The sequence below is a fragment of the Rahnella inusitata genome (assembly GCF_003263515.1).
In the GTDB taxonomy this organism is placed as follows: Bacteria; Pseudomonadota; Gammaproteobacteria; order Enterobacterales; family Enterobacteriaceae; genus Rahnella; species Rahnella inusitata.
Window position 1 is genome coordinate 1 of record NZ_JYDE01000010.1, and the last position, 115,343, is coordinate 115,343.

Annotated in this window: 105 protein-coding genes and 2 pseudogenes (1 of these 107 running past the window's edge); 47 read left to right on the top strand and 60 right to left on the bottom strand. The window is 53.7% G+C overall.

Going from position 1 to position 115,343, the window contains the following annotated elements; all coding sequences use genetic code 11:
* Positions 1-47 precede the first annotated feature (47 nt).
* The 5 genes from urtB (at position 48) to TU92_RS05945 (ending at position 4,675) form a co-directional block, all read left to right on the top strand.
* Entirely contained in the window at positions 48-1,616 is a 1,569-nt protein-coding gene (gene urtB / locus TU92_RS05925) for an urea ABC transporter permease subunit UrtB (RefSeq protein WP_112165240.1), read from the top strand.
* On the top strand, positions 1,616-2,689 hold the full coding sequence (gene urtC, locus TU92_RS05930; RefSeq protein WP_112165242.1) for an urea ABC transporter permease subunit UrtC: 1,074 nt from the start codon (positions 1,616-1,618) through the stop codon (positions 2,687-2,689). Before urtB ends, urtC begins: the two co-directional genes overlap by 1 nt.
* A 14-nt stretch (positions 2,690-2,703) precedes the next feature.
* Positions 2,704-3,495: an urea ABC transporter ATP-binding protein UrtD gene (gene urtD / locus TU92_RS05935; protein WP_112165450.1), complete on the top strand. Its 792-nt coding sequence runs from the start codon at positions 2,704-2,706 to the stop codon at positions 3,493-3,495.
* 10 nt (positions 3,496-3,505) lie between these two features.
* On the top strand, positions 3,506-4,204 hold the full coding sequence (gene urtE / locus TU92_RS05940; RefSeq protein WP_112165244.1) for an urea ABC transporter ATP-binding subunit UrtE: 699 nt from the start codon (positions 3,506-3,508) through the stop codon (positions 4,202-4,204).
* A gap of 90 nt (positions 4,205-4,294) precedes the next feature.
* Positions 4,295-4,675 carry a hypothetical protein gene (locus tag TU92_RS05945; protein ID WP_112165247.1) on the top strand — a complete coding sequence of 127 codons (381 nt, stop codon included), beginning with the start codon at positions 4,295-4,297 and terminating at the stop codon, positions 4,673-4,675.
* A 72-nt stretch (positions 4,676-4,747) separates the two neighbouring features.
* On the opposite strand, the gene TU92_RS05950 is transcribed toward TU92_RS05945, so the two are convergent.
* Positions 4,748-4,996: a GlsB/YeaQ/YmgE family stress response membrane protein gene (locus tag TU92_RS05950; RefSeq protein ID WP_112165249.1), complete on the bottom strand. Its 249-nt coding sequence runs from the start codon at positions 4,994-4,996 to the stop codon at positions 4,748-4,750.
* Positions 4,997-5,412: 416 nt separating this feature from the next.
* On the opposite strand from TU92_RS05950, the gene bhsA reads away from it, so the two are divergent.
* The 3 genes from bhsA (at position 5,413) to TU92_RS05965 (ending at position 6,924) form a co-directional block, all read left to right on the top strand.
* Complete coding sequence (gene bhsA / locus TU92_RS05955) at positions 5,413-5,670, top strand: multiple stress resistance protein BhsA (protein ID WP_112165251.1); 258 nt, start codon at positions 5,413-5,415, stop codon at positions 5,668-5,670.
* Between the two features lie 159 nt (positions 5,671-5,829).
* Positions 5,830-6,465, top strand: coding sequence for a LysE family translocator (locus TU92_RS05960; RefSeq protein ID WP_112165253.1), 636 nt, complete (start codon positions 5,830-5,832; stop codon positions 6,463-6,465).
* A gap of 15 nt (positions 6,466-6,480) precedes the next feature.
* Positions 6,481-6,924: a GNAT family N-acetyltransferase gene (locus tag TU92_RS05965; protein ID WP_112165255.1), complete on the top strand. Its 444-nt coding sequence runs from the start codon at positions 6,481-6,483 to the stop codon at positions 6,922-6,924.
* Positions 6,925-6,969: 45 nt separating this feature from the next.
* Here the strand turns inward: TU92_RS05965 and yfcF are convergent, their stop codons facing one another.
* Positions 6,970-7,605, bottom strand: coding sequence for a glutathione transferase (yfcF, locus tag TU92_RS05970; RefSeq protein WP_112165258.1), 636 nt, complete (start codon positions 7,603-7,605; stop codon positions 6,970-6,972).
* A 108-nt stretch (positions 7,606-7,713) separates the two neighbouring features.
* Positions 7,714-9,717 (bottom strand): methyl-accepting chemotaxis protein, encoded by a 2,004-nt coding sequence (locus TU92_RS05975; RefSeq protein ID WP_482822435.1) that lies wholly within the window; start codon positions 9,715-9,717, stop codon positions 7,714-7,716.
* Positions 9,718-9,962: 245 nt separating this feature from the next.
* On the opposite strand from TU92_RS05975, the gene TU92_RS05980 reads away from it, so the two are divergent.
* Together TU92_RS05980 and TU92_RS05985 are read left to right on the top strand one after the other, a co-directional pair.
* Positions 9,963-10,499, top strand: a complete 537-nt coding sequence (locus tag TU92_RS05980; RefSeq protein ID WP_112165261.1) for a hypothetical protein — start codon at positions 9,963-9,965, stop codon at positions 10,497-10,499.
* Positions 10,500-10,504: 5 nt separating this feature from the next.
* On the top strand, positions 10,505-10,984 hold the full coding sequence (locus tag TU92_RS05985; RefSeq protein WP_112165263.1) for a GNAT family N-acetyltransferase: 480 nt from the start codon (positions 10,505-10,507) through the stop codon (positions 10,982-10,984).
* Between the two features lie 9 nt (positions 10,985-10,993).
* On the opposite strand, the gene TU92_RS05990 is transcribed toward TU92_RS05985, so the two are convergent.
* Entirely contained in the window at positions 10,994-11,446 is a 453-nt protein-coding gene (locus tag TU92_RS05990; RefSeq protein ID WP_112165265.1) for a GNAT family N-acetyltransferase, read from the bottom strand.
* Positions 11,447-11,529: 83 nt separating this feature from the next.
* On the opposite strand from TU92_RS05990, the gene TU92_RS05995 reads away from it, so the two are divergent.
* The 5 genes from TU92_RS05995 (at position 11,530) to TU92_RS06015 (ending at position 16,193) form a co-directional block, all read left to right on the top strand.
* Positions 11,530-12,711, top strand: coding sequence for a benzoate/H(+) symporter BenE family transporter (locus TU92_RS05995; protein ID WP_112165267.1), 1,182 nt, complete (start codon positions 11,530-11,532; stop codon positions 12,709-12,711).
* 133 nt (positions 12,712-12,844) lie between these two features.
* Positions 12,845-13,876, top strand: a complete 1,032-nt coding sequence (gene idnD, locus TU92_RS06000; RefSeq protein ID WP_112165269.1) for an L-idonate 5-dehydrogenase — start codon at positions 12,845-12,847, stop codon at positions 13,874-13,876.
* Positions 13,877-13,971: 95 nt separating this feature from the next.
* Positions 13,972-14,568: a DJ-1/PfpI family protein gene (locus tag TU92_RS06005; protein WP_112165271.1), complete on the top strand. Its 597-nt coding sequence runs from the start codon at positions 13,972-13,974 to the stop codon at positions 14,566-14,568.
* A 119-nt stretch (positions 14,569-14,687) separates the two neighbouring features.
* Positions 14,688-15,242, top strand: coding sequence for a cysteine hydrolase family protein (locus TU92_RS06010; RefSeq protein ID WP_112165272.1), 555 nt, complete (start codon positions 14,688-14,690; stop codon positions 15,240-15,242).
* Between the two features lie 36 nt (positions 15,243-15,278).
* Complete coding sequence (locus TU92_RS06015; protein WP_112165273.1) at positions 15,279-16,193, top strand: GlxA family transcriptional regulator; 915 nt, start codon at positions 15,279-15,281, stop codon at positions 16,191-16,193.
* Between the two features lie 6 nt (positions 16,194-16,199).
* Here TU92_RS06015 and TU92_RS06020 read toward each other — a convergent pair whose 3' ends face one another.
* Complete coding sequence (locus TU92_RS06020; RefSeq protein WP_112165275.1) at positions 16,200-17,195, bottom strand: acyltransferase; 996 nt, start codon at positions 17,193-17,195, stop codon at positions 16,200-16,202.
* A gap of 236 nt (positions 17,196-17,431) precedes the next feature.
* Between TU92_RS06020 and TU92_RS06025 the strand changes: the two genes are divergently transcribed.
* The gene (locus TU92_RS06025) at positions 17,432-18,670 is read left to right on the top strand and encodes an MFS transporter (RefSeq protein WP_112165277.1); all 1,239 of its coding nucleotides are present in this window, start codon (positions 17,432-17,434) and stop codon (positions 18,668-18,670) included.
* A 154-nt stretch (positions 18,671-18,824) separates the two neighbouring features.
* Here the strand turns inward: TU92_RS06025 and exaC are convergent, their stop codons facing one another.
* The 6 genes from exaC to fdnG all read right to left on the bottom strand — a co-directional run bounded on the left by exaC (position 18,825) and on the right by fdnG (position 26,726).
* The gene (gene exaC, locus TU92_RS06030; RefSeq protein WP_112165278.1) at positions 18,825-20,363 is read right to left on the bottom strand and encodes an acetaldehyde dehydrogenase ExaC; all 1,539 of its coding nucleotides are present in this window, start codon (positions 20,361-20,363) and stop codon (positions 18,825-18,827) included.
* A gap of 102 nt (positions 20,364-20,465) precedes the next feature.
* Positions 20,466-21,107 carry a glutathione S-transferase gene (locus TU92_RS06035; RefSeq protein WP_112165280.1) on the bottom strand — a complete coding sequence of 214 codons (642 nt, stop codon included), beginning with the start codon at positions 21,105-21,107 and terminating at the stop codon, positions 20,466-20,468.
* 89 nt (positions 21,108-21,196) lie between these two features.
* Positions 21,197-22,126: a formate dehydrogenase accessory protein FdhE gene (gene fdhE / locus TU92_RS06040; protein WP_112165282.1), complete on the bottom strand. Its 930-nt coding sequence runs from the start codon at positions 22,124-22,126 to the stop codon at positions 21,197-21,199.
* A complete protein-coding gene (fdoI, locus tag TU92_RS06045) occupies positions 22,123-22,776 on the bottom strand; it encodes a formate dehydrogenase cytochrome b556 subunit (protein WP_112165284.1) in 654 nt (217 codons plus the stop codon). Before fdoI ends, fdhE begins: the two co-directional genes overlap by 4 nt.
* Positions 22,773-23,666 (bottom strand): formate dehydrogenase subunit beta, encoded by an 894-nt coding sequence (gene fdxH / locus TU92_RS06050; protein ID WP_112165286.1) that lies wholly within the window; start codon positions 23,664-23,666, stop codon positions 22,773-22,775. The genes fdoI and fdxH overlap by 4 nt, the downstream gene beginning before the upstream one ends.
* 12 nt (positions 23,667-23,678) lie before the next feature.
* Complete coding sequence (gene fdnG, locus TU92_RS06055) at positions 23,679-26,726, bottom strand: formate dehydrogenase-N subunit alpha (RefSeq protein ID WP_112165288.1); 3,048 nt, start codon at positions 26,724-26,726, stop codon at positions 23,679-23,681.
* A gap of 144 nt (positions 26,727-26,870) precedes the next feature.
* Here fdnG and fdhD point away from each other — a divergent pair, with 144 nt between their 5' ends.
* The 6 genes from fdhD (at position 26,871) to yiiM (ending at position 33,521) form a co-directional block, all read left to right on the top strand.
* Positions 26,871-27,713: a formate dehydrogenase accessory sulfurtransferase FdhD gene (gene fdhD, locus TU92_RS06060; protein WP_112165290.1), complete on the top strand. Its 843-nt coding sequence runs from the start codon at positions 26,871-26,873 to the stop codon at positions 27,711-27,713.
* Between the two features lie 53 nt (positions 27,714-27,766).
* The gene (locus TU92_RS06065; RefSeq protein WP_112165292.1) at positions 27,767-29,083 is read left to right on the top strand and encodes an AAA family ATPase; all 1,317 of its coding nucleotides are present in this window, start codon (positions 27,767-27,769) and stop codon (positions 29,081-29,083) included.
* An 11-nt stretch (positions 29,084-29,094) separates the two neighbouring features.
* A complete protein-coding gene (locus tag TU92_RS22230) occupies positions 29,095-29,676 on the top strand; it encodes an HNH endonuclease family protein (RefSeq protein WP_136627580.1) in 582 nt (193 codons plus the stop codon).
* Positions 29,677-29,890: 214 nt separating this feature from the next.
* Positions 29,891-30,511 (top strand): superoxide dismutase [Mn], encoded by a 621-nt coding sequence (gene sodA / locus TU92_RS06075; protein WP_112165303.1) that lies wholly within the window; start codon positions 29,891-29,893, stop codon positions 30,509-30,511.
* A 273-nt stretch (positions 30,512-30,784) separates the two neighbouring features.
* Positions 30,785-32,728, top strand: coding sequence for a methyl-accepting chemotaxis protein (locus TU92_RS06080; RefSeq protein WP_112165305.1), 1,944 nt, complete (start codon positions 30,785-30,787; stop codon positions 32,726-32,728).
* A 112-nt stretch (positions 32,729-32,840) separates the two neighbouring features.
* A complete protein-coding gene (yiiM, locus tag TU92_RS06085; RefSeq protein ID WP_112165307.1) occupies positions 32,841-33,521 on the top strand; it encodes a 6-hydroxyaminopurine reductase in 681 nt (226 codons plus the stop codon).
* Positions 33,522-33,626: 105 nt separating this feature from the next.
* On the opposite strand, the gene TU92_RS06090 is transcribed toward yiiM, so the two are convergent.
* Positions 33,627-33,989 carry a YibL family ribosome-associated protein gene (locus TU92_RS06090; RefSeq protein ID WP_112165309.1) on the bottom strand — a complete coding sequence of 121 codons (363 nt, stop codon included), beginning with the start codon at positions 33,987-33,989 and terminating at the stop codon, positions 33,627-33,629.
* Positions 33,990-34,078: 89 nt separating this feature from the next.
* Positions 34,079-35,557, bottom strand: a complete 1,479-nt coding sequence (locus TU92_RS06095) for an aminotransferase-like domain-containing protein (RefSeq protein WP_112165311.1) — start codon at positions 35,555-35,557, stop codon at positions 34,079-34,081.
* A gap of 143 nt (positions 35,558-35,700) precedes the next feature.
* On the opposite strand from TU92_RS06095, the gene TU92_RS06100 reads away from it, so the two are divergent.
* Positions 35,701-36,309: a LysE family translocator gene (locus tag TU92_RS06100; RefSeq protein WP_112165313.1), complete on the top strand. Its 609-nt coding sequence runs from the start codon at positions 35,701-35,703 to the stop codon at positions 36,307-36,309.
* 5 nt (positions 36,310-36,314) lie between these two features.
* Here the strand turns inward: TU92_RS06100 and TU92_RS06105 are convergent, their stop codons facing one another.
* The 13 genes from TU92_RS06105 to TU92_RS06165 all read right to left on the bottom strand — a co-directional run bounded on the left by TU92_RS06105 (position 36,315) and on the right by TU92_RS06165 (position 52,541).
* Positions 36,315-36,863: an MltR family transcriptional regulator gene (locus TU92_RS06105; protein WP_056775860.1), complete on the bottom strand. Its 549-nt coding sequence runs from the start codon at positions 36,861-36,863 to the stop codon at positions 36,315-36,317.
* A gap of 136 nt (positions 36,864-36,999) precedes the next feature.
* Positions 37,000-38,148, bottom strand: a complete 1,149-nt coding sequence (locus TU92_RS06110) for a mannitol-1-phosphate 5-dehydrogenase (protein ID WP_112165315.1) — start codon at positions 38,146-38,148, stop codon at positions 37,000-37,002.
* 121 nt (positions 38,149-38,269) lie between these two features.
* Complete coding sequence (locus TU92_RS06115; protein WP_112165317.1) at positions 38,270-40,183, bottom strand: PTS mannitol transporter subunit IICBA; 1,914 nt, start codon at positions 40,181-40,183, stop codon at positions 38,270-38,272.
* A 535-nt stretch (positions 40,184-40,718) separates the two neighbouring features.
* The gene (locus tag TU92_RS06120) at positions 40,719-41,513 is read right to left on the bottom strand and encodes a DsbA family protein (RefSeq protein WP_112165320.1); all 795 of its coding nucleotides are present in this window, start codon (positions 41,511-41,513) and stop codon (positions 40,719-40,721) included.
* A gap of 94 nt (positions 41,514-41,607) precedes the next feature.
* Positions 41,608-42,321 carry a nucleoside/nucleotide kinase family protein gene (locus tag TU92_RS06125; RefSeq protein ID WP_112165322.1) on the bottom strand — a complete coding sequence of 238 codons (714 nt, stop codon included), beginning with the start codon at positions 42,319-42,321 and terminating at the stop codon, positions 41,608-41,610.
* Positions 42,299-42,826 (bottom strand): MltR family transcriptional regulator, encoded by a 528-nt coding sequence (locus TU92_RS06130; protein ID WP_112165324.1) that lies wholly within the window; start codon positions 42,824-42,826, stop codon positions 42,299-42,301. The genes TU92_RS06125 and TU92_RS06130 overlap by 23 nt, the downstream gene beginning before the upstream one ends.
* A 41-nt stretch (positions 42,827-42,867) precedes the next feature.
* Positions 42,868-44,136, bottom strand: coding sequence for a zinc-binding dehydrogenase (locus TU92_RS06135; protein WP_112165326.1), 1,269 nt, complete (start codon positions 44,134-44,136; stop codon positions 42,868-42,870).
* A complete protein-coding gene (locus tag TU92_RS06140; RefSeq protein WP_112165327.1) occupies positions 44,133-45,536 on the bottom strand; it encodes a PTS mannitol transporter subunit IIBC in 1,404 nt (467 codons plus the stop codon). Before TU92_RS06140 ends, TU92_RS06135 begins: the two co-directional genes overlap by 4 nt.
* Before the next feature lie 31 nt (positions 45,537-45,567).
* Complete coding sequence (gene cmtB / locus TU92_RS06145) at positions 45,568-46,014, bottom strand: PTS mannitol transporter subunit IIA (protein WP_112165329.1); 447 nt, start codon at positions 46,012-46,014, stop codon at positions 45,568-45,570.
* Positions 46,015-46,389: 375 nt separating this feature from the next.
* Positions 46,390-47,112 (bottom strand): DUF3053 domain-containing protein, encoded by a 723-nt coding sequence (locus TU92_RS06150; RefSeq protein WP_112165331.1) that lies wholly within the window; start codon positions 47,110-47,112, stop codon positions 46,390-46,392.
* A 214-nt stretch (positions 47,113-47,326) separates the two neighbouring features.
* Positions 47,327-49,396 carry a glycine--tRNA ligase subunit beta gene (gene glyS / locus TU92_RS06155; RefSeq protein ID WP_112165333.1) on the bottom strand — a complete coding sequence of 690 codons (2,070 nt, stop codon included), beginning with the start codon at positions 49,394-49,396 and terminating at the stop codon, positions 47,327-47,329.
* 9 nt (positions 49,397-49,405) lie between these two features.
* Positions 49,406-50,320, bottom strand: a complete 915-nt coding sequence (glyQ, locus tag TU92_RS06160) for a glycine--tRNA ligase subunit alpha (RefSeq protein WP_056775883.1) — start codon at positions 50,318-50,320, stop codon at positions 49,406-49,408.
* A 277-nt stretch (positions 50,321-50,597) separates the two neighbouring features.
* A complete protein-coding gene (locus tag TU92_RS06165; RefSeq protein ID WP_248291963.1) occupies positions 50,598-52,541 on the bottom strand; it encodes an autotransporter outer membrane beta-barrel domain-containing protein in 1,944 nt (647 codons plus the stop codon).
* A gap of 246 nt (positions 52,542-52,787) precedes the next feature.
* On the opposite strand from TU92_RS06165, the gene TU92_RS06170 reads away from it, so the two are divergent.
* From TU92_RS06170 to TU92_RS06220, 11 genes are all read left to right on the top strand, one after another.
* Positions 52,788-53,360, top strand: a complete 573-nt coding sequence (locus TU92_RS06170) for a DNA-3-methyladenine glycosylase I (protein WP_112165337.1) — start codon at positions 52,788-52,790, stop codon at positions 53,358-53,360.
* Complete coding sequence (locus TU92_RS06175) at positions 53,357-53,800, top strand: N-acetyltransferase (protein ID WP_112165340.1); 444 nt, start codon at positions 53,357-53,359, stop codon at positions 53,798-53,800. The genes TU92_RS06170 and TU92_RS06175 overlap by 4 nt, the downstream gene beginning before the upstream one ends.
* 233 nt (positions 53,801-54,033) lie before the next feature.
* Positions 54,034-54,696, top strand: coding sequence for an OmpA family lipoprotein (locus tag TU92_RS06180; RefSeq protein ID WP_112165343.1), 663 nt, complete (start codon positions 54,034-54,036; stop codon positions 54,694-54,696).
* A 101-nt stretch (positions 54,697-54,797) separates the two neighbouring features.
* Positions 54,798-55,808, top strand: coding sequence for a LacI family DNA-binding transcriptional regulator (locus TU92_RS06185; RefSeq protein WP_112165346.1), 1,011 nt, complete (start codon positions 54,798-54,800; stop codon positions 55,806-55,808).
* Between the two features lie 137 nt (positions 55,809-55,945).
* Positions 55,946-58,069: an alpha-galactosidase gene (locus TU92_RS06190; protein ID WP_112165348.1), complete on the top strand. Its 2,124-nt coding sequence runs from the start codon at positions 55,946-55,948 to the stop codon at positions 58,067-58,069.
* Between the two features lie 82 nt (positions 58,070-58,151).
* Positions 58,152-59,438, top strand: a complete 1,287-nt coding sequence (locus TU92_RS06195) for an MFS transporter (RefSeq protein ID WP_112165350.1) — start codon at positions 58,152-58,154, stop codon at positions 59,436-59,438.
* 67 nt (positions 59,439-59,505) lie between these two features.
* Positions 59,506-60,540 carry a LacI family DNA-binding transcriptional regulator gene (locus TU92_RS06200; protein ID WP_112165352.1) on the top strand — a complete coding sequence of 345 codons (1,035 nt, stop codon included), beginning with the start codon at positions 59,506-59,508 and terminating at the stop codon, positions 60,538-60,540.
* Between the two features lie 214 nt (positions 60,541-60,754).
* Positions 60,755-61,504, top strand: a complete 750-nt coding sequence (locus tag TU92_RS06205; protein WP_112165354.1) for a sugar phosphate isomerase/epimerase family protein — start codon at positions 60,755-60,757, stop codon at positions 61,502-61,504.
* 54 nt (positions 61,505-61,558) lie between these two features.
* Positions 61,559-62,851 carry an MFS transporter gene (locus TU92_RS06210; protein ID WP_112165356.1) on the top strand — a complete coding sequence of 431 codons (1,293 nt, stop codon included), beginning with the start codon at positions 61,559-61,561 and terminating at the stop codon, positions 62,849-62,851.
* On the top strand, positions 62,851-63,828 hold the full coding sequence (gene ghrB, locus TU92_RS06215) for a glyoxylate/hydroxypyruvate reductase GhrB (RefSeq protein ID WP_112165358.1): 978 nt from the start codon (positions 62,851-62,853) through the stop codon (positions 63,826-63,828). The genes TU92_RS06210 and ghrB overlap by 1 nt, the downstream gene beginning before the upstream one ends.
* Positions 63,829-63,970: 142 nt before the next feature.
* Positions 63,971-65,224: a valine--pyruvate transaminase gene (locus TU92_RS06220; RefSeq protein ID WP_112165360.1), complete on the top strand. Its 1,254-nt coding sequence runs from the start codon at positions 63,971-63,973 to the stop codon at positions 65,222-65,224.
* Positions 65,225-65,316: 92 nt separating this feature from the next.
* On the opposite strand, the gene ibpB is transcribed toward TU92_RS06220, so the two are convergent.
* Positions 65,317-65,751, bottom strand: a complete 435-nt coding sequence (gene ibpB, locus TU92_RS06225; RefSeq protein WP_112165362.1) for a small heat shock chaperone IbpB — start codon at positions 65,749-65,751, stop codon at positions 65,317-65,319.
* A 144-nt stretch (positions 65,752-65,895) separates the two neighbouring features.
* Positions 65,896-66,306 (bottom strand): small heat shock chaperone IbpA, encoded by a 411-nt coding sequence (gene ibpA, locus TU92_RS06230; RefSeq protein ID WP_112165364.1) that lies wholly within the window; start codon positions 66,304-66,306, stop codon positions 65,896-65,898.
* A 400-nt stretch (positions 66,307-66,706) separates the two neighbouring features.
* Here ibpA and TU92_RS06235 point away from each other — a divergent pair, with 400 nt between their 5' ends.
* On the top strand, positions 66,707-67,084 hold the full coding sequence (locus tag TU92_RS06235; RefSeq protein ID WP_112165366.1) for a YceK/YidQ family lipoprotein: 378 nt from the start codon (positions 66,707-66,709) through the stop codon (positions 67,082-67,084).
* A gap of 59 nt (positions 67,085-67,143) precedes the next feature.
* Here the strand turns inward: TU92_RS06235 and TU92_RS06240 are convergent, their stop codons facing one another.
* From TU92_RS06240 to dnaA, 6 genes are all read right to left on the bottom strand, one after another.
* Complete coding sequence (locus TU92_RS06240) at positions 67,144-68,406, bottom strand: YidR family protein (RefSeq protein ID WP_112165368.1); 1,263 nt, start codon at positions 68,404-68,406, stop codon at positions 67,144-67,146.
* A gap of 28 nt (positions 68,407-68,434) precedes the next feature.
* On the bottom strand, positions 68,435-69,250 hold the full coding sequence (yidA, locus tag TU92_RS06245) for a sugar-phosphatase (protein ID WP_112165370.1): 816 nt from the start codon (positions 69,248-69,250) through the stop codon (positions 68,435-68,437).
* A 146-nt stretch (positions 69,251-69,396) separates the two neighbouring features.
* Complete coding sequence (gene gyrB / locus TU92_RS06250; protein WP_112165372.1) at positions 69,397-71,811, bottom strand: DNA topoisomerase (ATP-hydrolyzing) subunit B; 2,415 nt, start codon at positions 71,809-71,811, stop codon at positions 69,397-69,399.
* Between the two features lie 19 nt (positions 71,812-71,830).
* Positions 71,831-72,919, bottom strand: a complete 1,089-nt coding sequence (gene recF, locus TU92_RS06255) for a DNA replication/repair protein RecF (protein WP_112165374.1) — start codon at positions 72,917-72,919, stop codon at positions 71,831-71,833.
* A gap of 9 nt (positions 72,920-72,928) precedes the next feature.
* Positions 72,929-74,029, bottom strand: coding sequence for a DNA polymerase III subunit beta (gene dnaN / locus TU92_RS06260; protein ID WP_112165376.1), 1,101 nt, complete (start codon positions 74,027-74,029; stop codon positions 72,929-72,931).
* Positions 74,030-74,033: 4 nt separating this feature from the next.
* Positions 74,034-75,425 (bottom strand): chromosomal replication initiator protein DnaA, encoded by a 1,392-nt coding sequence (gene dnaA / locus TU92_RS06265; protein ID WP_112165378.1) that lies wholly within the window; start codon positions 75,423-75,425, stop codon positions 74,034-74,036.
* Between the two features lie 685 nt (positions 75,426-76,110).
* Between dnaA and rpmH the strand changes: the two genes are divergently transcribed.
* The 5 genes from rpmH to mnmE all read left to right on the top strand — a co-directional run bounded on the left by rpmH (position 76,111) and on the right by mnmE (position 80,018).
* Positions 76,111-76,254: a 50S ribosomal protein L34 gene (gene rpmH / locus TU92_RS06275; protein WP_072158100.1), complete on the top strand. Its 144-nt coding sequence runs from the start codon at positions 76,111-76,113 to the stop codon at positions 76,252-76,254.
* 17 nt (positions 76,255-76,271) lie between these two features.
* Entirely contained in the window at positions 76,272-76,631 is a 360-nt protein-coding gene (rnpA, locus tag TU92_RS06280) for a ribonuclease P protein component (protein ID WP_072158101.1), read from the top strand.
* On the top strand, positions 76,595-76,852 hold the full coding sequence (gene yidD / locus TU92_RS06285; RefSeq protein ID WP_072158102.1) for a membrane protein insertion efficiency factor YidD: 258 nt from the start codon (positions 76,595-76,597) through the stop codon (positions 76,850-76,852). Before rnpA ends, yidD begins: the two co-directional genes overlap by 37 nt.
* A 2-nt stretch (positions 76,853-76,854) precedes the next feature.
* A complete protein-coding gene (yidC, locus tag TU92_RS06290; protein ID WP_112165380.1) occupies positions 76,855-78,489 on the top strand; it encodes a membrane protein insertase YidC in 1,635 nt (544 codons plus the stop codon).
* A 164-nt stretch (positions 78,490-78,653) separates the two neighbouring features.
* The gene (gene mnmE, locus TU92_RS06295) at positions 78,654-80,018 is read left to right on the top strand and encodes a tRNA uridine-5-carboxymethylaminomethyl(34) synthesis GTPase MnmE (RefSeq protein WP_112165382.1); all 1,365 of its coding nucleotides are present in this window, start codon (positions 78,654-78,656) and stop codon (positions 80,016-80,018) included.
* A 121-nt stretch (positions 80,019-80,139) separates the two neighbouring features.
* Here the strand turns inward: mnmE and TU92_RS06300 are convergent, their stop codons facing one another.
* The gene (locus TU92_RS06300; RefSeq protein WP_112165384.1) at positions 80,140-82,035 is read right to left on the bottom strand and encodes a methyl-accepting chemotaxis protein; all 1,896 of its coding nucleotides are present in this window, start codon (positions 82,033-82,035) and stop codon (positions 80,140-80,142) included.
* Between the two features lie 323 nt (positions 82,036-82,358).
* Between TU92_RS06300 and TU92_RS06305 the strand changes: the two genes are divergently transcribed.
* Complete coding sequence (locus TU92_RS06305; RefSeq protein ID WP_112165386.1) at positions 82,359-83,084, top strand: 4'-phosphopantetheinyl transferase family protein; 726 nt, start codon at positions 82,359-82,361, stop codon at positions 83,082-83,084.
* Between the two features lie 90 nt (positions 83,085-83,174).
* The gene (locus tag TU92_RS06310; protein ID WP_112165388.1) at positions 83,175-83,744 is read left to right on the top strand and encodes an NADPH-dependent FMN reductase; all 570 of its coding nucleotides are present in this window, start codon (positions 83,175-83,177) and stop codon (positions 83,742-83,744) included.
* Positions 83,745-83,830: 86 nt separating this feature from the next.
* Here TU92_RS06310 and TU92_RS06315 read toward each other — a convergent pair whose 3' ends face one another.
* Complete coding sequence (locus TU92_RS06315) at positions 83,831-85,168, bottom strand: NCS2 family permease (protein ID WP_112165390.1); 1,338 nt, start codon at positions 85,166-85,168, stop codon at positions 83,831-83,833.
* Between the two features lie 153 nt (positions 85,169-85,321).
* A pseudogene (locus TU92_RS06320) lies at positions 85,322-86,128 on the bottom strand (sugar phosphate isomerase/epimerase family protein); the annotation flags it as partial.
* Between the two features lie 126 nt (positions 86,129-86,254).
* Here TU92_RS06320 and TU92_RS06325 point away from each other — a divergent pair.
* Entirely contained in the window at positions 86,255-86,947 is a 693-nt protein-coding gene (locus TU92_RS06325) for a TetR/AcrR family transcriptional regulator (RefSeq protein ID WP_112165394.1), read from the top strand.
* A gap of 112 nt (positions 86,948-87,059) precedes the next feature.
* Here the strand turns inward: TU92_RS06325 and phoU are convergent, their stop codons facing one another.
* From phoU to ravA, 23 genes and pseudogenes are all read right to left on the bottom strand, one after another.
* Entirely contained in the window at positions 87,060-87,788 is a 729-nt protein-coding gene (gene phoU, locus TU92_RS06330) for a phosphate signaling complex protein PhoU (RefSeq protein WP_112165396.1), read from the bottom strand.
* Between the two features lie 10 nt (positions 87,789-87,798).
* Positions 87,799-88,566, bottom strand: a complete 768-nt coding sequence (pstB, locus tag TU92_RS06335; protein WP_112165398.1) for a phosphate ABC transporter ATP-binding protein PstB — start codon at positions 88,564-88,566, stop codon at positions 87,799-87,801.
* Positions 88,567-88,653: 87 nt separating this feature from the next.
* Positions 88,654-89,541, bottom strand: a complete 888-nt coding sequence (gene pstA, locus TU92_RS06340) for a phosphate ABC transporter permease PstA (protein ID WP_112165400.1) — start codon at positions 89,539-89,541, stop codon at positions 88,654-88,656.
* A gap of 1 nt (position 89,542) precedes the next feature.
* Positions 89,543-90,499 carry a phosphate ABC transporter permease PstC gene (gene pstC / locus TU92_RS06345; RefSeq protein WP_112165402.1) on the bottom strand — a complete coding sequence of 319 codons (957 nt, stop codon included), beginning with the start codon at positions 90,497-90,499 and terminating at the stop codon, positions 89,543-89,545.
* A gap of 94 nt (positions 90,500-90,593) precedes the next feature.
* Positions 90,594-91,634, bottom strand: a complete 1,041-nt coding sequence (pstS, locus tag TU92_RS06350) for a phosphate ABC transporter substrate-binding protein PstS (RefSeq protein ID WP_112165404.1) — start codon at positions 91,632-91,634, stop codon at positions 90,594-90,596.
* A 194-nt stretch (positions 91,635-91,828) separates the two neighbouring features.
* The gene (rluF, locus tag TU92_RS06355; RefSeq protein ID WP_112165406.1) at positions 91,829-92,569 is read right to left on the bottom strand and encodes a 23S rRNA pseudouridine(2604) synthase RluF; all 741 of its coding nucleotides are present in this window, start codon (positions 92,567-92,569) and stop codon (positions 91,829-91,831) included.
* A 99-nt stretch (positions 92,570-92,668) separates the two neighbouring features.
* Positions 92,669-94,498 (bottom strand): glutamine--fructose-6-phosphate transaminase (isomerizing), encoded by a 1,830-nt coding sequence (gene glmS, locus TU92_RS06360; RefSeq protein WP_112165408.1) that lies wholly within the window; start codon positions 94,496-94,498, stop codon positions 92,669-92,671.
* A 133-nt stretch (positions 94,499-94,631) separates the two neighbouring features.
* Positions 94,632-95,999, bottom strand: a complete 1,368-nt coding sequence (glmU, locus tag TU92_RS06365) for a bifunctional UDP-N-acetylglucosamine diphosphorylase/glucosamine-1-phosphate N-acetyltransferase GlmU (protein ID WP_112165410.1) — start codon at positions 95,997-95,999, stop codon at positions 94,632-94,634.
* A gap of 271 nt (positions 96,000-96,270) precedes the next feature.
* Complete coding sequence (locus tag TU92_RS06370) at positions 96,271-96,693, bottom strand: F0F1 ATP synthase subunit epsilon (RefSeq protein ID WP_112165412.1); 423 nt, start codon at positions 96,691-96,693, stop codon at positions 96,271-96,273.
* Between the two features lie 33 nt (positions 96,694-96,726).
* Positions 96,727-98,109 carry a F0F1 ATP synthase subunit beta gene (atpD, locus tag TU92_RS06375; RefSeq protein ID WP_056775954.1) on the bottom strand — a complete coding sequence of 461 codons (1,383 nt, stop codon included), beginning with the start codon at positions 98,107-98,109 and terminating at the stop codon, positions 96,727-96,729.
* A gap of 32 nt (positions 98,110-98,141) precedes the next feature.
* The gene (atpG, locus tag TU92_RS06380; RefSeq protein WP_112165415.1) at positions 98,142-99,005 is read right to left on the bottom strand and encodes a F0F1 ATP synthase subunit gamma; all 864 of its coding nucleotides are present in this window, start codon (positions 99,003-99,005) and stop codon (positions 98,142-98,144) included.
* 71 nt (positions 99,006-99,076) lie between these two features.
* Positions 99,077-100,618, bottom strand: coding sequence for a F0F1 ATP synthase subunit alpha (gene atpA / locus TU92_RS06385; protein ID WP_112165417.1), 1,542 nt, complete (start codon positions 100,616-100,618; stop codon positions 99,077-99,079).
* A gap of 12 nt (positions 100,619-100,630) precedes the next feature.
* Positions 100,631-101,164, bottom strand: a complete 534-nt coding sequence (atpH, locus tag TU92_RS06390) for a F0F1 ATP synthase subunit delta (protein ID WP_112165419.1) — start codon at positions 101,162-101,164, stop codon at positions 100,631-100,633.
* A gap of 14 nt (positions 101,165-101,178) precedes the next feature.
* A complete protein-coding gene (atpF, locus tag TU92_RS06395; protein WP_056775959.1) occupies positions 101,179-101,649 on the bottom strand; it encodes a F0F1 ATP synthase subunit B in 471 nt (156 codons plus the stop codon).
* Between the two features lie 65 nt (positions 101,650-101,714).
* The gene (gene atpE / locus TU92_RS06400; RefSeq protein ID WP_004093904.1) at positions 101,715-101,954 is read right to left on the bottom strand and encodes a F0F1 ATP synthase subunit C; all 240 of its coding nucleotides are present in this window, start codon (positions 101,952-101,954) and stop codon (positions 101,715-101,717) included.
* A gap of 50 nt (positions 101,955-102,004) precedes the next feature.
* Positions 102,005-102,787 carry a F0F1 ATP synthase subunit A gene (atpB, locus tag TU92_RS06405; protein WP_112165421.1) on the bottom strand — a complete coding sequence of 261 codons (783 nt, stop codon included), beginning with the start codon at positions 102,785-102,787 and terminating at the stop codon, positions 102,005-102,007.
* A 22-nt stretch (positions 102,788-102,809) separates the two neighbouring features.
* On the bottom strand, positions 102,810-103,208 hold the full coding sequence (gene atpI, locus TU92_RS06410; protein WP_112165423.1) for a F0F1 ATP synthase subunit I: 399 nt from the start codon (positions 103,206-103,208) through the stop codon (positions 102,810-102,812).
* 648 nt (positions 103,209-103,856) lie between these two features.
* Positions 103,857-104,476 (bottom strand): annotated as a pseudogene (gene rsmG / locus TU92_RS06415) (16S rRNA (guanine(527)-N(7))-methyltransferase RsmG).
* 133 nt (positions 104,477-104,609) lie between these two features.
* Positions 104,610-106,499: a tRNA uridine-5-carboxymethylaminomethyl(34) synthesis enzyme MnmG gene (mnmG, locus tag TU92_RS06420; RefSeq protein ID WP_112165425.1), complete on the bottom strand. Its 1,890-nt coding sequence runs from the start codon at positions 106,497-106,499 to the stop codon at positions 104,610-104,612.
* Positions 106,500-106,878: 379 nt separating this feature from the next.
* Positions 106,879-107,322: an FMN-binding protein MioC gene (gene mioC / locus TU92_RS06430; protein WP_112165429.1), complete on the bottom strand. Its 444-nt coding sequence runs from the start codon at positions 107,320-107,322 to the stop codon at positions 106,879-106,881.
* Positions 107,323-107,410: 88 nt separating this feature from the next.
* Complete coding sequence (gene asnC / locus TU92_RS06435; protein WP_056775967.1) at positions 107,411-107,872, bottom strand: transcriptional regulator AsnC; 462 nt, start codon at positions 107,870-107,872, stop codon at positions 107,411-107,413.
* Between the two features lie 20 nt (positions 107,873-107,892).
* Positions 107,893-109,362, bottom strand: a complete 1,470-nt coding sequence (gene viaA / locus TU92_RS06440; protein ID WP_112165431.1) for an ATPase RavA stimulator ViaA — start codon at positions 109,360-109,362, stop codon at positions 107,893-107,895.
* A gap of 2 nt (positions 109,363-109,364) precedes the next feature.
* Positions 109,365-110,873, bottom strand: a complete 1,509-nt coding sequence (ravA, locus tag TU92_RS06445) for an ATPase RavA (protein WP_112165433.1) — start codon at positions 110,871-110,873, stop codon at positions 109,365-109,367.
* A 267-nt stretch (positions 110,874-111,140) separates the two neighbouring features.
* On the opposite strand from ravA, the gene kup reads away from it, so the two are divergent.
* The 4 genes from kup to rbsC all read left to right on the top strand — a co-directional run.
* A complete protein-coding gene (gene kup, locus TU92_RS06450) occupies positions 111,141-113,009 on the top strand; it encodes a low affinity potassium transporter Kup (RefSeq protein ID WP_112165435.1) in 1,869 nt (622 codons plus the stop codon).
* 214 nt (positions 113,010-113,223) lie between these two features.
* Complete coding sequence (gene rbsD, locus TU92_RS06455; protein ID WP_112165437.1) at positions 113,224-113,643, top strand: D-ribose pyranase; 420 nt, start codon at positions 113,224-113,226, stop codon at positions 113,641-113,643.
* A gap of 7 nt (positions 113,644-113,650) precedes the next feature.
* On the top strand, positions 113,651-115,156 hold the full coding sequence (rbsA, locus tag TU92_RS06460) for a ribose ABC transporter ATP-binding protein RbsA (protein ID WP_112165440.1): 1,506 nt from the start codon (positions 113,651-113,653) through the stop codon (positions 115,154-115,156).
* A gap of 6 nt (positions 115,157-115,162) precedes the next feature.
* On the top strand, positions 115,163-115,343 hold the 5' portion of the coding sequence (gene rbsC, locus TU92_RS06465; protein ID WP_112165442.1) for a ribose ABC transporter permease. Its footprint extends 791 nt past the window's final position; the window shows 181 of its 972 coding nt (coding positions 1-181); the start codon lies at positions 115,163-115,165; its stop codon lies off the right edge, out of view.

Genomic DNA, 115,343 nt, shown 5'->3' on the forward strand with positions numbered 1-115,343 from the left:
GCAGGGGGAGGAGCAAACCACAATCAACTTTATGCGGCGAGAACATTATGAGAATCCTCTTCAGGCCACTGCTTTTCCTGCTCTTTTGCCTTCCGTTACTGGCGCAGGCCGGGGCGGCGAATGACTTTGCTGCCGCCAGCCGCAGCCAGCAAGCCACGTTGTTACAACAATGGGCGGCGGATCCACAGCCGGAAAGACTGCCGCTGCTCGAGGCGCTGAAGCAGGAAAACGTCGTCATCGACCAATCCAGGCACGCATTCATACAAAACGGCGACCAGCTCACGCCGCTGGAAGGGGACGCCAAACCGCAGGGCGACACCAAAAAAGTGTGGCTGAACAACCGGCTGCGCATTCTGATTGCCAACGCCCTTTCCGCCCACCGTTTAGTCAGTACCGACAGCGCCGTGCGTTTGCAGGCGGCAAAATCCTTACAGCGCGATGCGCAGGCCGATCAGCTGCCGTTGCTGACCCGTCGTTTTGAGCTGGAAAAAGACAGCACGGTGCATGACGCACTGGCCATCGCGCTGGCGAATTTACAGCTGGCGGACGCGGATCCGCAGGTGCGCCTGCACGCCGTCGAGCTGCTCGGCACCTCCGGCGATCCGGATACACAAGGCCGCCTGCAAAACCTGACCGATCCGAAAACCGAAGCCGACGCCACCGTGCGTGCCGCCGCTGCTGTCAGCCTGAAAGCGGTGCAACACCGCCTGCTGACAGGCGATCTGCTCGGGCAGGCGTTTACCGGTTTATCACTGGGCTCGATTCTGCTGCTCGCCGCGCTGGGGCTGGCGATCACCTACGGCCTGCTGGGCGTGATTAACATGGCGCACGGCGAGATGTTGATGCTCGGCTCGTATTCGACCTACATGGTGCAGTCGCTGTTTCAGCACTACGCGCCGGGGTTGCTGGCGATTTATCCGCTGGTTGCGCTGCCGGTGGCGTTTTTCATCACTGCGGGCATCGGCATGGCGCTGGAGCGCACGGTGATCCGCCATTTGTATGGCCGCCCGCTGGAAACGCTGCTGGCGACCTGGGGCATCAGCCTGATCCTTATCCAGGGCGTGCGCGTACTATTTGGCGCGCAAAACCTTGAGGTCGCTAACCCCGGCTGGCTCTCCGGCGGCATTCAGTTGCTGCCGAATCTGGTGCTGCCGTACAACCGCATCGCGGTGATCATTTTCGTCCTGCTGGTGCTCGCGCTGACCTGGCTGTTGCTCAATAAAACGCGCCTTGGCATGAACGTGCGCGCCGTGACACAAAACCGCGCGATGGCGGCCTGCTGCGGCGTGCCGACCGGCCGCGTCGATATGCTGGCGTTCGGTCTTGGTTCCGGCATCGCGGGCTTAGGCGGCGTGGCGCTCTCGCAGCTCGGCAACGTCGGCCCTGAACTCGGTCAGGGTTACATCATTGATTCCTTCCTTGTCGTGGTGCTCGGCGGCGTCGGGCAACTGGCGGGGACGGTGGTCGCGGCCTTTGGTCTGGGCATTGTGAACAAAATTCTTGAACCGGAAATCGGCGCAGTACTGGGGAAAATCCTGATCCTCGCGCTGATCATCCTGTTTATCCAGAAACGTCCACAGGGACTCTTCGCCTTCAAAGGCCGGGTGACTGACTGATGAGCCAACCTTTAACGATAACCGGCGTACAAAAAGCGCCGAAGATTGCGATTTCCGTGGGCGCGGTGGTGTTAATCGCGCTTTGCGTCATGCCATTTCTGGCGCTGCTGCCGGCGGAGAATCCGCTTTCGATCTCCACGTACACCCTGACGCTGGTCGGTAAGATCCTGTGCTATGCGATCGTCGCGATCGCACTCGATCTGGTGTGGGGCTACGCCGGTTTGCTGTCACTCGGTCACGGGCTGTTTTTCGCTCTCGGTGGTTACGCGATGGGCATGTATCTGATGCGTCAGGCGGCGGGCAGCGGCCTGCCGGATTTTATGTCCTTTCTCTCATGGACCGAGCTGCCGTGGTTCTGGGCAGGCACTCAGCATTTCGCGTGGGCGCTGTGCCTGATCGTGCTGGTGCCCGGCGCGCTGGCGTTTGTGTTCGGCTACTTTGCCTTTCGCTCGAAAATCAAAGGCGTCTATTTCTCTATCATGACACAGGCGCTGACCTACGCCGGAACGCTGCTGTTTTTCCGCAATGAAACGGGTTTTGGCGGTAATAACGGCTTCACCGGTTTCACCACCCTGCTCGGTTTTCAGGTCACCGCCACCGGCACTCGCGTCGGATTATTTTTGATGACCGTTTTCGTGCTGGTCGCCAGTCTGGCCCTCGGTTTTGCGCTGGCGCGCAGTAAATATGGACGTGTACTGACCGCCGTACGCGACGCAGAAAACCGGCTGATTTTCTGTGGCTACGATCCGAAAGGTTTCAAGCTGTTCGTCTGGACGGTGTCGGCCATGCTGTGCGGGCTGGCGGGCGCGCTTTACGTGCCGCAGGTCGGCATCATCAACCCGAGCGAAATGTCGCCAACCAACTCCATCGAAGCCGCCATCTGGGTGGCGCTCGGCGGGCGCGGCACGCTGATCGGCCCGATTCTCGGCGCTGGCATCGTCAACGGCGCGAAGAGCTGGTTCACCGTCGCCATCCCCGAATACTGGCAGTTTGTGCTCGGCGGCATGTTCATTGTGGTGACGCTGTTCCTGCCGCACGGCGTGATCGGCCTGTTGCGTAAGAGGAAATCCTGATGAGCCCGATGACCATGACCGAAGATCTGTTTACCCAGCCGCATCTGGCGGACAGGCACCGTGAACAGACCGACCCGATTTTGCAGCTGGAAAACATCAACGTCAGTTTTGATGGTTTTAAGGCGCTGACTAACCTGTCGCTCAACATCGGCGTCGGCGAACTGCGCTGCGTAATCGGCCCGAACGGCGCAGGTAAAACCACGCTGATGGATGTCATTACCGGCAAAACCAAACCGCAAAGCGGCCGGGTGTTTTACGATCAGCGCACCGATCTGACCAACCTCGATCCGGTGCGCATCGCGCAGTCCGGCATTGGCCGCAAATTCCAGAAGCCGACGGTCTTCGAAGCGCTGACCGTATTCGAAAATCTGGAGATCGCGCAGAAAACCAATAAATCAGTTTGGGCGTGCCTGCGCGCCAAAATGAACAGCGAACAGCGCGACCGCATCGATGAAATGCTCGGCACGCTGCGGCTGACCACGGAACGTCATCGTCCGGCGGGTTTGCTGTCGCACGGCCAGAAACAGTTTCTGGAGATCGGCATGCTGCTGGTGCAGGAACCGCATTTGCTGCTGCTCGACGAACCGGCTGCGGGCATGACCGACGCCGAAACCGAATACACCGCCGAGCTATTTAAACAGCTGGCGGGCAAACATTCGCTGATGGTGGTCGAGCACGACATGGGCTTTGTGGAAAGCATCGCCGACCACGTCACCGTGCTGCATCAGGGGCAGGTGCTGGCGGAAGGCTCGCTGAAACAAGTGCAGGCCAACGAGCAGGTTATCGACGTTTATTTAGGACGCTGAGGAAAGAGTTATGTTGCAAGTCAATGAACTGAATCAGTTTTACGGCGGCAGCCACATTCTGCGCGGACTTTCGTTTGAGGCGAAAATCGGCGAAGTCACCTGCCTGCTCGGGCGCAACGGCGTGGGCAAAACCACGCTGCTCAAATGCCTGATGGGGCTGATCCCGGCGAAATCCGGCACTATCAGCTGGCAGGATCAGGTGATCAACAGTCGCAAACCGCATCAGCGTGTGCAGGCGGGCATCGCCTATGTCCCGCAGGGTCGCGAAATTTTTCCGCGCCTGACCGTAGAAGAAAACCTGCTGATGGGGCTGTCGCGCTTTTCAGGCAGCGATGCGAAACAAGTACCGGACGAAATCTACCATTTGTTCCCGATCCTGCTGGAAATGAAGCATCGCCGCGGCGGTGATCTGTCCGGCGGCCAGCAGCAACAGCTGGCGATTGGCCGGGCGCTGGCCTGCAAACCCAGCCTGCTGATCCTCGACGAACCCACCGAAGGCATTCAGCCGTCAGTTATCAAAGAGATCGGCGCGGTTATCAAACAACTGGCCGCCAAAGGCGATATGGCGATCCTGCTGGTCGAGCAATTCTACGACTTCGCTGCCGATCTGGCCGACAGCTACCTGGTGATGTCACGCGGGAGCATCGTCAAACGCGGACGCGGGGAAGACATGGAAGCAGAAAATGTGCGGGGGCTGGTGGCGATTTAGCGCCGAACGACGTTTAACAAGACAACCATTAACTTTTCAGACACATTTGGGGCAGTTTTTCTCAAACATGCTGAAAAGGACACGCGCAGTATGAAAATCAAAAGTCAGGAAGCGCTGGTGCGTCAGCGCAAACGCTGGATAAAGCTCGCATTACTGCTGGCGGTCATTGCCGGGTGTTATTTGTGGTGGAAGCAGGGAAAACTGATTTCAGAAACCTGGAGCCCCAACAAGCAATATGTGGTGCGCGAATACCGGACGTTCGAGTTTATTCCGCGCATAGCCATGCCGGGCGATGGCGGCCACTATTCCGGTTATATGCGTGTGTACAACCGCGACGGTAAAAAGTTCTACGAAGAGTATTCCGACCTGCTCGACTTTATTGAAGGGCCGTTCTGGGCAAAAGAAGGCGTGTACTGGATGGGCAATGATAATCAGGATATTGTGAGACTACCGACTTCACCGGTGGATTGACGTTTTTAAGAAACAAAAAAGCCGCGACACTGCGCGGCTTTTGTCTTTTTCTTCAGGCGTAATGGAAAACCATTAGCTCCTGATTTTGCGGTAGATAAACAGAACCACAATCGCACCGATCACCGCGACAACGAAGCTGCCGAAGTTGAAACCGTCTACGCGGCCAAAGCCGAAGAACGTACTGATGTAACCACCCACTACAGCACCGACAACACCCAGTACTATAGTCAGAATAAAACCACCGCCATCTTTGCCCGGCATGATCCACTTAGCCAGAATACCTGCAATAAGACCAAAGATGATCCAGGATAAAATTCCCATTTTCGACTCCTCCGAATAAATTTCCGTTACCGTGAATATTGTTCAGCCAAGTCGGCCAAACAAAAGCAGAACCTTTTAGATACTGCCGTCTGGGTGGCAGGTTTATTTTCATGCCCCACGCACAACCCGTTTCTGATACTACCCTGCAAGCGTAGCACCGAATCCACAAACCCGCCAAAAATCAGCAGGAAGGAGAAAATAGCAGCAAAGAGTGATGTTATTTAAGGCTGCGTCAACATTACCGGGGTTTCGTCAGGTACCTGCACAGGGACGTAAAATTGCGTAAAAAGTAGGCCAAATATTTTGAATGACTTACTCAAATCAATCCGTTTTTCATCTGCCCGTATCAGGCCTATTATGCATCCATCGAAAGGCAACCACCTTTCACTCATACAAACCTGAATGGAATACTTATCATGAAAAACGTCAAAATTTTTGCTGTAGCTGCCACCCTCTCCCTGATTTCTTTCGGTAGCTTCGCGGCTCAGCAGGTTAATCAGCCTTCAAATGACATGCAGAAAATCGGTGTTATCTCCGCCGCCAACTCCACCACCCTGAGTGGCCTGGAAGCGAAACTGTCACAGCAGGCGAAAAACGCCGGTGCGTCTTCTTACCGCATCATCTCCGTGACCGGTAACAACAAACTGCACGCAGACGCTGAAATCTACAAATAATCGTCACCCCGATAAAAACTGCTGAAAAGCCTGTGGAAGCTCATCTTCCACAGGCTTTTTTTGGTTCCCCCGTCACCACTTTAAGATTTTCTTTATCTGCACATTGCATCTTCCCTGTCAGGTTCACTATTCTGGTTTTTTCGCTCATCAGGAAAAGTCATGACCGTCACCGAATCTCTGCTTTCTTACGCGCTGGCTGCTGGCATCTTGACGCTCACGCCCGGCCTCGACACCGCGCTGGTTCTGCGTACCGCGGCCAGTCAGGGCAGCAAAAAAGCGCTCTTGTCGGCATTTGGCATCAGCACCGGCTGTCTGGTGTGGGGCGCGATGGTGGCTCTCGGGCTCGGTGCGGTTCTTGCCGCCTCCGAAATCGCCTTTACGGTACTGAAATGGATTGGGGCAGCGTATCTGTGTTGGCTCGGCCTGCAAATGCTGTTGAAACCGCGCAGCGAAATGAATATGGCCGCACCGGAAAGTGGGAAAAAAGCCCTGCGCATCGGCAATTCGCCCTTCGTGCGGGGGTTATTTGGCAATGTGCTAAACCCGAAAGTCGGCGTGTTTTACGTTTCCTTCCTGCCGCAGTTTGTCGCGACCGGTTATCCGGTCGGCCCCTATATTTTTGGCCTGGCCGCCATGCATGCTGTTATCGGCACGTTATGGTCTGTCACAATGATTTGTGCCACACGTCCGCTTTCCCGTTGGTTGCGCCGTCCGACGGTCGTCAGAACGCTGGATCGTTTGACCGGCACTGTTTTTATCGCTTTTGCAGTCCGACTCGCTACATCAAAACGCTAAAAAAGGAATCCTGTCATGAAGACCCGTCTCACCCATGCGCCCACCCCCGAAGACCTCGAAGAGATCAAAAGCGGTCTGCGCCGTTTCAACAGCAACTTTATACCTAAGCCGACATTCCGTGAGTTAGGGGTGTTTGTAGAGGATGAACATGGCAAGAAGCAGGCCGGGATTGTGGCTGAAACTGTCGGAAACTGGATGTACATTCAGATGCTGTGGGTTGATGAGTCGCTGCGCGGGAAAGATGTCGGCACGCAGCTGATTACCGAAGCGGAAGAAGAAGCCAAAGCGCGTGGCTGCCGTTACGCGCTGGTCGATACCTTCAGTTTTCAGGCGCGCCCGTTCTATGAACGCATGGGATACAACATGCAGATGGCGCTGGAAGATTACATCGCGGACTCCCGCGCGCCGCAAGAGGCGCCTTCCACCCATACGCGCTTTTTCCTGACCAAATCCTTGTAATCCGCTTTCGCGCAGTCAGTTTTTCGACTTACTGCGCGCTTCATTTTATTTCTTCGCTGATAACGCCAGCCACTCTGACACTGAAGGTCTCTGCCACTGCGCTTCGGCGTATGCAGCGAGTTTTTCCGGCATCGGATCGCCATTCAAGCGCAGACGGTTTAGCATCAGCGCCAGATCCACATCCGCAATACTCCATTCGCCAAACAAATGCGTTTTATCGCCAAGCAGACGTTCCGCTGCATCAAAGAGCTTTTCTGCCGCCTGCTGACCTTTGGCGGAAAGCGCCGGACGTTTCGCACCGGCAAACACCACTTCGGTCGAACGTTCTTCACGGATGGGCATCAGATCGCTGCGCAGCCACGCCTGAACTTCACGGGCCTTGGCGCGGTTTTCCGGATCGAGCGGATAAATCGCTGGAAACGTCGGCGCGGGAAACAGTTCATCGACATATTCGTCAATCGCGGAAGATTCGGATAACACAAAAGTGCCATTGGTGAGGGTCGGCACGCGGCGGGTGACGGAAATCGCCGAATACGTTTCCTTCAGGTTCTCCGCTTCGGCCAGATCGACGGTTTCCAGTTCGAACGGAATGCCTTTTTCGGTCATCGCGACAAAGGCTGACATCACGTAAGGACTGAAATAATTGGCATCGGAATATAAAATCAGCGAAGGCTGGCTCATGACGAACTCCTGAAGAAATAAAGCAAAAGGATAAAAAACATAGCGCAGAAAAGGGGATGTGTCGTCAGAAAAAGCCTTCTCCCCGGCGGGAGAAGGCTGTGTAAATCACTATTTCAACCGGAACACCTGCACAATGTCGTTGAGGCGGCGTGCCTGATCTTCCAGCGACGCGGAGGCGGCAGAGGCCTGCTGCACCAGCGCGGAGTTTTGCTGGGTGACACCGTCCATCTCATGGACCGCCTGCGTGACCTGGCTGATACCACGTGACTGCTCGTCGGACGCCGAAACGATTTCACTCATGATGTCGCGCACGTCGGTGATCGCTTTCATGATCTCTTTCATCGTCTCACCGGCATTTTTCACCAGTCCGACACCGTGATCGACGCGCGAGGTCGATTCCGCAATCAGGGCGGAAATCTCTTTTACCGCGTCGGCGCTGCGCTGCGCCAGGCTTCGTACTTCCGAAGCGACTACCGCAAATCCGCGCCCCTGCTCGCCCGCACGGGCAGCTTCCACCGCCGCGTTCAGCGCCAGAATATTGGTCTGAAACGCGATGCCATTGATGACTGACGTGATATCAGAAATTCGGCGCGAACTGTCATCAATCTCGCCCATAATGCCGACAACGTCGGACATAATGCTGTTCCCTTTTCCGGCAATCGTGGTGGCATTTTCGGTCAGTTCGGTAGCAATGTGCGCGTTGTCCGCGTTTTGTTTAACCGTCGCGGTCAGCTGTTCCATGCTGGCGGCAGTTTCTTCCAGCGCGGCGGCCTGCTGCTCGGTTCGCGAAGCCAGGTCGATATTCCCCGCTGCAATCTGCGACGCACCGCTGCCGACGGCGTGGCTGGTGGAAATAATGTCAGTCACCACGTGCCGCAGCTGCGCCTGCATAGTTTGCAGCGCGAAGAAGATGCTGGTGCGGTCATTTTTCTGCGTCACGATGGGATGCGTTAAATCGCCGTCGGCCACCGTCAGCGCGATTTTCGCGGCGTCTGCCGGTTCACCGCCGACCGGGCGCAGCACTTTGCGGGTGAAAATAATGCTCAGTACGGCGAAAACCACCACGATGCTCAACACCATCAGGACCAGCGCGGAATAGAGCTGCCGCGTGCTCTCTTTCATCACCGCGTTGACCGGCGCCACAATACCCAGCATCCACGGCGTGCCGGTATTGCCAATCTGAATCGGCACAAATTCGGCGAAGGCTTTTTCGCCCAGTATGGGATCCTGCTGCTCACTACTAAAAAATGTGCCGATCTGAATGCTTTTCAGCAACGGCGCATCGTTCTCCAGCTTTTGCGTCACCTGATCTTTTTTCGGTGAAGAGATGTAATTACCGGACTGTGAAAACAGCATCGCATAACCGGTGCCCTGATACGGCTTAATGCCGTTGACCATGCTCTGCAAGGTTTGCAGCGAGAAATCCGCCGTGACCGATCCGAGGAATTTACCCTCGACGATGATCGGCACCGCAATCGACGTCAGCAGCGTATTGACGCCGTTGTACGGATAGCTGTAAGGCTCGAGGATCACTTCCTTTTTCAGCTTACGCGGCAACAGGTAATAATCGCCGCTGCCCGGCGTTTCGTAATCAGTCAGATTGTGCAGCACGATGTTTCCGCTGGTGTCACGGTCAACGTAGCGGACATAGCGGCCGTCCGGATCCTGCCCCGGCTGCGCGGCTAACTCGTCATCTTTGCCATCGAATGCATCCGGCTCCCACGCCAGTGACATCGAAAGAAAATCCGGGTGATTTTTGAGGGCGTTTTGCAACAACGTATCGGCCAGTTTGCGGTCGGCATGTCCGGCTTCGCGCAGGCTCAGCATGCTCTGCCCCAGATCGCGGGCGGCATAGAGTGCAGTATCGAGTTTTTGACGGGCAAGATAGCCGTCTGTGTTAGCAGTCTGCTGGAGATAACGGCGGGCGATTTCACGCTGCTGATTGGCGGACTGCCAGCTCAGCAAACCGACCGTAATGATGTAACCCAGACTGATCGTCAGCAGCCCGACAATCAGCATCAGCGTGCGGGTGCGCATCGCCTTCTTTTGCTGTGTTTTGTGTTTCTTTGGCGCAGCCGTGGCCGCAGGTGAGAACGCCTGAATCTGACTCATAAAACTCCCCGGAACAGTCAACGTGCTGTGAAAAACTCACTGTAGAAAATGGGTTATCTGTCCCTGATACAGGTCCTCTGTGGATGAGCAGGAATTCCGTTGTCGTCTGAATTATCGGCAATGACTGGAGATGCTTTAGCCAAAACGGTAAAAATCCACCCCGAAAAGATAAACGTTCGCATCCTGCCCACGTCTCCCTATACTGCTGTTATGTCGGCTGATTCAGACCTGTTCAGGAAACTCCTATGAAGTCATGGCTTTTACCTCTGTTGCTGCTTGTGCCGCTGTGCTCGCAGGCGGCATCAACGCCGAAAGAAATCAAAACCCGCTTTAGCCAGTTTAAGGTGGGCGACAAGACCATTTGCCTTGATGACGTTGTCTACGCCAACAACAATAAAATGAAGGTGATCGAGAACGGCTTTGTGGTATCAAAACGCAAAAATGTGCTGATTTACCAAAGTAATACGCTTTTTTTGCTGGGCAATGAGATCACGGTAAACATCAAAGCGATCATTGAAAGCCGCATTGGCAAAACATCATTCAGTAATCAGTTTAAGCAGGCGATGATTCAGGTCGAAGGGCTCGATGATCCGGCTCGCGCCGATGAGAAAGCTAAAATCATTCAGTCTTTCCAGGAAGTGGTGGCGGATAAAGACAATCAGACGCCTTACAGCTCGGTGGCGCTGACCGACAACGGCTATATCATCACGCAGGCAGAAAGCCATTCGACCACCATCAGCGAATGCTATGTGACACCGTATAAAAAACCTTCAAAGGAGTGATATTTGTGACCGTTTTATCCCCAATGCGCGAGACCTATTTTCCGCAATTTTTAGAGCAACTCGCCGCAGATTACGCCAGCGAAAATGTCCGTTCGGGCCGCTGGCCGCAGGAAAATGCGCTGACGCGTTCGCAAAGCGAGCTAATGAGATTGCTGCCACAAGGCACCGCGACGCCGGACAATTATTTGTTTGAAATTAAAACCGATCCTGACGGGCAGACAGCCGGTTATATCTGGTTTGCCGTCAGCGAACGTCAGGGCGAGCGCAGCGCTTTTATCTATGAAGTTTCCGTATTTAGCGAATTTCGCCGTCAGGGCCATGCCCGTGCCGCGTTTTTACAGCTGGAAGGGAAAGTGCGCGAGCTGGGTTTGAAATCCATCGGGCTGAATGTGTTTTATCACAACAGCGCTGCCCAGGCGTTGTATACCAGCCTGGGCTATGCACCCACCAATCTGACAATGGTGAAAACGTTAAAAACGAGTTAACCGCACCGTTTAACGGATATATTTCATAAAGTTGGTCGGCTGCCCTACCCGGTCATACAATTTGCGTGCGGTGTGATTGGTGGTTTGCGTCATCCAGTAAACGTTGGCTTTGTCGTTCTCGTCAGCGTAAGCGTACACCGCTTCAATCAGCTTCTGTCCGATCCCCAGCTTGCGTGCGCTGTCATCGACGTATAAATCCTGCAAATACACGACCTGTTGCAGGTGCCAGCCGTGATCGTGATTCAGACAGTTCACCAGCCCGACCAGTTTCCCCTGATACTCCGCCACAAAGCCAAACATGCCCGCGTACTCCGGGTCCGAGAGACGCCGGAACGTGAAATCAAACTGCGAAGGATCGAGCTTCGACAGATAAAAATCGAGATAACCCCGCCACAGCGTTTCCCAGCCTTCACGGTCAGCGGGTGTTAACGGGCGGATAACAATGTGATCAGATTGGCTCATGGGCTTTCTCTCTGTTAAATATAAGTAATCTCCATCCAGTTTATTGCAACTGCCGTTCTTTTCGCCAGAAGGATTTTTCAGCCATGTCGTCACGTTTTAACGTCAGAGATCTCACGTTTTCGGCGGTGATCGCCGGATTTGTCGCCGTCTTAGTCGGATATACCAGCTCGGCGGCGATTATCTTTCAGGCGGCAGAAGCGGCAGGTGCCACTGCGGGACAGATTGGCGGCTGGCTGAGTATGCTCGGCCTCGGCATGGGCGTGACCAGCATAGGATTGTCGCTGTATTACCGCACGCCGGTGGTCACCGCCTGGTCAACACCCGGCGCGGCGCTGCTGGTGACCAGCCTGCCCGGCACCTCGATCAACGAAGCGATTGGCGTCTTCGTGTTTGCCACCGGGCTGATTCTGCTGTGTGGTGTCACCGGATTATTCGCCAGACTGATGCATTACATTCCGCAGGCGCTCTCAGCCGCGATGCTCGGCGGAATTCTGCTGCGGTTCGGGCTGAACGCCTTCACGTCACTGCAAAGCAATTTCGCGCTGGCGGGAACGATGTGTCTGGTTTATCTGCTGGCGAAACGCGCTATGCCCCGTTACGCCGTGGTGCTCGCGCTGGCCGCAGGGCTTATCGTGGCCGGATTACAGGGCGATATCGCGCTGCACGGCCAGACGCTGACCTTTGCCACGCCGGAATTCGTGATGCCGCATTTCACGCTTTCCTCAATTGTCGGTATCGGCATTCCTTTCTTCGTCGTCACAATGGCGTCGCAAAACGCACCCGGCATCGCCACGCTGAAAGCGCACGGTTACAACCTGCCGGTTTCGCCATTAATTACATGGACCGCACTGACTGCGCTGATTCTTGCACCGTTCGGCGGTTTTACCGTCTGTATCGCCGCCATTACCGCCGCGATTTGTATGGGCGAGGATATTCATCCCGATCCGAAAAAGCGTTATATGGCCGCCGTTGCGGCAGGCGTGTTTTATCTGATTGCCGGTGTGTTTGGCGGATCGATTGGCATGATCTTTACCGCGCTACCTGAGGCGCTAATCCACACCATCGCCGGTCTGGCGCTGCTCGGTACGATTGCCGGAAGTCTGTATCGCGCACTGGAAAACGAACAGCAGCGCGACGCGGCTATCATTACGTTTCTGATCACCGCCTCCGGCGTCACACTGCTGGGTGTCGGATCGGCATTCTGGGGGCTGGCCGGCGGTGTGATCACCCATCTGATCCTGAGTATTCCGGCGCGAAAAAGATGAGTCCGTTCAAGTTATGGGTAACAGGTTTTCGTAACACGGCGCAAAGTGATGGCGATCACATTTTTCACCGTCCAAACGCTCTTTACTGGGGATAATCAGGCAACACACGCCCCCTTTAAAGAGCGAGAAATCCATGACTATTGCCACGCAATCCTGCGTCGTGACCGGGAAAAAAGACGTTTCGGTGATCGACCAGACCATCGATTACACAGGCCAGGGCACTTTGGTGAAAATTACCCGCGGCGGCATCTGCGGCTCCGATCTGCATTACTACGAACATGGTGCGGTCGGTGATTTCAAAGTGCGCGAAGCCATGGTGCTCGGCCATGAAGTGGTCGGTGTGGTGGAGAAATCTGACAACCCGCGTTTACAGCCCGGTCAGAAAGTGGCGCTCAACCCAAGCAAGCCGTGCAAAACCTGCAAATACTGCCTGTCCGGCGACGAAAACCAATGCACGACGATGAAATTTTTCGGCAGCGCGATGTATTTCCCGCACATCAACGGCGCCTTCACGCAGTACAAAATCGTCGACAGCGAGCAGTGCATTCCTTACGACAATCAGGTCAGTGACCGGCTGATGGTATTCGCCGAACCGCTGGCCGTTGCTATTCACGCCGTGAATCAGGCCGGCGATATAAGGGGTAAAACGGTGTTTGTGTCCGGTGTCGGGCCGATTGGCTGCCTCATCGTGCTGGCGGCAAAAGCCAAAGGCGCGGCACAGATCGTGGTCACCGACCCGAGCGAACGTTGCCGCACGCTGGCACTGGCCGTCGGTGCGGGCAAAGCGCTGGATGCCGCACAGGGCGATTTCTCCGCGTATCAGGCAGACAAAGGCTTTTTCGATGTGTCCTTCGATGCTTCCGGCCACCCTTCTTCTATCCGCCGCTGTCTGGAAGTCACCCGCGCGCGCGGTACGCTGGTGCAGGTCGGGATGGGGCCGGTGGTCAATGAATTCCCGCTGATGATGCTGATTGCCAGGGAAATTAACTGGGTCGGCAGCTTCCGCTTCACCGAAGAATTCAATACGGCGGTGGAATGGCTGGCGAATAAAACGGTCGACCCGATGCCGTTGCTTTCCGCCGAATTCCCACAGGGCGATCTGCTTGAGGCCATGGAATTCGCACTGGATAAATCCAAAGCCTCAAAAGTTCAGCTGGTTTTCTAACCTGCAATTTTGCGGTCTGCCACTCAACTCACAATATCAAAACATCGTTTCATTTTATTATCTCCTTTGATTTTATCATTCAGAGGAGATTGATTATGGCGAAGGAAACCCCGAAAAAGCAGGTCGCCCTGCTGCTGGCAGACGGATTTGAAGAAGGCGAAGCGGTGATTGTGCTCGATATTCTTGAGCGACTGGAGATTCAGGTCACCACGCTGGCGTGTCAGAAAAGTCAGATGCTCCGCAGTTATCACGGCATTCAGATGCAGGCTAATGCGTTGCTGAGCGCGCAGGGCGATCGCGTGTTTGACGCGGTGGTGATGCCCGGCGGTCCCGAAGGTTCCGTGGCGCTGGCGGCCAGCAGAGAGGTGGTCGAATTTGTCCGTCGCCACGACGAGGCCGGTAAACTGATTTGTCCGCTATGTTCCGCCGCTGCGCGTGTGCTCGGCGGCAACGGGCTGCTGAAAGGGCGTCGCTACGTCTGTTCCGGCGATTTATACAAAGACGTCAAAGACGGCGTTTATGTGAATCAGTCCTTCGTCGAAGACGGCAATCTGCTGAGCGGAAAGGGATTAGGGCTGGCATTCGATTTTGCTTTCCAGCTGGCGTACCGCCTGACCGGCAATGCCGAAGCCACCGATTTTCAGGCCGACCACATCGATTATCACCACTGGCGCGCTAACCAAAAAATCTGATCGCTTTCAGCGGACGGCGCAGGTCGTCCGCTGCGGTCAGCATCATGTCCGTTTTTGGCATTCTCCCGCCTCTTTTTCAGGCGCACACTGGTTTCACACTCACCAGATGGAGTCCGGAAATGACAAAAAGCGCCCTGTTAAATATCGACGTTCAACGCTCGTTTGAGCACAAAGATTTCTGGCAACAGAATGACTTACCCGCTTTCAGTGAGGCGCTAACCCGCCTGATTGACGGTTGCCAGACGCGCAATGTGCCGGTCGTGGATGTGTTCCACGTTAACGCGGAAGGCGTGTTCTCACTGGCGTCCGGGCTGGTCACACCGATGACATTCCTCAGCCATACGCCGCAAAAAACTGTTCACAAAAACGTGCATAACGCGTTGCTGGAGTCCGGGCTGGACGCATGGCTGCGCGAAGAAGGCATCACACATCTGATCATCGCCGGGATGCGCACTGAACAGTGCTGCGAGACCACGACCCGCGTGGCATCGGACATTGGCTACAATGTGACGTTCGTGACCGAAGCGACGATGACGTTTCCGATGACGCACGCCAGCGGCGAAGTGTTCTCCACCGATTCCATCAAACGTCATACCGAGCTGGTGCTCGCCGATCGCTTCGCCACTATCACCGACGTGGACGGCGCACTGGCGGAACTCGACCGGGCTGTGTGAAGATACGTTTTTGTGCGAACGGGTAAATGAAACGATATGCAGCGAAATGTCTACTTTGTGACGCTACCGGGTGTGATGTCGTTAGATCTGACCGGTCCGGCGGAAGCGCTGCGGCTGGCCGGGCAATTTCAGTTGCATTACATCGGCCCGCAGCCGGAAGTGTTGATGTCCACCGGGCTGACGGTGTCCCATTTGCAGCCGCTACCAGAAAGTCTGCCGCAAGGCAGTATTTTGATCATGCCGGGCGTGACCGAATCGGTGGAAAATTTTTCCTCACCGGTCGCGCAGACTGCCTGTGACTGGATGCGTCAGCAAAAAAATGCCATCGAAAAAGGCCACGTCACGCTGGTGTGCATTTGTTCTGGCAGCCTGCTGGCCGGGAAAGCCGGGCTGCTGGACGGTTATCAGTGTACGACGCATCACGACGTGATCGACCGTTTACGCCAGCAGGTACCCGCCGCGCAGGTGAAAGATAACCGGATATTTGTTGAAGACCGCTTCGTGCTGACCAGTGCAGGCATCAGCGCCGGTATTGATCTGGCGTTGCATCTCATCGCCACTCATTTAGGGCCACAGGCCGCACTGGATGTCGCCCGCGAAATGGTGGTCTATTTCCGCAGAGGCGGTGATGATCCGCAACTCTCTCCGTGGCTGCGTCACCGCAATCATCTGCACCCCGCCGTCCACCGCGCACAAAATCTGATGGCCGCTGAGCCGGAATCCCCGTGGCAGGTGGAAGATGTTGCCGCCAAAGCCCACATCAGCAGCCGCCACCTGACGCGCCTGTTCCGTCAGCATCTGGGTATCAGCGTGCGCGATTACCACGAGCAGCTGCGTATCGCCATCGCGCAACAGCGCATTCAGCAAGGCGCAGGTATTGAAAAAGCGGCGCTGGCTGCCGGATTCTCATCGGGCAGACAATTCAGACGGGCGCAGGAACGGTGGGAGTAATCCCCTTCAGCTAACCCATTTTCGCCGGTCCACTTTCCCCAACAGCATCGCCAATCCTAAACCGCCCCCCAGACCGCAGATAAACAGGAAGGCGACGTTCAGCAGTGGAAATTGCGGGAAATCGAGGTGGCGGCTACGCAGGGCAATGATGATCAGCGCGTGAAATCCGTAGACCGCCAGAGAATGGCGAGAGATCAGACCAAATCCCGGCAGAATGTGGCCAGATAGTGCATTTTTAAACGTCACGAACAACGCCATCGCCGAGATAAAGACCAGTGGCCCGCTGTAGACGTAAAAGGTATCTGCAAAATTCTGATTGATCTGCATTTGCCGGTAAGTCCCTGCGGCAATCGTCAGTGTACTGAGAACGAAGATGGCGGCGGCCGTCAGCGTAATGCCACGTTTTCGGGTATCGAGTTGGCTGATGGCACGCCCCATCAGGGCGTACAGGACGTAATAAAACGTATCGCCACCGATGTAAAGATCCAGGGGTAAAAGGTGGATTTTCTGCCAGGTCAGCGCCGGCAGCTGCGGGTTTGCCAGCACACCGAGCAGGATCCCGGCAATCAGCAGATATTTCCCGGAGACCGCTTTGACGTGAATCAGCGGCGAAAACAGGTAAATTACGATGATGGCGTAGAAAAACCAAAGGTGATAAAACACCGGTTTTTCCACGATCAGCCTCAGAGACGGCCAAAAACCGATTTTTGTCATGGTGAGGATGTAGAGCAGCGAAACGGCGCTGTAGAACAACAGGCAAAACGTGACGCGAAAGAAATGGCGTTTTTGCGCACTTTTTTCACCAAAGAACAGCGCGCCGGAAATCATGAAGAACAGCGGTACACAGACCCGCGACGCCGAATTGAGCAGGTTTGCCACCATCCACTCCGCCGTATGTACCGCCGCGAAACTGACCACCAGCGAGGTGCTGGCATGGACCATCACTACCATCATGCAGGCGAGCGCGCGCAGATTATCTATCCAGCTTATTTTTTCGCTCATGACCCGCAAATTCCTTCCCGTTGATGTGCTGTTTGCAGCCTATCCAGCTTTCAGACGGCTAACAAGGCAAAAGTGCCATTCTCAGATTGTGCTGAACGTGGATCCGAGGATTGCACCGCGCTCAAAAAATGGGCAAAATAGCCGCCATTACTGCCTCGCTTGCGAAACCCGCCCGGACAGTCTCTACTATTTCGCTAATTTTCAAACGATTAGCCTCAGTTTGTGAAATAACAAAAATGCATAATTCTCCAAATACTGCGTCCCTTCTGGGGCGACAGGCGCTTCTGTTCCCTCTGTGTCTGGTGCTTTTCGAGTTCGCGACCTATATCGGTAACGATATGATCCAACCCGGCATGCTGGCCGTCGTGGCCAATTTCAACGCCGGTGAAGAGTGGGTGCCTACCTCGATGACCGCGTATCTTGCCGGCGGAATGTTCCTGCAATGGCTGCTCGGGCCACTGTCTGACCGCCGCGGACGTCGTCCGGTCATGCTCAGCGGCGTCATCTTTTTTATCATCACCTGTCTGGCGATTCTGTTCGTACAGAACATTGAACAATTTATGGTGATGCGTTTTCTGCAAGGCATCAGCCTGTGCTTTATCGGCGCGGTGGGTTATGCCGCGATACAGGAATCCTTCGAGGAATCGGTGTGCATTAAAATCACCGCAATGATGGCGAACGTGGCGTTGATAGCCCCGCTGCTCGGCCCGCTGGCCGGTGCTGCGCTGATCCACGTTGCGCCGTGGCAGCTGATGTTCGTGATTTTCGCCGGGCTCGCCGCCATTGCGCTGTGGGGGCTGTGGAAATCGATGCCAGAAACCGCGTCACGGCTGGGTGAACCTTTCTCCATGCCAAGCCTGCTGCGTGATTACAAACATGTGCTGAAGAACCGTCAGTTCGTGTGCGGCGCGCTGGCGATTGGTTTTGCCAGCCTGCCGCTGCTGACGTGGATCGCGCAGTCGCCGGTCATTTTAATCAGCGGCGAAGGGCTTTCGACCTACGATTACGGCATGTTGCAGGTGCCGATTTTCGGTGCGTTGATCGTCGGTAACGTCACGCTGGCGCGTCTGACCGGTAAACGCACGGTGGAATATCTGATTAAACTGGGCGCAGGCCCGATGGTGGTTGGCCTGCTGATCGCGGCGGCGGCAACAATGGTGTCCTCCCACGCCTATCTGTGGATGACCGCCGGTCTGAGCCTGTACGCCTTCGGGATAGGCGTGGCGAACGCCGGTTTATACCGTCTGACCCTGTTCTCCAGCGACATGAGCAAAGGCACGGTTTCTGCGGCGATGGGTGTCATCAGCATGATGATTTTCACGCTGGGTATTGAGCTGGCCAAAGTGGCTTACGTTGAAGGCGGTGCGGGGATGTTCAATATGTTCAACCTGTTAAGCGGCCTTTCGTGGCTGGCGCTGGTGGTGTTTTTCCTGCGCAGCCGTCAGGTGGTGATGTCGCCGAATGGCGTGATCTGATACTGAAAACGCCAACAACGCCGATGCCGGGGCGTTATTGGCGCAGGGAGTTTGGACACGGACTGCACGGAAGAACCGGGCTGTACACAGAACACGTGAGGATTCTATGTACAGCCCGGATTCAACATACCAGGCAAAATAGCCCGTTAAAGCATCAGAACAGCCCCATCGGTTTGCTTGAATACGAAACGAGTAAACATTTCGTTTGCTGGTAGTGATCCAACATCATTTTGTGGGTTTCACGACCAAGACCAGACTGTTTGTAGCCACCGAAGGCAGCGTGCGCCGGATAGGCGTGGTAGCAGTTGGTCCAGACGCGTCCCGCCTGAATGTTGCGCCCCATGTGATACGCCACGTTGCCGTCGCGGCTCCACACGCCTGCGCCCAGCCCGTAAGCAGTATCGTTGGCAATTTGCAGCGCTTCATCCATATCTTTAAATGTCGTCACTGCCAGCACCGGCCCGAAGATTTCTTCCTGGAAGACGCGCATGTTGTTTTTACCCAGCAGGATGGTCGGTTGCAGGTAATAACCTTCGTTAAGCGATCCTTCCAGTTTTTTCTTCGCGCCGCCGGTCAGCACTTCCGCGCCCTCTTTTTTACCGATTTCGATGTAATCCAGAATGGTTTTCATCTGTCCGGCAGAGACCTGCGCGCCCATCTGCGTTTCCATATCCAGCGGATTACCGGTTTTAATGGCTTCGACGCGTTTTATCGCTCGCTCCATAAAGCGTTCGTAAATGGATTCCTGCACCAGCGCGCGGCTCGGACAGGTACAGACTTCACCCTGATTAAAGGCGAACAGCGCGAAGCCTTCCAGCGCTTTATCGAAGAATTCGTCTTCTTTATCCATCACGTCAGCGAAGAAAATGTTTGGCGATTTGCCGCCAAGTTCCAGCGTGGCCGGGATCAGATTCTGCGCGGCGTAACCGGCAATTTGCTGGCCGACTTCGGTCGAGCCGGTGAACGCGACTTTGGCAATGCGTTTGGAGGTCGCCAGATATTCGCCGATTTCACCGCCCGCGCCGTTGACCACGTTGATGACGCCCGGCGGCAAGATATCCTGAACCAGCTCCATCAGCAGCAATACGGAAAGCGGCGTCAGTTTGGCCGGTTTGAGCACGATGCAGTTACCGGCAGCCAGCGCCGGTGCCATTTTCCAGCATGCCATCAGCAGCGGGAAGTTCCACGGGATGATCTGCGCCACGACGCCCAATGGTTCATGGAAATGATAGGCGACCGTTTCGCTGTCTATTTCGCTGATCCCCCCTTCCTGTGCGCGGATGCAGGACGCGAAATAGCGGAAATGGTCGATGGCCAGCGGAACGTCCGCACCGCTGGTTTCGCGGATGGGTTTTCCGTTATCCCAGGTTTCGGCGTTGGCCAGCAGTTCGATGTTTTGTTCCATGCGATCGGCGACTTTAAGCAGTAAGTTCGCCCGCTGCTGCACCGGCATTTTGCCCCATTCCCCTTTGGCTTTATGCGCGGCATCCAGCGCCAGCTCGATATCGTCGGTGCTGGAACTCGCCACTTTGCACAACACTTCGCCGGTCACCGGCGTCAGGTTGTCGTAATATTCGTTTTTCACCGGCGCTACCCATTCCCCGCCGATGAAGTTTTCGTATTGTTTTTTGAGTTTGAGAGGGAAACCGTATTCTTCCGGTTTGACGGCATGAGGATTTTTATCATAAGCCATGATGGGACTCCTTTATGCAGCAGGTTTTTAGCAATGCGCTGCATAAAGCGTAGGCCGTAGACGCTTATCCGGTGGGATGTAAAGAGAACTCTTCGAGCGGCCTCACACCTTTTTCACTGCAAAGCTGGCGTTACCGCCTGCGGGCGGTGTGGTGCGCGCAAAACTCTCGCGCTGGAACAGGCGTTCGACCAGTTTAATCAGCTCCGGTCGCTCGACACACCAGCCTGGCGCGATACGGCGAAAGTTGATGTAACCCAGCGAGCAGGCGACGGCGATATCGGCCACGTTGAGGCTTTCAGAATTGAGTAACGTACGTTTCCCGGCGAGTTTTTCCAGCGCGTCCAGCCCGCGCAGCAGCTTTTCCCGCTGGCGCAAAACCCAGGCTTCGTTACGTTTATCCGGATCGCGTCGGCCTTCCAGCACCAGCGCTACGGCTGCGTCAGTGACGCCATCGGCCAGCGCTTCGATTTGCTTTACCCGCAGGGCTTCCAGCGGCTGCCACGGCAACAACGTCGGGGCGACGTTCATCAGCTCGATGAATTGAACAATGATAGGGGAATCGTAAAACACTTCGCCGTCGTCGGTGACCAGCGCGGGGACTTTGCCGAGCGGATTGAACTGGGTGATTTTGCAGCCCGGCTCGTGTGGTACGTCATTGATAAAATCGAACGGGATGCCCTTTTCCAGCAACATCACGGAAATTTTTCGCACATACGGGCTGGTATAGCTGCCGATCAACTTCATCAAACCCTCCACGTTTCACCGGAATCTCTATTAAACCTAGCAGCCGCACGCCTTTCTTTCCATCATGCGGCGGCCGCCAGATTCAGAGATTACTGCGCGGGAAACAGAAACGGATTGATGCCGCTGCCGGTGAACCCTTTTTCTTCCATACGATCATCGAGTAACAGCGTGGCGAGATCGTCCGCGACCGCCTCGGCCTGCGGATCTTTTTCCTGATAGATAACTTTCAGATAAGCGCCGCAGTCGTCACAGGCTTCGGCTTTCACCGCTGCCTGCTGGTCATCCACCGTTCCGTCCGTCACCGACCAATAGTGCAGATTTCCCATTTCGTCGCAGTTGGTGCATTTGGCGCGCACGACGTGCCATTCACTTTCGCACAGATTGCAGTGCAGATAGCGCAGGCCGCTGAGGGTGCCCATCGCTATCATCCCGGACACCGGCACGCTGCCGCAGACCGGACAGAACTGACGGTTTTCGCCGTAATCTGCGCGCCCTGCGCCACGCAGTTGCGTCGCCATTTGCGCCCAGTACAGCGACAGCGCGGCCCAGATAAACGGCGCCTGATCGGCAGGAACCTGTTTGAAATCCTGATTCAGCAGGTGCGTGGCCATCATTTCGCGTTGCAGGCCGGGCGCATGTTCGAGGCGTTCAAGCACGGCGTGTACCGGGCCGGAGGACTGTGGCTTGAGTACCGCGATCAGCGCGTCCAGCAACCGGAGCCAGTGCGGCGTACGGGGAAACAAACGGCAATCGAGCGGCGGTTTTCCAGCGGCTTTTTGCAATTCGTCGCTGAGATCGATATTGAGTGGAAACTCCGCCAGCACGCGTTGCTGCGCTTCGCATAACGACGCCGCAAAATTCAGATATCCATCCAGCGGGCTGTCTTCTGCCAGTTTGCGCAGGCGATCGGCGCGGCGCTGATACAGTGTTTTGAGGTTGGCGAACAGCACCGGCGGGATGTTCCCCGCCGTTTTTTTGCCGTCAGCCAGTTCGTCCTGAGGGACAATCTGGATGCTCATCCGGCTTTCCTCTCGTCTTCGTCTTTTTGCTTCTGTTTCGCCAGTTCTTCGCGATACCAGCGTGGATGGTGGTACTTCGCCCAGGACGCCGGCACTTTACCGCCGGTCATCGCATCGATAGAACCTTTCGCCCAGGTCGCGGCGTACACGTGCATGATGATGACCAGAATCAGCCCGATACCGGCCAGCGAGTGCACCAGCAGGGCGAGACGGATCAACGGGATAGGGAAGAAATCGGCAAACCATGGCCGCCAGATAATGACGCCGCTGGCCATCAGCAGAACCAGGCAACTGATCGCTGCCCAGAACACACATTTCTGGCCAAAGTTGTAGCGGCCAGTGTCGCCGACTTCATGGTTGGTCAGCACTTTGTCGATATTTTTCGCCCAGACCAGATCGTCTTTTTCCGGCAGGTTGTGCTTCCAGTAGCGAAAGAACATCCCGAGGAACGAAACGAACATCACCACGCCGAAGAACGGATGGAGAATGCGCGCCAGCTGCGGCGTGCCGTAAATGTTCATCAGCCAGTTAAACGACGGAAAAAAGAACCCCAGACCGCTGAGCGCCAGGGATACAAAACAGAAAGCCACGATCCAGTGATTGAGGCGTTCCATCAGGCTGTAGCGTTGGATCATTTTCTCTTTTTTCATGGTTTCTTCTCCTCGTCATCGTGCTCTTCTTCCTCTTTCACATAGTTCGGTCCTACGCCGAGGAAGTGGAAGGCGGCAGCCGCAAAGGTCACCGCAAATCCGACGGCTGCGAGAGGTTTCCAGACACCTTTCCATAATGTTACTGCCGCACTGATCGCCGGGTCTTTCGGCAGGCCGTGATACAGCTCCGGTTTATCGGCGTGATGCAGTACGTACATGACGTGCGTGCCACCGACGCCCGGCGGATCGTACAAGCCTGCGTGTTCAAAACCGCGCCCTTGCAACTCGCTGACGCGCTCTGCGGCGAGGAATTTCATCTCCTCTTTGGTGCCAAAATGAATCGCACCGGTCGGACAGGTTTTCACGCAGGCCGGTTCCTGACCTACGCTGACGCGGTCGACGCACAGCGTGCATTTGTAGGCACGGTTATCCTGTTTGTTGATACGCGGAACGTTGAACGGGCAACCGGCGATGCAGTAACCGCAGCCGATGCAGTGTTCAGACTGAAAATCGACGATGCCGTTAGCGTATTGCAGGATCGCGCCTTCCGCCGGGCAGGCTTTCAGACAGCCAGGATCGGCGCAGTGCATACAGCCGTCTTTGCGGATCAGCCACTCCAGCTTGCCGTTCTCCTCAACTTCAGAGAAACGCATCACGGTCCAGGATTTCGCAGTGAGATCCATCGGGTTGTCGTACACGCCGGTATTGATGCCGACCTCGTCGCGCAGGTCATTCCATTCGGAACAGGCGACCTGACAGCCTTTACAGCCGATGCAGGTGGTGACGTCGATAAGCTTCGCCACTTCCTGCTGATGATCGCGGGCACGCGGCGCTGGCGTGAACCCGTTAGTTGCGGACTTACGAAGTATGTCCTGAGATTGCATTGCCATAATTCGCCTCCGTTAGACCTTTTCCACGTTAACCAGGAACGCCTTAAATTCCGGCGTTTGCGAGTTAGCGTCACCGACCGACGGCGTCAGCGTATTGGCCAAATAGCCTTTGCGCGTTGCGCCTTCAAAGCCCCAGTGACAAGGAATGCCAATGGTTTCGACATGTTTTCCGTCGATGGTCAGCGGACGAATACGTTTGGTCACCACGGCTTTCGCCACGATGAAACCTCGCTTGGACGACACTTTCACGTCGTCACCCTGCGCGATACCTTTTGAAGCAGCCAGACCTTCGCCAATCTCAATAAACTGCTCAGGCTGCGCGATGGCGTTCAGCAGCGCGTGCTTGGTCCAGTGGCGGAACAATTCGGTGATCGAATACGTGGTGGCGACGTAAGGGAAATCTTTTGCCGTGCCCATATTCGGCACATCGCTGGCGAAAATACGCGCGACCGGGTTGGAGATAACATTCGGATGCAGCGGATTGGTGCCAATCGGCGATTCGATCGGTTCGTAATGCTCAGGGAACGGACCGTCGGCCATTTTGTCCGTAGAGAACAAGCGTCCGACGCCTTCCTGCTGCATGATGAACGGCCCGACACCGGTTCCCGGCGCAGCGTTGCTGTAATCCGGGACGTCAAAACCGGTCCACTTCGCGCCATCCCAGCGGATGATTTCGCGTTTGGGATCCCACGGCTGCCCCTGCGGGTCAACGGATGCGCGGTTATACAGAATGCGGCGGTTCAGCGGCCATGCCCACGCCCAGCCGGACGTACAGCCCAGACCGGAGGGATCGGCGTTATCGCGGCGTGCCATCTGATTACCGGCTTCGGTCCAGCTGCCGGCATAAATCCAGCAGAAACTGGCGGTGGTCCCGTCGTTTTTCAGATGGGCAAAGGTCGAGAGTTGCTGACCTTTTTTCGCCAGCAGATTGCCCTGATCGTCATGAATATCAGCCAGTGCTTTGCCGTTAGCTTCACGGGCAATTTCTTCCGGCAGCGGGTCTAGCGGATCCTGATAATCCCACGCCATATTCATCACCGGCAGCGGGTTCGCGCCGCCTTCTTTCTGATACAGCTCGCGCAGTTTCATGAACAGGCGGGCGATGATTTTGCCGTCATGCAGCGCCTCACCCGGCGGCTCAGAGGCCTGGAAGTGCCATTGCAGCCAGCGGCCTGAGTTCACAATCGAGCCGTTTTCTTCTGCAAAACAGGATGACGGCAGACGGAACACTTCGGTCTGAATATCGGCGGTGCTGACGTCGTTCATCGCGCCGTGGTTTTGCCAGAAGTTCGAGGACTCGGTCACCAGCGGGTCGATCACCACCATGTATTTCAGTTTTGAGAGCGCACGCGAGGATTTATTTTTGTCCGGGAACGCCGCCAGCGGGTTGAAGCCCTGCACGATATAACCGTTCAGTTTGCCTTGGGTCATCAGCTCGGCCTGTTGCAGCACGTCGTAGCTTTTATCCCATTTTGGCAGCCAGTCAAAGCCCCAGTCGTTCTGCGCCGTGGCGTTGTCGCCCCAGAAGCTTTTCATCATGCTGACGAAGAAATTCGGGGTGTTTTTCCAGAAGTTGACCTGATTTTCGACCAGCGGCCCCGGCGTGATTTGTTTCAGGTAATCCGTCAGGTTGGTCTGTTTTTCCGATGGCAGCGGCATATAGCCAGGCAGGTTCAGCGAGAGCAAACCGAGATCGGTATATCCCTGAATATTCGAGTGGCCACGCAGCGCATTGACGCCACCGCCCGGCATCCCGATATTGCCAAGCAGCAACTGGATCATCGCCGCACAGCGGATGATTTGCGCACCGCCGGTGTGGTGCGTCCAGCCCAGCGCATACAGGATGGTCGAGGTTTTATCGCGCGCACAGGTTTCCGCCAGGATCGAGCTTATCAGCAGAAAATCTTCTTTCGAGGTGCCGCACAGGCGCTCTACCAGCTCCGGCGTGTAACGGGAGACGTGCTCTTTCAGCAAATGCCAGACGCAGCGCGGATCCTGCAAGGTTTTGTCCTGCTTCGCGAAGCCGTTTTCATCCAGCTGATAGTGCCAGCTGTCTTTATTGTAAGCTTTCTTCCCGGCGTCAAAGCCGCTGAACAGCCCGTCGTTAAACGCATAATCTTCCCGCACCAGCAGGCTGGCATTGGTGTATTCCCTGACGTACTCGGTCTGGATTTTATTATGCGTAATCAGGTAGTTGATCATGCCGAGCAGGAAAGCGGTGTCAGAACCGGCGCGGATGGGCGCGTAAATATCGGCTACGGCGGCACTGCGGTTAAAGCGCGGATCGACGACGATGACTTTGGCGTTATTTTTCGTTTTGGCTTCAATCACCCATTTGAATCCGACCGGGTGCGCTTCAGCAGCATTTCCGCCCATGATCAAAATCACGTTGGCGTTTTTGATATCCACCCAGTTATTGGTCATCGCACCGCGACCAAAGCTTGGCGCTAAAGCGGCGACGGTCGGGCCGTGACACAGACGCGCCTGGCAGTCGATAGCAACCATCCCGAGTGCGCGGGTGAATTTCTGATCCAGCAGGCCGGTTTCGTTACTGGCCGCAGAAGAGCACAGCATCCCGGTGGTCAGCCAGCGATTGACCGTCACGTTGTTGTCGTTTTTCTCGACAAAGTTGGCGTCGCGGTCATCTTTCATCAGGCGGGCGATACGGGAAATCGCCTCGTCCCAGCTCATGCGCTGCCATTTATCAGAGCCCGGCGCGCGATATTCCGGGTATTTCAGACGCCCTTCGCTGTGAATGTAATCCAGCACGCCAGCGCCTTTCGGGCACAACGAGCCGCGACTGACCGGATGATCGGCGTCACCCTCGACGTGGAAAATGTTCTCAGTGACATTTTTTGCGCCGTCGCCCTGGCTGTAAATCAGCATTCCGCAACCGACCGAACAATAGGTGCAGTTATTACGGGTTTCGCGCGAACGCAGCAGTTTGTACTGACGCGTTTCGGCCAGCGCCAGTGTCGGGGTAAACCCTAATAAAGCCGCTGTGGTGCCGGCCATACCGCCTGCACATATTTTGAATAATTGTCTTCTGCTGACTTGCATGAAAGACTCCTTCCCATCATTTGTTAACACATTGCTTTTAAATTGCCGCTTTCCGTTGCAGAGGCAGAAGCGGTAAAATTAAGACCTAAAGTCCTGACAGTTTGTACGGCTTATGTAGCCGGAATGTTTATAAGGTTATTGCCAATGGATGTCCATCAAGTAAACGAACTGGGCAAAAAAGATGATAAAAAAGTGACTCAGATCATCGGAGCGCGCCAAAAACCGGTGATGCAGCGCACACATCTTGGTGAGCCTGAAGACGACTGGATTGCTGAAGAAGTGCCCGTTGCGCTGGTCTATAACGGGATTTCGCACGTGGTGATGATGGCCTCGCCGAAAGATCTGGAAGCCTTCGCGCTGGGCTTTTCGCTGTCAGAAGGGATTATCGAATCCATCAGTGATATTCAGGGAATGGACGTGACGCCCAACTGTAACGGTATCGAAGTGAATATTGAGCTTTCGAGCCGCCGCTTCGCCGGGCTAAAAGAGCGTCGCCGCGCGATGGCCGGACGCACCGGTTGCGGGGTCTGCGGCATCGAGCAGCTCGGTGACCTCTTCCGCCCGCTCGCCCCACTGACGTTCACCCAGACGTTCGATCTGCGGCATCTGGACACCGCGTTGAATCAGCTGAAATCCGTACAAACCATCGGACAACTGACCGGCTGCACCCACGCCGCAGCGTGGATCTCCCTGGAAGGGGAATTACTCGGCGGCTGTGAAGACGTCGGACGCCACGTCGCACTCGATAAAATGCTGGGAAATCGCGCCCGCCAGCCCGGCTGGAATTCCGGCGCCGCGCTGGTCTCCAGCCGCGCAAGTTATGAGATGGTGCAGAAAGCCGCGATGTGCGGCATCGAGATCCTGTTCGCCGTTTCTGCAGCCACGACGCTCGCCGTCGACGTCGCCGAAAAGTGCAACCTGACGCTGGTCGGTTTCAGTAAACCCGGCCGCGCCACGGTGTATACGCATCCGCAGCGGCTGAGGTAAACTCAGAACAGAATTTGAACAGTTTTCTCTGAAAATAATTATAAGGAAATCAAATGCGGCAGCCGTACCGTCTGGAAAGCATAACTCTCAAGGATGTGGGCGTATTCGAGAATACGCGCTTTGATTTCCCACCGATAAAAAGCGAGAAAGCCGACGCGGAAAAGGCGGAAATTCATATCTTCACCGGCCCGAACGGCTGCGGGAAAAGTACACTTCTGTATGCGCTGGCCGCGGTGTTTGATGAGCGGATGGATCATTTTCCGCAACTAAAAACTCGCTTTAAGAATAACCGTAGTTTTATGCGGTTTACTTTTCAAAATACAGAAGGCCGCTTTAATTCATTTGCAACTATGTCTCAATATGAAAAGAATCGGCCTGTTATGGCAAGTGCATCGGTGCCCGGCTCGCTTACTGACTATCAAAATAAAAATAAGTCTTATAGGTTTCGTGATTTTGATTTTGCTGCTTTTGCTTATTCTGGACAGTCTAATTCTTCTGAAACATTCGACGTCTCTGTTATTGAAGAAATCGCAGATTCTCCTTTCGATAAAGCCCTCTCTTTTAACTCGACGGTTCGCCCCAAAACGATTGCTCAGTGGATTGCCCTAAATCGCTCAAATGCGGCTTTAGCCCTGCAAGATGGCGCTCTTGAAGAAATCAAAAGATATGATCTTGCGCTTGAGCGTATATCTGCCTTTATCAAATCTGTCTGCGATCTGGATGTTTCATTCCGTTTAGAGCGCAATCCACGTTCGGTATCGCTGATCATTGATGGTGAAATTGTCCCCTTCAACGTTTTACCCGACGGCCTGAAATCCATTATTGGCTGGATATCTGATCTCGCGCTGCGTCTTGAAGCCATTCAGTGGAAAGAAAGCCGCGATATCTTCTCGCAACCGATCATCTTATTCCTCGATGAAGTCGATATTCATCTGCACCCTAAATGGCAGCGCCGCATTCTTCCGGCGATTCAAAAATTATTGCCCAATGCGCAGGTGTTTGTTTCCACGCATTCGCCGTTTGTTGTTGGCTCAGTCGAAGATGCCTGGGTTTACCGGTTGCCGGATCCACAGCGTCTGGTGTGTCGGGATCCGCATATTGCTGAGGTCATCGAGGCGACTGAATCAGCGGGCGGAAAGAGCTATCAGGTGATTCTGGAAGAAGTTTTCGAAGTGAAAGAACAGTTTGATATCGAAACTGAAAAACAGCTGGAACATTTTTATCAATTGCGGAATGCCTATCTAAAGGATCCTCAGGACATCCGCGCACTGAAAGTCTGTGCGGAAAAACTGAGTGAAATAAGTGAAGAAGTCGACGCCATCATTTTGATGGAAATGCGCCAAATTGCACGGCTGACCAAAGCAAAATAAGGATTTTTTGCATGTACACATTTATTAGGGATGCCTCCCCGGCATGTCTCGCTTTGCGCTGGGAAGAGTGGACAGATCGCTACTGCTCCGGTGACAAGGGTTTTAAGTGGTATTCACCCAAATGCTACGAAAACGTCCGTCAAAAATTATTCGAATCCAGCCTTCAGCATTGTGCATTCTGTGACGGACTAACGTGTGCTGAAAGCCGCCAGACTATCGAACACTTCAAACCAAAAGAACGCCACGCCTTTCCTGAACTGGCATTTCACTGGGCGAATCTTTATCCCTGCTGCGACCGCTGTCAGAGCCAGAAAGGCAGCCGGTACGATCCCGCACTGCTTAACCCTGACGATCTTGAATATCATTTTGATGATTATTTCGTGGCGAATTATCTGACGGGTGAAATAGAAGTTTCCCCACTCGCCAGTGCGGAAAACTGTCACAGAGCACATGTTACTCTTGAGTTGTACGGACTAAATCTGGGTATCAGAACCGCACGCCGTAAGCGTGAAGCGCAACTGTTCCAGCACAGAAATCCGGAAAGAGAACCCTTAGATGACTTCAGCTATCGCTATTTCCTCAAGAACTGTTGAGGTAAACCCTCTAAGCACCCCGTGCCTTTAGACAATTTCGGATTCGCTGCTGTTATCTGGTTCTAAGCCCCGTATAACAGGGGCTTACAAGTACCCGCACAAAGTGCGGAGCATAGATAATCATTTTCAATATCATTTAATTAACTATAATGATCCGACTGATTACGCGGTGCTCACAATGACGGTGCCGCCCTACACTATGGAGACGATGAACATGAGTTATTCACTGCCATCACTGCCTTACGCATACGACGCACTCGAACCGCATTTCGACAAAGAAACGATGGAAATCCATCACTCTAAACATCACCAGGCGTACGTGAACAACGCTAACGCTGCACTGGAAAGCCTGCCAGAACTGGCGAAACTTTCTGTTGAAGAGCTGATCGCTAACCTGGACAAAGTCCCTGCGGATAAGAAAGTCGCACTGCGTAACAACGCAGGTGGCCACGCTAACCACAGCCTGTTCTGGAAAGGCCTGAAAACCGGCACCACCTTACAGGGTGAACTGAAATCCGCTATCGAACGCGATTTCGGCAGCGTTGAGGCGTTCAAAGAAACTTTCGAAAAAGCAGCAACCACTCGTTTCGGCTCAGGCTGGGCGTGGCTGGTTCTGAAAGATGGCAAACTGGCTGTCGTTTCAACTGCTAACCAGGACAGCCCGCTGATGGGCGAAGCCGTTTCTGGCGCTTCCGGTTACCCGCTGTTGGGTCTGGATGTGTGGGAACACGCTTACTACCTGAAATATCAGAACAAACGCCCTGACTACATCAAAGCATTCTGGGATGTAGTGAACTGGGACGAAGCAGCAAAACGTCTGGCTGAAGCGAAATAATTTCGCACTGCCGCCCGTAACGGGCACGATGTTTTCGCCAATGGCGGGTCTGTGACCCGCCTTTTTTATGCGTGTAATATGCTGAAAACGTTACCCTGATCACCATAATCAAGTGAATCATTTTTTTGTACCCCGCTTTTTTCTGACTTTGCTCTCATTTATCAAAAATACACCGCAGCCCCTATAAAGTTTATTTTTACTCCACCGATAGATTGTTCACAAAGGCGTCACAAAACCGCTAATTTTCGCAGGGATGTACTACGGAGAACGATTATGGGTAACGGCACGGGTCTTTCGCAGTGGATGAATAATCTCAAGGTCGGCACCAAATTGGGCCTCGGATTTGGGTTGGTTTTATTGATCGCCGCCGTGATCACCGTGGCGGGCATGGTCAAACTGAATGACATCAGCCAGCGCGCTGAGAAAGTCGATTTCAGTAATCAGATGAATGCGTTACTTAATGATGCCCGTCTGAGCCGCACGCTCTATCAGCTTAAGTACGACCCTACCTATCTCCAGCAGAATCAGGAAAAGATCAACGCCCTGTCGCAGCTGGTCGCTCAGTCAAAAGGCAAGCTGGAATGGGATGCCACCAGCCTGGCCAATCTCGATCAGGTGCCGGTGAAAATCCAGGAATATCAGCAGGCGCAGGACGCGTTTAAAAAGGCCGTCGATAAAAAAGACGCCGTGCGCGCCAGCTGGAATCTTTCTGAAACAGAAGCCGTGGTGAAACGCTTACAAGATCAGCTGCGCGTGGAAGATGCCGATCCGTCCATCCGCCTTTCTCTGGCCGAAGTGATTCAGAAACTGATCAGCGTGCGTTACGACGTACGCGGGCTGTTACTCAATATGGATAAAGAATCCGAAACCACATTGCTGAAGGCCATTGACGATACCCAGGCCAATGCCAAAAAACTGAACGCGCTGTTGCTGCCGAATCAGCAGGCTACGCTGGCACCGCTGATGAGCGCACTGGCAGATTATAAAAGCCACGTCGTGGCCTATATGCCTGCCTATGAAGAAGAGCAGAGAAACTCGCAGCTGCTGTCGGTCAAAGCCAGTGAGATGAATACGCTGGTAGGCAAAATCTTCAAAAATGAGCTGGCAAATACGCATCTCGATATCAGCCGCGCGCAGTTAATGATGATGGTGATAACGCTGACAGTGCTGCTGGCCGGGATTTTGATCGCATGGCGGATCACCCGTCAGATTACTCAGCCGCTGCGCGCCACCTTGCAGACCGCCGAGCTGATTGCCAAAGGCGATCTGACCGCTGCACATCCGACGACGCGTCGCGATGAGCTGGGAATGCTGATGAATGCGGTTGCGGCGATGAGCCAGAACCTCAGCACCATGATTTACGAGATCCGCTCGGGGGTAACGCAGGTCTCCCACGCGGCTGCGGAAATCGCCGCCGGAAACACCGATTTGTCATCGCGCACCGAACAGCAGGCCGCCGCAGTGGAAGAAACGGCAGCCAGCATGGAAGAACTGAGCGCGACGGTGAAACAGAACGCCGATAACGCGCATCACGCCAGCAAACTCGCCAGTGAAGCCTCAGGTACTGCCACGCTCGGCGGTAAGCAAGTCAGCGACGTTGTCGACACCATGCAGCAAATTTCCGGCAGTTCGAAGCGTATTGCTGAAATTACCTCTGTCATCAACGGCATCGCCTTCCAGACCAACATTCTGGCGCTGAATGCCGCCGTTGAAGCGGCACGCGCCGGTGAACAGGGGCGTGGCTTCTCGGTGGTGGCCTCTGAAGTCCGCACGCTGGCACAGCGCAGCGCGCAGGCTGCGAAAGAAATCGAAGGGCTGATTGCCGAATCGGTAGAGCGCGTAAATACCGGCGCGAAACTGGTGGAAAACACCGGTCGCACCATGCAGGACATCGTCAAATCGGTCTCGCACGTGCGCGATATTATGGGTGAAATTGCTTCTGCGTCTGACGAGCAAAGCCGCGGCATCAGTCAGATTTCGCAGGCGATTGTCGAGATGGACAGCACCACCCAGCAGAACGCCGCGCTGGTGGAGCAGTCTTCTGCCGCCGCAGACTCTCTGGAAGATCAGGCCGCCACGCTGACACAGGCGGTATCGGTATTCCGTCTGGCGGACAACCGCAACATGCAGCACGCACCGGCGACCAATACGCTGCGTCGCCCGACGCTGCCACCCGCACAGGGCAAAGGCAGCCAGGAAAACTGGGAAACTTTCTGATCCTCTTTTCACCCTGCGCTTCTCCCACACAGCGCGCAGGGTGATTCTTCCTACTCATGACATCTGATGCGGGTTATGCTGAGTTCAACGACTGATTCCGAGCGGAGATCTTATGCATTATCCCGACGTCTATATTGGTGCTGTTGAGAATTACCCTGATTATTCGCCAAGCGCGATTGCCAAACGTCAGGTCAATGGCGGCATGCCATTAACGCCTCTGGGGCTGGAAGGCGATCAGCAAGCCGAAAAGTCTTACCACGGCGGGACAGACCGCGCACTTTGCCATTTTCCACGTGAGCACTACGCCTGGCTGCGTCAGCAATTCCCTGAAGAAGAAGAGCGCTTTCATCCGCCCGCCTTTGGCGAAAACTTGTCCACGCTGGGCATGACCGAAGAAAATGTCTTTATCGGCGATATCTTCCGCTGGGGCGAGGCGCTGATTCAGGTCACGCAGCCACGTGCGCCCTGCTATAAGCTGAACCATTTTCTCGACTGCAAAAATCTGGCGCCGTTACTGCAAAGCAGCGGGCGCTGCGGCTGGTTGTATCGCGTGGTGAGCACCGGTAATGTCAGCGGCGATCGTTCTCTGGAACTGCTGACGCGCAACAGCGACGTTTCGGTGGCCGGGGCAATTTCTATCGCATTCAACATGCCGTTCGATGAAGAACAGTATCGCCGTCTGATGTCAGCTGCGGGGATTTCTGCCAGCTGGAGCAAGACAATGCAAATGCGTCTGGTGAACCGCAAGATTGAGGATTTTGGACGGAGATTATTTGGGACCGAAGGGAAATAAACTTGCTCCTCCTTCTGCGAAAAGGGGAGCAAGTGAGGGGTATTGTAAAAGACAGAGATGCCCTTAATACCCCAACCCACCCCTTCGCAGGGGTGAGAATTAAAATCAGAACGCTTTCTTAGCGAAACCGGTGACCACTTTCAGGCCCATTTCGCGGCCCAGCGCTGTCATCGGGTGAACCACGACGATACCGCGTACGGTTTTCTTCAGCGTGCCCATATCAGCCTGTTCTTTCTTGGTGATTTCACGGCTGAACGGCAGCTGCTCCAGCTTCTGCGCTTCGGTGCTGAGTTTTTTAACCCGCACATCTTTCAGACGCGCAATTTCAGCGGCCAGCTTTTCTTTCTCTTCTTCGTGCTTGGCGATCAGGTCAGAATTACCCTGCTGGATAACCGTAGGGTCTTTGTGATTCAGGGCATCAAGCATGTCGCTGAGGCGTTTAATCTCGGCTTTTTCGATTTCTTTCATGGTGTCAGATCCGTTCATGCCGCAGCGGGCAAAACTGTAAATTGGGAATAATAACCGTCAGTGTATCAGGAAGTGGGCAATTCTTCAGCTCACTCCTGCGTTTCTGCCAGCCCCGGAGGTAAACCGCACATCTCACAGGCGCGCTGACCGATGCGGATCATGGCCGAAATATACCGCGTGTCGAAGACATAACAGCAGGATAACCGCAGGCCGTTGGTGTAGCGGCCGCTCGGCGAATAAAGCTGACCGGGCGTCATGCAGATTTTATCCTCTAATAGTTGGCGGAATAGCGTCACGCAATCGACGCCCGCCGGGAAATCCACCCAAATCACGAAGCCGCCCGCCGGTTGTGTGGCACGGGTTCCTTGCGGGAAATGCCGCGCGATCAGCGCACGCGCCTGTTCGACCTGGGAGGCATACCGGCGGCGAAGCGCACGCAGATGATGGTCATAGCCGCCTGACTCCAGAAATACCGTCAGCGTTTGCGAGAGCAGCGCAGATTCGGCCATCGATGAGACCGCTTTCAGCTTGTGCAGCTTCGCGGCAAAGCGCCCACCTTCCATCCAGCCGATACGAAAATCTGGCGCCAGCGTTTTGGTAAAACTGGTGCAAAACAGGATCCAGCCATCTCTGTCGAACGCTTTCACCGCCGGGGACAGCGTCGCGCCGAACTGAATTTCCGCATACAGGCCATCTTCAATCAGCGGCACCTGATGATCGTTCATCATCCGCGCCAGCCGTTTTTTCGCGGCTAACGGCATGGTGAAGCCCAGCGGATTTTGCGCCGTCGGCATGGCGATCACCGCATTCAGACGTTTTTCGCTGAGCAGCATTTCCAGCACGTCCAGCGAAAGGCCGGTTTGCGGATCGGTCGGGATTTCCACCGCTTTCAGCCCCAGACTGGCGAGCAGCGGCAGCAGATAGAAATAGGTCGGCGTCTCCAGCCCCACACTGTCGCCGGGCTGCGTGGTCACGCGCAGCGCCAGTTGTAACGCTTCCATACAACCGTGCGTAATGGTGATGTCAGTCGGCTCTAAAATCATCCCAAGCGTCAGCGCCCGGCGGGCGATCTGCTGTCGCAGCGGCGGATGCCCCGGTGGCAGGGCGTATTGGCCAATCAGATTGGGCTGGCGGCGCAGCAGAGACGACATAATACGCCCCAGTTTCCCGCTCGGATAAAAGTCATTGGACTGCGGGCAGGCCAGCGACAAATTGGTGTAGGTCGGGTCGATTTGCGCGGCGAACACTTTGTCGATGAGATCCAGCACTTCATCCGCCGGTTCAGCCGCCTGCGTGTGTTGCTGCTCCTGCGGCTGATGCTGTTCAAGCGCAGGCAGAGCTGCTCGCACGTAAAAGCCGGATTGCGGCCGCGCCTCGATAAATCCGCGATCTTCCAGCCGCCGGTACGCCGCCACCACGGTATTAATACTGACTGACCAGGTCTGCGCGCTGCGTCGCACTGAGGGCAAACGACTGCCCGGCGCGAGCGTGCCACGGCGGATGGCTTCGGCCAGTTGTTCCGCCAGCTGGTTGTAACGAGTATCAGTCAGATCCGCGGTATCAGTCATGGTGTCAGTTCCGTGAAAAAGGGATGGGTACAGTGTGCGTCATCTCAATCTGTAACCCTGACAATAGCGTATTTCTGGTTCTGTTACCCTCCCATACAACACTTTATTCTGGTTATCTGGAATACAGGGGAGCAGGAAAGAAAATGATAGATACCGCTTTTGTCAGTTACGTCACCGTGATGTCGATTACGCCGGGCCCGAACAATCTGCTGCTGGCGGCTTCGGGCGTGAATTTCGGGCTGCGGCGCAGCGTGCCGATGATGCTCGGGATAACACTCGGCTGCGTCGTGCAATGTGCGCTGATGACCTCAATGCTGGCGATTTTACTGAGCTGGATGAACGCCGTACGCCTGCCGATGGCGGTCGTCGGCTGTGCCTATTTGTTCTGGCTGTCGTGGAAAATCTACCGTTCCGGCACGCCGAAAGAAGGTGAGAAACAGCAACCGATGAACATGGTCGGCGGCGCGCTGTTTCAGGCGATCAACCCGAAAGCCTGGCTGATGGCCACCAACGTGGCGATCCTGTTTACGCCGCCGGACGGCAATATGCTGCATCACACGCTGCTGATTTGCGTCGGCTTCGCGCTGATCAACCTGCCGTGCATTCTGGTGTGGGTGGTGATGGGTGACAGGTTACGTCAGGCGTTACGCGTTGAGTGGAAGCTGAAACTGTTCAATACAATCATGGGCGGCATGATGGCGCTCACCGCGCTGTGGCTGCTGGTCGGGGAAGTGCGTCATGCGATGATGTAAGCAGGTTATTTCTGCACGGGAGATAAACGTGACGGCTGCTGATTGCTGATGTGGGCGATAAGGCCGGTCACGGAAAGCACCATGGTAGAGCGGACGATTTGCTGATAACGCTGGCGTTGCATGGCAATCAGCGATTCGTCGGCTTCGCCGGGTTTCAGGAACGTCGGCGCTGGCGGTAACTCCGTCACGCAGTGCAATTCCCCGAACGGCCCCAGAATTTCATCGTCGGTAAAACGGTACTCTTCGCCGTCGTAGTTCAGCTCTTCACGCAGCGCCATCAATAATTCTGCATCTTCATATTCATGACGGCTGATGACACCCAGCGCATAAATCAGTTTAAGACGCACGGACAGATCGCCCAGCGGACCGGTGCCGGTCAGCAACGGTTCGACCGCGTATTTCACCGCGTAATCGTCTTTGCGAAAAACCTGCACCACCAGAATATCCAGCGCTTCGGCCAGTAATTCGACGGACGTCATCAAAAAGCTGCGCACGGTTTTACCCGCATTGAGCTTCTCGAGGACACGGTTTTCAAATGCCTGAGCTTTTTCCATTGGGCTTTCTTGCAATAAAGAACCGATGCTTTTAACGCCCTTGGCGTCATCCCTGAAACACACATGTCGGGCAGTCACTGCCTGCCCGACAGGGCTTTCTTTGCCTGGTGTTGGCGAAATCAAAACGAACGCAGTATTAATGCATGGATTCGTAGATTTTTACGGCTTCAGCGACGACTTCGCCTTCTTCCGGCAGACCTGAAATCTGCGCGAGGGCGGCTTTCGGGCCGACTTTCTCCAGCAGCTCTGCCAGCTCTTTAGCCTGTGGATCCTGCTCACTGCGATAACGCATCGCGGCAGCAATACCGATAACCAGATTATTGTGCGGCAGGCGATATTCCTGCGTACCCAACAACGGTTTGATCAGACGGTCGCCAGCGCTCAGTTTGCGCAGCGGCTGACGGCCAACGCGTTCCACGTCGTCATGCAGATACGGGTTTTCAAAGCGGGACAGAATTTTTTCGATGTATGCGCCGTGTTTTTGCGAATCGAAACCGTAACGACGGATCAGCACTTCGCCACTTTCGACCATCGCGCCGCGAACGATCAGACGCACTTTCTCGTCGAGAATAGCATCTCGGATCGTCGCGTGACCGGCCTGCTGGCCAAGGTACGCGGTGATAGCATGACCGGTGTTCAGGGTGAAGAGTTTACGCTCGACGAACGCCATCAGGTTGTCGGTCAGTTCCATCCCGGCGATTTCCGGCAAGGTACCTTTGAACTGAGTTTGATCGACAATCCACTCGCTGAAGGTTTCCACCGTCACTTCCAGCGGATCGGTGGTACCGGCTGCGGCTGGCGGAACAATGCGGTCTACGGCGGAATCGACAAAACCGATATGCGCTTCAACCCACACTTTCTCTTCTTCCGGCAGCGCGTTGAATACGTGCTGTTTGAACTGGCTGGTGCCGCGCACCATATTTTCACAGGCGATGATATTCAGCGGATTTTCGTTGCCCTGCTGGTGACGCAGAACCAGACCTTTCGCGACGTTTGGCGCAATTTTTTCCAGTACGGTCGGGCCCACGGCGGTGGTGACTAAATCGACTTCGGCGATCAGGTTAATCGCGTCCTGACCTGCGCTGTTCACTGCGCTGACGTTGCTGACCGGCTCAACGGTCGCCTGTTCACCCACAACATGCACGTCATAGCCTTTACGGCTGTTCAGCGCGTCCAGTAATACAGGGCTGACATCCGCAAAGGTCAGTTCAATCCCTGCATCAGCCAGTAATTTACCGATAAAACCGCGGCCAATGTTACCTGCGCCAAAATGTAATGCTTTCATAATATTTCCTTCAAATCGGGGGCCATCATTAGGTAAAGCTGGGGAGCCGCCCGGCTCCGAATCAACAAGCGGGTCTCGTAAGACCCGCTGAGTGACGCTCTATTTTTTTGATGCTTAAGTCTTAACCGCGAAGAATACTCAGGACTTCTTCGACGCTGGTGGTGTTGGCCAGTCGGTCAATCACACCATCTTCATCAAGCGCCGTGGTCAGTTTAGTGATCACGTTGATGTGCTCATTATTACGTGCGGCGATACCGATAACCAGACGCGCTGAGTCATCTTCGTCGTCACCCCAGCGGATACCCGCCGGATACTGGCAGAACACAATACCGGTTTTCAGTACGCGGTCTTTCGCTTCGATAGTGCCGTGTGGCACCGCGATGGATTCACCCAGATACGTGGAGGTCAGCTGCTCACGGGCCAGCATCGCTTCGACATATTCTGCCTGAACATAACCGCCTTTCACCAGTTGCTCACCGGCAAAGCGGATCGCGTCTTCTTTACTGGTCGCCTGCAGGCCGAGGAAGATGTTGCTTTCGCTCATACGGAACAGGTTTTCGTTATCAGTATCCGCCACGATGCTGTCGCCGAGCGTGGTGGTCACTTTCTCTTTGTACTGGCTGGCTTTGTTCACTTCAACCAGACGTGAAGTCAGGTCAGTGTACAGGCCGCTGTCGAGGAAGTTGGTCAGCGAGATGTGCTGCGCATGTGGCACCTGACGCATGGCGCGTTCAGTCAGGTCACGGTGGGTAATCACCAAATCCACGTCGTCAGGCAAGTTGTTGATTGCGCTGTTGGTGACGCTGATATTGGTCAGCCCCGCATCCTGCACTTTCTTACGCAGAACACCGGCACCCATTGCGCTGGAACCCATACCGGCGTCACAGGCTACGATAATTTTACGTACGGTGGACAGATCGCCCGCCACGCCCGTTGCAGAAGGTTTGCCGCCTTTAGATTCGGCTTTCATGTCCTGCATGCGACGCGTTGCTTCGTCCAGATCGTCGCCTTCTTTCGCTTTAGTGGTTTTCAGCAACAGCGCAGAGACCACGAAGGATACCGCAAATGCTGCCACGATAGCCGCGATGTTAGCGAAGTAAGCACCTTTTGGCGTCATCGCCAGCACTGCCAGGATGGAGCCTGGTGAAGCCGGAGACACCAGACCACCGTTCAGCAGAGTCAGGGTGAACACGCCTGTCATACCACCGAGGATAACGGCCAGCAGCAGACGTGGGTTCATCAGAACGTATGGGAAATAAATTTCGTGGATACCACCCAGGAAGTGGATGATTGCCGCGCCGCCGGCAGATTGTTTGGCACTGCCACGACCGAAGAACATGTACGCCATCAGGACGCCCATACCCGGACCTGGGTTCGCTTCGATCAGGAAGAAGATAGACTTACCGGTTTCAGTCGCCTGCTGGATGCCCAGTGGAGAGAAGATACCGTGGTTAATGGCGTTGTTCAGGAACAGGATTTTCGCCGGTTCAACAAAGATTGAGGCCAGCGGCAACAGGTTATGAATAACCATGATGTGCACGCCTGCAGCCAGCACTTTAGACAGCGCTTCTACCAGCGGACCGATTGCCAGGAAGGCGAGGATCGCCAGCAGCATACCGATAATACCGGCTGAGAAGTTGTTAACCAGCATCTCAAAGCCGCTTTTGATTTTACCGTCAACCCAACGGTCAAAGCGCTTGATACACCAGCCACCCAGCGGGCCACCAATCATCGCACCGAGGAACATCGGCATGTCCGCACCGACGATCACACCCATTACGGTGATGGCACCGACCACACCACCGCGATCACCACCGACCAGACGACCACCGGTGAAACCGATGAGCAGTGGCAGGAGATAAGTGATCATCGGGCCAACGAGTTTCGCTAATGTTTCATTAGGAACCCAGCCGGTTGGAATGAACAGAGCAGTAATGATACCCCAGGCGATAAACGCGCCGATGTTGGGCATTACCATGTTACTCAGGAAGCGACCAAAGTTTTGAACTTTGATCTTAACGTCTGGTGAAAACATAAAACGCACCCCTATTGATACGCGCTGACAATAGAGCGCGTGATATCAGTTAATTATCGGTGACGGTTAATTCGGTTTTATATGCCACTGCTTTAAAAATCCGTCCGTCGAATTGCTGTCTGCGAGGCGGACTCTACCACGTGATTATAGGCACCGCGTACCCACCCGGCATCCCGTGATGCGGATCACACCTATGAGCCCACTACCCCCTGCATTAGAGTGATCGCGATCACAAAAACACCCTGTAACCCGGCTACAGTGGCGAAAATGCAGCCATCACGGCGCTAAAAACGTGACTTAAGTCACCTTTTGTTAACGAGTCTTTATCATAAAAATGTGATATTTATCACAAAGTATTTTTCGCCGGACTTGTGTATTTAGCTTAAAAAGCATTCAGACGTGTCAGATCTGCACAGGAATGAGTTTACGGGGGAGATGTTGAAAGAAAATTACAGGGGACAGGAAACACAAACGGCGAGCAGTCAGACAGCCCGCCGTTTTATTTAGAACACTATTTAGAACACTCTTTGAAGAATTACTTCCCGCCTTGCGCCTTAACGATGGCGGCCTGCAAATCGTCGGCGGACACTGCGCCCGGCAGTACGGTGGTATTTTCAGCGGTAGCGCCGCTGGTTGGCATCACGACAAAGCCCGGAGTGCCGCTAAAACCGAGGGTACGTGCCAGTTCGTCGTTGGCGGCGATGGCTTCGTGCGTGGCTTTACGCTGCGCTTCGGTCGGCTGCGTAGCTTTGGCGGCTTTCACGGCACCGGCGATATCCGCTTCGGTCAGTTTTCCTTCGTCATGCCCGGTGCGGTAGATGCTGTTGTGATAATCGAAATACGCCTGTGCGCCCTTCTCTTTCCACACCGCCATACCGGTTTCAGCGGCGGTAATTGATGGTTTCCAGCGATCGCCGAAGATTGGCCACTCTTTGAAGACGAAACGCACATTTGGATTAGCTTTCACCGTTTTCTCGACCACGGGCGCCATGCGGCTGCAGTACAGGCACTGATAATCGAAGAATTCGACAAACGCGACTTTGGCGTCTTTCGGGCCATAGCTTGGGGTAGCCGGATCGCTGGTGAGTTTGTCAGCGTTGGCCAGCACCGCACTCAGGGTTTGTTGCTGTTGCTGATCGGCCTGCTGCGCCTGCAATTTCTGGCTGACCTGCACAAGAATTTCCGGGTGCTGAAGCAGGTAATCTGCTGCGATTTTACCAATAGCCGCCTGCTGGGCCGGCGTGAAATCAGCAGTGGCACTGTCGGCAGCCATCACTAAGGTGGGCGCCATCACCAGCGAAGCCAGCAAAGTCATCGTCAGACGTTTCATCAAAAATCCTTAATTAACAGAAAACAGAAACAGATAAAGTTGCTGAAAAAGTAGAGTAGTTTTGTGTCTTTTGCAGGCAAAAAATTGTGATTTTCTATAAATCAGATTTTTGATAGCCATTGTCCGTGGCCATTTTCAACCGGATATCCGCCAGCTGGCTATGCTCCAGCACCCGCATGACGTTAGGCCCGTCGGTCATGGCATAGAAATCCTCCGCTTGTTGCGGGCTCAGGCCACCGCGGATTTTTCGCTCAACCAGGCGCCTGTGAAGTATGTCCGGGTCCGCCTCAATAAAAATGCTCACATCACATAGGGCAGAGAGCGACGCCCAGCCCGGTTCATTGAGCAGCAACCAGTTACCCTCAACGATCAGCACCGGCGCGGTGACGCTGATGGCCTCTTCGACGGGCTCATGCAACGTACGGCTGTACTCCGGCCAGCGGCTGCCGGGCTTGCGTAATGCTAGTAACGCATCGCGTAATTTGGCCAGATCAAACGTTTCCGGCGTGCCTTTACGCTGGCGCAAACCGTGGGCATCCAGCCAGTCGTTGCGGTGATGAAAACCGTCCATGGGTAAGGTTTGAAGCGGGACTAATTCTGGCATTTCGCAGGAGAGCTTTTGCCAGAAGGCGGACAACGTGGATTTTCCTGTGCCCGGAGGTGCCACCAGAAAGACAATCAGAGGCCGGTTTTGCTGGCGTTGAAGGGCAGAGAAATGCTGTAAAAGAGGCAGATGGAGTTGGTCGATATCTTTATGAGGGAAGCAAGCCTGCGTAGTAAGTCCGTTAATCGTCAGCGTTACGTTCATGGGTGAGTTCCTTGAGTAAATCCGTCACCGCCAGCGACAGCGCCGTCCTCACCAAATTGCCATAACGTGCATTATTGAATATCTCAAAACCGGCAAATTTCATTTTCTCAATGGACTGAAACATCAACAAATTACCCGTCACACAACGTAGATTCTGGATGAATTCATAAACGGTCTCTTCATGAAATTCCACAATCTCTGAACTCGTTTTCAGGTGCTCGTCCAGCTGAGAAAAAAGCAAAATATCTGCATAAACCGATTTTTTGATTTTCCCCAAGGCATAAATGAGCCTCAGGGAAACATCATTATTGTCCAGCGGGCCAGATTTAGCGAGTAAAGGTTTCACAGCAAATTCACGGATATCCTCGTCATTATTAATAAAAAGCTGAGGGAGGAACTGTTTAATACCGCTGAGTAAAATGACATTGGCGGCATCCAGAAAATCATTGAGATTCGTCTGGCTGGAGAGCGTCTCCAGCACCTGATCTTCAGTGAGTACAGTCATCCTTCCCTTAGCCAATTCAGTAATGAGATGAATCGATCATATTACAGCCCGGTGGAAACACCAAAGTGGCTGAGTAAAGCCTGCTCCGCCTGCGCATTCCACACGCCGTGCGTTGGCGCCACCAGTTCGGCCAAACGTGCAAACAGCGGGTCACTTTTACCCCGTTCGGCAAAGTCATCGATGGCCGTCAACGGCATGGAAATTCCGTTATAGATAAGCTTTTTACCGCCGGGAATATCAGGCAGATTGAGCACGGTTTCCGGCACGGCATCCAGCCCGCCGATGTGAGTGATCATATAGGAAGGCTGAATACGCCCCGCTGCCGTCAGTGCCAGCGCCTCCTCCATATCACCGGTCGACCCGCCTGAGGTGCCAACAATGTGCGTCGAGGAGTAGTGAACATGATAGAAATTAAAGGGAACGCTGAAATTTTTATCGGTCGGCCCGGCAAAGAAGTTCAGACAACCGTCTTCTGCCAGCAGGGCATCGCCCAGCTCGATCACTTGTGCGACGGCAGCGTAAACAAACACGTCATCGAATCCGTGGCCGCCGGTCAGTTCCCGCAGATGAGAAGCGGGATCTGACAACGTTTTGCTGTTGATGTAGACCAGCTCAACGCCTTTTTCCGCCGCCATGGCCACTGGCAATAACTGCTCGGCCCGCGCCAGACGCTGTTCATCAATATCGACCACCACCACGCGCGCAGGCTTCACATCGCCGTTAATCGCATAATCAATCGCACCAATGCCCATCGGTCCGGCACAGGCCAGCAGCGCCAGATTGCCCCCGGCTTTGATGCCCATCTGATGTTCATACACATACTGAGTGGTGTGATAACTGGCGTGGTACGCGCCAATAATGCAGCACATCGGTTCCGCCAGCGACGCCGCCGCGAAATAGCGGCCCTCGTAAGGCAACACGCAGCCCAGATCGATAGCCTGTTTCGGGATGATCATATAGGTGGCATTACCGCCGAAGGTTTCATAGCTATAACCGGCGGAATAACCGCTCGGCAGCCCCATCGCCGGTTGCAGCACGAAGCGTTTCCCCGCCTCAAAACGGCCATTGAGATTTTTCCCCACCTCAACGATCACCCCGGCGCATTCATGCCCGGTGACGGCAGGATGCTCATCGATATCTTCCGGTACCCGTTTGTGTTCACTGCCGAGCAGAGCGGCTTTGTAGGTCGAGAGACAAACGCTGTCTGACACCACATTCACCAGCAGTTCGTCATCGCCGATTTCCGGCAGTTCGAATTCCCGGATCCTGACGTCTTTCTTGCCATAAATGGCCGCAACTTTGGTTTTCATGCGAGGGCTCCTTGCTGAGGCTGTGAGGTGATATCGATAAGCAGCGCGTCGAGCGCCGGGTCGCCAAGATAGTTTTTAATCAGGATCAACGGTTTCTCCGTGACCCGCTGCGCGCGCCCTTCGAGGCTGGCATGGGTGACAATAATGTCGGCATCGGCAGGGATGTTTTCGATGGAGTAGTGTTTCACCTCAATCGCGTAACCCGCCTTCTCCAGCTTCTTGCGAAACGTCGTCGCACCCATGGCGCTGGAACCCATTCCGGCATCACACACAAAGGCGATCAGATTGATACGGGCAGCCAACGGTGATGTACCAGACTTGCCTTCGGCCTTACGTTTTTTGTTCGCCGTCTGGGAATCTGCGAAGTTATCTTCCGCCGGTGAAGTATCAAGTTTCAAAATCACGGTAGCGACGACAAAAGAGACCACGGTGCCCGCCAGCACACCGGCGCAGGTGCCGATAAAACCACCGCGCGGCGTCAGGGCCAGATAGGCAAAGATTGAGCCAGGGCTTGGGCCAGCCACCAGCCCGGCGCCAAAGAGTTCGAAGACATAGATGCCGGTCATACCGCCTGCAATCATCGCGATGATCATCAACGGTTTCATCAGGACGTAAGGAAAATAGAGCTCGTGGATACCGCCAAGAAAATGAATGATCATCGCGCCGGGCGCAGATTTTTTGCTCAGCCCTTTCCCAAACAGCGAGAAGGCCAGCAGCATACCGAGGCCGGGGCCAGGGTTGGAGGCCACCATGAAATAGATAGATTTTCCGGCCTGCGCGGTGTCCTGCATACCCAGCGGGTAGTAGACCCCCTGATCGATGGCATTATTCAGAAACAGCACTTTCGCGGGTTCATTAATGACTGACAGTAACGGCAAATAGCCGGTCGCGACCAGTGCTTCAATGCCCTCTTTCACTACGTTATTGGCCGCCATCACCGCCGGGCCAATCACCTCATAGGCCAGCAGGCATAACAGCATGCCGAGAATACCCAGCGAAAAGTTATTGATGACCATTTCAAAACCAGCAGGGATGCGTTTCTCCAGCGCTTCATCTACTTTTTTGATCACATAACCGCCGAGCGGCCCCATCACCATTGCACCGATAAACATGGGAATATCGGCGCCAACAATCACACCCATCGTGCCAATGCCCCCCATGACCGCCCCGCGTTTACCACCGATCAGGTGTCCGCCGGTGGAACCAATCATTAACGGCAACAGATAGGTGATCATCGGGCCAACCAGTTGGCCGAAGTGAAGATTAGGCGTCCAGCCCGTCGGAATAAATAACGCCGTAATAAAACCCCAGGCAATAAAAGCCCCAATATTCGGAATGACCATTGCCGTCAGAAAGCCGCCAAAAGCCTGCACTCTGGCGCGCATTGATTTGTTAGCCATATTTAATTCCTGTTTAAGAGGGAGGGTGAAATTAATAACGCCGGATGATGTTGATTAATGCCTCAATATTTTCTGCATGAAGTAATTCATTAACCACATCATCTTCACACAACATTTCACTGAGTGCCTGAATGGCGGCAATATGAGAATCCGCATCGGCGGCAGCCAGGCCGATCAGCAGATTTACCGGCGGGCTATCGGCATCAAAGCTCACGCCTTCGCGCAGCAGCGTCAGGCTGAGCGCCGTCTTCAGCGCCCCGCACTCTGGCCGTGCGTGGGGCATGGCGATATGCGGAGCCAGTAAATAATAGGGGCCGATGTCCAGCGTGGTTTGTTTGATGGAGGCAATATAATTTTCCGTTACCCAATTATTCTCCAACAGATTTTCCATCGATAAATCTATCGCGTGCTGCCAACTCTTTGCGCCGGAATAAATACTGATCGCATCCTGATGAAAGAAACTTATTAACTCTGACATATTACACCCCTTATTCCCGCAATATTCCTCCGGATAAAACCCCACAGAATAATAACGGGCGTTGAATAATCAGGAGCATATTCTCACGTTACTTTTTAAGCAAACGGGTGGCATCTTGTGATCTCTGTCTAATAAAACAGAATCAGGGGGATAAAAGTGAATGGCGTTCACATTATTTTCTTATATTTTTAAATAAAAATAATAAGTCAATGGGTATTTTGTTAACCGAATCACAAATGATGATTTTTATTAAAATGCTGTAATTGTGAACTTCGTCAAATTAGCACTCTTGTTTTAATTTTTTTACATTAAAAAAGCCACGTTATTTAACGTGGCTTTAGAGGTCCGTTCGCCGTATTCCTGCCGGAATAAACCTTAGTTGCTGAAATCGCCCTGCGCGACTTTCTGCGCCTGAAGCAATGTCTGCTGTTTGCCCACCAGATTCGACATCATGGTGTTGTACTGCGTCGCCTGTTGCTGCGTCGGGAACTGCACGCCGCCGTTGGCGAAAGCGACCTGAGTGCCCTGCTGTTGCAGATAGTCACCGACGGAGACGATATCCTGCGTGAAGCTTTGCAGCGCAGGTACCAGCGGTGTCAGTGCATTCGCAGGCTGAGTCACCACGGTGCTATATACCTGGCTGTAAACGGCTTTCAGATCGTCCGGCTGCTTAAGCGCAGCCATCGCGGTATCCGCTTTGGTTTTGGAATCACGCAGCTGTGCATTCAGCAGGCTCAGCGTACTGGCCGCCTGTTGCAACGCACCGCGTTGCGTTATGTAATCCTGAGGCGTGCGCACCTGACCGATAGCGTTGACGACTGGCACGAAGCTGCCGTCTACCGCGCCTTTCATCTGACGGGAGAATGACAAAATAATGCCGTAGTCATTCGCGTAATTACCAAAACGTTGTTTTTGATCTTCACTCAGCGATGGCAGGTTTTGCCCGCTGCGCATCACGGTATTTTGCAAATAATCGATAAAGGCTTTGCGTTGCTCCGGTTCTTTATCGCCGCATGCAGTGAGCTGAAACACTACCAGCAGTGCGATAAACGGCGCCAGCCAGCGAGAAAATGCACCGCTTCTGATCCCTACAGCCATGAGTCCTGACTCCTGATTTCAATGTTCTTTTACCGGCAAGTTCCCTGCCGAGTTTATGCATTCCATGCGGGGTATAGGATAGAACATAAGGTGGGTATGCGATACCTGCGGCCCCGACGCTTTTTCATAAAGCGCTTAAATTCGAATACGGGCCGGTTTTGCTTTGCCCCTCCCCTTCGCAGAGGAGGGAGCGGATCGAGCCAGATTCGGGAACTTATTGCAGCAGCGAAATATCCGCTACCTGCAGGAACAACTCCCGCAGCTTAGATAACAACGTCAGACGGTTAATGCGCACCGCTTCATTCTCATCCATCACCATCACGGTATCGAAGAACTTATCGACGGTTTCGCGCAGCGCAGCCAGTTCGACCAGCGCTTCTTTGTACTGACCGGCAGCAAACAGCGGCTCGAGTTTATCGCGCAGCACCACCAGATGCGTCGCCAGTTTCAGCTCAGCAGGCTCTTTGAGCACGGAAGCGTGAACGTGATCGAGCAGAACGTCGGTGGATTTCGCCAGAATGTTGGAAACGCGTTTGTTGGCCGCAGCCAGCGTTGCCGCTTCATCCAGCGTACGGAAGTAGCTCACCGCTTTCACACGGGCATCGAAATCAGCCGGTTTGGTCGGACGACGCGCCAGCACAGCCTGAATGGTATCGACCGCGTGACCTTCTTCCTGATACCACGCGCGGAAACGACCGAGCATGAAATCAACCACTTCATCGACAACCTTGGCGTTGGTCAGCTTGTCGCCGTACAGGCGCACCGCTTCTTCGGTCAGGGTTTGCAGATCAAGCGTCAGGTTTTTCTCAACGATGATACGCAACACGCCCAGCGCTGCACGACGCAGTGCGAACGGGTCTTTATCCCCTTTCGGGTGCTGCCCGATGCCGAAGATACCGGCAAGAGTGTCCATCTTATCCGCGATCGCCAGCGCACAGGCCACCGGGGAAGCCGGTAAGGCGTCGCCCGCAAAGCGTGGCTGATACTGCTCGTTCAGCGCAACGGCGACTTCTTCCGCTTCGCCGTCATGACGCGCATAGTGCATGCCCATCACGCCCTGCGTGTCGGTGAATTCGAAGACCATGTTGGTCATCAGGTCACATTTAGACAGCAGACCGGCGCGTTTAGCGTTCTCCACGTCGGCACCGATTTTATCGGCGATCCAGCCGGAGAGCGCTTCGATGCGATCGGTTTTGTCACGCAGGGTACCGAGCTGTTTCTGGAACATCACGGTAGCCAGACGCGGCAGGTTATCTTCCAGACGTTTTTTGCGGTCGGTCTTGAAGAAGAATTCAGCATCGGCCAGACGCGGACGCACCACTTTCTCGTTACCGGAAATGATTTGCTGCGGGTCTTTCGATTCAATGTTGGCCACGAAGATGAAGTTCGGCAGAAGTTTGCCCGCGGCGTCGTACACCGGGAAATACTTCTGATCGCCTTTCATGGTGTAAACCAGCGCTTCAGCCGGAACCGCCAGGAATTTCTCTTCGAATTTCGCGGTCAGAACAACCGGCCATTCCACCAGAGACGCCACTTCTTCCAGCAGGCTTTCGCTCAGATCGGCAATACCACCTATCTCTTTCGCTGCTTTCTCGGCATCACGCTTGATGATGGCTTTACGTTGTTCGTAATCAGCGATCACTTTGCCGCGCTCGAGCAAAATCTGCGGATACTGATCGGCGTTGTCGATGGTGAATTCAGGCTCACCCATGAAACGGTGACCGCGAACAGTGCGCGCAGAATCGATACCGAGGATTTTCGCCGGGATCAGCTCATCGCCCAGCAGCAAAGTGACGGTGTGAACCGGACGCACAAACTGCACGTCTGAATCGCCCCAACGCATCAGTTTTGGAATCGGCAGTTTGGACAGCGACGTGGCGATCATCGCAGGCAGCAGCTGTTGTGCGCTTTCGCCTTTGACATGCGCACGGTAAACCAGCCATTCGCCTTTATCCGTGACCAGACGATCGGCCTGATCCACGGTGATACCGCAACCGCGTGCCCAGCCTTCGGCGGCTTTGCTTGGTTTGCCTTCGCCATCAAATGCCTGAGAAACCGCAGGGCCGCGTTTTTCTACTTCGCGATCGGCCTGAGATTCATGCAGGGCAGAGACTTTCAGCGCCAGACGGCGCGGTGCTGCAAACCATTTGACGTCGCCGTGTGGCAGATTCGCCGCATCCAGCTCCGCAGTCAGGTTAGCGGCAAAAGATTCAGCAAGGCTGCGCAGAGCCTTCGGTGGCAGTTCTTCCGTGCCGATTTCCACCAGAAATGTTTTTTCAGTCATCACTGTTTCTCACTTCTCGTTCTTTTTGCACATCGGGAAGCCCAGCACTTCGCGGGAAGCGTAATACGCTTCAGCTACCGCTTTAGTCAGGGTACGGATGCGCAGAATGTAGCGCTGACGTTCAGTCACAGAAATCGCTTTACGCGCATCCAGCAGGTTGAAGCAATGAGCTGCTTTCAAAATGCGTTCGTACGCAGGCAATGCCAGCGGCTTTTCGAGTGCCAGCAGGGTTTGCGCTTCTTTCTCATGCTGTTCGAAGCAGGAGAAAAGGAAATCGACATCGGCGTATTCGAAGTTATAGGTGGATTGCTCCACTTCGTTCTGATGGAACACGTCGCCGTAAGTCGTTTTCCCCAGCGGACCGTTGCTCCAGACCAGATCGTAAACGCTGTCCACGCCCTGGATGTACATCGCCAGACGCTCAAGACCATAGGTGATTTCACCGGTCACAGGTTTACATTCCAGGCCGCCAACCTGCTGGAAGTAAGTGAACTGCGTCACTTCCATGCCGTTCAGCCACACTTCCCAACCAAGACCCCAGGCGCCGAGCGTCGGGTTTTCCCAGTTATCTTCAACGAAGCGGATATCGTGGATCAGCGGATCAAGGCCCAGCTCTTTCAGGGAGCCGAGGTACAGCTCCTGAATGTTTTCCGGGGAAGGTTTGATCATCACCTGGAACTGATAATAGTGTTGCAGGCGGTTCGGGTTCTCACCGTAGCGACCGTCAGTCGGGCGGCGTGATGGCTGAACATAGGCTGCCGCAAAAGGCTCAGGGCCGAGCGCGCGCAGGCTGGTCATCGGATGCGAAGTACCCGCGCCAACTTCCATATCCAGCGGTTGAACAATGGTGCAGCCCTGCTGCGCCCAATAATCTTGCAGTGTCAGGATCAGGCCCTGAAATGTCTTAGTATCAAACTTTTGCATGTTGGATTCGCACGCGAGAAAGTGGGTTTATACACAAAATAATTCGACTGGCAGGCAGGCGACAAGCTCGTGAATCCCCTGGAGCTTAGATAACTAAGTGACGGGGGTGAGCGAGCGCAGTCAACGCATCTGCAACTCGAAGTATGACGGGTATTAAAGAGTCGGACAGTATACCCGCTGAACGGAAGATAATCAGCCAGAATCAGGCAACGGCTGCGCAGCGGAGAGAAAGTGTTTAATTTCGGGTGGGATTAGGGGGCTGTCACCCCCTCAGGGTTTAAAACCGTGCACTGATCCCCGCGTTATAGGACGTTTGCTCGCCGGAATCCAGACCGGTGGTTTGGGAGACGGCGGCGAAGGCAGAGAGACTGTGAGTTAACTGGACGTTTAAGCCTGCTGTCATGTCGACCCAGTCTTTGTCCTGTTCGCCGGTGGTGCGGCTGAAGTGCGTACGGGTCGATTTTATCGCGCCCGTGGCGGTGTAGGTGTTATCGCTGAACTGACGGTCGTAGGTCACCTGCGCGTACGGATTCACGATGCCGAGTTCGGCGTTCAGACGCCAGCCCAGCGCGCCGATTTGCGAGTGGGACGTCTGGTCGCCAAAACGCATCGAGGTGCTGTTGTTGCCTTTCTCGCTGTAACCGTCAATGCTGCTGTAATCCCAGCTGTACTGCGCCACCGGGCCGGTTTTCAGCACCGGTAAAACCGGGAAATCCCAGCCAGCCGTGAGCCGTCCGCCAATCTGTTTACCGTCGGTATCGCCACGCTCAGTGCGGGTGGTTGGCCCCAATTTGATACTGCGGTTGATATCGTCGTAGTTTAGCGAACCATAATGAACATCGCCGTTTATCCAGCCATTTTCGGCGATTTTAACACCGCTGAAGGCCGTCGCCATCCAGCCTCGCGTGCGGTAGCTGTAATGGTCGGTCGGATCCTGTTTATCGTCTGAACCGGAAATCATCAGCCCCATCATCCAGCGATCGGTCATCTGATAATCCATCCCGATATTCAGCGAGTTAGATGTCAGATCACCCTCACCCAGCGACGGATTGATTTTGCTGTCCGCACTCTGTCCGGCATAACCCCCGAACATGCCGAAAGTACCGGCGTCATTATCCTGCGAACGCAACTGCTGGTAGCGGCTGTCGAGCAGCCCCTGCGTATTGCGCGCCAGCGCCAGCGAGCCCTGATTCAGCGCGGTGACTTCCAGCGGACCGTTAATCACCGACTGCATGTACTCGGCGATCAGCGCGTGCGCCTGCGGGGTCGGGTGGAAATGGTCGGCAAACAGGAACGCTTTGCTGCTGTCGAAGCCCGGCAGGTTCGACGTACACTCAGAGGCCGAGGTACCGACCGGGCAGGCGGTGCCGGCGGTATTGGTGAAGCCGTACAGGTTCGGATCGGCAATCACTTCGTTGAACAGCCCGTTGATATCCACACGCGCAATATTGCCGCCGGTTTTCGCCAGCGCGATATCTTCGGTGGTGTTGTAGGTATCAGTAAGATCGCCTGCCACACTTTTCAACGCGTCATAGGCGGCGATCAGCCCTTTTGATAACAAATCCTGCACCAGTTCGGAATCCAGACCGGCGGTGGTTGAAGCCTTCAGCGCATTGTGAATCGCTTCAGTACGCGCATCGTTGTCCGGAGTGTTTTGTGCATTCAGATATTGGTAGGCCGCTTCCAGCGCCTGCTGCTGCACCGGCAGCAATCCGACCTGGATAATGCCTTCCATCAGCACCGGCGTGAGGCCGATATTCGGCACGGTCGGCACCACCACGGTTCCCGCTCCGGCTTTCAGCAAATCGTTCACCTGCGACGCGGCCTGGGTGGCACTGTTGGTGGCAATTTCTACGGCAGAAATCGGGTTCAGGCTCAGCGCGGCGGCGGCCAGATCGTTGCCGCCAATCCAGTGAATGTACAGCCCGTCAGGATCGGCTTTGCCCCCGGTCGAGTTCAGATAGCTTTTGACCTGATCCTGCGTGGTGTACTCAGAATCGAGGCCCGGCACCGCAACACCGCCGCCTTCGGCATAGTTCAGGCCTCCCTGGGAAGAAGGCGTCAGCGTAGTGCCGATATTTTTCGCCAGAATTTCGTCGTACAGCTGATGCGAGCTGCTGTCGAAGGTCCAGCGGCCAATATTGCCAGTGTCACTCAGGCTGTCGCCGAAGACATAAAGCTGACTGTAAGCCTGCGCCGGAGCCTGAAAACCTAAGCACATCGCCACGGCGAATGCCCCCTGTGTCATCCGTAAAACGGCGTTTTTTTGCCTGTCATCGTCGTGATATCCCGAAAATATTTGCGGTTCGCATCCCTGAATACGCAGGGATTACGTAATGAATGGCTTTAAATATTGTTCAGATCCGACCAGCGTCAAGTTGGGTGCACAGAAATTGCGACGTTGCAGAGTTATCCGGGAAGCCACACACTGGCCCCATGTTTTCAGGCTTCTTAAAAGGATGACAGAATGGCGACCACCCGATGTAGCTGGGTTTCGAAAGAACCGATTTATCTCGATTATCACGATAAAGAATGGGGCGTTCCGGTCAAAGATGGCCGCGAATTGTTTGAAATGCTGTGTCTGGAAGGCCAGCAGGCAGGGCTGTCGTGGATCACTATCCTCAGAAAGCGCGAAAATTACCGCAATAACTTCCACAATTTCGATCCGGTGCGCATCGCCAAAATGACCGACGACGACGTAGAACGTCTGGTGCTCGACGCCGGGATTGTGCGTCATCGCGGAAAAATCAAAGCGATCATCCTGAATGCACAAATTTATCTGGCCATGCAGGCCAATGGTGAAGATTTTTCAGAGTTCATCTGGAGCTTTGTTGACCATCAACCGGTCATCAATAATCCGCTCGGCCCGGAAGGCGTACCGGCCAAGACCGTCGTTTCCGATGCGATGTCTAAAGCACTGAAAAAGAAAGGCTTCAAATTTACCGGTTCGACGATTTGCTATGCGTTTATGCAGGCCGCCGGGCTGGTGAACGATCATCAGTCTTACTGTTTCTGCCATCCGAAAAATCAACCAGTATGATCCGTCTCTCCGCCCCTGCCGATGTCGAAGCCATTATGCGGCTATGGCTGCGCAGCACGCTGGCGGCGCATCCGTTTATTGATGAAACCTATTGGTTTGAAAGCGCACCCATGGTGCGCGAAACCTTTTTACCGCAGGCGGTGACCTGGGTTTCCACCGCTGAAGACGGCGGAATTAATGGCTTCATCAGCGTGCTCAATCATCAGTTCATCGGCGCGCTGTTTGTTGATGAAAAGGTTTATGGAACAGGCATCGCGCAGCAACTGATGCAGGAGGTGAAAAACCATTACCCGCTGTTGCTGCTCGAGGTTTATCAGGAAAATCACCGCGCCCTGGCTTTTTATCGCAAAGAAGAGTTCTTAGTGGTAAACGATACGGTTCACCCCGGAACCGATCTTCCTACCTGGGTTTTGCGCTGGCATCAGCCCCTTTCTAAATAAGCTTCTGAGATCCGTAAAAAGACAAAAACGGATAACCGGAATTCTCCTACTGCTAAACTCCACGAAATTACGCATAAATGGCGCCAGATCGCCGCAGGGCTGATATCTGCTCGTTGCAATTGTTTATGTTTTGTCACCTTTTTCTGTGCAACTTACCGGAAAGCGTGCAGTCATAATGGAGCAGTCAGGTTCTGAAAAAAGAACATAAAGAAAACATCCAGAAAGGAAATAAGATGAACAAAAGACTTCTTGTGGTTGCTGGCGTGCTTTGCGTCACGATGGGCCTGTCAGCCTGTACCACCAACCCGTACACCGGCGAATCAGAAGCAGGTAAATCCGGCATTGGCGCGGGTCTGGGCGCCGCCTTAGGTGCGGGCGTTGGGATGCTTTCTTCATCCAAACACGATCGCGGCAAAGGCGCACTGATTGGTGCCGCTGCAGGCGCTGCGCTGGGTGGCGGTGCGGGTTATTACATGGATGTGCAGGAAGCTAAGCTGCGCGACAAAATGAAAGGCACGGGTGTCAGCGTTACCCGTCAGGGCGATAACATCGTGCTGAACATGCCGAATAACGTCACCTTCGACACCAACAGCAGCACGCTGAAACCGGCGGGCGCAAACACGCTGACCGGCGTGGCGATGGTACTGAAAGAGTATCCTAAAACTGCCGTGAACGTCGTCGGTTACACCGACAGCACCGGTACCCGTGCGCTCAACATGAAGCTGTCACAGCAACGTGCTGACGGTGTCGGCAGCGCGCTGATCACTCAGGGCGTCGACGGCAGCCGCGTACGCACCACCGGCGCAGGCCCGGATAATCCGATCGCCAGCAACAGCACCGAAGCGGGTAAAGCGCAGAACCGCCGCGTTGAGATTACCCTCAGCCCGTTGCAGTAAAACCGCTGAAATACAAAATATGAACGGAGCCGCGAGGCTCCGTTTTGCGTTTATGTTATCCTCCGGCAACCGCTTCTCTCACCTGCGCAACGGATGCCAGTATGTCTCTGAAAGCTATCGCCAAAGATCTCGGTCTCTCTGTGACCACCGTCAGCCGTGCGCTGAACGGTTATGATGACGTTTCAGCGGACACCAAAGCGCGGGTGCAGGCGGCAGCGGATGTACGCGGTTACCGGCCCAATACCCTCGCCCGCCGTCTGAAGATGGGTAAGATCGACGCTGTTGGCCTTATTTTCCCCTTCACTTCCCATCCGTTAAGCAATTCTGCGTTTGTCGAAATGGTCGGCTGTATCACCCGCGAACTGGCAAAACATGAGATCGATCTGCTGCTGGTGCCGGATGAGCTGGGAACCTTTTCGTGGCGACGGCTCATCGAAAGCAAACGCGTAGACGCCATGCTGGTGGCACACACGCTGAATGACGATCCGCGCCTGCTGGATTTGCAGCAACGCAATTTTCCCTTTCTGGCGCTAGGCCGCAGCACCTGCCTGACTCAGGATTATGCGTGGTTCGATTTCGATAACCGTGCTGGTATGCAAATGGCGGTCGATCATCTCGCGGGGCTTGGCCATCAGCGCATTGCGTTCCTCGGCGAAAACAATCAGCAATCTTTTATCAGCCAGCGTCGTCAGGGATATCTCGACGGGCTGATGGCCAATAAACTGCCACTAAATCCGCAATACGTGAATAAAGTCAGCCCGAGCCGCCGCGCTGGTTATCAGGCGACACAGGCGTTGCTGGCATTGCCGCAGCCACCCACCGCCATTGTCTGCGACTGCAATATGCACGGCGAAGGCGCGGCGCTGGCGTTGTACGAAGCCGGATTGTTGCTCAGTGGCGCGGTCTCGCTGATTATCTACGATGGTTTACCCTCTGACAGCCTGCCCGACGTGGCCGTCACCGCTATTCGTCAGGGCACCCGCGAAGCGGTCGGACTGCAAATCGCCGAGATGACGATGGCGTTGATCCGCAACGAACCGATGAGCCAGTTGCAGGTTCTCTGGCAGCCGGAATTGCAGGCGGGCGTTACCGCACATCCACCGAAGTTATAAATTCCCCTCAGACTATTTTTCCACCCTATATCACAAATTTGCATCTTCGCATTTCCCATCCGAAACGTTTCGGATCAATAGTTACTCCACCAGATAGCGTTTTATCGCTGCAAATTACCTTGTGGAGTCGTGACACTATGGAAAACCAGATCGTCCATTTAACCAGCGAACACACCAGCCTGATCGTGCGCTGTACGCCGTTCGCTGAAATCCTGTACTGGGGAAAGCGTCTGAGCCAGTTTTCAGCCGATGACGTAATTTCCCTTGCCCGCGCGGTACCCAATGGCCGCCTGGACGTGGAAGCTCCGCTAAATTTCAGCGCTGACACCGGACGCGGGTCTTTCGGTACACCGGGTGTTGAAGGCCATCGTGACGGTCTGGACTGGTCGCCGGTGTTCGACACCGTAGATGTCCGCCATCAGGGAAACCAGCTGACGATCACTACCGAGGATGCGATCGCCGGCCTGCAATTTCGCAGCGAACTGCGCCTCGATGACAGCGGTGTGTTGCAAACCCGCAATGCCCTGACCAATCTCAAATCCGGCACTTATCAGCTCACGCGCCTTGCCGTGACGCTGCCGCTGCCAGAACGCGCCGCCGAAGTGATGGCGTTTCATGGCCGCTGGATCAAAGAGTTCCAGCCGCACCGCACGCAGCTCGATCACGGCGGCATCATTCAGGAAAACCGTCGCGGCAAAACCTCCTCCGAATATTTCCCGGCGATGATGATCGGTCATCAGGGCTTTAGCGAAGAACAGGGCGAAGTCTGGGGGATCCACCTGGGCTGGAGCGGTAACCACCGTCTGCGTGCTGACATCAAAATCGACGGTCGCCGTCTGGTGCAGGCCGAAGCGCTGTATCTTCCGGGTGAGCAGCGCCTCGAACAGGGCGAAACGCTGGAGACACCGTGGCTGTACGCCAGCTATTCCGCCCAAGGGCTGAACCGCATGAGCCAGCAGTTCCACCGCTTCGTGCGCGAAGAAATTTTGCATTTCCCGACACAGAAACCGCGTCCTGTGCATCTCAACACATGGGAAGGGATTTATTTCGATCACGATCCCGACTACATCATGCAGATGGCGACGGAATCGGCTGCTTTAGGCGTTGAACGCTTCATTATCGACGACGGCTGGTTCCGTGGCCGCGACCACGACCGCGCGGCGCTTGGCGACTGGTATCTCGATGAGAAGAAATACCCGAAAGGGCTGAAACCGGTGATCGACCACGTCAAAAATCTCGGCATGGAATTTGGTATCTGGGTCGAACCGGAAATGATTAATCCGGATTCGGATTTGTATCGCGCCCACCCGGACTGGCTGCTGGCGCTGCAGGGTTATCAGCAACCCAGCGGCCGTCATCAGTTCGTGCTCGATCTGAACAATCCGCAGGTCTTTGATTATCTGGTGGAACGCATGAGCTGGCTGCTCAGCGAGCACGACGTTGATTATGTTAAATGGGACATGAACCGCGAAATCGTCCAGCCAGGACATGAAGGCCGGGCGGCGCTGACGGCGCAAACGCAGCAGTTTTACCGCCTGCTCGACGTGCTGGGCGAACGCTTCCCGCAGATTGAATTCGAATCCTGCGCCTCCGGCGGCGGCCGCATCGATTATGAAGTACTGAAACGCAGCCACCGCTTCTGGACGTCGGACAACAATGACGCACTGGAGCGGCAGAAAATTCAGCGCGGAATGAGCTATTTCTTCCCGCCGGAAGTGATGGGTTCGCACATCGGCAATAAGCTGTGCCATGCCACCTCACGCCAGCACAGTATTGAATTTCGCGGCCTCACGGCGCTGTTCGGACACATGGGCATTGAGCTCGATCCGGTGAAAGAAGGCGAGGAGGAGCGCGCCGGCTTCGCGAAATACACCCGTCTGCACCAGCAGTTGCGGCCATTGCTGCACAGCGGCGACGTCTATCGGGTCGATAGCAGCGATGACGCGATGCTGATCAACGGCGTGGTCAGCCAGAGCGGCGATCGCGCGGTATTTCTGGTGAGTCAGCTGGCGATGCCAACCTGGTCATTACCGGGAACGCTGCGGGTGCCGGGGCTGCAAGCCGATGCACGTTATCGCGTGACGGTGCTGGACGAACCGGCGCTGCTGGCCGGTGGCGGCAGCGGCCACACCATGCGGGTACAACCGGCGTGGCTGCACGACGCGCCGGTGCTGAGCGGAGAATGGCTGGCGAACGCCGGGCTGACGCTGCCGGTACTGGATCCGGAAAGTGCCCTGCTGCTCGGTTTTGAACGGGTGTAATCCGGAAAGTTGAAGAACACATAAACATAAAAAACGCCGGCGCTTCGGTGCCGGTTTTGATGGTTTCGGCAAGGAAATCACTATGAACCCTACACAAACTGGCGATCGTTGCTTCTATAAAAAAAATGCGAACTTCTGGATATTTGGCAGCTATTTCTTCCTCTATTTCTTCATTATGGCGACCTGTTATCCGTTTTTACCCATCTGGCTGTCTGACGTTATCGGCCTGAGCAAAACGGAAACCGGCATCGTGTTCTCCAGCATGTCGCTGTTCGCTATCCTGTTTCAGCCGTTCTTCGGCATTATTTCTGACAAACTTGGCCTGAAGAAACACCTGTTGTGGATCATCGCCGTACTGCTGTTCCTCTTCGCGCCATTCTTTATTTACGTGTTCGCACCGCTGCTGAAAATCAATATTGTGCTCGGCGCCATTCTCGGCGGCGCGTACATCGGCTTCGTCTTCGCGGGCGGTTCCGGCGCGACCGAGGCGTATATCGAAAGGGTCAGCCGCAACAGCGCCTTCGAATACGGCAAGGCGCGAATGTTCGGCTGTTTCGGCTGGGGGATTTGCGCGTCAACGGCGGGGATACTGTTTAACATTAACCCGGACATCGTGTTCTGGATGGGATCCGGCGCAGCGGTCATTCTGATGGTTTTGCTGCTGATTTCCCGTCCGCAGGAAAATAAAAATGCGCAGGTACTGGATAAACTTGGCGCCAATCAGTCACAATTCTCGCTGAAAACCGCGGCTTTATTGCTGAAAGAACGCAAACTGTGGATGCTGATTTTGTACGTGGTGGGCGTCGCCTGCGTTTACGATGTTTTCGATCAGCAGTTCGCCACCTTCTTCAAAACGTTTTTCTCCTCACCGCAGCATGGCACCGAAATGTTCGGCTATGTCACCACCGCCGGTGAGCTATGTAACGCGCTGATTATGTTCTGTTCGCCATGGATAATTAACCGTATTGGCGCGAAAAATACGCTGCTGCTGGCCGGTACCATCATGTCGATTCGTATCGTCGGCTCTTCGTTTGCGACCACGGCGGCAGAAGTCATCCTGCTGAAAATGCTTCACGCGCTGGAAGTGCCGTTCCTGCTGGTCGGGGTGTTCAAATACATCACACAGATTTTTGATGTCCGGTTCTCGGCGACCATTTATCTGATCGGCTTTAACTTCGCCAAACAGCTGGCGGCGATTTTCCTTTCCGCCTTTGCAGGCAGTTTGTACGACCGCATCGGGTTCAGCGATACCTACCTGATCCTTGGAGGAATTGCCTTCAGTGTGACCATTATTTCAGCCTTCACGCTGAGCAGCCGTCCGCAGAAACAGACGGTTGCGGCGGCAAGACCGGTGGAAGGATTGCACTGAGTAACGTTTACAGCCTTTCGACACTCTGTGCTAGTCTCCGTGAAATAAGCATGAGGGGAGAAAGGTTGTGAGCAAAAAACAGGAGCCGGGCGCAGCGGGTCGCGCCACGATACGTGACGTTGCCAGTGCAGCAAAAACCGGCAAAACCAGCGTTTCACGTTATCTCAACGGTGAAAAACACCTGCTGTCCGATGATCTCAAGGAGCGCATCGGACGGGCAATCTCCCTGCTGGATTACCAGCCCAGCCAGATGGCGCGCAGCCTGAAAAGCGGTCAGACGCGTCTGGTGGGGCTGATCCTCGCCGATATTACCAATCCCTATTCTGTCGAAGTGATGCGTGGTGTCGAAGCCGCGTGCCGTCAGGAAGGGCTGACGCTGCTGGTGTGTAACACCAACAACGAGCTGGATCAGGAAAAACATTACCTCCAGTTGCTCAGCAGCTATCGCGTGGACGGCATTGTGGTGAACGCCGTCGGAATGCGCGAAGCGGCGATTTCCACGCTGCAACAGGCGAATCTGCCGATGGTGCTGATCGACCGCAAAGTGGCGGATTTCGCCTGCGACGTCATCGCGCTGAATAACGTGGAAGCCACACAGATGATGACCGATCATCTTCTGCAAAATGGTTTTGAAGCACTGCTTTTCGTCACCGAACCGGCCACGGTTAACACCCGACTGGATCGCCTGCGCACCTTTTTGCAGCGCATGCAGCAATCCCCGCAGTGCATCGCCGAACAGGGCGAAATCGAGCTGAGCAACTCGCAAGGGCTGGAAACGCTGCTGCGCGATTTTGTCGCACGCCATCCCGATAAGCATAAAGCGGTGATGTGCGTGAACGGTGCGCTGACGCTTCAGGTCGCGCGCGCCATGCGTCGTCTGGATATGACCTGGGGGCCGGATATCGGTTTGTCAGGCTTCGACGAACTGGTGTGGGCCGATCTCGCGGGCGTTGGGATAACGACCTTTAAACAGCCGACCTACGACATGGGCGTTGCGGCAATTGGCCAATTGGTGATGCGCATTCAGGGCAATACTGAGCCCGTTAAAGACATCGAATTCTCCGGCGAACTGATTGCGCGCGCATCGACCGCCGCCCGCTGATTTCCTTTTTCTTCCCCTTTTATCTCCCGTTCTTCGTGAGCGGGATCATGTTTCTGGCTTTCAGGTCTTTTGATTGGAACCGGTTCCAATTAGGTTGTATAAAGCGAAACAAATTATTAACAAGAACCCGTTTAGCCATTTGTTCCACTAAGATTAGGTCTTCTAAACGGTCGCTGGCACCGCAATTCGGTGCGAATTAACAGGATAGAGAGTCATGCAAAGAGAGATCGTCATCGTTACCGCCGCGTACGGTAACAGTGTAGTGAAAGCCCTCGGCGGGCAGGCAGAACTGCTTTCGATTATCGCCGGTGCAAAAGCTGACGGGGTGGAGATCCGCCGTGAATTATTCTCCGACACAGAGCTGGATGCACTGCCGCAGCTGGCGGAAAAAATTCAACAACACGGGCTGTTTGCCGTCTATTCGGTGCCCTTCGCGCTGTTCATTTCGGGCGGTAAGCTGAATCCGGATGCAGGACAGTATTTTGAAGAAGCACAGATTTTAGGTGCCCGAACGATCAAGTTTTCACTGGGCGAGTTTGAGCCTGGTGCCGATCTGACGCCGCTGAAAGTGCTGCTGGCCTCGCAGCCGGTGAAGCTGGTGGTCGAGAATGACCAGTCGAGCGAATGCGGCATTCTTTCGCGCATCAACGCCTTTATGTTTGCGGCGGAATCACTGCGCCTGCCGCTGACGATGACTTTCGATATGGCGAACTGGCTGTGGGTCGGACAAGATCCGGCCACCGCAGCGGAACGTCTGGCGCGTCACGTCGGGTACGTTCATGTGAAAGCGGCGGAGAAACGCGCCGGAAAATGGCACGCCGTAGCGCTCGATGACAGCGACGGCAGCTGGAAAGCGTTGCTCAAAGCGCTGCCGCAGGATGTACCGCGCGGTATTGAATTTCCGCTCGAGGGTGAAAACCTGACCGCCGTGACGAAGTATTACGTCGACTTATTACGTCTGTAAGTCATGGCAAAAAGAGGTTGTACGTCATTCTGACGAATAATCAGGAGAACCGTTATGAAGCCGTCCAGGATCGCGCCGCGTCGCTGGTGGTACATCATGCCGATCGTATTTATCACATACAGTCTGGCCTATGTTGACCGCTCGAATTTTAGCTTCGCCTCGGCCGCCGGAATTAATGATGATCTCGGTATCACCAAAGGAATGTCGTCCCTTCTGGGCGCGCTGTTTTTCCTGGGTTATTTCTTTTTCCAAATCCCCGGCACCATTTACGCCGAGCGCCGCAGCGTTAAGAAACTGATTTTTTGGTGCTTACTGCTGTGGGGCGGATTTGCGTCACTCACCGGTGTGGTGAACAATATTCCGATGCTGGCGGCGATCCGCTTCGCGCTCGGCGTAGTGGAAGCCGCGGTGATGCCCGCAATGCTGGTGTACATCAGCAACTGGTTTACAAAATCTGAACGCTCCCGCGCTAATACCTTTCTGATACTCGGAAACCCGGTCACCGTGCTGTGGATGTCGGTGCTTTCCGGCTATCTGATCGAATCCTTTGGCTGGCGTGAGATGTTCATCTTTGAAGGGATTCCGGCAGTCATCTGGGCGATCATCTGGTGGTTTACCGTGAAAGATAAGCCGGAACAGGTTGGCTGGATGAGCGAGCAGGAGAAGAAAGCCCTGAGCGACCAGCTGGCAAAAGAGCAGAAAGACATTCAGGCGGTCGGTGGCTATCGCGAAGCTTTCCGCTCACGCAGCGTCGTCTTGCTTTGCCTGCAATATTTCTTCTGGAGTATTGGTGTGTACGGCTTCGTGTTGTGGCTGCCGTCGATTCTGCACGATGGCAAAGAGATGGGTATGGTCGAAGCGGGCTGGCTGTCCTCCGCGCCATATCTGGCCGCCACCATCGCTATGATTGTGGTGTCGTGGGCCTCCGACAAGATGCAAAACCGTAAGCTGTTCGTCTGGCCGCTTTTGTTAATAGGCGCGCTGGCGTTCTTCGGTTCCTGGGCCGCCGGCAGCCACCACTTTTGGTTGTCTTACGGCTTACTGGTGGTTGCCGCTGCCGCAATGTATGCGCCTTACGGGCCGTTCTTCGCCATCATTCCTGAAATGCTACCCAGGAATGTCGCCGGTGGCGCGATGGCCTTGATCAACAGCCTCGGCGCGCTGGGCTCGTTCTTTGGTTCTTGGTTTGTCGGGTATTTGAACGGCAATACCGGCAGCCCTTCCGCCTCCTTTATTTTTATGGCCGTGTCGCTCGTGCTCTCCGCAGGGTTAACTCTGCTGGTGAAACCGCGACAGGCCGCCACAAAATCCGAAGATGTTTCCTTAACTCAGGGGAGTAATAATTGATGAAGCCGTCTATTGTTCTGTACAAAAAACTGCCAGCCGATTTGCATCAACGTCTCGAGCAGCATTTCGCTATCACTGAATTTGATGGCATCACTGACGAAAACCGTCCTGCGGTGTTTGATGCGCTGCAAAACGCCGAAGGGCTGCTGGGATCTGGCGGAAAGATTGATAAAGAGCTGTTTGACCATGCACCGCGCCTGCGTGCGGTTTCCACCATTTCCGTCGGTTACGATAATTTCGACGTGGCCGAACTGACTCGTCGTGAAATCCCGATGATGCACACCCCGACCGCGCTGACCGATACCGTGGCTGATACCGTGATGGCGCTGGTGCTTTCCACTGCGCGTCGCGTGGTGAATGTCGCCGAGCGCGTAAAAGCCGGTGAATGGACCGATAACGTCGGCCCGGACTGGTTCGGCACCGACGTGCATCACAAAACCATGGGCATCGTCGGTATGGGCCGCATTGGTCTGGCACTGGCGCAGCGCGCGCATTTCGGCTTCGACATGCCGATTCTGTATAACGCCCGCAGCCAGCATAAAGAAGCCGAAGAGAAGTTTGGCGCCCGTAAATGCGAGCTGGATGAACTGCTCAAAAAATCTGATTTCGTGTGTATTTTGCTGCCGATGACCGAACAAACGTTCCACCTGATCGGTAAAGACGAACTGGCAAAAATGAAATCCAGTGCGATCCTGATCAGCGCCGGTCGTGGCCCGGTAATCGATGAACCGGCCCTGATCGAGGCTCTGAAAGCCGGTACAATTTATGGCGCAGGCATGGATGTTTTCGAGACTGAACCGCTGCCGAAAAACTCCCCGCTGCTGAGCCTGCCAAACGTGGTTGCGCTGCCGCACATCGGTTCCGCTACGCATGAAACTCGTTACGACATGGCCGCCTGTGCCGTCGATAACCTGATCGCCGCCCTGAAAGGTGACGTGAAAGAGTTCTGCGTGAACCCGGAAGTCCTGAAGAAGTAAGTCACAAAGAACACCCTGCCCTCTCCTTCCCTGCCCGTATTTACGGCGGGGAAGGACATTTCAAAACCCGGTGGTCCGATTGCACTGCTTTGCCGCAGGCGTTATTGTGGGCATCACATTTCGATAACATACAAAGCTTTCTATGACGTTTTCTGCTTTCGGTGACAAATTTACCCGTTTTTCAGGCATCACCCGTCTGATGGGCGACATGAATGACGGTTTACGCACGCCAGGCGCTGTGATGCTCGGCGGCGGCAATCCGGCGCAAATTCCTGAGATGCAGGATTATTTCCAGACGTTGCTCAGCGAAATGCTGGCCGAAGGCAAACTGACGGAAGCCTTGTGTAACTACGACGGCCCACAGGGCAAAGACGTGCTGCGTCACGCGCTGGCCGGAATGTTGCAAAAAGAATTGGGCTGGCAGCTTGATGCGCAAAACATCGCGCTGACCAACGGCAGCCAGAGCGCCTTTTTCTATCTGTTTAACCTGTTCGCCGGACGTCGCGCCGACGGCAGCATGTCCAAAGTCCTGTTCCCGCTGGCACCGGAGTATCTGGGCTATGCCGACGCCGGGTTGGATGAAAATCTGTTTGTCTCCGCCAAACCGAATATCGAATTACTGCCGGAAGGCCAGTTCAAATATCACGTCGATTTTGATCACCTCAATATTACCGAAGACATCGGACTGATTTGCGTTTCACGCCCGACCAACCCGACCGGCAATGTGATTACCGACGAAGAATTGATCCGTCTCGACGCGCTGGCGCAGCAGAAAAATATCCCGCTGCTTATTGATAACGCCTATGGCGTGCCGTTCCCTGGCATCGTATTCACCGATGCGACGCCGCTGTGGAACCCGAATATCATTCTTTGCATGAGCCTGTCGAAACTCGGCCTGCCGGGTTCACGCTGCGGCATTGTCATTGCCGATGAGAAAATCATCAAAGCGATCAGCAACATGAACGGCATTATCAGCCTGTCACCGGGCAGCGTCGGCCCGGCCATCGCGCATGAAATGATTGTGCGAGGCGATTTGCTGCGACTTTCCGAAGAGGTTATCAAACCGTTTTATTATCAGCGCGTGCAGGAAACGATTGCCACGCTGCGCCGTTATCTGCCGGAAGAACGCTGTCTGATCCACAAACCGGAAGGCGCGATATTCCTGTGGCTGTGGTTTAAAGATCTGCCGATCACCACCGAAGTGCTTTACCAGCGTCTGAAACAGCGCGGCGTGCTGATGGTGCCGGGCGATTACTTCTTCCCGGGGCTGGAACATCCGTGGGCGCACACCCACCAGTGTATGCGTATGAACTACGTGCCGGATTCAGAGCAAATCGAACGCGGCGTGAAGATTCTGGCGGAAGAAGTGGAAAAAGCTCACGCGGAAAATCAGTAATCCATTCCGCTTCGTCTGTATCGCCTGTTTTAAAACATAAAAAAACCGGGGCTCATCGCCCCGGTTCTGTTTTCTGCTTAATGCCTGATAACTTACGACGTCTGGTTTTCCAGCGCCGGTTTGTCACTGCCTATCGCGATTTTCTGCGGTTGCAGCGCTTCCGGTACGTCACGCACCAGGCTGATGTGCAGCAGGCCGTTGACGAACTCCGCCGCTGAAACATGCATATGCTCAGCCAGCGTGAAACTCAGGGTAAACGGCTTGATGACGAGCCCCTGATGCAAATACTCAACGTTGGTTTCAGGCTGAGCCGGCGTGCCGCTGACGGTCAAACGCGGGCCTTCCACTTCAATATTCAGATCGCTTTGTTTAAATCCGGCCAGCGCCAGCGAGATGCGATAGTGGTTATCGTCTGACTTCTCGATGTTGTACGGTGGAAATGCCTGGTCGGAACCCTGCATAGAACTGGCCAATTTATCGAAACCAATCCACTGACGCAGTAATGGAGAAATATCGTAATTACGCATGGTGTAACTCCTTCTTTGAAGCGAGATTAACAATCCCGTCAGCCATTTTGGATGTGACGGGGCAGCTCCCTGACGGCGAGCCTAAACTTTTTCATTTTCTGGCTGTCTTCACATAAGGTTTTTAAAATTCAGACAGCCCGTGAATTAGCGAATTTCGATACGCCGCGGTTTGGATGATTCAGGAACGATACGTTCCAGATCGATATACAACAAACCGTTCGCTAAGTTAGCGGCTTTAATTTGAATATGCTCAGCCAGCTGGAATTTGCGTTCGAAATTACGTTCAGCGATACCCTGATATAAATAGGTGCGGTCTGTTTCTGTCGGTGCATGTGCACCTTTGACCACCAGCATGTTGTCATGGGCCGTGATGTCCAGCTCGGATTCAGCAAAACCGGCTACCGCGATCGCAATCCGGTAATGGTTTTCATCCACCAGCTCGACATTATAAGGGGGATATCCGCCGCCCTGATTCTGACCCGATTCGATAAGATTAAATAAACGGTCAAAACCAATAGCAGAACGGTACAGCGGGGATAAATCAAAATTACGCATTACTACTTCTCCTGATATTCAGCGAGTATATTTGTTGAAGACCTTCCCTTGGGACAGGCCAGCGACACATTTGTTTATGAAAGAGGAAATACCCTTCCGGCGTATCTCTTCCTGCGTCGTAAATTAAAAATGGCGACTAAAGAAAAATTTTCAAGTCTGCCACCACAAAAAAAAACGAAATTTTTTTGAGTTTGCCGGAACAGTAAAAGTTTAAAGACAAAGTGCGTGACGGAGAACTGCCCGCGAAGACGGACGGTTTTCAGCAAGATTTCAATTAGTCATTACACTTAATGAGATCGCAGCCACAGAGCTACAGCATGCTTTGTTAAATTTTTTAGTTGAGTGGTATAAGTCGTTTTGACGAAAAAACTCAGCCTGACAGCATAAGATGAGTTCTAACATGAAGAAATTTGTACTAGCGCCGCTGATAACCGGATGCGCATTTTTAGCAACCAGCGGCTGTTCCAGTGTCATGACCCATACCGGTGGCGATACGGGATATTATTCGGGCACACGCTCGGACGTAGAAATGATGAAGAGTGATGACACCAGCTGGGCAATGACACCGCTGTTGTTGCTGGATCTGCCGTTCAGTGCCGTGCTTGATACCGTACTGCTGCCGTATGACTATTTTCGCAGCGGCACAGTGACAGCCAGGGATCGCATCAAGGCCAGCGAAGAACGTAATCTCGCGCTGAGTAACGGCGTCGATATCGACCATGTGCCGCCGATGTCTGCAACCACACATTCGCAGAAATCATCCGCTCACAAAAAATAGCCCGTGCAGACATCAACAAACCGGCCAACGCAGGCCGGTTTCGTTTTTTGTAAGCCGCGCTAGCTGCCTGATGTCACTGCAATCTGCGCAAATTCCCCGCACTGGCGCATAAACGCCACTTTACTGCCATCCGGCGAATACACTACCGCGTCGGCGCAGGGGGCAATCTCCGTTCGGTCGGTCAGCCGGGTCATTTCGCCCGTAGCCACATCAAGGCGCATCACGCTGTTGTCGCACACCAGCGCCAGCGATTCTCCGTCCGGGCTCCAGCTAAAAGCAGATTGAATGCCCGTTGCCGTATGGCTGATTTGCAGCGGCTCGCCGCCATTCGGTGAAACCGTCCACACCTGAACCACGTCCTGCTTGTCTCTCATCAGAAATGCAATCTGTGTACCGTCTGGCGACGTGCGCAGCCAGTGGCGCGGCTGCGTCGCGATGCCTTTTTCGGTGAATGTAATACGTCGCTGTTTCACGCCTGCAGGCGGTGCTGGCAGCGTTTCCGGCGTACCCTGCAACGGTTTTTCGCCTGCACGCAGATAATCTTCATCGCTAGGCGGCAAGTCCACCACGAAGATTTCAGGGTGTTTTTCGCCGTTTGCTGACAACGTATCGCCGATAAACGCCAGCGCCCAACGCTGACGGCGGCCGTCAGGTTTCAGATAGCCTTCGCCGCCAATCCAGCCTTCTTCATACGCACGGTTGATATCGTCACTGCCCGGCGCAGGTGTCGCGGTGGTATCGCTGACCAGCACGCAGAAATGACTGCCATCATATTCACGTGGATGATGTTTTGCCGAAGCCACCGGATAACCGGACAGCGCGATACCGACGTTGCGCAAATCGAGCGCCGGATCTAATTCATGCAAAACGTGGTCGTTATAGGTAAAACTGAGGCGTGAACCGTCCGGGCTGAAGACGTGAACGTGCGTGCCGCCGCGCAGCGCGCCGGATGTGTAGGGTGCGGTGATATCCATCGCATCGAGCGTGACGGCCTCATTGCGTAAAGGATCGGAGACGATAACACCGCGGCGGTGATGGAAATCATATTGCCAGCTGGCATCCGGATTTTCCGGACCGTGAATAAATACGTAACGTCCTGGCTGAACCGGGCTGGCCGTCACCACGCCGACATGTGCGCCTTCGGGAGCGCGGTATAACACCTGAGTTTCGCCGCTTGCGACATTCACCCGCTCAATGTTTGAACCGCTAAAAGAGCCGCCGTGCGGACGCACGTCATACACCAGCCACTGGCTGTCCGGCGTCCAGACGTTAATATTGGTCAGCTGATGCCCGCGGGCATCAGAGGTTAACTGTTTTTCCATGGCCGCGGCGGGCTCCTTTTCATCAGTCTCAGACGTTCAGAACAAATTTCTCCACGGCAAACGCCACGCCGTCCTCGGTGTTGGTTTTGGTGACGAACTGACTGACCGCTTTCACACTGTCGAGCGCGTTGCCCATCGCCACGCCGAGACCGGCGTATTCCAGCATCGCAATGTCGTTTTCCTGATCGCCCAGCGTCATCACGCTCTCGCGTGCAAGACCCAGTTTTTCCACCAGCACTTTCACGCCTTCGCCTTTATTCACGCGCTTATCGAGAATTTCGAGGAAGTATGGCGAGCTTTTCATGATGGTGTAACGCGCTTTAGCGTCGTCAGGCAGCTGGCTGATGGCGCGATCCAGCAGTTCAGGATCATCAATCATCATCACTTTCGGGAAGGTCAGCGTCGGATCCATCTCTTCTGCCGGGCAGAACTGCAACGGGATGCCAGTGGTGAAGGACTCATGCACGGTGTAGCTGCTGACGTGGCGGTTAGCGGTGAACAAATCGGTTTTGGTCAGCGCATGGAAATGTACGCCGAGCTGACGGGAGAGTTGTTCGAAGTAGTGATAATCGTCAATTGTAAGGGCTATTTCGGCGATCACGCTGCCATCTTTAGCGTTATGTACCAGCGCGCCATTATTGGTAATGCAGTAACATCCGTCCTGCTGCAAATCCAGTTCCTGTAAATAACGCTGTACGCCGATAAAAGGACGTCCGGTCGCCAGAACGATCTGCACGCCTTTTGCACGCGCATCGGACAACGCTTTTTTCACGGCAGGCGTCACTTCGTGCTGCGGATTGAGCAACGTCCCGTCCATATCAATTGCAATCAATTCAATAGCCATAGCATCCTCAGAGTTGGAATAATCTTTCTCAATGCTAACGCGATCACAACCCTTAAAGCCAGACAGAATGCGGGCCGCGTCAGACGAAAAAAAAGTCCGAAGCGGTTTCCCGTTTCGGACTTGGTTCTTTATCAGTCAGCGCTCTGTCAGATATCGATATTGGCCGCTTTAAGGGCGTTCTCTTCGATGAAGGCGCGGCGCGGTTCAACCGCATCGCCCATCAGCGTGGTGAACAGCTGGTCCGCCGCGATAGCATCTTTCACCGTCACGCGCAGCATGCGGCGTTGTGTCGGATCCATCGTGGTTTCCCACAATTGCTCAGGGTTCATTTCACCCAGACCTTTATAACGCTGAATCGACAGACCGCGACGTGACTCTTTCACCAGCCATTCCAGCGCCTGCTCGAAGCTGGTCACTGGCTGACGGCGTTCGCCACGTTCGATGTAAGCATCTTCTTCGATAAGGCCGCGCAGTTTTTCACCCAGGGTACAGATTTTGCGGTATTCGCCGCCCTGAATGAAGTCTGCATCGAGATCGTAGTCGGTATCCACACCGTGAGTACGAATGCGCAGGATTGGCTCGAACAGCTGGTGTTCAAGATTTTCGCGCACGATTGCACTGTAGCTGCTGCCGTGCTGCTCTTTCTCGTTCAGACGAGACACCAGCGTTTCAATCCATTCCTTCACTTTCGCTTCGTCGGCAAGTTCAGCACCCGCCAGCGTTGGCTGATAGACCAGATTATTCAGCAGCGCACGCGGATAACGACGTTCCATACGGCCAATCATTTTCTGCACGCTGTGATGTTCAGCCACCAGTTTCTCCAGCGGTTCGCCCGCCAGTGCTGGTGCATGGGCGTTGGCGTGTAACGTTGCCCCGTCCATCGCGATAGAGATTTGATACTGATCCATCGCTTCATCATCTTTAATGTACTGTTCCTGTTTGCCTTTTTTCACTTTGTACAGCGGAGGCTGCGCGATAAACACGTGGCCACGCTCTACAATTTCAGGCATCTGACGGTAGAAGAATGTCAGTAACAGGGTACGGATGTGCGAACCATCGACGTCGGCATCGGTCATGATGATGATGCTGTGATAACGCAGTTTATCCGGGTTGTATTCGTCACGGCCGATACCGCAACCGAGCGCGGTAATCAGCGTCGCCACTTCCTGAGAAGAGAGCATTTTGTCGAAGCGCGCTTTCTCAACGTTGAGGATTTTCCCTTTCAACGGCAGAATCGCCTGGTTCTTACGGTTACGGCCTTGTTTTGCAGAGCCGCCCGCTGAGTCCCCTTCCACTAAGTACAGTTCGGAATGTGCCGGGTCGCGTTCCTGACAGTCAGCCAGTTTGCCTGGCAGACCGGCCAGATCGAGCGCGCCTTTACGACGGGTCATTTCACGTGCTTTACGCGCGGCTTCACGCGCACGGGCTGCATCGATGATTTTACCGACAACGATTTTCGCGTCGGCCGGGTTTTCCATCAGATAATCAACCAGCTTCTCGTTCATCAGAGACTCAACGGCGGTCTTCACTTCGGAAGAAACCAGTTTGTCTTTGGTCTGAGAGGAGAACTTAGGATCCGGCACTTTTACCGAAACCACGGCGATCAGGCCTTCACGGGCATCATCACCGGTGGCGCTGATTTTGGATTTCTTGCTGTAGCCTTCTTTATCCATATACGCGTTAAGCGTACGGGTCATCGCAGAACGGAAGCCTACCAGATGGGTGCCGCCGTCGCGCTGAGGGATATTGTTGGTAAAGCAGTAAATATTTTCCTGGAAACCATCATTCCACTGCAACGCCACTTCCACACCGATATCGTCTTTCACGGTGGAGAAATAGAACACGGTTGGGTGGATTGGTGTTTTGTTTTTGTTCAGGTATTCCACGAAAGCTTTGATACCGCCTTCATAATGGAAGTGATCGTTCTTGCCATCGCGTTTGTCGAGTAGGCGGATCGCCACACCAGAGTTCAGGAATGACAGCTCACGCAGGCGTTTCGCCAGAATGTCATACTCGAATTCTGTTTGATTGGTGAAGGTGGCGTAGCTTGGCCAGAAGCGCACGGTCGTACCGGTCGCCTCGGTATCACCAACCACTTTCAGCGGATCCTGCGGCTCACCGTGGACGTAAGTCTGGGTGTGCACTTTGCCTTCACGGCGGATAACCAGCTCCAGTTTTTCCGACAGGGCGTTAACGACGGAAACACCCACGCCATGCAGACCGCCGGAGACTTTGTACGAGTTATCGTCAAATTTACCGCCGGCATGAAGTACGGTCATGATGACCTGAGCAGCAGAAACGCCCTCTTCTTCGTGAATGCCGGTAGGAATACCACGACCATCATCCTGTACGGAAACAGAGTTATCCGCATGGATCGTGACCTGAATCTCTTTACAGTGGCCCGCGAGGGCTTCGTCGATAGCGTTGTCCACAACCTCGAATACCATGTGGTGCAGACCAGTGCCGTCATCGGTATCGCCGATATACATGCCGGGGCGCTTACGCACCGCGTCCAGCCCTTTTAATACCTTGATACTTGAGGAGTCATAAGAATTCGACATCAACGTTTCTCGCTCATTTTTAGTCCTGTGATAGAACGGCTATTTTACCTTGTTCCACGCGGAACATCTTGCCCTTTTCACCCATCATATCGGTCACTTGCTCAGCGCTTATCGCACTGACAAAAACCTGTGCCTGGGTGGCTTTCAGGCGATCGGCCAGCAACCGACGTCGGTCGGCGTCCAGCTCGGAGGCAAAATCGTCAAGAAGATACAGGCAACGCCGCCCGCTCTGTCGGGTGAGAAACTCACCCTGCGCTAACCGGAGCGCGCACATCAGCAATTTCAGCTGCCCACGGGACAGCAAATCTTCCACCGGCGTGCCGTCGGCACGAATGCGGAAATCCGCTTTATGCGGACCTGATGCGGTATAGGTTAAGGCTCTGTCGCGCTCAAAGTTACGCTCCAGCAACTCGCCGTACTCAGTTTCCTTGTCCCATCCACGCTGGAAAGAAAAACTGAGGTCGAATTCAGGCAGGAATTGCGCGCAGGTCGCGCTGATATCAGCCGCGATCGCTTCGCTGTACGCTGCCCGCCATTCGCTAATGCGCTCGGCTAACGGGATCAATTCCTGATCCCAGGCACGAATTTGCGCATAACGACTCACCTGGCGCAGCGCGGCGTTGCGCTGCTTGAGTAACCGTCGCAGGTTGCTCCAGGCGATAAAAAAACCGGGGTCGTGATGGAAACAACCCCAGTCGATAAACGCCCGCCGGTACTTCGGCCCGCCATTGAGCAGGGTGAAGCCTTCGGGGGTGATAAGTTGCATCGGCAACATCTGCGCCAGTTCGGACACTTTGTGGCCGTCACTGCCGTCGATGCGCACTTTACTGTCGCCCTGACGGCTTTTGCTCAGGCCGATCGACACTTCGCGATCGCCGCCGTCATCCACGCGGGCGTGAAGAACGAACTCCGGTTGGTCGTGACGGATCACGCGCCCTGCCTGCAAACTGCGAAAAGCACGGCCGTGCCCGAGCGTATACACCGCCTCGAGCACGCTCGTTTTACCGCTGCCATTGGGACCGACGAGAAAGTTAAAACCGGGCGACGGGTCTAAATCCGCCGCCTCAATGTTGCGGAAATCTTTTATCAGTAAGCGCGTTAAGGCCATTAATTCAGATCAAAGCCTCATCGGCATGACGACATAGGCCGCCGACTGGCTGGCGGCATCTTCGATCTGCACGCTGGACACAGAGTCGGTCAGCAGCAGATTCACGTCTTCGCACTTGAGCGCATTAAGCACATCCAGTACATAACTGACGTTGAAGCCGATTTCCATTTCGGTGCCTTCGTAGCCGACGTCCAGAATCTCTTCTGCTTCTTCCTGCTCCGGGTTATTGGCGGTGATTTTCAGCTGGTTATGGCTGACATACAAACGCACACCACGGAATTTTTCGTTGGACAGGATAGCTGCACGGGCGAAGGCCTGTTTCAGCAAATCACACCCGGCTTGCAGCGTTTTGTCGGGATTCTTCGGCAATACGCGGCGATAGTCAGGGAAACGGCCATCAACGAGTTTGGAGGTAAAGATAAAGTCGCCGACATGAGCACGAATATTGTTGCTGCCGATTTGCAGCTGCAACGTCGTGTCACCGCCGTCAAGCAGACGCACCAGCTCCATCACGCCTTTACGAGGCACGATCACCGAATGCGACGGCAGTGACTGGCCGATTGGCATGGAACATACCGCCAGGCGGTGGCCGTCAGTGGCGACAGTACGCAGTTCTTCACCTTCGGTTTCGAACAGCATGCCGTTTAAGTAATAACGAACGTCCTGATGCGCCATCGAGAACTGCGTGGCTTCGATCAGACGTTTCAACGTGGCCTGCGGCAGGGTGAATTCCACCTCGCTTTGCCAGTCGTCGAGATTAGGGAAATCTGTTGCTGGCAGGGTCGACAGCGAGAAACGGCTGCGGCCTGAGCGTACCAGCATGCGGTCACCGTCGAGAGCGACGGAAATTTCCGCGCCTTCAGGCAATCCACGGCAGATATCAAAAAATTTACGCGCCGGTACCGTCGTGGCACCCGCTTCATGGGTCTGGGACAGCGCGACTTTCGCCACCATCTCCATTTCCAAATCCGTCCCGGTCAGCGACAACGCGCCATCCGTCACCTGTAATAACAGGTTACCCAGAATAGGCAACGTCGGTCGTCCACCCAGCGGGCTACTGACCTGTTGCAGTGGTTTCAGCAAATGCTCACGTTCAACAATAAATTTCATAGCGCTAGGAAGATAATGTTCTGATTAAGTTGGAGAAATCTTCTTTGATGTCGTGACTTTCTTCACGCAACTGCTCGATTTTACGGCAGGCGTGCAACACCGTGGTATGGTCCCGACCACCGAACGCATCGCCGATTTCTGGCAGGCTGTGGTTGGTCAGCTCTTTCGCCAGCGCCATCGCCATCTGGCGTGGGCGGGCTACCGAACGGGAACGCCGTTTGGAAAGCAGGTCAGCGACCTTGATTTTATAATATTCGGCCACTGTTTTCTGAATATTATCGATAGTGACCAGCTTCTCCTGAAGCGCTAATAAATCTCGCAGCGCTTCACGAACGAAGTCGATGGTGATCGCGCGCCCGGTAAAGTTGGCGTTGGCAATCACGCGGTTCAGTGCGCCTTCAAGCTCACGCACATTGGAACGCAGACGTTTAGCAATAAAGAAGGCCACTTCCCCCGGCAGACGGATATCGTTCTCGTCGGCCTTTTTCATCAGGATCGCCACGCGGGTTTCTAATTCAGGTGGCTCGATCGCCACCGTAAGGCCCCAGCCGAAACGGGATTTCAGACGATCTTCAACACCATTGATCTCTTTCGGATAACGATCCGAGGTCAGAATGATCTGCTGATTACCTTCCAGCAAAGCATTGAAGGTGTGGAAGAACTCTTCCTGTGAACGTTCTTTATTCGCAAAGAATTGAATGTCATCGATAAGCAACGCATCGACGGAGCGATAGTAGCGTTTGAATTCTTCGATGGCATTGTTTTGCAGCGCTTTGACCATGTCCTGAACAAAGCGCTCGGAATGCATGTACACCACTTTCGCATTGGCTTTACGCGCCATGATGCCGTTGCCGACCGCGTGCAATAAGTGGGTTTTACCGAGACCGGTGCCGCCATAAAGGAAAAGCGGGTTGTACGCGCCGCCCGGATTATCTGCCACCTGACGCGCCGCCGCGCGGGCCAGTTGGTTAGACTTACCTTCAACGAAGTTATCGAATGTGTGTTTCGGATTCACGTTAGAACGGTAAGACAGCTCAGGTTGTACCGGCGAGCTGTCCCAGCTTGGACGAGAAGGCGCGAGGCGCGGGATCGCCGGTGCTGACTGCGAACTGACGCTGGCCGCAACAGGCTGGCTGACGCGCTGAATTAACGGTTTGCTGCCCACTTCAAAGCGCAGCAGCGGCGCGTTTGCACCGCAAAAATCATTGAGCAAACCATTAATGTTATTGAGATATTTGTCGCGAACCCAATCCAGGACGAAACGATTCGGGGCGTAAAGCGCCAGCGTATTGTCGTTGAGTTCCGCCTGTAGGGGGCGTATCCACATACTGAATTCTGTGGCAGGTAGTTCATCCTGCAAACGGGCAAGACATTGCTGCCAAAGCGAAAGTGACACGGCGGACTCCACTCGAACAAGATCAAAAAAAGAAAAGGATCAGGATATTTTTTAAATCATGATTTTTGACACACGTCCCGCCCGGTGAATGGGGGAAATTTCTTTCGCCACCCTGTCAGCGGCATAAAGTCACGTGCGAACCGCTTTTTGCGGTTTTTGTCGACAGCATCCCGGCTGGGATCACGATCGGAATGGCGGATCATAACGCAATCCGACACAGAGATCCTCCCCTTACTGACAGTTTAGATCCTTTTTATCCACAGGCAGCCATCGGCAAGTGGGTAAGCTTAGCCGATCCTTTTAAAATTAGGCGATGTAATCATCACTCTGGTGAAAAAATAGGACTCCGCTGAGGCATTTTTCAGCAGCACGCAGACAAGATCTCAGGCCTGTGGATAAGGATCAGACGAGGATCCTTGCGATTTGCCTCAGAGTCCGTATAATTCTCAGCCCTATGTGTCAAGCCTGTGTTCCTGATGGTCATAACCAGATGGATTTGCGGTGTGACCACGGGCCATTCTGGTAAACATTTGGACCCTTTCTGGCAATGTAAATTGACTCAGGACTGTACAGTTATTACAATCCCGCTTCTTTATATGTTGCGACAAGGGCATCGGTCGTATTTTCGCCGAAATGTCTTCGCGTTTACTGATCAGTAATAATTTAAGTTTAGGTAGAAATCGCTATGAAACGCACTTTCCAACCGTCCGTATTGAAGCGCAACCGCACCCACGGTTTCCGTGCTCGTATGGCAACCAAAAATGGTCGTCTGGTTCTGGCCCGCCGTCGTGCGAAAGGCCGTACTCGTCTGTCAGCTGCTTCCAAGTAATAAAGCTAATCGAATTAGTGGTTAAGCTCGCTTTTCCCAGGGAGTTACGTTTGTTAACTCCCCGTCATTTCACTTTCGTCTTCCAGCAGCCACAACGGGCTGGCACGCCGCAAATTACGATACTCGGCCGCCTGAACGAGCTGGGGCATCCCCGCATCGGTCTTACCGTCGCTAAAAAACACGTCAAACGCGCTCATGAACGCAATCGGATCAAACGCCTTACCCGCGAAAGTTTCCGACTGAATCAGCACGCGCTGCCGGCGATGGATTTTGTAGTGGTAGCCAAAAAGGGTGTCGCCGATTTAGATAATCGCGCGCTGACGGAAGCGTTGGAGAAATTATGGCGTCGACATTGCCGACAGGCACCCGCATCCTGATTAAACTGATACGTGGTTATCAGTTGTTCATCAGTCCTTTGCTCGGGCCGCATTGCCGCTTTCGACCAACCTGCTCTCAATACGGTATTGAAGCAATTGGTCGTTTTGGCGTGTTAAAAGGCAGTTGGTTGACTTTGAAACGCGTATTAAAATGCCATCCTTTGAACCCAGGTGGTGATGACCCCGTACCGCCGAAAACCGACAATAACAGAGAACTCTAACGATGGATTCGCAACGCAATCTTTTCCTCATCGCTCTGCTGTTCGTGTCTTTCATGATCTGGCAGGCATGGCAAACGGACCACGCTCCGCAACCGGCCAACCAGACCACGCAACAGACTGCGAATACTGCAAACGGTGATGCTGCTAACCAGGCTGTTCCTGGCAGCGGTCAGGGTAAATTAATTACAGTTAACAGCGATGTTCTGTCATTAACTATCAACACCCGTGGTGGCGACATTGAGCAGGCTCTGCTGACTGCTTACCCAACGACTCTGGGTTCTAACCAGCCTTTCCAGTTACTGGAAACCACTCCTAATTTCGTCTATCAGGCGCAAAGCGGTCTGACAGGCAAAAACGGTCCAGACAATCCGGCTAACGGCGAACGTCCTCTGTTCCAGGCAAGCTCGGATTCCTTCACATTAGCTGAAGGTCAGTCTGAACTGCGCATCCCGATGACCTATACGGCTCAGAACGGTGCGATTTACACCAAAACCTTCGTTATCAAACGTGGCTCTTACGCGGTGAACGTTGAATACAACATCAACAACACCTCGCCAGCCCCGCTTGAACTGACTATGTTTGGCCAGTTGAAACAAACCACCGATTTGCCTAAGCACCGTGATACCGGCAGCAATAACTTTGCTCTGCACACGTTCCGCGGCGCGGCATACTCCTCCAGCGATGACAAATATCAGAAGTACGCGTTCGATAAGAGCGAAGCGCTGAATGTCACCACTCAGGGCGGTTGGGTTGCGATGCTGCAGCAGTATTTTGCGACAGCGTGGATCCCGTCTGCGAAAGACACCAACACTTTCTTCACCACGGCCAACAACGGTATTTCAACGATTGGCTTTAAAGGCACACCGTTTACCGTGGCACCGGGTGCGCAGCAACAAGTTGCTTCCATCCTGTGGGTCGGCCCTGAAATTCAGGACAAGATGGCCGCTATCGCGCCTCACCTTGACCTGACAGTGGATTACGGTTGGTTATGGTTCATCTCTCAGCCACTGTTCAAACTTCTGAAATTTATTCAGGGCTTTGTCGGTAACTGGGGCTTCTCGATCATCGTTATCACCTTTATTGTCCGCGGTATCATGTATCCACTGACCCGCGCGCAGTACACGTCGATGGCGAAAATGCGTATGTTGCAGCCGAAACTGGCGGCCATGCGTGAACGTATCGGTGATGACAAACAGCGCATGAGTCAGGAAATGATGGCGCTGTACAAGTCTGAGAAAGTGAACCCGTTGGGTGGCTGTCTGCCGCTGGTTATTCAGATGCCAATCTTCCTGGCACTGTATTACATGCTGTCTGGCTCCATTGAATTGCGTCATGCGCCATTCATCCTGTGGATCCATGACCTGTCAGCGCAAGACCCGTACTACATTCTGCCGGTGCTGATGGGTATCACGATGTTCTTCATTCAGAAGATGTCGCCGACTACCGTGACCGATCCAATGCAGCAGAAGATCATGACCTTCATGCCGGTCATCTTCACCGTGTTCTTCCTGTGGTTCCCTTCTGGTCTGGTGGTGTACTACATCGTCAGTAACCTGGTCACCATCCTCCAGCAGCAGCTGATTTATCGCGGGCTGGAAAAACGTGGCCTGCACAGCCGCGACAAGAAAAAGTCATAAGTGATTGTCAGGGCGGCTTCCGTCCTGACAGCTAAACTTGATGATAAAAAGACAAAGGCGGTCATTTGACCGCCTTTTGCACATCCAAATACCCGGTATAATTCGAGCGCAGCCAACGCATCTGCAGGTTGATGTATGCCGGATATGAAAAGAGATAAAACGCTATGAGTACCTCAGATACCATTATCGCCCAGGCAACCCCTCCCGGTCGCGGCGGCGTTGGCATTTTGCGCATTTCAGGCCGTGCGGCGCGGGATGTGGCACTGGCTGTCTTAGGTAAGCTGCCCAAGCCCCGCTATGCCGACTATCTGCCGTTTCAGGATGCAGACGGCAGCACGCTGGATCAGGGCATCGCACTGTGGTTCCCCGGCCCGAATTCCTTTACCGGCGAAGATGTGCTGGAGCTACAGGGCCACGGCGGCCCGGTGATCCTCGATTTACTGCTCCGTCGCATTATCGCGCTGGAAAACGTACGCATCGCGCGTCCCGGTGAATTCTCTGAACGTGCCTTCCTAAACGATAAGCTTGATCTGGCACAGGCTGAAGCGATCGCCGATCTCATTGATGCCAGCTCCGAGCAGGCCGCACGTTCAGCGGTAAACTCCTTGCAGGGCGCGTTCTCTCAGCGAATTCATCATCTGGTGGAAGCACTCACTCACCTGCGAATCTTTGTGGAAGCGGCAATTGATTTCCCGGATGAGGAAATCGACTTTCTGTCTGACGGTAAAATTGAGGCCAAGCTCAATACCGTAATGGGCGATCTCGACGCCGTGCGCGCCGAAGCGCGTCAGGGCAGCCTGCTGCGTGAAGGGATGAAAGTGGTGATTGCCGGACGGCCTAACGCCGGTAAATCCAGCCTGCTGAACGCCTTAGCGGGTCGCGAGGCGGCGATCGTCACAGATATCGCCGGTACCACCCGCGACGTGCTGCGTGAACATATTCATCTTGATGGCATGCCTCTGCATATTATCGATACCGCCGGTCTGCGTGAAGCCAGCGACGAAGTCGAGCGTATTGGTATCGAACGTGCATGGAATGAGATCGAACAGGCTGACTTAGTGCTGTTCATGGTCGATGGCACGACAACTGCCGCGACAGAGCCTGCCGACATCTGGCCAGAGTTTATGGCGCGCCTGCCCGCGACATTGCCGATCGTCGTGGTGCGCAACAAAGCAGACATTACCGGCGAAGCGCTGGGTCAAACTGAAGTGAATGGTCACTCACTTATCCGCCTTTCCGCCCGTACCGGCGATGGCGTTGATTTGCTGCGCGATCATCTTAAACAGGTCATGGGCTTCAACCACAATATGGAAGGCGGATTCCTCGCCCGCCGCCGCCACCTGAATGCGCTGGAAGATGCCGCACAGCATCTGGTTCAGGGTAAAGACCAGCTGTTAGGGGCGTGGGCCGGTGAATTGCTGGCAGAAGAGTTGCGTCTGGCGCAGCAGTCGCTCAGCGAAATCACCGGTGAATTCACGTCCGATGATCTGCTGGGACGCATTTTCTCGAGTTTCTGTATTGGTAAGTGATTTGGCCACCTGAACGTAAAAAACCCACATCGCAAAATGTGGGTTTTTTATTATCTTTCACTCAATGTCCTGACCGGACTTTATAAACTCGTCCGGTCTGCGCGTTAACGTCCAATCTTGTTCAGAGCTTGAAGCCCGCCACCACGGTTTCCAGCTGAACGGTTTGATCCTGCATCGCCTGAGCGGCGGCAGACACCTGTTCCACCAGCGCGGCGTTTTGCTGCGTGGCGTTATCAAGCTGAGTGATCGCAATATTGACCTGCTCAATGCCGAGACTTTGTTCCTGACTGGAGGACATGATCTCGTTCATCAGCGTCGCCACGTTATTCACGCCGCCCATCACTTCATCCATTGTCGTACCCGCCGTGGCCACCAGTTGGCTGCCGGTGGCAATATCCGCCACCGAGTCTTCGATGAGTTTTTTAATTTCGCGGGCCGAGGTGGCCGAACGCTGCGCCAGACTGCGTACTTCCGATGCAACCACAGCAAAACCGCGCCCTTGTTCACCTGCGCGCGCGGCTTCCACCGCGGCATTGAGCGCCAGAATATTAGTCTGGAAAGCGATACCGTCGATCACGCTGATGATATCGACAATCTTGTGTGATGAACGGGTGATCGAGCCCATGGTCACTACCACCTGTTTCACTACGTCAGACCCTTTCTCAGCAACGGCCGACGCATCGCGCGCCAGTTGGTTTGCTCCTTCGGCATTTGCGGCGTTCTGTTTCACCGTGCTGGTGAGTTCTTCCATTGAGGCGGCCGTTTGCACAATAGAGCTGGCCTGTTCTTCCGTCCGTGCGGAGAGATCGAGATTTCCGCTGGCGATCTGCCGCGATGCCGAAGTGATTGCCATACTACTGTCACCGACCTGGCGCAGGATAGATTGCAGGAAAGACAGGAAGCTGTTGAAGCTCTGGTTGATAGCATTGAACTCAGGGCTACGGCTGTCCGGTAAACGACGGGTAAGATCCGCGCCCCCGGCAGAAAGCTGACTGATGTTTTTATGCAGCGCAGCCAGCTGGCGCATGAAAATTTTGATAGCGACGATCAGTACAATTAACAACAGCAAGACCATCGGGATTTGCACCATGCCAAGACTGGCAAGAATGCTGTGCGTGCGCGCCTGCAACTGGCTGGTGGGCATATCCGTGACGATATACCACGGCCCCTGAATGTTGCTCATAAACATCGTGTGGGACGTGCCGTCGCTGTCGTAATCCGCTACCACATTCGCCGCACCGTTAATCTGATCAAGACTTTTGCGGATTTGCGCGGCAAGTTGGGACTGTTCCCCCAATGACGCCAGTTTTGGCAGTTTTTCATCGCTGGCGTGGCTGGTGCCGACAATCGTCCCGTCTTTCTCAACGATATAAATTGTCGCATTGACCTTTTTCTCCATCCCGGTCACCAGTTGGTTGAAGAAGCCCAGGGTGACATCGATAGTGGCTACGCCCCACTGCTTGTCGCCTTTGTAAATTGGCATCGCACAGTTGGTTCGCGGCTGGGTGCTGGCGTCGTCAAAATAGGCCGGAGCCCAGACGCACTGCCCTTTTTCACCTTTTGACGCTGCCATATACCAGGATTGCTCGAAGTAGTTTGGCGATTCCGCGCTGTTCCAGAAGGTGTTGACCGTCAGTTCATTATTATTATTACGAGCAAAGAAGGTGCTGAATTTGATTTTTGCTGGATCGCGCTGATTTGGCAGCGGCCAGATACCGCCGCCAAAGACAGCGGCGTCACCATACTGATCGACCAGCGCAGGTAGCAGGCGATCAATGCTGTCGCTGTCCATCTGTGCCACGGTTTGCGTGATGGTGCGCACCTGTGATTCCACTTTATTCAGACGATCGTTGATGGCGACCGCCACATCATCTACCTGATTGGCAACCAGATTAGTTTCTGTTTGCTTCAGTTGGGGAGCGATAAAGACCTGGATAACAATGAGCGTAACGATGACCAGCACAATAAAAAACAAGCTGATCAATGCGATAAAGCGAGACTGTGTTGTTTTTAACATATTAGGGTACTCACCGGCAAAGCAGCGAGATCGCTGCTTAACTACTAACGGCATTTTCTGATGTTTCTTTATGTTGCTATAGTAGATATATCTGGTGGTCAGATCATCGGGGTGAAAAACCAGAACATCGTGCGGATGATATTCTTTCTCACTATCAAGCTAACAACGTGATAGCGTTCACTAAAGCGTTATGAAAAACTTTCTGAAACGTAATAAAACTGTGGTGTATCACGGGTTTTAAGCGGTTTTTAATGATTTCTCTTAATGTTATTCTTATCGCATGTTGAGAAAATATGGTCGAACCATTAATCATGGAGTGAACAATGGCGTGCCATTTTGCAAGATGGGCTGTAACGGATGCAGAACCTGATACACATCGGGTGCCCAGAGACATCGTATTATCCGCAAGAAACCTTTCCGAAAAACAGTGCCGACGCTTTCTGAACGGTCGCGTTCTGCTGGCAGAAATGATTTTCTATTTGTACGGCATTCCCGAATTGCCCAACGTCATCACCTTACCCAGCGGTCGCCCAAGCTTTGAATCCCCCGATTTGCCGGATTTCAGTCTGGCCTATGCCGGCAGCACGGTCGGCGTATTGATCAGCAGCGAAGGTAAAGTCGGGCTTGATCTCGAGATCATTCACGCCCGCAGCGCACTGGTAAATCCTCAACAGCAGGTGCAACTGTCCGCCGTTGAAAAAACCTGGATTGCCATGCAGTCCGATCCTGTCGAGTCCTCCCTGCAATTGTGGTGTATCCGCCAGAGCATGCTGAAGATGTCTGGCATCAATGATCAAAATCCCCTGACGCTCAGCTTAAATCCTGCCTCCGGACGTTTACGTTCAACCGTCACGCCGGAAGCGCAGGTGATGAGTGACATAGAAGGCTCGATCACCTGGGCGTGTGCGCAGTCGCCGTCGATTATCCGTTTGCAATGCTGGCGCTATGAACCGGAAAACGGGTTTACCCGCACGCAAACCCTGTCAGTGGATCAGCAATCTGAATCGCCGCACTACATGAAATTCATCAGCCTGCCGCCAGCTAAATAAAACTTCACTTATGTTTTCATTAACGTTGTATATCGTGGAGCGGCTTTTCGTTTATGGTAGAACCTACGTTAACCAAAGCAGGAGAACGCCATGTCAGCTCAGCCACTGAAGTTTGTCACACTGTTAGGGAGTCTTCGTAAAGGGTCTTATAACGCAATGGTGGCCCGCTCGCTGCCGAAAGTCGCGCCAGCCGGTGTCACCATTGAGGCGCTGCCGTCTATCGGCTCAGTGCCGCTATACGACGCCGACGTTCAGCAGGAAGAGGGGTTCCCGGCCGATATCGAGGCCATTGCGGAACACATTCGTCAGGCAGATGGCGTGATCATCGTGACGCCAGAATATAACTACTCGGTACCGGGTGGCCTGAAAAATGCCATCGACTGGATTTCCCGTCTGCCGAACCAGCCGCTGGCCGGTAAACCGGTACTGATCCAGACCAGTTCAATGGGGCCGGTTGGCGGTGCGCGCTGCCAGTATCATTTGCGTCAAATTCTGGTGTTCCTGGATGCGATGGTGATGAACAAACCTGAGTTCATGGGCGGCGTGATCCAAAGTAAAGTCGATGAACAGACCGGCGAAGTGATCGACCAGGGCACGCTGGATTTCCTTAAGGGGCAGCTCACCGCCTTTGCAGATTACACGCATCGCGTCAGTCAATAATTCCCGCATGACCCAATGCAAAAAGCCCGCTCACTGTTTAAACGTGAGCGGGCTTTTTTAATGCCTCAAGACGGGGCTCTTACCAATTAATGCCCATCAACGAACGCGATTTTCAGCACGAACAGCAATGCCACGACCACTACGCACGGGCTGATTTCTCTCCAGCGGCCAGTGCCCAGTTTCATCACGACGTAAGAGATGAAACCCAGCGCGATACCTTCGGTAATGGAGAAACTGAACGGCATCATCACCGCTGTCACAAATGCCGGAACGGCTTCGGTCAGGTCATCCCACGACACGCGCGCCAGACTTGAGGTCATCAGAACGCCGACATAAATCAGCGCGCCTGCGGCGGCGTATTCCGGAACCATGCCTGCTAGGGGTGAAATAAAGATAACCAGCAGGAACAGCAAACCGGTGACCACGGCAGTCAGGCCGGTACGGCCACCCACAGAGACGCCTGAGGTGCTTTCGATGTAAGCGCCTACTGATGATGTCCCGATGAATGCGCCCGCCACAGAAGCCACGCTGTCGACATACAGCGCCTGCTTCATCTGCGGGAATTTACCCTGCGCATCGGCCAACCCGGCTTTGTCGGTCACGCCAATCAGCGTACCGGAGGAGTCAAACAGGTTAACCAGCATGAAGGAGAAAATCACGCCTGCCAGACCGATGTTCAGTGCGCCTTTCAGGTCCACCTGACCAACAACGGTAGTGATGCTCGGCGGCATCGACCAAAAACCGTTGTAATGCACATCGCCAATCGCCAGACCAATCAGCGTCGTAACGACAATAGACACCAGCACAGAGGCGTGGAAATTACGCGACGCCAGCACGGCAATAATGAAGAAGCCCAGCACGCCAAGCAGTACGTTGTGCGAGGTCAGGTTGCCGATGGTCACGATGGTGTCCGGGTTCGGCACGATGATCCCGGCGTTTTTCAGCCCCATCATGCCGATGAACAGCCCGATACCGGCGGTGATCCCCACGCGCAGGCTGATGGGAATATTGGCGATCATCCAGTAGCGGATGCGGAAGATGGTCAGCAGCAGCAAACCGACAGCGCCCCAGAAAATCGCGCCCATCCCGACTTGCCACGACACGCCCATCGCGCCCACGACGACAAACGCAAAGAACGCGTTCAGCCCCATCGCCGGTGCCAGCGCCACCGGCAGGTTAGCAATCACACCCATCAGGATGCTGCCAAACGCGGCGATCAGACAGGTGGTGACAAAGACAGCCTGCTTATCCATTCCCGCGACGCCCAGGATTTGCGGGTTCACGAAAACGATGTAGACCATGGTCAGGAAGGTGGTTAAACCCGCGATAGTTTCAGTGCGAACCGTGGTGCCGTGCTGCGTCAGTTTAAACAGACGCTCAGCCAGCCCTTTTCCACCGGTCGCGTTGCTGTGTGGTGTGCTCATGTGTGAGTTCCAAAATGGGGGAAAAACAATCGGGGGGTATCCTAAGGATTTTAGCCGAAAAGCGCCAGCACTGGATGGGGGCGGGAAGACTGACCGCAGTAGCGGTCAGTCGACATTGGCGATAAATCAGTCTTTGAGCACCGCGAGATCATGCGCCAGCATGCGTTTTTCCAGCTCCACCAGCGAGCGCAAGCCATCGGCCAGCGGCAGGGTTTTATCATTGAAGATTTCCAGCGACCACGGGCCGCGAAAGCCTTTTTGATTCAATGTACTGACGAAATCCACCAGCGGTAAATCGCCCTGTCCGGGATAACAACGGTAACTGCGGCTCCATTGCTGGACGTTCATGTCTTTGTAAGGCGCGTCGGCCAGTTGCAGGAAGCTGATTTTATCCAGCGGCACCTCGTCCAGCCGGTCGAGATTGTCACCGACAGCCAGAACATGAAAACTGTCGAGCACAATGCCGAGTGCCGGATGATTCACTTCGCGTACGCGATCCCATGCCTGCAGATAGCGGTTAACATGTTTCCCCCACGCCAGCGCTTCATAACCGATGCGGATGTCGTACGGCTGCGCCATTTCTGCCAGCGCAGCGAGATCGGCAATCTGAACGTCGCGTTCGGCTGAGCTGTCGGCGTCGGTATTGCTGCATACCAGCAGGTGATCGCAACCCAGTTCGCTCATCAGATCAAACTGACGTCGCGCGCTGGCGAGCTTCTCCGGGCGTTTTTCAGGCGCAATGCCTTCGAAATCGCGAAAAGGCTGCAGCAGGAAAATCTGCAATCCCAGAGAATCGGCCAAATTGCGGATAGCGATGGGTTTAACCGGGTTTTTCAACAAGTCATCTTCGAAGATTTCCACGCCATCAAATCCCGCTGCGGCAATGGCCTTAAGTTTTTCAGGCAAGGTTCCGGGCACAGAAACCGTCGCAATGGAGCGTAATCGTGAAGTTACTGGCAAAATAGCATCCTTTTTTTTCAGGTTTCGGTTCTTACAGTAGTGGACCCTGATCCCCGGTTCGTCAAGTGCCACCGGTGGGTGTGAATGCACGGATTGTCGCCCGGCGGATTGTAACTGAGCGGATCAATGGTTAATCTCTGGGACGTAAATGTGGTTAATGATGAGGGTAAGACGCTGAGCAGCCAAAGTTCCCCGGCGCCGGGACGTAAAAATGATCCGATAGGCCTGAAGCAGCGTATTTTTGACAGCGCGCTGGCTGAATTCGCCGAGTCTGGCCTGATGGGCGCGCGGATGGAGAATATCGCCTCCAATGCCAACACCACAAAACGTATGGTGGTCTACCACTATAAGACCAAGGAAGCGCTGTATTTACTGGTGCTGGAGCACGTTTATCGTGGGATCCGCCAGCACGAGCTGGATCTGGATTTATCGGCGTTTCCGCCCGCCGAAGCGATCGTCAAGCTGGTGGAAGCCAGTTTTGATTTCCACGTCTCGCATCCGGAATTTATCCGTATTGTTTCGACCGAAAACATGTTGCGCGGGCGCTTCATCCGCCAGTCCACCAGCATCCGTGAGATCAACAAATCGGCCTTAACGGTGCTGGAAGATATTCTCGAACGTGGAAAACAGAGCCACCTTTTCAAGGACGACGCGCAGGCGCGTGACGTTCACCGGCTGATCAGCAGCCTGTGTGTGCATCAGGTGGCTAACCAGTACACCTTCGGCGCATTGTTTGAAAATCCTGACGAAGTGGATTTGCAGGTCGCGCATTATCGCCAGCTGGCGGTGGTGGTAGCACTGCGGTATGTGATGAAATAACCGCTGATCGGACAGCAAAAAGGCCTCGTGTGAGGCCTTTTTTGTTTTTAGCGTTTCGCTGACGTTGCACTCAATAATTCGCGTTGCAGAAAGGCGAATGATGAAGGACAGATCACTCTTTCTTTTCTTTGCTGTCTGTCAGCAACTTATCTAATGCATCGCCGCCAACGTGACGGAAATCCTGACCTTTCACGAAGTAGAAGATGAATTCGCAAATGTTCTGACAACGGTCGCCGATACGCTCGATAGAACGGGCGCAGAACAGCGCAGTCAGGACGCTTGGAATGGTGCGCGGATCTTCCATCATGTAGGTCATCAGCTGGCGCACGATGCCTTCATATTCCTGATCCACTTTCTTGTCTTCACGGTAAATCCGCACCGCTTCGTCGAGATCCATGCGTGCGAAGGCATCCAGTACGTCATGCAGCATCTGCACGGTGTGGCGGCCCAGTGACTCCAGGCTGACCAGCAACGGTTGATGCAGATGCGAGAATTTCTCCAGCGCGGTACGGCAGATTTTATCCGCCACGTCGCCGATACGCTCCAGCTCGGAAATGGTTTTAATGATCGCCATGACTAAACGCAGGTCGCTGGCAGTCGGCTGGCGCTTGGCAATGATGCGTACGCAGGCCTCGTCGATCGCCACTTCCATCATGTTCACTTTGTCATCGCCTTTGATGACCTGCTGCGCCAACTCCGCGTCCTGATTGTGCATCGCGGTGATAGCGTCCGTCAGTTGCTGTTCAACCAGACCGCCCATCACAAGCACCTGGGTGCGGATGTGCTCAAGCTCTGCGTTGAACTGGCCGGAAATATGTTTGTTTAAGTTCAGGTTATCCATTTTTCTTACCTCAACCGTAGCGGCCAGTAATGTAATCTTCAGTCTGTTTACGCGCTGGCGAAGTGAACAGCGAATCGGTGTCGCTGTATTCGATCAGTTCGCCCAGATACATAAACGCAGTGCGGTCTGAACAACGCGCAGCCTGCTGCATGTTGTGCGTCACAATCACTACCGTGTAATCGGATTTCAGTTCGGTGATCAGCTCTTCGATACGGCCAGTGGAAATCGGATCCAGCGCCGAGCAGGGTTCGTCGAGCAGCAGCACGTCAGGGCGGATCGCGATACCACGCGCGATACACAAACGCTGTTGCTGACCGCCGGAGAGGCTGTAACCGCTCTGATGCAATTTGTCTTTGGATTCATTCCACAGCGCCGCTTTGGTCAGCGCCCACTGCACGCGCTCGTCCATATCGTTACGGGAAAGCTTCTCAAACAGACGCACGCCAAATGCGATGTTGTCGTAAATCGACATCGGGAACGGCGTTGGCTTCTGGAACACCATGCCGACTTTGGCGCGCAGCAGGGCGATATCTTGCTTATCGACCAGAATATTTTCGCCATCGAGCAGGATTTCGCCTTCCGCGTGCTGCTCAGGATACAGCTGATACATTTTGTTGAACGTGCGCAGCAGTGTGGATTTTCCACAGCCCGACGGGCCGATAAATGCAGTCACTTCGTTCTTGGCAATATCCAGGGAGATATTTTTCAGCGCGTGGAATTTGCCGTAATAAAAGTTCAGATCGCGAACCTGAATCTTGCTGTTGGATGCGTCAGTCATTCTCAGACATCTCTCTTATTCGCGCGCCGCATCGCGACGCCGGGAAAACAGTGACGGCAGCCGTTATCGCCTGCCATCCATCATGAATTATTGTTTTTTCTGCGCGAAAATCACACGCGCCAGAATATTCAGCAGCAGCACGCACAATGTAATCAGCAGCACGCCCGCCCACGCCAGTTGTTGCCATTCGCCAAACGGGCTCATCGCAAACTTGAAGATGGTCACCGGCAGGTTGGCAATCGGCTGCATCATGTCGGTGCTCCAGAACTGATTGGAGAGAGACGTGAACAGCAGTGGCGCGGTTTCACCGGCAATACGGGCAATCGCCAGCAGGATACCGGTGATGATGCCGGACACCGACGCTTTGAGCGTGATGGCGGAAATCATCTTCCATTTTGGCGTACCCAGTGCGTAAGCCGCTTCACGCAGGCTGTCCGGCACCAGTTTGAGCATGTTTTCGGTGGTGCGGATAACGATAGGGATTTGCAGCAGCGCCAGCGCCAGAACGCCCGCCCAGCCGGAGAAATGCCCCATTTTCGCTACCATAATGGTGTACACGAACAGGCCAACGACGATGGAAGGCGCGGAAAGCAGAATGTCATTGATGAAACGAATGAACTCCGCCAGCCAGGATTTGCGGCCATATTCTGCCAGATAAATCCCCGCCATCACGCCCAGTGGCGTACCGATCACGGTCGCCCACAAAATCAGTAATCCGCTGCCCGCGATGGCATTCGCCAGACCGCCGCCCGCCGTATTCGGTGGCGGGGTATTTTCAGTGAACAGCGCCAGCGACATTCCGTCGACGCCTTTCACCACGGTGGTGAACAGGATCCACACCAGCCAGAACAAACCGAACGCCATAGTCATCATAGAGACCAGCAGCGCCAGACGGTTTTTCTGCCGACGCCATGCCTGACGTTTGCGGCGCGACTCCAGCAGTTCAGGGGTGCTTTGCATTTCGAGTGTCGTCATCTTAACGGCCCTCTTTCTTAGCCAGACGCAGAATCATCACTTTCGACAGCGCCAGAACGATAAAAGTAATCACGAACAGAATCAGGCCCAGTTCCATCAGCGCGGCGGTATGCAGACCGGCTTCGGCTTCGGCGAATTCGTTAGCCAGCGCCGAGGTAATACTGTTGCCCGGCATATACAGCGAGACACTGTCGAGCTGGTAGGTGTTGCCGATGATAAAGGTCACCGCCATGGTTTCACCCAACGCGCGTCCCAGCCCTAACATCACACCGCCAATCACGCCGTTTTTAGTGAACGGCAACACGATGCGCCAAATCACTTCCCACGTCGTACAACCGATGCCGTAAGCGGACTCTTTCATCATCACCGGCGTTTGCTCGAACACGTCGCGCATTACCGAGGCGATGTAAGGGATGATCATGATAGCGAGGATCACACCCGCAGCCAGAATACCGATACCAAATCCGGGACCGGCGAACAGAGCGCCAACAATCGGGATGCCGGAAAGTACGTCACCGACTGGCGTCTGGAAGTATTGGGCAAACAGCGGTGCAAAAACGAATAAACCCCACATGCCGTAAACTATGCTGGGAATAGCCGCCAGCAGCTCGATGGCAATGCCTAGCGGACGTTTCAGCCAGTTCGGAGCCAGTTCGGTGAGGAATAACGCGATACCAAAGCTGACCGGTACGGCAATCAGCAAGGCGATAATCGAGGTGACGACGGTACCGTAAATCGGCACCAGTGCGCCGAACTGCTCGTTCGGGGCGTCCCAGGTTTTATTCCAGAGGAAGGATAAACCGAACTTTTCAATGCTCGGTAAGGAAGCAATAAACAGCGAGACGATAATACCGCCCAGCATTAATAACACGATCAGCGCAGCCAGTTTGACCAGCGCGCCGAAGATGATGTCACCGTTTTTGCTTGGTGCCTTGATAGCCGGCTTGTATTCAGCCATACCACTCTCTTTTAATTCAGATTTAATTCCCTCCCCGGCCGGAGAGGGAATGAAGCAGAAGACTTGTACTCTATATCAGACGGAAGGTCGGATCCTAGTACAGTGCTTTGCCGCTGGAGTCTTTTACATTGGTTTTCCACGCTGCGCGGATCTGTTCAACCACAGAATCAGGCAGTGCGGCGTAATCCAGGTCGGTCGTCAGCTTGTTACCGTTTTTGTAAGCCCAGTCGAAGAACTTCAGCACTTCAGTGCCTTTAGCTGCATCTTGCTGGTCTTTGTAAATCAGGATGAAGGTGGTGGAGCTGATTGGCCACGCATTGTCACCTTTCTGATTGGTCAGGTCCTGAGCGAAGGTTTTCGTCCAGTCAGCGCCTTTGGCCGCTGCGCTGAAAGATTCTTCAGTCGGGGTAATGGCTTTACCGTCGGCATCCACCAGTTTGGTGTAAGCCAGGTTGTTTTGTTTCGCGTAAGCGTATTCTACGTAGCCGATAGAACCTGGCAGACGCTGCACGAATGCCGCCACGCCGTCGTTACCTTTGCCGCCCAGACCGGTAGGCCAGTTAACGGTAGAACCAGAACCGATTTTCTCTTTCCACTCGTTGTTCACTTTCGCCAGATAGCTGGTGAACACGAAAGAGGTACCGGAACCATCAGCACGGCGTACCACCGCGATGTTAGTGTCTGGCAGTTTCACGCCAGGGTTCAGCTTAGTGATCGCCGCGTCGTTCCACTTTTTGATTTTGCCGAGGTAAATATCACCCAGCGTTGCACCGTCCAGAGTCAGCTGACCGGATTTGATGCCAGGGATGTTAACCGCCAGTACCACGCCACCGATCACGGTAGGGAACTGGAACAGGCCGTTTTTGGTCAGATCTTCTTCTTTCATCGGGGCGTCGGACGCACCGAAATCAACGGTTTTGGCGATGATTTGTTTCACGCCGCCGGAAGAACCGATGCCCTGATAGTTAACCTGATTACCGGTTTCTTTCTGATAAGCATCTGCCCACTTCGCGTAAACAGGTGCAGGGAAGGTACCGCCAGCGCCAGTCAGGTTAGAGGCAGCGAAAGCAGACATTGCTGTGAGGGAAAAAGTCGCTGCTACAAGACCGGCGACGGTGTTACGCATCAATTTCATGTTCCACTCCTGGTGGTTTTAAACTTCCCGACTAATGTCGACGTTAATTAAAGTGTTAGGCACAGGAGGAAAATAGGACAGTTTGGTGACAGTAAAATGTACGTTATATGACAGTTTTATGACAATGGTCATAATTCAGGCAATACGGCGAAACTGAGAGGTTTTGAGGCGTGCCCTGGTGGAGAAATGACCGCTTACGGCAGTGTTTCGTCGGAAACTGAGTGTTGAATACGCCGCAATAACTCTTTCTCTTCATCACCGGTCAATTCCCGTGATTCACCCAACGGCAGCCCTTCCAGATGAATATTCATAATGCGCACGCGTTCAAGACGGGTCACCTCAAAACCAAAATACTTCGACATGCGGCGGATCTGACGATTAAGGCCCTGCACCAGCGTAATACGAAAAATATATTCTGATTCTTTCACCACTTTGCAGGCTTTGGTCACGGTGCCCAGCATCGGAACGCCTGTGCTCAGGCCGAGAATGAATGCGTCGTTCACCGGCTTGTTGACGGTCACCACGTACTCTTTTTCATGATCGTTACCGGCGCGCAGAATTTTGTTCACCATGTCGCCGTGGTTGGTCAGTAAAATCAGTCCCTGCGAATCCTTATCCAGACGCCCGACCGGAAAGATACGTTTGCTGTGATGAATCAGTGTTCCGATGTTATCCGGCAGACTTTCGTCCATCGAGGTAATAATACCTACCGGCTTGTTCAGCACGAGCATCACCAGACCGGTTTCATCTCGTTGCCCTATGAGCTGGCCATCCACCTTCACTACATCGCCGTCAAAGACCTGAGCACCAAATTCGGCCTGCATATCGTTAATCAATACCCGCCCGTTTTCGACATAACGGTCAGCATCACGCCGCGAACACATGCCGCTGTCGCTGATGTATTTGTTAATCCGTATGGAAGAAGGGATCGGCATTGCGCAGAGAACCTCTGTAAAAGGCGGACTATACCTTGTTGCGTCGCAGAAATAAAAAAGCGCCCACGGGGGGCGCTCAGAAGCACAAATCTTAAAGACTTATTCTACCGTCACAGACTTCGCAAGGTTACGCGGCTGGTCTACGTCGGTGCCTTTGATCAGCGCGACATAGTAGGACAGCAGCTGGAGCGGAACGGTGTAGAAAATCGGTGCGACGATTTCTTCAACGTGTGGCAGCTGAATGATCTTCATGCCGTCGCTGTCGGTAAAACCGGCATTCTGATCGGCGAAGACATATAGCAGGCCACCACGGGCGCGCACTTCTTCGATGTTCGACTTCAGCTTTTCCAGCAGTTCGTTGTTTGGCGCAATCACGATCACCGGCATATCGGCATCAATCAGCGCCAGCGGGCCGTGTTTCAGCTCGCCTGCTGCATAGGCTTCGGCATGAATATAAGAGATCTCTTTGAGCTTCAGCGCACCTTCCATCGCAATCGGGTATTGATCGCCGCGACCGAGGAACAAGGCGTGATGCTTGTCAGAGAAACCTTCTGCCAGAGCTTCGATGGTTTTATCCAGCGACAGCATCTGCTCGATACGCGCAGGCAATGCCTGAAGCGCATGAACGATGTCGTGCTCAACCTGCGGCGCTACGCCTTTCAGACGACCCATACGCGCCACCAACATCAACAGAACGGTCAGCTGAGTGGTAAATGCTTTGGTCGATGCCACGCCGATTTCGGTGCCCGCTTTGGTCATCAGTGCCAAGTCGGATTCACGCACCAACGATGAACCGGCCACGTTACACACGGCCAGAGAACCGAGATAACCCAGTTCTTTGGACAGACGCAGGGCGGCCAGCGTATCGGCCGTTTCGCCGGACTGGGACAGCGTGATAATCAGGCTGCCCGGACGTACAGCAGATTTGCGATAGCGGAATTCAGATGCGATTTCCACATCACAAGGCATACCGGCCAATGATTCAAACCAGTAACGCGCGACCATACCGGAGTTATACGACGTCCCGCAGGCAATAATCTGGATATGCTGAACGCGTGACAAAATGTCGTCAGCCTTTTCGCCCAGTTCGCTCAGATTCACTTCACCATGGCTGAAACGGCCTTCCAGGGTGTTTTTGATCGCCAGAGGCTGTTCGTAGATTTCTTTCTGCATGTAGTGACGGTAAACGCCTTTATCACCCGCGTCGTACTGCACTTTGGATTCAATTTCTTCACGCTCAACTGCATGACCATTTTTGTCATACACGCTGACCGAGCGACGTTTCACTTCCGCCACATCGCCTTCTTCCAGGAACAGGAAGCGACGGGTGACCGGCAGCAATGCCAGCTGATCGGAAGCAATGAAGTTTTCACCCACGCCACGACCGATCACCAGCGGACTGCCGGAACGGGCGGCGACCAGAACGGACGGATCACGGCTGTCCATCACGACAGTACCGTATGCGCCACGCAGTTGCGGGATAACACGCTGAACCACTTCCAGCAGCGTGCCGCCCTGAAGTTGTTCCCAATGCACCAGATGCGCGATCACTTCGGTATCCGTTTCGGAATCAAAACGGTAGCCGCGTTCGATCAGTAATTCACGCAGAGGTTCGTGGTTTTCAATGATGCCGTTATGCACCACCGCGATGTAATCGGACACATGCGGGTGGGCGTTCGCTTCAGAAGGTTCGCCGTGGGTTGCCCAGCGGGTGTGCGCAATACCGGTGCCGCCGTGCAGTGGATGTTGATCCAGCGCGTCAGCCAGCATCTGGACTTTGCCCAGACGACGCAAACGCCCCATTTTCCCTTGCGCATCAATCACAGCCAGACCGGCTGAGTCATAACCGCGGTATTCGAGACGGCGTAAACCTTCTAACAGAATTTCAGCAATATCGCGTTGCGCTACTGCGCCTACAATTCCACACATCAGTTTTATTCCTATTGAAGGTCTTTCGGGACCTTTTTTGATGCCTGACCTGATTTATCCGCGAGCCCCGTTTTCCGGTGTACTTACGGTTCCCCGAGCCTTGTAGAAGTTGGGGATTATTATGTAATGCTTATTATTTCTTCACCGGTTTTTGCCAGTCAGGTTTATGCACCTGAGGCACCCGGCTTAACAGTAAACCGTTGTCAGGAACATCGCGCGTCACAGTGGTGCCCGCCGCGATGGTCACATTGTTGCCGACGGTAACAGGCGCAATCAGCTGAGTATCGGAGCCGACAAACACGTCATTGCCGATAATCGTTTTGCTTTTGTTCACGCCGTCATAGTTACAGGTGATGGTGCCCGCGCCGATATTCACGTTGTCACCAATCTCAGCGTCGCCGAGATAAGAAAGGTGACCCGCTTTAGAGCCTTTGCCCAGACGGGATTTTTTGATTTCGACGAAGTTGCCGACGTGCGCGCCTTCGGCCAGCTCAGCGCCAGGGCGCAGACGGGCGAATGGCCCGACGGTACAACCGCTTTCCAGCACCGCATCTTCGAAGACGCTGTAAGGGCTGATTTCACAGTCATCGCCAATCACACAGTTTTTCAGCACGCAGCCCGCACCGATTTTCACTCGATCGCCCAGTTTGACGTGGCCTTCGATAATCACGTTGGTATCGATCAGGACGTCGATGCCATGAGACAGCTCGCCGCGCAAATCAAACCGCGCCGGATCCATCAGCATCACGCCTTCCAGTAGCAGGCGTTCAGCCTGTTCGCTCTGATACACGCGCTCAAGGCGCGAAAGTTGCAGGCGGTTGTTCACGCCATCCACTTCACTGTTACGCGCCGGATGAACGGTGGCGATCTGGTGCCCTTCGGCATGTGCCATCGCAATGATATCGGTGATGTAGTATTCACCCTGCGCATTATTGTTATTGAGTTTGCTCAGCCAGCGCTTGAAAGATGCTCCGTTGGCTACCAGAATTCCGGTGTTAATCTCCTGAATTTTAAGCTGTTCCTGGCTGGCATCTTTTTGTTCGATAATGCCGGTCACTGTGCCATTTTCACGCACGATGCGACCATAGCCGGTTGGATCGTCAAGCACGACGGTCAATAAACCAATACCGCCTTCCGGTTTGACTTTCAGCAGTTTTTCCAGCGTATCGACGGAAATTAACGGAACGTCGCCGTACAGCATCAGCACATCTTCATCATCAGCAAAGAAAGGCGCAGCCTGCTGCATAGCATGACCGGTACCCAGTTGCTCTGCCTGCAATACCCAGTTCAGATCACTGCCCGCCAGATTTTTCTTCAGCAACTCGCCACCATGGCCATAGACCAGATGCACGTTCTTCGCCCCCACCTGCATGGCGGCATCAATCACGTGTTGCACCATCGGCTTACCCGCCAAGGAATGAAGAACTTTAGGAAGGTTGGAGTACATGCGTGTTCCCTTGCCCGCGGCAAGGATGACCACACTCAGTGTGCTGTTCGACATAGGTAACCTGACAAATCCAATTTGAGTGACAAAAGTAACCCGTTCAGTGCCCGGATTACTACATATTTCGCTTCAAAAACCACCTGCAGGCCGCAGCCTGTAAGGGTTGAGCACGGTATAGACTACAGCAAAAAATCTGAGGGTAAAACGTCCACTTATTCCGCAAGTATTCCATTAAACGTGAATTTCCGCCTTCGGATAAACGCTGAAAAGTGTCTTATTTAAAGGTAAAAAAAAAGCGACCCGAAGGTCGCCTTTTACACTGATGTCGTTACATCGCTTTCCTGGTAAGTTCGATAACGCGAAGTTTCGCGATCGCCTTAGCCAGTTCTGCTGACGCCTGAGCGTAGTCAACGTCGCCGTGAGAACTATTAATATGTTCTTCCGCCTTGCGCTTAGCTTCAAGCGCGCGCGCTTCGTCGAGGTCTTGCCCACGGATTGCAGTATCAGCCAACACGGTTGTTGCATTCGGCTGCACCTCAAGGATGCCGCCGGAAAGATAGATATACTCTTCTTCCCCGTGTTCTTTAACAATGCGCACCATGCCAGGCTTGATGGCGGTGAGCAGCGGAGCATGCCCCGGGAAAATACCCAGTTCGCCTTCGCTACCCGTCACCTGGATCTTCTGTACCATGCCGGAAAACATTCTCTTTTCCGCACTGACTACATCCAGATGGTAAGCTTTTTCAGCCATGTCATCCTCTCTCAATACCACAACAAACTAGCGTTACAGTTTCTTGGCTTTTTCCACTGCTTCTTCAATGGTGCCAACCATGTAGAACGCTTGTTCCGGCAGGTGATCGTAGTCGCCGTCCATAATGCCTTTGAAACCACGGATGGTATCTTTCAGCGAAACGAACTTGCCCGGAGAACCGGTGAAGACTTCGGCCACGAAGAATGGCTGGGACAGGAAACGCTGAATCTTACGCGCACGGGATACAACCAGTTTGTCATCTTCTGACAACTCGTCCATACCCAGGATCGCGATGATGTCTTTCAGTTCCTGATAACGTTGCAGAATAGACTGCACGCCACGAGCCACATCATAGTGTTCCTGACCAACAACCAGTGGATCCAGCTGACGACTGGTGGAATCCAGTGGGTCTACCGCCGGGTAGATACCCAGTGACGCGATCTGACGGCTCAGTACCACGGTCGCATCTAAGTGAGCGAAGGTGGTGGCTGGAGATGGGTCAGTCAAGTCATCCGCAGGGACGTAAACGGCCTGTACGGAGGTGATAGAACCACTTTTGGTCGAGGTGATACGTTCTTGCAGAACGCCCATCTCTTCCGCCAGCGTTGGCTGATAACCTACCGCAGAAGGCATACGGCCCAGAAGTGCGGACACTTCAGTACCGGCCAGGGTATAACGGTAAATGTTATCGATGAACAGCAGAACGTCACGACCTTCATCACGGAATTTCTCCGCCATGGTCAGGCCAGTCAGTGCTACACGCAGACGGTTGCCTGGTGGCTCATTCATCTGGCCATAAACCAGGGAAACTTTGTCGATAACGTTGGAATCGGTCATTTCGTGGTAGAAGTCGTTACCCTCACGAGTACGTTCACCCACGCCTGCAAACACAGAATAACCGGAGTGCTCGATCGCGATGTTACGGATCAGCTCCATCATGTTTACAGTTTTACCAACACCCGCACCACCGAACAGACCGACTTTACCGCCCTTAGCGAACGGGCACATCAGGTCCATAACTTTGATACCGGTTTCCAGCAATTCCTGGGAGTTCGCCAGCTCTTCGTAAGAAGGAGCAGGACGGTGAATTGAACGACGTTCTTCTTCGCCGATTTCACCTTTCATGTCGATTGGTTCACCCAATACGTTCATGATGCGACCCAGAGTCGCTACACCAACCGGAACTTCAATTGGGTGTTCCAGGTTGTTCACTTTCAGATTGCGACGCAGGCCATCTGATGTACCCATTGCGATACAACGAACAACGCCGCCACCTAACTGTTGCTGTACTTCCAGCACCAGCTTGGAGGTACCGTTTTCTACCTCAAGAGCATTGTACACGTTCGGTACTGCATCCTGAGGGAACTCGACGTCCACCACGGCGCCGATTACCTGGATAATCTTTCCAGTAGCCATCTTGAATCCTCTACGTAATTCGTAAACCTAGCTTAAACCGCGGAGGCTCCCCCGACGATCTCGGTGAGTTCCTGAGTGATGCTGGCCTGACGAGCTTTGTTGTATACCAACTGCAGCTCTTTGATCAGGCTGCCGCCGTTATCGGTTGCGGCTTTCATCGCTACCATTCGCGCGGCCTGTTCGCTGGCCAGGTTTTCTACGACGCCCTGATAAACCTGAGATTCCACATAACGACGCAGGAGGGTATCCAGCAGCGCTTTAGGGTCCGGCTCATACAGGTAATCCCAGGATTTCTTCGCCAGTGCGCCGTCTTCTGCGGGTGGCAGAGGCAACAGCTGCACGATGCGTGGTTCCTGAGACATGGTATTGACGAATTTATTGCTAACAACGCATAACTTGTCTAAGCGACCTTCGTCGAAAGCCTGCAACATCACTTTAACCGGTCCGATCAGTTCTGACAGAGAAGGGTTATCCCCCATGCCAGTAACCTGAGCAACAACGTTGCCACCCACGGAGCCGAAGAAAGAGGCTGCTTTGGAACCGATCAGTGCGAGATCAACTTCAACACCCTTTTCGGACCAGCCTTTCATCTCTGCCAGCAGTCTTTTGAACAGGTTAATGTTCAAACCACCACAAAGACCACGGTCGGTAGACACCACCAGATACCCGACGCGCTTAATGTCACGCTCATCCAGGTAAGGGTGCTTATATTCCAGATTACCTAACGCAAGGTGACCAATCACTTCACGAATGGTTTCTGCATAAGGACGGCTGGCCGCCATACGTTCCTGCGTTTTACGCATTTTGGAGGCGGCGACCATTTCCATCGCTTTAGTGATCTTTTGCGTGTTTTGCACGCTGCTGATCTTACTACGTATCTCTTTTCCGCCGGCCATCTCTGCTTCTCCTCATTACCAAACGGCCCGCTGCTTATCTGCCAAAAGCAGGACAGCAAGGCCGCTTAGTGTTACCAGGACTGGGTTGCTTTGAAGGTATCGAGGATATTTTTGAATTTACCCTCGATCTCATCGTTATACGCACCAGTTTGGTTGATTTGCTGCAGAAGCTCGCCGTGCTCACGGTCGGCAAACGCCAACAGTGCCGCTTCAAAGCTACCGACTTTGGACAACTCAACGTCTTCCAGATAACCACGTTCTGCTGCGAAGATGATCAGAGACTGCGCCACGATTGACATCGGAGCGTATTGTTTCTGTTTCAGCAGCTCAGTCACTTTCTGACCGTGGTTCAGCTGTTTACGGGTTGCCTCATCCAGATCAGAAGCGAACTGGGAGAACGCAGCCAGTTCACGATACTGTGCCAGCGCGGTACGAATACCACCGGACAGTTTTTTCATGATCTTGGTCTGAGCAGCACCACCAACACGAGATACCGAGATACCCGGGTTAACCGCAGGACGAATACCGGCGTTAAACAGGTTGGATTCCAGGAAGATCTGACCATCGGTAATCGAGATTACGTTGGTCGGAACGAACGCGGAAACGTCACCCGCTTGCGTTTCGATGATCGGAAGCGCAGTCAGGGAACCGGTTTTGCCTTTCACTTCACCCTTAGTGAATGCTTCAACGTAGTCGGCGTTTACACGCGCAGCACGTTCGAGCAGACGGGAGTGGAGATAGAAAACGTCGCCTGGGTAAGCTTCACGACCTGGTGGACGACGAAGCAGCAGGGAAATCTGACGGTAAGCAACAGCCTGTTTAGACAGGTCATCATAAACGATCAGTGCGTCTTCACCGCGGTCACGGAAGTATTCACCCATTGCGCAGCCGGAGTACGGTGCCAGATATTGCAGTGCAGCAGATTCTGATGCAGTTGCAACAACAACGATGGTGTTTTCCAGTGCGCCGTGCTCTTCCAGTTTACGAACCACGTTAGAAATGGTGGACGCTTTCTGGCCGATAGCCACATAGATACATTTGATGCCGGAATCGCGCTGGTTGATGATCGCATCGATCGCCAGAGCAGTTTTACCGGTTTGACGGTCACCGATGACCAATTCACGCTGACCACGACCGATTGGGATCATGGCATCAACGGATTTGTAACCTGTCTGCACAGGCTGGTCTACGGATTGACGTTCGATAACGCCAGGTGCGATTGCTTCGACAGCTGAGAAGCCGTCATGCTCTACCGGACCTTTACCGTCGATTGGCGCCCCCAGGGTGTTAACAACGCGACCTAACAGGCCACGGCCAACTGGAACTTCCAGGATACGGCCAGTACATTTTACTTTCATCCCTTCGGCGAGGTCAGCGTAAGGGCCCATAACAACAGCACCTACGGAATCGCGCTCCAGGTTCAGGGCGATAGCGTAACGGTTACCCGGCAACGCAATCATTTCCCCTTGCATGACATCGGCTAAGCCGTGCACGCGGATGATCCCGTCACTGACGGAAACGATAGTACCTTCATTGTGAGCTTCGCTCACTACATTGAACTGAGCAATGCGCTGCTTTATCAGTTCGCTGATTTCGGTGGAATTCAGTTGCATGCTCCAGTCCCCTTAAGACTGCAAGACGTCTGCCAGGCGTTCAAGACGACTGCGAACGCTGCCATCAATCACCATATCACCTGCACGGATAATGACACCGGCAAGAACAGACTTGTCAATTTTGCAATTCAGCTTAACTTTGCGAGACAAACGTTTTTCCATAGCAGCAGCAATTTTTGCCTGCTGTTCTTCCGTCAGTGGACTTGCTGAAGTGACTTCAACCTCAGCACTAGCCTCCAGTGAGGCGCGCAGTTCGATGAACTGCTGCAACACTTCCGGAAGAACGCGTAAACGTCCATTTTCAGCCATTACCCTAATCAGGTTCTGGCCTGCGTCGTCGAGTTGTTCACCACATACGGCAATAAACGTCTTAGACAGCGTTTCTGGTGCCGTTGCACCGGAAAGCAGTTCTTCAATCATTTCATTGCGCGTGACTTCAGCCGTGAACGCTAACATAGACTGCCAGCGATCTAAGCTTTGGTGCTCAACGGCAAAGTCAAAAGCTGCTTTGGCGTAGGGGCGAGCTACAGTTACAAATTCAGACATCAGCCCCTCCCTCCTTACAGTTCAGCGACCAGTTTATCAACGATGTCGCTGTTAGCAGCTTCATCCACGGAACGTTCGATGATCTTCTCGGCGCCAGCAATGGCCAAAATCCCGACCTGTTTACGCAACTCTTCACGTGCACGTTGGCGTTCGGCGTCAATCTCTGCCTTAGCTTGCGCTACGATCTTGTTACGTTCCTGCTCGGCTTCGGTCTTCGCTTCGTCGACGATCTGTGCTTTACGCTTGTTCGCCTGGTCGATGATTACCTGAGCTTCAGCTTTGGCTTTCTTCAGTTGGTCGGTCGCATCGGCTTGCGCTAAGTCCAGCTCTTTTTTGGCACGTTCTGCGGAAGACAAACCTTCAGAAATCTCTTTCTGACGTTTTTCGATGGCAGCCATAATCGGCGGCCATACGTACTTCATACAGAACAGGACAAACAGGACAAACGCGATAGCCTGGCCGAGGATTGTTGCGTTAAGATTCACAGCACAATGCCTCTTTCAAAGTGAAATATTTGATGTAGTTCGTTTAACCGTGAGCAAGCTCAGTGTTAAGCGACAGCAAACATCACGTACAGACCCAGACCAACAGCAATCATTGGGATTGCATCGACCAGACCCATAACGATAAAGAACTGTGTACGCAACAGAGGGATCAGGTCAGGCTGACGTGCAGCACCTTCCAAAAATTTACCACCCAAGATGCCGATACCGATTGCAGCACCGATTGCCGCCAGGCCCATCATCACAGCGGCAGCCATGTACAGCAGATCCATACTCAGGTTTTCCATGACAGTCTCCAGTTTGTTTCAGTTAAAACGCAGTAGTGTTGAAAGAAAAATCAGTGTTTTTCAGATGCCATCGAGAGATAGACAATCGTCAGAACCATGAAGATAAAAGCTTGCAGCGTAATGATCAGGATGTGGAAAATGGCCCAAGGCACACTCAGGATCCACTGTGACCACCACGGCAGCAGGCCAGCAATAAGGATGAAGATCAACTCACCCGCATACATATTGCCAAACAGTCGCAGACCCAGTGAAACTGGTTTAGACAGCAGGCTGACACCCTCAAGAATCAGGTTAATCGGAATGAAAACCGGATGATTGAATGGCTGCATTGTCAGTTCTTTAACGAAACCGCCAATGCCTTTCATCTTAATGCTATAGAAAAGAATCAGAATGAATACGCCGAGCGCCATGGACAACGTGATATTCACGTCAGCCGTGGGTACAACACGCAGAGCCGGCAGACCAAGAAGATGTTCGCCTATGTACGGCAGAAAATCGATTGGCAGCAAATCCATCATGTTCATCATGAACACCCAGACGAAGACAGTCAGAGCCAAAGGCGCTATGACTTTGCTTTTGCCGTGATACATGTCACGCACGTTGCTATCGACGAAGCCCACAACCAGCTCGATGGCCGTTTGCAGTTTCCCCGGAACACCACTGGTGGCGTTTTTAGCGACGCGATGGAAGATAACCAGAAAGAGTACTCCGAGGAACACGGAGAAAAACATCGAATCGATGTTAATCGACCAGAATCCCGTCCCTACCTGAAGCTGAGTCAGATGGTGACCGATATACTCTTGTGGAGTAGAGATTTCTCCTGATGCAGACATGATGCCTCTTACCCTTTAGTAGTTAAGTACGGTAACTGTTAATGACGGCCGGTGCCAAAATCTGAGTCATCAACACCGATAAATAGGCCAACCCCAACGGAGCGAACGCCGCCTTAAACAGGCCAAGTGCGACAATCATTAAGATTATCGTAACCAGCACCTTCAGCGCCTCTCCGATAGCAAAGGACCAGGCAACCCGTCCAGAGACCGTTGTTTGCGCCTGATGGCGCCATGCAAACAGCATGAACAGTACATTTGGCAGCCAGGCGGCCAAACCACCCATAAGAGCTGAAGTGGTCCATTCCAGGCTTTTAAAGCCAAAGACTGCACTGAGCAGAACAAAGGTCAATAACTGCAGTAGTAACAGCTTTCTGGCAACCTTCACACTATGCGTACTGTGTAAAATACCGGATACAGACATGACGTTTGTTCTCTCCGTATCGAGTACCTAGCTGGAGGTATGCTGAATGCCGTATATCACTGCCTTTACTGTTTTGAGTCAAGCAGCAAAAACCGAGCAAATTATACGGTGCACAGGAACGAATTCAATGGATAAGTAGCGAAAAGGTGAACAATTATTTAAATTTTCCTCTTCATCGCTATTTTGATTACGAAACTATAGCTGAATTTGCCCTTTTTACTTTGCTGCGGTTATTTCATCACCTGACAAAGAAGCGTGCACTGGATCACATAATTAACGCGACCCTATTTATATACCCTACACCGCTCGAATGTCTTTAGCTAAACCGGCCTTTTAAAAATGATATAAATCATATTGTTAAAAGAACCGCGATTGAGAAAACATCTTATTTAAAAATAGACATCATCCGATGATACAACTAGCCAACAAATATCAACATTTTCATTACAAGTTGAATATCACTGGCCTGATGCCGATTAAATTTCACAAGTGACTATCTCGGTACGGATTAAAAATAAAGGTCACCTAATTGCTAACAGTGTGTAAAAAAGAGGTGATTGGTCGAAAGTCACCGCTATTTAATTAGCCTGCTCATTTTAACTCTGTTAACACACATATTTTTTAAGGATTATTTGATAATTCTCAACTTTAGTTTGCACTAAGAATTATCAGATGACGTTCTCCGTCAAGTTCCGGAACCTGCAGTTTCACCACACTTTCCAAAGTGATACCGTCAGGTAACGCCGTCAGTTCATCATCGGGACACACGCCCTTGAGCGCATAGAAGCGCCCCTGCCCTTTCTTTGGCAGATGATGACACCAGGACAACATGTCCTGTAACGAGGCAAACGCACGGCTTATCACACCATCAAATGGCGGTTCAGGTTCAAACTCTTCCACACGGCTTTGTACCGGCTCAATATTCTTCAACCCCAGCTCATGCTGAACCTGACGCAGGAAGCGTACGCGTTTGCCGAGGCTGTCCAGCAATGTGAAATGCGAGTCCGGACGGACGATAGCCAGTGGAATGCCCGGTAAGCCCGGCCCCGTACCCACATCAATGAAACGACTGCCCTGCAATGCTCATTCACTACGATACTGTCCAGAATATGGCGCACCAGCATTTGCATCGGATCACGTACCGACGTCAGGTTGTAGGCTTTGTTCCACTTATGCAGCAGTTCAACATAGGCAATCAGTTGGTGTTTTTGCTGATCGGGTAACGCTATTCCTGCCGCAGCAAGCAGCGAGTCCAGTTTCTTTTGCACAGTGAAAATCCTCTGACAGAGTCGGTATTCCGGGAACAGCCCGGTGGGGGGAATGATAAAGCAGCCAAAAAGGCGGGGAAAGCGAGAATTGACCGCCGCCTTGGGATCAAAGGGCGGTCATCAGAGATGAGTCTCAGGCGCTACGGCGCAGCAAGCCTTGTTTTTTAAGCCAAATCAGCAGAATTGAGATAGCAGCCGGTGTGATACCGGAGATCCGCGAAGCCTGACCGATCGACGTCGGCTTGTGATCGTTTAGCTTGGCGATCACTTCGTTCGACAGACTGTTCACCTGACGGTAATCCAGATCTGTTGGCAGCAAAGTGTTTTCATTGCGCAGCTGTTTGTCGATCTCTTCCTGCTGACGTGCAATGTAGCCTTCGTACTTGATTTGAATCTCAACCTGTTCAGCAGCCTGTACATCTGGCACGCCCGGCGCAAAAGGAGACAATGTGGTGATCAGCGCATACGTCATTTCGGGACGACGGAGCAACTCTTCAGCATTGGCCTCTTTTGAGAGCGGCGCGGAAAGGTGTGCATTGATTTCGCTGACCTGTGCGTGATGAGGATTGACCCAGATCCCGCGCAGACGCTGACGTTCCTGCTCGATCATCTCCAGCTTCTGGTTGAAGCGTGCCCAGCGGGCATCGTCGACCAGGCCTAATTCACGCCCTTTTTCCGTCAGACGTAAATCGGCGTTATCTTCACGCAGCATCAGACGGTATTCAGCACGCGAGGTAAACATGCGGTACGGTTCTTTGGTACCCAGCGTACACAGGTCGTCTACCAGCACACCCAGATAAGCCTGATCACGGCGTGGCGCCCAGCCTTCATCGTCGGTGGCGCTGCGTGCGGCGTTCATACCGGCCAGCAGACCTTGTGCCGCCGCTTCTTCGTAGCCGGTTGTACCGTTGATTTGTCCTGCAAAGAACAGTCCAGCAATAAATTTGCTTTCCAGCGTCGGTTTCAAATCACGCGGATCAAAGAAATCATATTCGATGGCATAGCCGGGACGAACGATCACCGCATTTTCCATCCCCTGCATGGAACGTACGATCTGCATCTGTACGTCAAACGGCAGGCTGGTTGAAATCCCGTTTGGATAGACTTCATTGCTGGTCAGGCCTTCCGGTTCAAGGAAGATCTGATGAGAATTACGATCGGCAAACCGCATGACTTTATCTTCGATCGACGGGCAATAACGCGGGCCGATCCCTTCGATGATCCCGGCATACATCGGGCTGCGATCCAGATTGTTGCGGATCACATCATGGGTTTTTTCGTTGGTATAGGTCATGTAACACGGGATTTGTCGCGGATGTTGCGACGCGTTACCCATGAAAGAGAATACCGGAGCCGGATTATCGCCGTGCTGTTGAGCCAGTACGCTGAAATCAATGGAGCGGGCATCGATACGCGGCGGTGTACCTGTTTTAAGACGGTTCACGCGTAACGGTAATTCACGAAGACGCTGTGAAAGGGAGATAGCAGGAGGATCACCTGCACGGCCGCCGCTGTAGTTTTCCAGTCCGATGTGGATCTTGCCGTCCAGGAAAGTACCGACGGTCAGTACTACCGTTTTGGCGCGGAATTTCAGCCCCATCTTGGTCACGGCACCGACAACGCGATCGTTTTCCACAATGAGATCTTCGACTGACTGCTGGAAGATCATCAGGTTTGGCTGATTCTCTAAGGCAGTGCGAACTGCCTGACGGTAAAGCACACGGTCAGCCTGAGCACGGGTTGCCCGTACGGCAGGGCCTTTGCTCGCGTTTAGTATCCTAAACTGAATGCCCGCATGGTCGATAGCTGTGGCCATCAAACCGCCGAGAGCGTCCACTTCTTTTACCAGATGTCCCTTCCCGATCCCGCCAATTGCCGGGTTACACGACATCTGTCCCAGCGTGTCGATATTGTGGGTTAATAATAAGGTCTGACGTCCCATGCGTGCAGATGCCATGGCAGCTTCAGTACCTGCATGACCTCCACCGATGATAATGACGTCAAATTGATCCGGATAAAACATGCGACTGCACCTCAGCGTTCAAGCGAACTTTCTTTGTATGGCGTTGGGAGGAGGGATTCTACTCAAGTTTAGATCTTCCACAAGCCCCGGAGGATCTTCCCTAATTAAAAGAAGATCTTTTTTATTTAAAGATCTCTTATTAATACTTCTATTAGGATCGCGATCCTCTGTGCATAAGTCATTTTTCTCAATGAAGATCAATATGCTAAGAAGGATCGAATGCTGTGAATGATCGGTGATCCTGGACAGTATAAGCTGGGATCAGAATTGAGAGTTATGCACAGGCTGAAAAGCGTACAGGAGTTGTTAGAGGGATAACTACCGGTTTTACACCGCTTTAAAGCATAGTTATCCACATCTGATCGGCTGAAATTTACACTTATTTGAGTAAATTAATCCAGTTGATCACCCAAACCTCTGCCGGATCCTCAGGAATTTCATGCTGAGTCACGTCGATCTCAAGTCGATCACCGATCCGTTTTGCCCCTAATGACGTCAGTTTCTGATCGAGAGAATTGATCGCGCCACAGAAAGTGTCATATTCGCTGCTGCCTAAACCTAAGGCACCAAAACGAACTTTTGACAGATCCGGTTGCTGATCTTCCAGCTGTTCCAGGAAGGGTTGCAAGTTATCAGGCAACTCTCCGGCACCGTGTGTGGAGCACACCACCAACCAGATCCCTTCTAAAGGGACTTCATACAGTTCCGGACCATGAAACATCTGTGTAGAAAAACCGGCTTCTTCCAGCTTCTCTGCCACGTGTTCAGCAACATATTCGGCACTGCCAAGTGTACTTCCACTGATCAGGGTTACGTCAGACATAGAACTCTCACCCGAGAAAAGGAGGACATTGTACGCTGTGAATGAGCTGGGATCTACCTGTGGATAATAGGGGTATAGAAATCAGTGCTCAGGGCTGGATGGTGCGTGTGATGGGGTTCTGCAGGGAGATCAGCGTCTCTGTTGACTGGATCTCGTCAATGGTCTGGATCTTGTTGATAAGTACGTGTTGCAGAGAATCAATGGAGCGGCACATGATCTTAATGAAGATGCTGTAGTGGCCGGTGGTGTAATAGGCTTCGACCACTTCTTCGATACTTTCCAGTTTTTTAAGCGCAGACGGATAGTCCTTGGCGCTTTTCAAAATGATGCCAATAAAGCAGCAAACGTCGTAACCGAGTTGCTTAGGATTTACGGTGATGTGCGCACCCGTGATGATTCCAGCCTGCTTCATCTTTTCGACGCGCACGTGGATAGTTCCGGGGCTGACGGTGAAGACTTTTGCCAGTTCGGCGTAAGGTGTTCTGGCGTTGTCCATCAACGCATTGAGGATCCCGCGATCCAACTCGTCGAGCTGATAGATTTCAGACATGGTGTGCTTTCTCTTTAAGGTTAATTTCTTTGCCAGCGGCGTTGTACACGGCTTTTCACACCGGTATCAAAGCGCCAGATATGATCGAAAATACGCAGGATCCCGGGCTTGCCATAATGCGACATCGCCAGCGCATGAAAGCGGTGCTGCTTCTCCCGCTGGAGCATTTTGACCTTCTTCTGTACCTCGTCAGGCAGCCGTTGAGCGATGAAATCTGAGATCACCACTGCGTCGGCGTCATGCCATTCCGGTGATGCCAGTTTGTCCAGGGTGGCATTCAGGCAGGCTGCCAGATCGGTGCCGCCGCGAAAATGTTGCCCGAGAAAACGCAATGCCTGATCCAGTCCACCGGCGGAGGTCAGTTCATAATGGATCACTTCGCTGGCAAACAACATGATGTAACAGCGACGGTTATCGGCAAGGGCGATCCTCAGCAGCGCCAGGCAAAAGGCTTTCGCACACTGTTCATTGAATCCCCCCATAGAGCCTGAGGTGTCCACACACACCACAAACGGGCCACGGGGCTGCGGTTCTTGCTGCTGCCAGACCACCGGACGCTTCACCACTTTCTCGCGCCAGACGTCTCCCTGCAGGCGGTAAGTCATCAGCCGCTTTTCCAGTAACCGGCGGTAAAATTCGTATTCGAGTTCAGGGATACCCAGCGTACCCAGTTCGGTCGGCATCAGCCGCAGGATATCGTCGCTTTGGTGAATGCCGTTCACTTCCTCCGGCACTGTCGCGGGTTCGCGGACCATCAGCCGATGCGTTTCCATTTTGGCATCTTCATGCGGACTGGTTTTGGCCGTCTGACTGCGCCCCAGTTGCTCTGCCAGATGAACCAGCTCAGGCTGTTGTTGCAGGAAAGCACCAAAGCGGGCCAGTGACTGGATATCCCCGCGCAGACGCTTTCCTTTACTCATATCCCAAAGACGTCCTGCCGCGGTATCGTTCTCTGCTAATAAAGGAGACAACTCGCTGCTCAGTTCAAGACGCTGAAGTAACTCCTCCTGCAATTTCTCCTGTTCCTGCTCCAGTAACTGGTGATGAACGTTCACCGTCTGGAATGTCAGGTTCAGGCGCCAGCGCTGGAGGAAGAGAGTCTGAAAACTATTGCCAGTTCGTGCCGTTCGCGATTCCTCATTGTTCTCGAATAATGTACGGGCCTCGGTAGTAAAAGGAGAGTTCAGCCGGAACAACTCATCAATCAGCGCCGGCAGCCCGGTCTGAAAGGTGGTGATATCGGTCTGCTGGCATTGCTGGTAAAGGTAGAATTCTTTCGCCAGATCGGGCGGTACGGGCGTTTCATGGATCCTCTGGCGCAGCCGCAGCTTCCATTCGGGAAGATCTTTGGTCAGCGCGCGTTTGAGGCGGGGGAATTTCTCAAAGAAAACGGCCAGCGCAGGCGCGGCAAGCAGTCCGACGATCAGTTCCTCGATCAATTCGGCTTCGCTGATCGCCAGCAGCAGATCCAGAGATTCCAGGCTGAACATAGTTAGTGCCCGCTGAACGTCTGCTGCTGATGGCGCAGCTGTTCGGTGACCTGCAGCAGGCTGGCTTCGATTTTCGCCATCCATTGCGCCGGAACAAACAGGCAGTTTTGCTGCTGGCCAAATTCATGCCGCTGCTGCGCGAGTTTTGCACTCAGATCGCTCAGCGTATTCTTCATCTCGTCGGGAACGGCGATATGTTCGTTGCCTGGCAAAGTCAGCGGCGTGCTCTGGCGACTGACGTCCAGCACCAGCAACTGCTGTTTATCATCAATCTCGGCATCGATGGTTTGCACAAAGCCGATGCCATTTAGCTTCGCTTTCAGTACGCCGCCTTTATTGAGCCACTCTTCCAGCGCCGTGCGGTCGAAGAGCAAGTGAGTGACTTTGATTTCATGCAGGTGCAAAGGCGTTTGCAGTAATAACGTCAGGTGAGTGGCGGAAAGGCTGTCCGGCAAGCTGTGTTGTGGTTTGCGACTGAACATCCCGGCTTTTTTGCCGAGCTTGATGGACTGACGTGAGCTTTGTTGCTGCTGGTACTGCATCCACTGCTGATCTAACTGCTGGATTTTCATCAGTAATGTTTGCTGCTGATAGGCCTGCTCGGTGATCAGCTGCTCGATTTGAGTTTGCAACAGCTGATACGTATTGAGGTCATGCCACAGGCAGTCTTTAAGCAGGATCAGATCAACAGGCGTGATGGTGTTTCGCCCGCTGAAGAATGCGCAGGCCTGCAACAGACGCAGTGCCTTTTTCCAGCGGCGATCTGAAACATAAGGCGCGGTGTCGAGTGCATCAAGACGCTGACGAAGCTGGAAAACCAGTTCAAAGCACGCATCCGGCAGATTGACTTTATCGATCTCCGGCTGCCATTGTTGATACTCTTCGTCGCTGATACTCAATGATTCGGCCACCGGATTGGCGCTTTCGTTGGTGCGGCTGGTGAGCAGTGAGCGGAAATTCTGCTTATCCTGTACCTTATCCAGCCACAGGCGGATCAACATGCGGTCATATAGCGCTTCCAGGCTGCCGTCGGCTTCAGGCAGTTCGTTAGAGGCGCTGACCAGCAGGCGTAAAGGGATCGGTTCTTCGCGTTCGCCATTCCGGAAACGGCGTTCGTTGATAGCGGTCAGCAAGGTATTGAGGATCGCAGGACCTGCTTTCCAGATTTCATCAAGGAAGACGATTTCAGCTTCCGGTAAGTAACCTTCGGTCAGACGCAGATATCGGCCTTCATCTTTCAGGGCCTGAATTGAGAGCGGGCCAAAGACTTCTTCCGGCGTGGAAAATCGCGTCATCAGATATTCAAAGGCACGAGCATGACGGAAGGCGAATTTTAAACGGCGGGCGATCAGGCTCTTTGCGATGCCCGGCGGGCCGAGCAGAAAAACGCTTTCGCCGCACAGTGCGGCCAGCAGGCATAAACGAATGGCGTCCTGTCGCTCGTACAAGCCATGTTCCAGTGCGTTAGCAAGACGGGCAATCCGTTCTGCCAGAAGGGGAGATTGCGCCATACTGTCTCTTCCGGTTTTCATTTAGATATTGAATAGTGTACTGGCTCGCAGCGATAAGCCATGATTATTTTTCACTGTATAGCTTGTTGATTACTAAAAATTTTCTATTATGAGATTTGTGACCTCGTTCCTCTGAACGCCGGTTTAGCTGCACATTTAAGGGTAGGCAATCTGATTTATTCGTGCATACTGTGCGCCTTTTAGTGGGCATCATTGGACTGAGCGCACGCATCGCTTACGGATGTTCGAGCAAAAAAGAAACGAAATATGAGCACTGAACATAAACGGTCACTCCCAGCAGTAACCCTGGCCGCCATTGGTGTGGTCTATGGCGACATTGGTACCAGTCCTCTCTATACCTTAAGAGAGTGTTTTTCAGGACACTACGGTTTCAATGTTGAGCCTAGCGTCGTATTTGGTTTTCTCTCTCTGATTTTCTGGATGCTTATCCTTATTGTGTCGCTCAAGTACCTCACGTATGTGATGCGGGCGGACAATGCGGGCGAAGGCGGCATACTGACGCTGATGTCTTTGGCGGGCAGAAACACGTCATCACGCACCACGGCGGTGCTGGTGATACTTGGCCTGATCGGTGGCAGCTTCTTCTATGGCGAAGTAGTGATCACTCCGGCCATTTCGGTGCTTTCCGCAATGGAAGGTCTGGAGATCGCCGCGCCATCACTCGATCCTTATATCGTTCCTCTTTCTATTACTGTTCTGACGCTGCTTTTCATTATTCAGAAACACGGAACCGGTATCGTGGGCAAACTCTTCGCCCCGGTGATGCTGGTCTGGTTCCTGACGCTCGCCGTTCTTGGCGTAAACAGCATCATGCAGAACCCTGAAGTCTTACGCGCCATGAACCCGATGTGGGCGGTAAACTTCTTTATCGAACATAAATCCTTCTCCTTCCTGGCACTCGGCGCTGTCGTTCTGTCGATTACCGGTGTGGAAGCGTTGTATGCCGATATGGGGCACTTCGGGAAATTCCCGATCCGTCTGGCATGGTTCACGGTGGTATTGCCGTCTCTGGTGCTGAACTACTTCGGTCAGGGCGCGTTACTGCTGAAGAATCCTGAAGCGATCAAAAACCCCTTCTTCCTGCTGGCGCCTGACTGGGCGTTAATTCCGTTACTGGTATTAGCCACCTTAGCGACCATCATTGCCTCTCAGGCTGTGATTTCCGGCGTGTTCTCCCTGACGCGTCAGGCTGTGCGATTGGGCTATTTACCGCCGATGCGCATCATCCACACCTCGGAAATGGAAGCCGGTCAGATTTATATCCCGGCCATTAACTGGTTGCTGTATTTCGCAGTGGTGATTGTGATTGCCAGCTTTGAGCATTCCAGCAATCTGGCGGCGGCGTACGGTATTGCCGTGACCGGTACGATGGTGCTGACCAGCATTCTTTCCTGTACGGTGGCGCTGAAAAACTGGCACTGGAAACCGTTCCTGGTTGGCATTTTGCTGATCGGTCTGCTGTTTATGGATATTCCACTGTTTGCCGCAAACGCCACCAAGCTGTTCTCCGGCGGCTGGCTGCCGCTGACGCTCGGCCTGTGCATGTTTATCGTCATGACTACCTGGAAAAGCGAGCGTTTTCGTCTTATGCGCCGCATGAACGAACATGGGAATTCTCTGGAGGCAATGATCGCCTCGCTGGAGAAATCCCCGCCGGTTCGTGTTCCGGGAACGGCGGTGTATATGTCGCGAGCCATCAACGTCATTCCGTTTGCGTTGCTGCATAACCTCAAGCACAACAAGGTGCTGCATGAGCGCGTGGTTCTGCTGACGCTGCGAACGGAAGATGCGCCTTATGTGCACAACGTCCGGCGTGTCACTATCGAGCAGCTGTCGCCGACGTTCTGGCGTGTGGTGGCAAGTTACGGATTTAAAGAAACGCCGAACGTGGAAGAGATTTTCCACCGCTGTGGTCTGGAAGGTTTGCCGTGCCGGATGATGGAAACGTCGTTCTTCATGTCGCATGAATCGCTGATCCTGACCAAGCGGCCATGGTATCTCTACTTCCGGGGTAAGCTGTTCATGGCGCTCAGCCGTAACGCCTTGCGCGCACCGGACCAGTTTGAAATCCCGCCAAACCGCGTTATCGAACTGGGAACGCAGGTGGAAATATAATCCTGCCTTTTGCCGCTCACAGGGTACCTTCGGGTACCCTGTTTTGTTTGTGCCTTCTCCTTTCTGAAATGACTAACTCAAATTGCCTCCCTATTTCTGAATCATTCAGCGAAACGTTTCGACGCTGATCACAATTCCATCACATCTTCGTTGCCTTGTGCGGCCAGTTTCATAAACTCAGTGGTGAGCGAAACGTTTCGCTGTAGGAGTCAAAATGAAGAAGTCACCGCTATTAAATGCCGAAATCTCAACTGTTATTGCCCGGTTAGGTCATACCGATCAGCTGGTTATTGGCGATGCCGGACTTCCGGTGCCAGCAGCTTGCCAGCGCATCGATCTGGCGCTAACCCAGGGAGTTCCCACCTTTTTACAAGTCTTAGAGGTAGTGACACACGAGATGCAGGTTGAGCGGGCTATCCTCGCAGAGGAAATCCTCACCAAAAATCCTCAACTCCATGAAGCGTTACTCGCCCGATTGACACAACTCGAACAACACCAGGGAAACACCATTGCTTTGGATTATGTCAGTCATGAGGCATTCAAAGCGCAAACCGAAAAAAGTCGTGCTGTCATCCGCAGCGGGGAATGTTCGCCGTATGCGAATGTGATCCTGTGTGCCGGCGTAACCTTCTGAGGCCTTTATGCAACCTTTGCTGCAACTGACAGGGATTGATAAAGCCTTCCCCGGCGTAAAAGCACTTTCCGGCGCGGCGCTCAGCGTTTATCCGGGACGTGTCATGGCGCTGGTGGGTGAAAACGGCGCGGGTAAATCCACGATGATGAAAGTGCTGACCGGCATCTATCAGAAAGATGCCGGCTCAGTACATTTCCTCGGCAAGGAAACCGCGTTCAGTGGCCCGAAAGCTTCGCAGGAAGCGGGGATCGGTATCATCCATCAGGAACTTAACCTGATCCCTCAGCTGACTATTGCTGAAAACATTTTTCTTGGCCGTGAGTTTGTAAACGGTTTTGGCCGCATCAACTGGAAAAAGATGTATGCCGAAGCGGACAAACTCCTGGCCCGCCTGAATCTGCGCTACAAAAGCGATCGCCTGGTCGGTGAATTATCGATTGGCGATCAGCAGATGGTCGAAATCGCCAAAGTGCTGAGTTTCGAATCCAAAGTCATCATTATGGATGAACCGACGGATGCGCTGACTGACACTGAAACCGCCTCTTTGTTTAACGTCATTCGCGAACTCAAAGCGGCTGGCTGCGGCGTGGTGTACATCTCCCACCGCATGAAAGAAATTTTTGAGATCTGCGATGACGTCACCGTATTCCGTGACGGGCAGTTTATCGCAGAGCGTCCGGTCAGCGAGCTGGAAGAAGACACGTTGATCGAAATGATGGTTGGCCGTCGTCTGGAAGAGCAATACCCACGCATTAACCACGCACGCGGCGCGCTGCGCTTGCAGGTTCGTGATGTCTGCGGGCCGGGCGTGGATAACGTCAGTTTTGAGTTGTACAGCGGCGAAATCCTCGGTGTCTCCGGGCTGATGGGGGCTGGCCGCACCGAGCTGATGAAAATCCTCTACGGCGCGTTGCCACGTAAAAGCGGCTACGTTTCGCTCGATGGCCGCGAAGTGGTTACTCACTCGCCGCAGGACGGTCTGGCGAACGGTATTGTTTATATCTCCGAAGATCGTAAACGCGATGGATTAGTGCTCGGGATGTCGGTGAAAGAAAACATGTCGCTGACCGCACTGCGTTATTTCAGCCACGGCGGCGGACGCCTCAAGCATGCGGATGAACAGCAGGCCGTCGGCGACTTCATTCGCCTCTTCAATATTAAAACGCCATCGATGATGCAGCCGATTGGTTTGCTCTCCGGTGGTAATCAGCAAAAAGTGGCGATTGCCCGCGGTTTGATGACGCGGCCAAAAGTCCTGATCCTCGACGAACCGACGCGCGGCGTTGACGTCGGTGCCAAAAAAGAAATTTACCAGCTTATTAACCAGTTCAAGCGCGAAGGGCTGAGCATCATTTTGGTTTCCTCAGAAATGCCGGAAGTGATCGGTATGAGCGACCGGGTTCTTGTGATGCATGAAGGTCATTTAAGCGGTGAATTCCCGATAGAACAGGCTACGCAAGAAGTGTTGATGGCAGCCGCTGTCGGCAAGCAATACCGCGTGACGCAGGAGTAATCAGATATGAGTTCTCAGACATTGTCAGCCAAAAAGCGCTGGATCAGTAAAGAGTGGTTGTTGGAGCAGAAGTCTCTGATTGCGCTGCTGGTGTTGATTGCCGTGGTCTCTTCTATGAGCCCGAATTTCTTCACCGTGAATAACCTGTTTAACATCCTTCAGCAAACGTCCGTCAACGCCATTATGG

Coding starts and splice junctions, on each gene's coding strand:
- TU92_RS06110 (WP_112165315.1), bottom strand. CDS start 38,148: ATGAAAGCATTACATTTTGGCGCAGGTAACATTGGCCGCGGTTTTATC.
- glyS (WP_112165333.1), bottom strand. CDS start 49,396: ATGACTGAAAAAACATTTCTGGTGGAAATCGGCACGGAAGAACTGCCA.
- TU92_RS06180 (WP_112165343.1), top strand. CDS start 54,034: ATGAACAAAAGACTTCTTGTGGTTGCTGGCGTGCTTTGCGTCACGATG.
- TU92_RS06175 (WP_112165340.1), top strand. CDS start 53,357: ATGATCCGTCTCTCCGCCCCTGCCGATGTCGAAGCCATTATGCGGCTA.
- ibpB (WP_112165362.1), bottom strand. CDS start 65,751: ATGCGTAATTACGATATTTCTCCATTACTGCGTCAGTGGATTGGTTTC.
- bhsA (WP_112165251.1), top strand. CDS start 5,413: ATGAAAAACGTCAAAATTTTTGCTGTAGCTGCCACCCTCTCCCTGATT.
- ibpA (WP_112165364.1), bottom strand. CDS start 66,306: ATGCGTAATTTTGATTTATCCCCGCTGTACCGTTCTGCTATTGGTTTT.
- fdnG (WP_112165288.1), bottom strand. CDS start 26,726: ATGCAAGTCAGCAGAAGACAATTATTCAAAATATGTGCAGGCGGTATG.
- TU92_RS06235 (WP_112165366.1), top strand. CDS start 66,707: ATGAAGAAATTTGTACTAGCGCCGCTGATAACCGGATGCGCATTTTTA.
- TU92_RS06115 (WP_112165317.1), bottom strand. CDS start 40,183: ATGTTTTCACCAGACGTTAAGATCAAAGTTCAAAACTTTGGTCGCTTC.
- recF (WP_112165374.1), bottom strand. CDS start 72,919: ATGGCCTTAACGCGCTTACTGATAAAAGATTTCCGCAACATTGAGGCG.
- urtC (WP_112165242.1), top strand. CDS start 1,616: ATGAGCCAACCTTTAACGATAACCGGCGTACAAAAAGCGCCGAAGATT.
- gyrB (WP_112165372.1), bottom strand. CDS start 71,811: ATGTCGAATTCTTATGACTCCTCAAGTATCAAGGTATTAAAAGGGCTG.
- TU92_RS06205 (WP_112165354.1), top strand. CDS start 60,755: ATGCAAAGAGAGATCGTCATCGTTACCGCCGCGTACGGTAACAGTGTA.
- pstC (WP_112165402.1), bottom strand. CDS start 90,499: ATGGCTGAATACAAGCCGGCTATCAAGGCACCAAGCAAAAACGGTGAC.
- rpmH (WP_072158100.1), top strand. CDS start 76,111: ATGAAACGCACTTTCCAACCGTCCGTATTGAAGCGCAACCGCACCCAC.
- TU92_RS05980 (WP_112165261.1), top strand. CDS start 9,963: ATGAAGTCATGGCTTTTACCTCTGTTGCTGCTTGTGCCGCTGTGCTCG.
- TU92_RS06140 (WP_112165327.1), bottom strand. CDS start 45,536: ATGGCTAACAAATCAATGCGCGCCAGAGTGCAGGCTTTTGGCGGCTTT.
- TU92_RS06325 (WP_112165394.1), top strand. CDS start 86,255: ATGGTTAATCTCTGGGACGTAAATGTGGTTAATGATGAGGGTAAGACG.
- glmS (WP_112165408.1), bottom strand. CDS start 94,498: ATGTGTGGAATTGTAGGCGCAGTAGCGCAACGCGATATTGCTGAAATT.
- glmU (WP_112165410.1), bottom strand. CDS start 95,999: ATGTCGAACAGCACACTGAGTGTGGTCATCCTTGCCGCGGGCAAGGGA.
- viaA (WP_112165431.1), bottom strand. CDS start 109,362: ATGTTCAGCCTGGAATCTCTGGATCTGCTGCTGGCGATCAGCGAAGCC.
- yfcF (WP_112165258.1), bottom strand. CDS start 7,605: ATGAGCCAGCCTTCGCTGATTTTATATTCCGATGCCAATTATTTCAGT.
- atpD (WP_056775954.1), bottom strand. CDS start 98,109: ATGGCTACTGGAAAGATTATCCAGGTAATCGGCGCCGTGGTGGACGTC.
- TU92_RS06090 (WP_112165309.1), bottom strand. CDS start 33,989: ATGAAAGAAATCGAAAAAGCCGAGATTAAACGCCTCAGCGACATGCTT.
- TU92_RS06105 (WP_056775860.1), bottom strand. CDS start 36,863: ATGGAAAAAGCTCAGGCATTTGAAAACCGTGTCCTCGAGAAGCTCAAT.
- TU92_RS06165 (WP_248291963.1), bottom strand. CDS start 52,541: ATGTGCTTAGGTTTTCAGGCTCCGGCGCAGGCTTACAGTCAGCTTTAT.
- TU92_RS06005 (WP_112165271.1), top strand. CDS start 13,972: ATGGCGAAGGAAACCCCGAAAAAGCAGGTCGCCCTGCTGCTGGCAGAC.
- atpI (WP_112165423.1), bottom strand. CDS start 103,208: ATGTCTGTATCCGGTATTTTACACAGTACGCATAGTGTGAAGGTTGCC.
- rluF (WP_112165406.1), bottom strand. CDS start 92,569: ATGCCGATCCCTTCTTCCATACGGATTAACAAATACATCAGCGACAGC.
- mnmE (WP_112165382.1), top strand. CDS start 78,654: ATGAGTACCTCAGATACCATTATCGCCCAGGCAACCCCTCCCGGTCGC.
- TU92_RS06020 (WP_112165275.1), bottom strand. CDS start 17,195: ATGAGCGAAAAAATAAGCTGGATAGATAATCTGCGCGCGCTCGCCTGC.
- fdhD (WP_112165290.1), top strand. CDS start 26,871: ATGGATGTCCATCAAGTAAACGAACTGGGCAAAAAAGATGATAAAAAA.
- TU92_RS06150 (WP_112165331.1), bottom strand. CDS start 47,112: ATGGCTGTAGGGATCAGAAGCGGTGCATTTTCTCGCTGGCTGGCGCCG.
- mnmG (WP_112165425.1), bottom strand. CDS start 106,499: ATGTTTTATCCGGATCAATTTGACGTCATTATCATCGGTGGAGGTCAT.
- kup (WP_112165435.1), top strand. CDS start 111,141: ATGAGCACTGAACATAAACGGTCACTCCCAGCAGTAACCCTGGCCGCC.
- yiiM (WP_112165307.1), top strand. CDS start 32,841: ATGCATTATCCCGACGTCTATATTGGTGCTGTTGAGAATTACCCTGAT.
- TU92_RS06185 (WP_112165346.1), top strand. CDS start 54,798: ATGTCTCTGAAAGCTATCGCCAAAGATCTCGGTCTCTCTGTGACCACC.
- TU92_RS06015 (WP_112165273.1), top strand. CDS start 15,279: ATGCAGCGAAATGTCTACTTTGTGACGCTACCGGGTGTGATGTCGTTA.
- TU92_RS06240 (WP_112165368.1), bottom strand. CDS start 68,406: ATGGAAAAACAGTTAACCTCTGATGCCCGCGGGCATCAGCTGACCAAT.
- sodA (WP_112165303.1), top strand. CDS start 29,891: ATGAGTTATTCACTGCCATCACTGCCTTACGCATACGACGCACTCGAA.
- atpE (WP_004093904.1), bottom strand. CDS start 101,954: ATGGAAAACCTGAGTATGGATCTGCTGTACATGGCTGCCGCTGTGATG.
- urtD (WP_112165450.1), top strand. CDS start 2,704: ATGACCGAAGATCTGTTTACCCAGCCGCATCTGGCGGACAGGCACCGT.
- fdoI (WP_112165284.1), bottom strand. CDS start 22,776: ATGAAAAAAGAGAAAATGATCCAACGCTACAGCCTGATGGAACGCCTC.
- TU92_RS06025 (WP_112165277.1), top strand. CDS start 17,432: ATGCATAATTCTCCAAATACTGCGTCCCTTCTGGGGCGACAGGCGCTT.
- rbsA (WP_112165440.1), top strand. CDS start 113,651: ATGCAACCTTTGCTGCAACTGACAGGGATTGATAAAGCCTTCCCCGGC.
- TU92_RS06035 (WP_112165280.1), bottom strand. CDS start 21,107: ATGAAGTTGATCGGCAGCTATACCAGCCCGTATGTGCGAAAAATTTCC.
- yidC (WP_112165380.1), top strand. CDS start 76,855: ATGGATTCGCAACGCAATCTTTTCCTCATCGCTCTGCTGTTCGTGTCT.
- TU92_RS06080 (WP_112165305.1), top strand. CDS start 30,785: ATGGGTAACGGCACGGGTCTTTCGCAGTGGATGAATAATCTCAAGGTC.
- TU92_RS06370 (WP_112165412.1), bottom strand. CDS start 96,693: ATGGCTGAAAAAGCTTACCATCTGGATGTAGTCAGTGCGGAAAAGAGA.
- dnaN (WP_112165376.1), bottom strand. CDS start 74,029: ATGAAATTTATTGTTGAACGTGAGCATTTGCTGAAACCACTGCAACAG.
- TU92_RS06310 (WP_112165388.1), top strand. CDS start 83,175: ATGTCAGCTCAGCCACTGAAGTTTGTCACACTGTTAGGGAGTCTTCGT.
- exaC (WP_112165278.1), bottom strand. CDS start 20,363: ATGGCTTATGATAAAAATCCTCATGCCGTCAAACCGGAAGAATACGGT.
- TU92_RS06120 (WP_112165320.1), bottom strand. CDS start 41,513: ATGAAACGTCTGACGATGACTTTGCTGGCTTCGCTGGTGATGGCGCCC.
- TU92_RS05990 (WP_112165265.1), bottom strand. CDS start 11,446: ATGAGCCAATCTGATCACATTGTTATCCGCCCGTTAACACCCGCTGAC.
- fdxH (WP_112165286.1), bottom strand. CDS start 23,666: ATGGCAATGCAATCTCAGGACATACTTCGTAAGTCCGCAACTAACGGG.
- TU92_RS06315 (WP_112165390.1), bottom strand. CDS start 85,168: ATGAGCACACCACACAGCAACGCGACCGGTGGAAAAGGGCTGGCTGAG.
- TU92_RS06170 (WP_112165337.1), top strand. CDS start 52,788: ATGGCGACCACCCGATGTAGCTGGGTTTCGAAAGAACCGATTTATCTC.
- pstS (WP_112165404.1), bottom strand. CDS start 91,634: ATGAAATTGATGCGTAACACCGTCGCCGGTCTTGTAGCAGCGACTTTT.
- atpH (WP_112165419.1), bottom strand. CDS start 101,164: ATGTCTGAATTTGTAACTGTAGCTCGCCCCTACGCCAAAGCAGCTTTT.
- mioC (WP_112165429.1), bottom strand. CDS start 107,322: ATGTCTGACGTAACCCTGATCAGTGGAAGTACACTTGGCAGTGCCGAA.
- TU92_RS06220 (WP_112165360.1), top strand. CDS start 63,971: ATGACGTTTTCTGCTTTCGGTGACAAATTTACCCGTTTTTCAGGCATC.
- TU92_RS06305 (WP_112165386.1), top strand. CDS start 82,359: ATGGCGTGCCATTTTGCAAGATGGGCTGTAACGGATGCAGAACCTGAT.
- TU92_RS06195 (WP_112165350.1), top strand. CDS start 58,152: ATGAACCCTACACAAACTGGCGATCGTTGCTTCTATAAAAAAAATGCG.
- asnC (WP_056775967.1), bottom strand. CDS start 107,872: ATGTCTGAAATCTATCAGCTCGACGAGTTGGATCGCGGGATCCTCAAT.
- TU92_RS05960 (WP_112165253.1), top strand. CDS start 5,830: ATGACCGTCACCGAATCTCTGCTTTCTTACGCGCTGGCTGCTGGCATC.
- TU92_RS05945 (WP_112165247.1), top strand. CDS start 4,295: ATGAAAATCAAAAGTCAGGAAGCGCTGGTGCGTCAGCGCAAACGCTGG.
- atpB (WP_112165421.1), bottom strand. CDS start 102,787: ATGTCTGCATCAGGAGAAATCTCTACTCCACAAGAGTATATCGGTCAC.
- yidA (WP_112165370.1), bottom strand. CDS start 69,250: ATGGCTATTGAATTGATTGCAATTGATATGGACGGGACGTTGCTCAAT.
- TU92_RS06125 (WP_112165322.1), bottom strand. CDS start 42,321: ATGAACGTAACGCTGACGATTAACGGACTTACTACGCAGGCTTGCTTC.
- TU92_RS06210 (WP_112165356.1), top strand. CDS start 61,559: ATGAAGCCGTCCAGGATCGCGCCGCGTCGCTGGTGGTACATCATGCCG.
- yidD (WP_072158102.1), top strand. CDS start 76,595: ATGGCGTCGACATTGCCGACAGGCACCCGCATCCTGATTAAACTGATA.
- TU92_RS06190 (WP_112165348.1), top strand. CDS start 55,946: ATGGAAAACCAGATCGTCCATTTAACCAGCGAACACACCAGCCTGATC.
- TU92_RS06100 (WP_112165313.1), top strand. CDS start 35,701: ATGATAGATACCGCTTTTGTCAGTTACGTCACCGTGATGTCGATTACG.
- fdhE (WP_112165282.1), bottom strand. CDS start 22,126: ATGAGCATCCAGATTGTCCCTCAGGACGAACTGGCTGACGGCAAAAAA.
- rbsD (WP_112165437.1), top strand. CDS start 113,224: ATGAAGAAGTCACCGCTATTAAATGCCGAAATCTCAACTGTTATTGCC.
- pstB (WP_112165398.1), bottom strand. CDS start 88,566: ATGACTGACGCATCCAACAGCAAGATTCAGGTTCGCGATCTGAACTTT.
- ghrB (WP_112165358.1), top strand. CDS start 62,851: ATGAAGCCGTCTATTGTTCTGTACAAAAAACTGCCAGCCGATTTGCAT.
- TU92_RS06065 (WP_112165292.1), top strand. CDS start 27,767: ATGCGGCAGCCGTACCGTCTGGAAAGCATAACTCTCAAGGATGTGGGC.
- pstA (WP_112165400.1), bottom strand. CDS start 89,541: ATGACGACACTCGAAATGCAAAGCACCCCTGAACTGCTGGAGTCGCGC.
- cmtB (WP_112165329.1), bottom strand. CDS start 46,014: ATGTCAGAGTTAATAAGTTTCTTTCATCAGGATGCGATCAGTATTTAT.
- glyQ (WP_056775883.1), bottom strand. CDS start 50,320: ATGCAAAAGTTTGATACTAAGACATTTCAGGGCCTGATCCTGACACTG.
- atpG (WP_112165415.1), bottom strand. CDS start 99,005: ATGGCCGGCGGAAAAGAGATACGTAGTAAGATCAGCAGCGTGCAAAAC.
- idnD (WP_112165269.1), top strand. CDS start 12,845: ATGACTATTGCCACGCAATCCTGCGTCGTGACCGGGAAAAAAGACGTT.
- atpA (WP_112165417.1), bottom strand. CDS start 100,618: ATGCAACTGAATTCCACCGAAATCAGCGAACTGATAAAGCAGCGCATT.
- TU92_RS06300 (WP_112165384.1), bottom strand. CDS start 82,035: ATGTTAAAAACAACACAGTCTCGCTTTATCGCATTGATCAGCTTGTTT.
- TU92_RS06135 (WP_112165326.1), bottom strand. CDS start 44,136: ATGAAAACCAAAGTTGCGGCCATTTATGGCAAGAAAGACGTCAGGATC.
- ravA (WP_112165433.1), bottom strand. CDS start 110,873: ATGGCGCAATCTCCCCTTCTGGCAGAACGGATTGCCCGTCTTGCTAAC.
- urtE (WP_112165244.1), top strand. CDS start 3,506: ATGTTGCAAGTCAATGAACTGAATCAGTTTTACGGCGGCAGCCACATT.
- TU92_RS05995 (WP_112165267.1), top strand. CDS start 11,530: ATGTCGTCACGTTTTAACGTCAGAGATCTCACGTTTTCGGCGGTGATC.
- TU92_RS06095 (WP_112165311.1), bottom strand. CDS start 35,557: ATGACTGATACCGCGGATCTGACTGATACTCGTTACAACCAGCTGGCG.
- TU92_RS06130 (WP_112165324.1), bottom strand. CDS start 42,826: ATGACTGTACTCACTGAAGATCAGGTGCTGGAGACGCTCTCCAGCCAG.
- TU92_RS05965 (WP_112165255.1), top strand. CDS start 6,481: ATGAAGACCCGTCTCACCCATGCGCCCACCCCCGAAGACCTCGAAGAG.
- TU92_RS06010 (WP_112165272.1), top strand. CDS start 14,688: ATGACAAAAAGCGCCCTGTTAAATATCGACGTTCAACGCTCGTTTGAG.
- TU92_RS05975 (WP_482822435.1), bottom strand. CDS start 9,717: ATGAGTCAGATTCAGGCGTTCTCACCTGCGGCCACGGCTGCGCCAAAG.
- urtB (WP_112165240.1), top strand. CDS start 48: ATGAGAATCCTCTTCAGGCCACTGCTTTTCCTGCTCTTTTGCCTTCCG.
- TU92_RS05950 (WP_112165249.1), bottom strand. CDS start 4,996: ATGGGAATTTTATCCTGGATCATCTTTGGTCTTATTGCAGGTATTCTG.
- phoU (WP_112165396.1), bottom strand. CDS start 87,788: ATGGATAACCTGAACTTAAACAAACATATTTCCGGCCAGTTCAACGCA.
- TU92_RS22230 (WP_136627580.1), top strand. CDS start 29,095: ATGTACACATTTATTAGGGATGCCTCCCCGGCATGTCTCGCTTTGCGC.